Here is a 115,343-nt window from a genome sequence, read left to right as displayed (position 1 = left end):
CATCATCATCGAACCGAACATAGCAACGAATAGGATAATACCGACGAAGCGACCCGTTAGAGATTGTGAAATGTCGAAGTAGTTCGCCATACCTGTGAAGATTTCAACCATGCCGCCAGCGTAGGTCAGTTCATCACGAGCAACGAATACGTTTACTAGAAGAGAGCCCACTGCGTACATTGCGCCGATTGCGATACCTGCACCAATGATAACCTTGATGAAAGACTTGTGACCGCCCTTAACATCGTTTAGGTAAGCGGCTGCGGTTTCTGCACCACCGGCTGCTTGGAAGATCCAACACATGATACCTAGCGTTGCCCAGTTGATGGTCGGTGTCATTGCTTCAAGCGTGATTGGTTCTACTGGCTCATGGTTGCTGCCCAGTGCCATTAGTGCACCGATAACGTAGATTGCAAACAGAGCGAATACACCGTAGGCCACGATCTCGGCAATCTTACCTAGCCAGCTCGCGCCTTTGGTTGAGATGTGAGTTGCTGCAGCAAACAGAGCAATCGAGATAGCCGATGTGACGACTGGCGAGAAGGCGTATTCATAGCCCAACATCGCGTAAGACGCATAGGCGATTACGTTTGGTAGCAGGGATACAAACCAGAAAAGGTTTACGAACCAGTATAGGAAGGAACCTAGGTAGGCTGCTTTTGAGCCTAGTGGTTTTTTTAGCCAGTCATACATGCCTGACTCAGAATTTTTATTTGCTGATACGAATTCAGCAATGATGAACACGAACGGAATGAAGTAAATAAGGGTCGCGAGCAAAAAGATAGGGGCTGAACTCAATCCCAATTCGATGTTGTTGTTTACAATGTTGCGAACGTTAAATACCGCTGCAAATGTCATGGAGAGTAGGGCAAATTTGCCTAACTTACCGCGTACAGATTCAGACATAGTGTCCTCCAAGGAATCACGTAATTATAGTCGTTATTTCTCAATGCTTCCTTGTAGGGAAGAAGCATTGAGGCTTTGTTCAGCATGTTGGAGCCTTGAACGGCAAGGCTCGATACATACTGTGAATAGATAGCGTTATTGTTTATTTATTGAGGAAGTAACCGTCTTCAATGGTCACTTTCAGTACCACTTTTCGAACTCGGTTATCACCGTGGAAACGGTAAGCCTGATTGTTGTCAAAGATCGCCACTTGGCCTTCAGCTAGCTCACGAGTTTCACCGTTCCCCATTAGGTGTTCGCGGTCGGTTTCATCGCTATAAGCTTGGATCTGCTCTAGCTCTGATTTCGCTGCGAATTCAACCGTTTCACGGCCTTCTAGGTAGTAGTGCACGTCGAAGTAACGACGATTACCGGTGAAGTTTTCTGTGTTACGAGCCACACCGTCTTCAATCATGTAAGCCAGTGAATCACCAATTGAATACATCACGCCATCTTTGATGTTTCCGATGTTTTCAATCGCTTCTACACAGCGTTGCCATTTACGACCATCGCGGTAGACGACTTTAAATTGTTCTAAGTTCTCTAAAACGATCATCGCTTATGCCTCGTTCAGTTGTGGTTGAGCTTTTGGTGCATTCACCGTAAAAAACTCATCGCCAAAGTTGTGATTGATTAGGTGCTGCGCATCGCAATCGCCTGCTTGGAATGGAATCAGAGTTAAACCGTAGCGGAACTCGTCCATGTAAACGCGGTAAGAATCGAGCACTTCGCTGCCCCAAGAGTTAGAGCCTAAGCCCATCACTTGGTGATCTAGGTTTAACGTGATGTAACCGCTTTTCTCTAGCTCAATGGTGTGTTGTGCTTGGTGCAGGTTTTGGTTGGTGTAGAACCATGCGCTGAAGTTGATTTCTTGCTGTGGTTTTACTGCAATACCATTACCCGCGCGGCTTGAAAGCGCAGCCCAACGAACGTGTTGGCGGTTGCCGTTGTTCTGTGGGAACGGGTAGTTCTCGAACATGTCTGCAACGGTTGATTGGTACACATCAATCATGTTGGCTTGCTTGCTGTCTTGGTAGTTCTCTTCAGGGCCGCGTCCGTAATATTGGACTTGGTCGAAGTCGCCGTTGATGCCCATATCAAAACCAATCACAGGAATTACATGAGGGTACTCACCGTAACGTTCGCCGCTTAGCTCAACGTTCAATTGGCCTTCAGCATTAACTTGGTAGCGATATTCACAACGCATGCCGAAATCGAATACTGGTGGAGCAATGATGCTGGTGGTGGTGATCTCTACCTTGCCATTTACCTGTTCAACGTTAACGCATTCAAGGTCAATGCTACGGAAGTGCTCCTGCATAATTTGCAAGTGTGCAGGCTCCCAGTAACCATCGTGCTCTTGTTTATGGTTATCGATCATTGGCTTGAAGAAGTTGATTCGTGGTTCTGACTTAATCATCTCTTCGCCATTGACCAACCATGACGTCAGCTTGCCGTTCACTTTCGAGAAGTTCAGTGCGAAGTTGTGGCCTTTGATTAGGTAAGCTAAACGAGACTCTTCCACATTCAGTGCTGTCGCATTGTTGTTAGTGAAGGCTTCTAGCTGTGCTGTGTTCTCTTTCACTTGGAATTGATACACCGCGATGTCGTGGTTCGCTTCGCTGTAAGGCGTACGAGAATCCTTGCGCACGGTAAAGTTCACAAACACTTCGCGCTCATCAAGTTGTGGCAAGTTAAGTGTCAGTTCACGGCTCGAGTTTTCTGCCAGTTCTTCAATCTTGATGTGTTGCACAGCAATGGTTTCACCTTCAGCACGGATTTCCGCAGTGATGGTGTAGTCATCGATGTTTGAGAACCAAAGTTTGTTGTCTACTGTGAAGGTGCCGTCTTCAGCATTGAAGTCACGGATCTTCACTGGTGCGATAACCTGCTTGTACTCTTTTAAGCCTGGCCCCGGTGTTTGGTCTGGGTAGATCAAACCGTCCATGCAGAAGTTGTAGTTGTTCGGGTAGTCACCGTAGTCACCGCCGTACTTATAGAACTCAGTACCCGCTTCATCACGCGCTAGAATGCCGTGGTCACACCATTCCCAAACGTAGTGACCTTGAATTGCATCGTGCTTGTAGAACACGTTTTGGTATTCGGTTAAGCCACCTGGGCCATTACCCATTGCGTGTGCGTATTCACAGATAATGCGTGGTTTTTCGTGTGGGAATTCACCGAAGGCATTCATCAGTTGAGCACGTGAGTACATGGTTGAAATGATGTCGACCACTTCAGCATCGCGGTCTTCTTCATAGTGAACCAAGCGGGTGTCATCAATCGCTTTTGCCGCATCGTACATAGAGCGGATATTGCAGCCGTAGCCTGATTCGTTACCTAAAGACCACATGATGATAGAAGGGTGGTTCTTTTGAGCGTGGATATGACGTTCGATACGTTCAACAAACACCGCTTCCCATGCAGCATCGTTAGTGATGCGGCTTAGGTCACCAACGTTAGCAAAGCCGTGTGTTTCAACATCGGTTTCGCCCATAACGAATAGGCCATAAATATCACACAGTTCGTAGAAGCGTGGGTCGTTCGGGTAGTGCGCCGTGCGTACTGAGTTGATGTTGTGCTGCTTCATCAACACTAAGTCTTTCTCTACGCGATCCATGCCAACCGCACGACCTTTTAGGTGGTCGTTGTCGTGACGGTTTACACCGTGCAGCATCACGTATTTGTTGTTGATGTAGAACAGACCATCGCGAACTTTAATGTCGCGGAAACCAACGCGCTGTGGAATCACTTCCAACACCTTGCCGTCACCATCTTTCAGCGTAAGCAACAGTTGGTAAAGGTATGGGTTTTCAGCATTCCATTGAACAGGGTTCACGACATCGATAGAGAATTGAGTGTTCGCATTGCCGCCAGTCTGTTGGTTAGGAACAGTTAAGTTATCTACTGAGCCTTGGGAGATAACTTGGCTGCCATCGAGCAATGCGTACTCAAGAGTTGCGTTAGTCGCTGCTGCTAGGTTTTCTAGAGCAACGTTGCACGAAAGGGTCGCGCTTTGGTAAGCGTCGTCAAAATCAGTACGAACCATTAGGTCTTGAACGTGAAGTTGTTCTTTACCAACAAGGTAAACATCACGGAAGATGCCGCCCGTCCACCACATGTCTTGGTCTTCAATGTAGGTAGAGTCGGCCCACTGCATCACACGAATAGAAAGTAGGTTGTTGCCTGCTTTTACCTGGCTAGAGATATCGAACTCAGCGGTTAGGCGGCTGCCCTTGCTGAAGCCCACGTACTCGCCGTTTACGTAAACTTCGAAGTAAGTTTCAACGCCATCAAATTTGATGATGGTTTGTTTCTCGTCCCAGCTTTCGCCAAGGAAGAAAGAGCGTTGGTATGCGCCGGTTGGGTTGTCTGATGGTACGAAAGGCACATCAATTGGGAATGGGAAACCTTCATCTGTGTATTGAAGATCGCCGTGGCCTTCCATTTGCCACATGTTTGGAACCGTGATGTTGCCCCAGTCGCTCATTTCCTGAGAATAAAACTCTTCAGGAACCAATAGCGGATTGGTGAAGTAGCTGAAATTCCATTGGCCACTCAATAGTTGGAAGTGGCTGCTCAGTTCACGCTGAAACGTTTTTGCATTTTTTTCTGATGCGTATGAGAAGAAGTATGCACGCGGTGCTATACGGTTCTCATGTAAGTTCAGGAAGTTTTCCCAGTTGTTCACGTTGCCTCTCTCTCGGTCTGAATGCAGTTTGCTGACCGACGTTCTTATGCGTAATTGGGTCGTAGTGAATACGAGTATTTTTGGACTGAGGTAATTATTAGTAAAAGTTTTACTAAATGAAATTGGTGAAAACGTTTTACTTTAACTTCATCACGTTTTTTATGGTCTTTTTACGGTGCTGTGTGATCCACTTAAAAGAATGCTATTGGCTGTTTTATGCAGCAGGTTAAAGAGGGGGATATGTGTCGATTGATGTATGTGATGGGCACAAAAAAGGCCACCTTCAACAAAGGCAGCCTTAATTTATCTATTTGATATATTTAATTATTTTGTTGTGTCACGCAGCTTAAGTTTGCTTGGTACATAGACGCGTAATGGGATGGTTCGGCCGTCGCGTACTTTCTCAATTAGCAGGTTAACGCCTTGAATTCCCATTAGTTCAGAGTGAATACGAACAGTCGATAAAGATGGGAAGGTAAATTTAGCTGTTGGGATGTCGTTTACACTGATCAGCGCAATATCTTCAGGAATGTTTAATCCGTGCTCATGAACTGCTCGTAAAACGCCAATTGCGATGGAATCTGACGCAATAAACATGGCTTTAGGGTAGTCGCCCGTCGCGAGCATCTGTTTTGCAAGCTTGTAACCTGATGAGCTAGAGAAGTCACCACGGTAGATGTCTTGCTCACTGACAACGTTTTTGAGGCCACCATATTCAGCAAAAGCGACTTCACGAATATCAGGGGTATTGACGTCGTCTTGGCCACCAATAAAGCCGATGCGCTCATAGCCTTGGTTGATAAAGAAGTTGGTGATCTCTTTGCTGATCAAAGCCAGGTCGATATCGACAGAGTCATAAGGTTCTGAGTGATCGGTAAAATCGACATAACAGATATTATCGCTCAGCTTTTTAGCTTGCTCGATAACCTCTGGTGTCATTCTACCCACCAACAAAACACCTGTGATTGGTGCTGAATTGATCTGTATTTTACTTTCATAACAGTTGGTTAGCTTAACTTCCATCTTTTCACATTGGGTTTCAATCCCGTGGCGAATCGATAGATAGTAAGGGTCGTTAACTTCCGCTTCTTGCTTGTAGTTATACAGTGCTAGGAAGTGATGGTTTTGTTTTTTACTGCTAACGGTTTTTCGTGAGCTGCTGGTTTTGTATTCCAACTTCTCTGCAATTTCAAAGATACGCCTTTTGGTCTCTTCCTTGACGCTTAATGTTGGATCTTCATTGAGAACCCTTGAAACTGTAGCCAATGATACATTCGCTTCAGTCGCGATATCTTTTAACGTTGCCATACTCACTTCCTGTTATTGGAACATTGCGCTGCTTTGAAATTGGTATTTAGTAAAAAAGCAATGCACCTCTTTATTCTACAGACCTATTGTAATCAAACTGGACGTCATTGCATTAACTTTTAGTAAAATAAATGCTCAACTCATCTGTGATGTCTCAAATCTAACTATCTATAATTATCTTATTAAAATTCAATAAATTAGAGGTTAACAGCTATACGTTCTCTCTATGTCATGATCAGTTCCAATGATGAAAGTTAGTGTAAACGTTTACACTTCGTGGTTTTGATCACAGAATTATAGTCAAAATGGCTGCTACTATTTCTGACATACGGTGCTACTGAGCTGAATGTCAGTTCGAGTTAGCCCACGAATGACGACAAAGAGAGGTTGATTGTGAAAGTACTGGTTACGGGCGGCATGGGTTACATCGGAAGTCATACATGCATTCAAATGATACAGGCAGGTATGGAGCCGATCATTGTTGATAACCTTTGCAACAGCAAAGAGCTAGTGCTGGAACGGATCGAATCGTTAACTGGCAAGCGACCAACGTTTTATCTTGGCGACATTCGTGACCAATCTTTTCTAGATGGCGTGTTTTCAGAAAACGATATCCAAGCGGTGATTCACTTTGCTGGCCTGAAAGCGGTAGGGGAGTCGGTGGCTAAGCCTTTGGAGTACTACGATAACAACGTTAATGGTTCACTAGTGTTAGCTCGAAGCATGAAGAAAGCGGGCGTGAAAAGCATCGTATTTAGTTCTTCGGCTACCGTTTACGGTGATCCAGAAGTAGTGCCGATTACTGAAACTTCACCAACTGGCGCGACAACTAACCCTTATGGTCGCAGCAAATATATGGTGGAAGAGTGCTTGAGCGATCTGTTCAACGCGGAGAACGACTGGAGCGTCACTTTACTGCGTTACTTCAATCCAGTTGGCGCACATCCATCGGGCACTATGGGTGAAGACCCACAAGGTATCCCAAATAATTTAATGCCGTTTATTGCTCAAGTAGCCGTCGGTCGCCGTGAAAAACTGGCTGTTTTTGGAAACGATTACCCAACAGTCGATGGCACAGGCGTTCGTGACTATATTCATGTAATGGATTTAGCCGACGGTCACGTCGCAGCACTAAAAGTGGTTGGCGAGAAAGCGGGCTTACACATTTACAACCTAGGTACGGGCAAAGGCTCAAGTGTACTCGAGATGGTTGAAGCCTTCGCACAAGCATCGGGCAAACCGGTTCCTTATGAACTTTGCCCACGCCGCGCAGGTGACATTGCCGAATGTTGGGCAAGCACTGAAAAAGCAGAGCGCGAGCTTGGCTGGAAGGCGACGCGTAGCGTGATGGAGATGACAGCGGATACGTGGAATTGGCAGTCGAATAACCCGAACGGCTATTCCCCTTCGTAATTGAAGCCGCAGCGTTGTTAGCTGCAACTCCAATTTCTTTGGGGAAGGCAAAGACAAGATATGAGAAAAGCGAGATTCCAGATATCTCGTGCCTCGATTCTGGAATGACGGATGAGCATAAGGCTATGAAGTGGTTGCCTTTGCACAAATAGCACAACGAGATTACACGTCATTCCCTACAGCGAGGTACGAGCGTGATAGGGAATCTCCTTGTAGAAGAATTATTCATCTTGGTGAATTGACCAAGACACAAAATTTGAGAGCAATCTAAACATGTCAAAAGTTGAATTTAACCCAGTAGACCATCCGCACCGTCGTTATAACCCATTAACAGGTCAATGGATCTTGGTATCACCGCACCGCGCAAAACGTCCGTGGAGCGGCCAAGATGAAAAGCCATCGACAGCGCAGCTTCCTGCGTATGAGAAAGAGTGTTTCTTGTGCCCAACCAATACGCGTATTTCGGGCGATGAAAACCCAGATTACGACGGCACTTATGTATTCAGTAATGATTTCGCGGCGTTGATGCCTGACTCACCTGATGCTCCAGAGTCTGATAACCCTCTATTCAAGACTCAAGGTGTACGTGGGTTGAGCCGCGTGATCTGTTTTTCTCCGGACCACAGCAAAACGCTGCCAGAGTTACCAGTAAACAAGATTCGCGGTGTTATCGACACATGGAATGAACAGATTGAAGAGCTAGGTAAAGACTACCTATGGGTTCAAGCGTTTGAAAACAAAGGCGAGACCATGGGCTGTTCTCAGCCTCATCCGCACGGTCAGATATGGGCAAACAGCTTTTTGCCCAACGAGATTGAACGCAAAGAGAAATTGTTAAAAGAGTACTTCGAACAACAAGGTTCTAATCTTTTAGTGGATTACGTTGAAGCTGAAATGAAAGACGGCTCTCGTACTGTGGTTGAAACCGAACATTGGATTGCTGTGGTGCCTTACTGGGCAGCGTGGCCATTTGAAACCATGTTGCTGCCAAAAACACACATCCGCCGTATGAGTGAACTGACTGACGAGCAGCGTGATGATTTAGCGCTTGCGATTAAGAAGCTTACCAGTCGTTACGACAACTTGTTCCAGTGTTCATTCCCTTACTCAATGGGCTGGCACTATGCACCGTTCTTCGAAGAAGGCACCGACATCGATCACTGGCAACTGCATGCGTTGTTCTACCCGCCACTGTTACGCAGTGCTTCGGTTCGTAAGTTCATGGTCGGCTACGAAATGCTGGCTGAGTCTCAGCGTGATTTAACTGCAGAACAAGCCGCGCAACGTCTGCGTGATTTGAGTGACGTTCACTATAAAGAGCAGGAATAGCCTACTTCGTAGATAACGAGCGAGATTCCTGATATCTCGTCCCTCGATTCTGGAATGACGGCAGGTGAAAGGCTGATGTTGTCATTCCCTACCGTGAGAGACGAATGAGATAGGGAATCTAAAAGAATTAAAGTGGTGCCGTGAAGGGGCCATAACCAATTGAACAAAGAGTTTAACCAGAGAGTTTACTTATGTCTGACCTAATCCAAAACGTGAAAGCATCTTTTGAGCAAGTCCTTGGTTACCAAGCGACTCATATTATCCAAGCACCAGGTCGTGTGAACCTGATCGGCGAGCACACTGACTACAACGATGGTTTTGTTCTACCGTGTGCCATTAACTACCAAACGGTAGTCGCCGCGGCTAAGCGTGACGACAACATTGTTCGCGTAGTATCAGTGGACTACGGTAATGCAGTCGATGAGTTCGATTTAACTCAAGAGATCACATTCCAACAAGACAAGATGTGGGCTAACTACATTCGTGGTGTGGTGAAGTGCTTAAAAGGTCGCGGCTTTGAATTTACAGGTGCAGACATCTCTGTAACGGGCAACGTGCCTCAAGGTGCAGGTTTAAGTTCTTCTGCGGCGCTGGAAGTGGTGATTGGTCAAACATTCAAGGTGCTTTATAACCTAGAGATCAGCCAAGCTGAAGTGGCGCTAAATGGTCAGCAGGCCGAAAACGAATTTGTGGGCTGTAACTGCGGCATCATGGACCAAATGATCTCTGCAGAAGGTCGCGCAAACCACGCGATGCTTTTGGATTGTCGTAGCCTAGAGACTCAAGCGGTTTCAATGCCAGAAGATATGGCTGTGGTTATCATTAACTCAAACAAGAAACGCGGCTTAGTCGACAGCGAATACAACACACGTCGTGAACAGTGTGAAGAAGCGGCGCGCATCTTTGGTGTTCCGGCACTTCGTGATGTGACCATTGAGCAATTCAAAGCGAAAGAGTCTGAATTGGATGAAATGGTCGCGAAACGTGCTCGTCACGTGATTACTGAAAATGACCGTACTGTTGAAGCGGCTCAAGCTCTACGCACTCATGATATGAAGCGTATGGGCGAGTTGATGGCTGAATCGCATGCATCAATGCGTGATGATTTTGAAATCACGGTGAAAGAGATTGATGCGCTGGTTGATATGGTCAAAGAAGTGATCGGTGAACAAGGTGGCGTGCGTATGACTGGCGGTGGTTTCGGTGGTTGTATTGTGGCATTGGTTCCACCTGCATTGGTTGATGAAATCAAAACAACCGTTGAACAGAAATATCAAGCGGCGACGGGGCTAAAAGAATCTATTTATGTGTGCCAAGCGAAAGACGGAGCAGGCTTAGTTGAAGTAATCTAACGGCTTCGAGACTTAATATAGAGCTTACCAAGTAAAAAGATCATGGTAGGCCAAATGCTAAAGCCTTTACTTCAGGTAGAGGCTTTTTACTGGCACTAGAAGGAATTTAGAATGACACAAGAGCAAAACCTGCATCAATCCATGGCGCAGACTCCAGCCTATGATGGCCAACCCGCTCAGTTAGTGACGCTATCAAATACGCATGGCATTCAAGTGACATTCATGGATATTGGTGCAACATGGTTGAGCTGTATCCTGCCAGTAAAGGGAAACAAAAGAGAAGTGTTGTTGGGTGTTAACTCAATGGAGAACTTCGATAAACAAGCCAGCTATATGGGCACAACCGTTGGCCGTTATGCTAACCGCATTGCTAATGGTCGTTTCAAAATTGATGGTCAGAATTACAAGCTGGAAACCAACCAAGCGGGCAATACCTTACATGGTGGCCCGAACGGATTTGATAAACGCCGTTGGAATATTGCCGAGCAAACCGAAACGTCAGTGGTGTTCACTCTAGAGTCTGCTGATGGCGACCAAGGATTCCCGGGGAATTTGAATGTGTCGGTACGTTATGACATCACTGAAGACAATCGAGTGTCCATTAATTACTCTGCAACCACAGACAGGCCGACTGTAGTCAACCTAACGAATCATGCGTACTTCAATCTACTTGGCGCTGAAGCTGGACACGATTGTTTGTCACACATTGTCAGTATCAATGCTAATCAGTTCTTACCGACCAATTCGGTGGGTATTCCGTTAGGTAACCTTAAATCAGTGAAATCGACCAGCTTTGACTTCAATCAGCCTATGATGATCTCAGAGCGTTTGTTGGGCGATGAACAGCAGAAAGCAGCAAAGGGTTACGACCACTCTTTCTTATTGGCTGATGGCTGCAAACGCACTCAATGCGCCGCGACCGTAACCTCACCGGATGCGCTCGTCACACTAAAAGTATTTTCAACCAAACCTGCGATGCAGCTATACACCGGAAACTGGCTTGGTGGTACACCAAACCGAAGTGGTGGCAGCTATGAAGACTACGCTGGTTTGGCGCTAGAAACCCAGTTCTTACCTGACTCTCCTAACCACCCAGAGTGGAAGCAGGACAGTTGTATTCTCAAGCCTGAACAAGAATATAACTACCGTACCTGTTACCAGTTTGAATTTTCGGGGGATTCTTCAAACTAGTACGCTCTAGCTCAAAACGGTTATGCCAATTGCTTTTGTTTGTGAATAGAACGATGTGAGTTATCGCGTTGTTCTTGGGGGATGAGCAAAAGTGGCGCTCAACGAGTGTGTGATTTATTAAGCGCGATTGTTGGGTATCAGAGTAAGGTAGGAAAGCCCTAACAGAAGCGATTCTGTTAGGGCTTTTTTTGTTTGTTGTTTGGTGAGTTGACCAGAGCTTAGATTTTCTCTACCGAATTACGGCGCACCAAAGTCGGAGAGAACATCATTGGCTCCGTTGAGGTGTTTTCACCTTTGGCTAAGTGCAACGCGAGTCGTGTCGCTTTCTCTGCCATCATCTGAATCGGGTAGCGAATAGTGGTGAGCTTTGGATGAACATAGCGGGCAATCAAACCATCATCGAAACCGATGATCGACATTTTGTCTGGCGCTTGAATACCGTTTTCATCAAGGACAGACAAAGCACCAGCTGCCATGTAATCGTTGTACGCCACAATGCCAGTGATTGGCAGTGACTTAGTCAGAAGGTTAGTCATGGCGTATTCGCCCCCGTCACTGGTCGGCGCTGAGTATTCAATATAGCTGTCAGAGAGCGCTATTTTGTAATCTGAGAGTGCCGCTAAGTAACCTTGGATACGCTCATCGGCATCTTCAATGCTATGCGATGAGGCGATACAGGCAATGTTCTTATGGCCATGGCGGATCAGATATTCCGTCGCAAGATACGCACCTTTTTTGTTGTCTAAGAAAATACAGTGGTTGGCAATCTCAGCAATATAACGGTTGATCAGTACTAAGCCTTTGACCTCTTTTGCATAGGCAATCAGTTCTTCGTCGGTGAGGCCTTTAGAGTGGATCACCAGGGCGTCACAACGGCTGTTAATCAGCAATTCAATCGCTTGTCTCTCTTCTTCACGATCGTGCGAGCCATTACCGACAAGGATATGTTTTCCGTTCTCACGAGCGACATTGTCGACAGCCTTAACCAGCGTGCCAAAAAAGGGATCGGAGATGTCACCGACCAATACACCAACAGTGTTCGTGCTTTGGCTTACCAGCGCTCGAGCATTGGCATTCGGTCGATAGCCAAGTTTAGACATCGCTTTAGTTACAGACTCTACCGAGCTTGCACTCGCCTTGGGAGACTTGTTGATCACTCGAGATACGGTTGCAACAGAAACACCAGCTTCCTTTGCTACATCTTTAATTGTTGCCATTTTTAACCTCTATACATTGCTTCATCTATTTAACACCGACAATGATAGTAAGGCAACGAAACTCTCATTTTACTTCCAGTAATGAGATCTTTACCGCTTGTAATTATTAGGCTTAATGCTAGTGTAAACATTTACATTTTACTTAATTTTAGTAAATGATTTAATGAGTGAAAATAAACCAATATAGGAAGTGAGAAATGGATACTGTCTCTTATGGTGACTTTGCTAAGTTAGAAATGCGTGTGGGTAAGATCATTGAGGTTGTGCGTCATGAAAACGCCGACAAGCTTTACATAGTGCAAGTGGATGTTGGTGACAAGACACTGCAAACGGTGACCAGCCTAGTCCCTTACTACACAGAAGAAGAGTTGATGGGTAAGCAGGTTGTTGTTTTGTGCAATCTAGCGAAGGCGAAGATGAGAGGCCACACTTCTGAGTGCATGTTGCTTTGTGCAGAAACGGAAGATGAATCTGAAAGTGTATTGCTAACACCTGAACGTGCGATGCCAGCAGGTATTCGTGTTGTTTAAGCTCACTTTAGGTTGGTGAGTCAATGTGTTCACCAACCTAAATCAACTAGCTGCGTACAGTTAGGATCAAGCCATCAATCACACTGTGATGGTGATCGGAAACCCCAGCAAGGTTGCCGTATTTAGGCTGGTGGCGATCATTTTCTAATGGGTGATGCCAACCTTGTGTGTGTTTAACGAAGTGCGCCGCAAAGCTTTCAGACACCTCTAAACATCCTGCTAATACAGTATCGACGTAGGTTTGAACGATAGGGCTGTTTTCGCAAGGTGCTTCAATCTCGTCTTTGATGTAAACCCAGATCGGTTGATCCTGTTTGAATTCATCTTGGCTTTCTATCTGAGAGGCCTTTAATTCGATACGGTGATAACCACGCTCACGGCGATCAAACTCAGTCAGCGCAATATCATCCACCTCAAGTAAAACTCCATTCACTTGTCCCTCACCGAGATTCACGATCAAAGGTGACAACACATAGCTGTCATCGATCTTACTCCAGTGACGAACTAGGCCATGCACTATCGCAGGAATCGCTTGTCCTGTTTGACCTGTGAGTTGACGAGAAGAGGAGTTGATCAAGCTACCATAACCAAAAATATACATCGCGTTCCCTGTCTGTTCTTTTGTATTTGAGACTAGTCTTACTATATGTTTGGCTTCATCAAATGTCAGTAGTTTTTTATTTTGCACACTTATGAGTCTAAATGACTTTTATGGGGTGTGTTTTATTGACACTTTTTTGAAGCCTAAAGACTCCTTGTTACTTGTTTTTATTGGCTTTATACCTTTGGCGCGTTTCATGCATTACGTTAGGCAATGTTGCAGTGATGATTACTGCATCATGAATTTGACTATGAAATAGCAATTCCCAGAAGCCACTCTTGGCTTGTTATCTGAAATGAGGAGCGAGTTTGTTAAATATCACAGATAAAAGTGTAGAAGACGCGATTCCAGCCTACCTGCGTTTAGGCTTTCGACCTTTCTTCTTTTTAGGCAGTCTCTATGCCGTGATCGCGATTGTCGCTTGGGTCATCATGTTCCAAAACGGTCAGCCTGAGATTTTAAAAGTTCCCGCACTGTGGTGGCACGTGCATGAGATGCTGTTTGGTTTCTCAATGGCGATAGTGGTTGGTTTTGTGTTAACGGCGGTACAAACGTGGACGGGTGTCAACGGCACCAAGCACTATCGGCTGGCAGCTCTTGTTGGCTTATGGCTTGCACCTCGTATTCTGTTTTGGACACCCGCTCCGTTATGGCTGATCTCGTCGGTTGAGGCGCTGTTCTTAATCTTCGCCGCCTACGAAATTGGTTTCCGAGTCGTGAAGTCGAAAGGCTGGAAGAATCTGTTTTTTGTGCCGCTGTTTATATTGGCTATCGTGGCGAACTTTGCTAGTTACGCGACCATAAAGGGCATGCCTCCATTCCCATCATCTGCAGTTTGGCAGGCTATGTTGTGGTGGTTTACCTTGCTGTTATCAGTGATGGGTGGGCGAGTGATCCCATTCTTCACAGCACGTCGTTTTGATTTTGAAAAAGCTCAACCCTTGGTTTGGTTGGAGTGGCTAGCCAATCTACCTTTGGTTGGTTTATTTGTGTTGAGCTTCTTCCCATTGACCTTTGCTCAAGTCGGCAATGAGTTGATGGTATTTGCTGGTGTGACTCAGTTGGTGCGCTTTATCCGCTGGAAACCTTGGACTACGTTATCTGAACCCTTGGTGTGGTCGCTGCATGCGGCTTATCTATGTATCCCTCTCAGCTTGCTGCTACGTGGTCTGTTAGACAACCCGTTCGCGAGCCACAACATGCTGCACTTGTTTGCGATTGGTGGTTTGAGTGGGTTAATTCTGGCAATGATTACGCGCGTGACGATGGGGCATACCGGTCGTGCGATCTATAAAGGGCCAAGTATGGCTTTGGCTTTCTCGGCTATTTTTATTGCGGCACTCGTTCGTAGTTTAGGTGTGACATTCTTCCCAGCGTATTTATTTGAGATGGTTAACATCAGCGCCGGTTTATGGACGTTAGCGTTCGGGCTGTTTATCTGGAAATTTGGGATGATGCTGTTAACGCCAAGGGTGGATGGTCACCCGGGCTAAGCCAATTAATTATCGATTGATACAGAAAGGGAAGCTCAGAGCTTTCCTTTTTTAATCTTGATAACTCATTAAGTATTCGCAGCAAGGTATTGGCGTACCTGTGTGATGAGATCTTCTTTGGCGTGAGGTGAGATAAAACTGGCTTCGATGGCATTAATACTAAACTGCGCTAATTCGTTTTTCGTCAGTTGATGAGCATTGGCGACCGCGAGGAAGTTATCATTCATATAGCCGCCGAAGTAAGCCGGATCATCGGAATTGATGGTGACGCACAGCCCTTTTCTCAGCAACTCGACGATGTTGTGTTCTTGCATGGTCTCAAACACCTTGAGTTTGGTATTCGATAGTGGGCAGACCGTCAGTGGTGTACGTTTTGCTATTAGCTGTTCCATCAAATCTTCATCTTCTACACAGCGAACGCCATGATCAATTCGGGTAATGCCTAGCAAGCTCACTGCGTCGATAATATTTTGTGCTGGGCCTTCTTCTCCGGCGTGCGCGACAGTCAGGAAGCCTTGGTTGATCGCTTCTTGGAATACATGTTTAAACTTCTCTGGCGGATTGCCCTGTTCTGATGAATCCAGCCCAACGGCAATGATCTTATCTTTATAAGGAAGGGCTTGTTTGAGTGTTTCAAAAGCGCTGTCTTCATCAAGGTGACGCAGAAAACACATGATCAGTTGGCTGCTGATGCCAAGCTCTTGCTCCGCTTGATTTAAAGCTCGAGTGATCCCGCTTACGATGACTTCAAAGGCAGTGCCGCGTTCAGTGTGAGTTTGAGGGTCGAAGAAGATCTCAGTATGAACCACATTATCTTGCTGGCACTTCAACAGGTAAGCCCAGGTCAGGTCGTAGAAATCTTGTTCATGAATCAGTACGTTTGCACCTTGATAATAGATATCGAGAAAGGATTGAAGATTGTGGAACTGGTACGCGTCTCGAACTTGGTCTGGGGTCTCAAAGGGAATCGACAGGTTATTACGCTTGGCGAGTTGGAACATCAGCTCTGGCTCTAATGTGCCTTCTATATGTAAGTGCAGCTCAACTTTGGGTAAATTTTTGATGAAGCTATCCATAGCAACTCCTTAGCTATTTTAATTATGAGCGGAGTAGGTGAGACAGTAGAGTCTATAAACCTGAGCAAGCAGGTATCTCTTTCATTTATCTCTGTTTGAGCATAGTTCATTTCATTGTTATCGATAAAATAGGATAGAAGTTGATGGTGAACCGAGAGTTATGAACCGATTGAAATTAGGCGCAAACGATTTGCAGCATTGGAGTGTGATCCGCTGCAAATATTTGCAGCAATATTCATTGATTTGTGCTCTAATACCGCGCTTACCAAGGGATGGTGTTAAAAGATGCTCACTTAGATGGAGTTATCAAAGTTGACCGATCCCTTAATGATCTCCCTTAGGAAAAAATAGAACATGTCTAAGAACAAAAAATTTGATATCCGCCTTACAGAAAAACGCAACGGTTGGTGTGCAGAGATTACTCGTCAAGTAACGTCTCGCAGCACTACAGTATCTAAGCGTGAGTCTGGTTTCGAAACTGAAGCTCTAGCACAAGAGTGGGCAGAGAAAGAGCTAGCATCTTTCATCGCTAACCAAGCTGAACGTAACGAGCGTAAATCAGAGCAACGTAAAGAGCGTGACGAACTACGTCACACTAAAGAGCTTAAAGCTGAGCAAGCACGTGAAGCGCGCGCTAAAGCTCGTGCAGAAGAGCAACAAGACGCTGAATAATTCAGTGCATGACTAATTTATAGATCCCTTAATTTAAGATAAGGGATTTGTGAAAAAAAAGCCCCGATACAACTTTTTTCTTTCGAGTTAAAAGTGTTTTGGGGCTTTTTAGTTTGTGGAGTTCTGTTTTATTGTGTTTAAGAGCTCGGTTTGGCTTCTCGCTTTTAACGTCGAGCTCTTAAACTGTTAAGCATTGTCTGATCAGTTATTCAGTGCAGTTAGCCAATCGTCTTCTGCCACTTCTTCAATGTAGCTTTCTACTGATTGTCCTACTTCTTCATCGTCTTGCTTGAAGTAAGCGATGTGGAACACAGCATCACCTTCGTTGACCAAAGGCAGAGTTTGCTGACCAATCACGATACCGCCTTTGGTTGTGATCACTTGGCCTTCTTGGTGACCCAATGGAGAGCTGATGTAAGCAAGGGTTTGTCCTGCTTCAACCTGTTCGCCAAGTCTTACCATGTTACGCAAAATACCGTCTGATTCAGCGCGGATCCAGCTGGTGGATTTACTCAATACTGGCTCTGGTAACTTCTTACGGTTAGGGCGCAGCATGCCGATTTCTTTCATCACTTGATGCACGCCAAGGTAACCCGCACGAATCGCGAGGTGATCAAAACGCAGCGCTTCACCACCTTCGTAAGTTAATACAGGAATACCCAGTTTTTCCGCTTCGCTACGCAGTGAACCGTCGCGCAGTGGAGAATCAATAATCACGGGTGTTGCGAACGCTTTTGCGATGCGCAGTGTCTCAGGGTTCGATAGGTTTGCACGAATCTGTGGCAGATTGGTACGGTGAATCGCGCCCGTGTGTAGATCCAGAATGTAATCACAGTGCTTTGCCACGTTCTCAAAGAAGGTGTAAGCGATACGTGATGTTAACGATCCTTTCTCACTGCCAGGGAAGCAACGGTTTAGGTCACGACGGTCTGGTAGGTAACGAGATTTATGGATAAAGCCAAATACGTTAACGATAGGCACAACAATTAATGTCCCTTTCAGTTTCTTTGGATCAATCGCATTGGTCAGTTGTCGTGCAATCTCAACACCGTTTAGCTCATCGCCGTGGATAGCCGCATTTACCATCAGTGTTGGGCCTGCTTGGCGACCGTGAATAATTTCAATCGGGATCGAAAGTGGAGAATGCGTGTAAAGCTGAGCCGCTTGCAGTTCAATCTCCATTCGCTGTCCTGGCTGAACAGTATAACCAAGTAATTCGAATGGTTGATTAGGTTTTAGTCTTGCCATTTAGGTTGTTCTCAACATGGTGATAATTCGTTAACACGGAATGTAGCAATCGTTGATTTTTAGTACGAATCAATCGCTTTACGGTGACGACAAAAGTTTTTTATGAAGGGGCTTCTGAATTGGTTTCAGTTTTTTATCTGGCTAATTGAAGGGTGTTTAAAATTTTGAATTTTCTGACAATACATTAACTTAGAGCTGATATTTGTCATTCAGTTCGTTGGTATTATCCACCGCCATTTTTTGGCGGCCAAATTCAAATATTGAGATCAAAATGAAAAAAACAATTTCAAAAGTTGTAGCACTAGCGGTGGTATCTGTTGCTTTATCTGGCTGTGTTGGTAGCAACGCAGTAACGGGTTACCTAATGAAGTTCAACATCAAGGCTGTTGATAACCGTTACGCTCGTGGTGGTTTGAACATGCTATTTGCACCTGCATACGGTCTAACAGTTGCTGCCGATTACCTAGTATTCAACTCACTAGAGTTCTGGACTGGTAGCAACCCACTAACAGGTGCTCCGCACATCTTTGATACTAAGACTGATACTTACCTAGACATCAACCACCAACTTGATCCGTCTCTAACGGAAGCGCCAGTGGGTCCTATCACGAGTGCAGATGTGATCGAAAAAGGTCAAATGCAGCAGATTGATGAAAACACGATCCAAATGGACATTACTTACCAGTCTGGTGAGCGTGCGACGTTAATCGGTGTTCGTGATGGCGAGATGGTGACGTACTTCATCGATGGCGAAGTTGTGGCACAAACTTCAATTGATGAGCTAGAAAGCTACGCGGCTTCACGCGCTTAATTGTTTATTTAGTCACAAGTAGTAGCTACAAAGATTAGATACAAAAACAGGTACTCATTGAGTACCTGTTTTATTTTGTCTCAGATAAACGGTGTTTACTGTAAAACACCATTTACTGAACAAACATAGCTTATCGAATTAAGCTTTTTCTGGGATCGCTTCAAGCAATGCAACCATTTGGTTCCAGAATAGCTCAACGGTGTCGATCTTCACTTTCTCATCAGGAGAGTGCGGAAACTTGATGGTTGGGCCGAAAGAAACCATATCCATGTTCGGGTAAGGTTCTTTGAATAGACCACACTCAAGACCAGCATGGATAACCATGATGTTTGGCTTGTGACCGTAGATACCTTCGTACATGTCGCGGAAGATATGCATGATTTCTGAATCTGCGTCTGGTTTCCAACCTGGGTAAGCACCAGAGAACGCGATGTTAGCGCCTGCTAGTTCAGCAACAGAGTGAAGCATGCTTTCTACTTGGCTACGACCTGAATCGATAAGAGAGCGGATCAGGCAAAGTACTGTGATTGAGTTCTCTTCTGTTGTGATAACACCTACGTTTAGAGACGTTTCCACAACACCTTCAATCTCGTCACTCATACGAATCACGCCGTTTGGACATGCGTTAAGTGCAGCGATAAAGCGAGCTTGGTCTGCTGACGCAAGTGCGCCCATTTCTACAGAAGCTTCTTCATTGAAAGTCACGATGCTGTCTTCTACTTTACCTAGCTCTGTTGAAAGCAGCTCAGTGTAGTAGTTGTATAGTGAAGCCAGTTTTTCTTGGTTTGCCGCAGGAACAGCAACCGTTACGAAACCTTCACGAGGGATCGCGTTACGAAGGCTACCACCTTTGAATTCGACGATGCGAAGGTCTAGCTCTTTTGCGTGACCCGCTAGGAAGCGAGCAAGCAGTTTGTTTGCGTTTGCACGACCTGTGTGGATGTCACAACCAGAGTGACCGCCTTTTAGGCCTTTTAGCGTTAGCTTACGTGTTACGAAGTCAGCTGGAATCGCATTACGAGCAATTTCAAATGTCATTGCGCCGTCGATACCGCCAGCACAACCCATGTACACTTCGCCTTCTTGCTCTGAATCGGTGTTAAGAAGGATATCGCCTTCTAACCAACCCGCTTCAAGACCGAAAGCACCAGTCATGCCTGCTTCTTCATCTACTGTTAGTAGAACTTCGATAGGGCCGTGCTGGATTTCGTTTGAAGCAAGAACCGCTAGGCAAGAAGCCATGCCCATGCCGTTATCAGCGCCAAGCGTTGTGCCTTTAGCTGTAACCCACTCACCATCAATGTATGGTTGAATTGGATCTTTAGCAAAGTCATGAACTGTGTCTTCGTTCTTTTGTGGAACCATATCGATGTGAGCTTGTAGCACTACACCTTTTTTGTTTTCCATACCCGCCGTTGCTGGCTTTTTGATGAATACGTTACCCGTTGGGTCACGACGTACATCTAGGCCTTGCTCTGTTGCCCAAGCAATAATGTATTGAGCAAGCTCTTCTTCATGCTTAGAAGGGTGTGGGATTGAGCAAATCTTATCGAAGAACTGCCAGATAGGGGCAGGGGATAATTTACTGATCTCAGAATGGAATTCAGACACGGATGACTCCTTTTTTATTTAATAACCATATATTTAGGTTTTGTATGGGGAAAAACCTAGAACAAAAATCTAAAATATGGGTCTGTTTTGATGGCAACAGCATACCACTTGAGCGTTTTGACGAGTAGCGGTTCTAAACCTCAAATAGCTCAAATTTTGAAAGCGATCTTGTCCATCTGATCACAGCTAAGCGCCTTGATGCTTATAAATGGAGCAGGCAAACGTTTGTTTAATTCTGTTTTGTAGTTTTATTACAAAATAAGTTTGTAAAATAACCGTAAATGGCCAAAAATGTGACGTATAGCAAAAAATACTTGTAATCTTTTTTCTTTAGGGTATATTAATAACCAACTTCTGAGATGAAGAGTAAATGCTCAAAGGATGAGTCCGTTTTATCGCCTCCAAGGAACCGAGAAATCAAATTCGTTTTTTATTGATTTATTAAGGTGATAGTTATGAAAGGTTTACCATCTGCAATGTTCTGGATTAACAGCTCTGTTTACACTAGCAACTTTGCATACCCTACAAGCTTTGGTTACTAATACCGTAAGCATGTAACTCGAACAGTTTTGTTCACCCCTATATATTGGAATTCTTTTACAGCCCTTTTGGTTGACAGATTCTACCGCCACTCAGTTTTGAGTGGCGTTTTTTTTGCCTGCTACTTTTCCAAACCGCTTTCGCTTGTCACTTTCCTTGCTGTTCTGCGTGGTTGTTTTTTAAACGCCGAAATATCAATTTGCGCCTTATTACTGATCCTGTTGAAAAATACATAACTATTGTGAGTTTGAATTCAGAATTTACTGGCTAGATTATCAATGAAAATAACCGATGGTAGAAAAAACAACCAACTAGTTTTAGTGAGTCTATTGTTGTTAATTGTTTGTTTTTAATGGTTATTTATCGATGATATCTTCATTTTTAATCGCTTTGTTTCATACGGCATTCTGATAAATATCGATTAGAGCCTTAATTCTATCTGGAATTTGTTATTTGATAACTTTATAATCCACAGCCAATCGATTACGCAACCGTTTACTTTTTACCCTTATAGGATTCGATAATGTTCGAAAAGCTATTCAAACTCAGTGAAAATGGCACCAATGTGCGCACTGAAATCATCGCAGGTCTAACAACCTTCCTAACAATGGCTTACATCATTTTTGTAAACCCAATGATTCTAGCTGATGCTGGTATGGACCATGGCGCTGTATTTGTAGCAACCTGTTTAGCGGCTGCTATTGGCTGTTTCATCATGGGCTTTGTTGCTAACTACCCAATTGCTCAAGCTCCAGGCATGGGTTTGAACGCATTCTTTACCTACGCTGTTGTAATGGGTATGGGTTATACGTGGCAAGTTGCTCTGGCAGCGGTTTTCGTATCAGGCGTAATCTTCATCTTCTTAAGCATCTTTAAGATCCGTGAATGGATTATCAACTCGATCCCTATGTCTCTGCGTGTTGGTATCTCTGCAGGTATCGGTCTTTTCCTAGCGTTTATTGCACTGAGCAATGCTGGCATCGTGGTTTCTAACCCAGCAACTAAAGTTTCACTGGGCGACATTACCGCGATTGCTCCTATCCTAGGCTCACTTGGTTTCTTCCTAACGATTGCTCTTGTTCACCGTGGCGTGAAAGGGGCAGTAATGATTGCGATTCTAGCTATCACAGCTCTTGGCATTGTTATTGGTGACGTTCAATACGGCGGCATCATGTCTACACCACCAAGCCTTGCTCCTACATTCATGCAGCTTGATTTCTCTGCTGTATTTGAAATCGGTATGATTTCAGTGGTATTCGCGTTCTTGTTCGTCGATTTGTTCGATACAGCGGGTACTCTGGTTGGTGTTGCAACGAAAGCAAACCTAATCAAAGAAGACGGCAAACTACCTCGCTTGAACAAAGCACTGCTTGCTGACTCTACAGCAACATCTATTGGTGCACTGCTAGGTACATCAAATACTACTTCTTATGTTGAGAGTGTTGCGGGTGTTGCTGAAGGCGGCCGTACCGGTCTAACGGCTGTTGTTGTTGGTATCTTATTCCTACTGGCTCTTTTCTTCTCGCCACTTGCAGGTATGATTCCGGCTTACGCAACATCAGGTGCACTTTTCTATGTAGCAATTCTGATGATGTCTGGCCTAGTTGGCATTGATTGGCGTGATCTTACGGAAGCAGCACCAGTCGTGGTAACATGTCTGCTTATGCCGCTGACGTACTCTATCGCTGAGGGTATCTCACTAGGTTTCATCGCTTACGCTGCAATTAAGCTGCTAAGTGGTAAAGGTCGCGACGTTTCACCTGCTGTGTGGGTAATGTCGGCTATCTTTATTCTTAAATACATTTTCGCTTAATCGTCTAGATTTCTGCTTAATCGCTGAAGAGGCTATGTTTGAAATAGCCTCTAATAACATGACAAAATTATTAGGTTTTATACTATGAGCAACAAATTCGTTATCACTTGGGACAACATGCAGACTTACTGCCGTCAACTTGCTGAAAAGCAAATGCCAGCAGAGCAGTGGAAAGGCATCTGGGCAGTAAGCCGTGGTGGTTTGGTTCCTGGTGCAATCTTGGCTCGTGAGCTAGGTATTCGTCACGTAGATACGATTTGTATTTCTAGCTACGACCACGATCACCAACGTGATATGACAGTAGTTAAAGCACCTGAAGGTGACGGCGAAGGCTTCCTAATCGTTGAAGACTTGGTTGATAGTGGTGACACTGCACGTAAGCTTCGCGAAATGTACCCTAAAGCGAAACTGATCGCTGTATGTGCAAAACCATCTGGCGCTGATTTGCTAGACGAGTACATTGTTGATATCGCTCAAGACACATGGATTGAGCAACCTTGGGATACTAGCCTAAGCTACGTAGAGCCAGTAAATCGCAAGTCAAAATAAGCGTAAACTTAGTTTTTTGAGAAATGATCCTTTATAGGGTCATTTTTTTTTATATTATTAGTGACAACCATTTCTTATTAAGTATCCCAATGTCTGAACCAGAAGAAACGAGCTCGAACCTTTCGGAAACTTTGTTTGTAAAGCACAAGCAAGCGAAAGAGACCTCAATGTTGACACAATACATGCCAAGCTCTGAAGCGCTATTGGATGAGAAACGTGAACAGCAAAACTCATCATGGTATCGAAACCTAAGACGTCTTCAGTGGGTATGGCAAGGCGTTAATCCAATAGAGCAGGAAGCGGTATTGGCTCGCATCGCGTCATCAGATAACTCTCGTACAACCGATGAGTGGCTTGATACGGTCATGGGTTACCGAAGTGGTAACTGGGCATACGAATGGACCAAGCTGGGTATGCAGCATCAAAATCGTTCTAATGAGAAGAATGGTGAAGAGATGGCTGAAGAGCTATTTTCCGCATCGTTGTGCTTCAGTATTGCGGGTTACCCACACCTCAAGAACGACAACTTGGCAGCTCAGGCTCAAGTGTTGGCCAACGCAGCGTATTCTGAAGCGATCAAGCACACTAAGTTGATCGTCAAGCAGATTGATATTCCATACCAAAACAAGAAGATCAAAGCGAACTTGCATCTAACCAAAACAGATAAACCTCAGCCTGTTGTGATTGTGAGCGCTGGACTAGACAGTTTGCAAACCGATATGTGGCGCTTGTTTAGAGATTACCTAGCCCCTAAAAACATTGCTATGTTGACGGTCGATATGCCGTCGATAGGGCACAGTGCGCATTGGCCTTTAACTGAAGACTCGTCTTGCCTTCACCAAGCTGTGCTCAATGAACTGCCTAACATCCCATGGGTCGATCACCACAAAGTCGGCTTGTTTGGTTTCCGCTTCGGTGGCAATGCGATGGTGAGATTATCTTTCCTTGAGCAACATAAGATTAAAGCGTGTATCTCTTTAGGCGCGCCAATTCACGACATCTTTGTTCATGCCGACAAACTGAAACAGATGCCTAAGATGCATCTAGATGTGTTGGCTTCGCGTCTTGGTAAAGGGGCGGTCGATATCAATAGCCTTTCTGGGCAGTTGATGGCGTGGTCACTCAAGGTACAAGGCTTGCTGTCAAACAGTAAAACCAGTGTTCCTATCTTGGCATTGGCTCTGGAAGGTGACCCGGTTTCACCGCCAATGGATAATCAACTGGTTGCTATTTACAGTGATTACGGAAAAGCGAAGAAAATCAAAGCTAAGTCAATTACACAAGGTTATGAGCAATCCCTCGAATTGGCGATAAAGTGGCTTGAGGATGAATTATTTAGATGACATTTCTCCTAAATTAGTTAAGCATGAAAAGTGTACAAACTAAGTACCTGATACTCAGAGATAATTTATAAAATCCAAATGCGTAGTTTCTACGTATAACAGTCTGAGTAACGTCATTCTTAACATTGAAAATGGAGATTCAATATGTCAGAAGTGACACAACAACCTACGCATTACCGCTTGTTGAATGTTTTAAAGGCGATCGGGCCTTACTTAAGGGAACCGCAATCAGAAGAAGGCCACTATATCTTTGATTGCTTGTCTGTATGTGTGAACGATAAAAAATCACCAGAAGAACGCGAGTTCTGGGGCTGGTGGCTGGAATTGGATAAGTCGGAAGAGGGATATTCGGCGAAGTACAATATCGGCAAGTACAACATCGATGGTAACTGGGATTCTTTGCCGTTACCTAAAAAGGCGGTCGCTGAGGTCTCTCGAACTCAAGAAGCCTTCCACAAAAAACTGGTTGATGAACTTCAAAGTAAGTTTGAAATCAGTATCCAATTAGACGAAGAGTCTGTCGAATTCGTCTAATTTTAAAGGTTACTCTTCTATATAAAGCAAAAAGGTGCGATTTCGCACCTTTTCTGCTTGTGAATTCCCCTTTTGATTGCTAAAACATCACCTCTTATTTGTTTTATCCATAAAAGACTTCATGACAACAAATCATCAAAGCGGGACAACAACACAGCGTAAAACTGTCGTTGTTAAACTGGGTACCAGTGTCTTAACTGGTGGAACATTGGCATTAGACCGCGCTCATATGGTTGAGCTGGTTCGTCAATGTGCTGAATTAAAAAAACAAGGCCACTCTGTGGTTATGGTTTCGTCTGGCGCAATTGCAGCAGGACGTGAGCACCTTGGTTACCCCGCACTTCCCAACTCAATGGCGAGCAAACAGTTGCTTGCGGCAGTTGGGCAAAGCCAGTTGATTCAAGTTTGGGAGTCTTTGTTTGCTATCTATGGCCTTAAGATTGGCCAGATGCTACTGACTCGTGCTGATCTCGATGATCGCGAGCGTTTTCTTAATGCACGTGACACGATCAACGCACTGGTTGAACACGATATTATTCCGGTAGTAAACGAAAACGACGCAGTAGCAACCAACGAAATTAAAGTGGGCGACAATGATAACTTGTCGGCCTTAGTGGGTATTTTGTGCGGTGCTGATAAGCTTTTGCTACTAACAGACCAAAAAGGCCTGTTTACAGCTGACCCTCGTAAAGACCCAAATGCTGAGCTCATCAAAGAAGTGAAAACCATTGATGACACGCTGCGTAAGATCGCAGGCGGCAGCGGTACGACATTAGGTACCGGCGGTATGGCAACAAAACTGCAGGCGGCTGATATTGCTCGTCGCGCAGGCATCGAAGTGATTATTGCTGCGGGCAGTGCTGAAAATGTGGTGTTTGATTCACTGAGTGATAACCCACAAGGCACACGTTTCTTGCCTTTAGCTGAAGCGCTTGAAAACCGTAAACGCTGGATTTTAGCGGGCCCTGCTTCAGCAGGTGACATCGTGGTTGACGACGGCGCAGTAAACGCAGTCAACACCAAAGGCAGCAGCTTGTTGGCGAAAGGGGTTGTTCGAGTTAAAGGCGAATTCTCTCGTGGTGAAGTTACCCAAGTCACAGACAGTAAAGGCAAAGTAATTGCGCGTGGTATCGCCAGTTATTCAAGCCAAGACCTAGCAAAAATTGCAGGCAAGCACAGTAAAGATATTGGCGACATCCTTGGATACGATTATGGGTCAGAAGTCATTCACCGTGACGACCTAGTTGTGATTCAAGAGTAGCTCGTGATGATAAGGCGAATCGCCTTTTTGCATCCAAAGACAGACAGAATTTAGGGAGAGTTAAACGTGGATTTAACTAACATGGGTATCGCAGCAAAAGACGCTGCTTTCCACCTAGCGACCGCATCAACGGCGCAAAAGAATAAAGCATTGGCGATTATCGCTGATGAGCTAGAAGCAAACGCAGCAACGATTTTAGAAGCGAACGCGAAAGACATCGAATTAGGTCGCGAAGCGGGTTTAACTGACGCACTGCTTGATCGTCTACTTCTTAATGAAGAGCGCTTAACCGGCATTGCGAATGATGTTCGTAACGTGATTAGCCTTAACGACCCTGTAGGCAGCGAAATCGACAGTAAGGTACTAGAAAACGGTATGTCACTGTCTCGCCGCCGTGTGCCACTTGGTGTGGTGGGTGTTATCTACGAAGCGCGTCCGAACGTAACCATCGATATTGCAGCTCTGTGTCTGAAGACAGGTAACGCAAGTATCCTGCGTGGTGGTAAAGAGACGTTCTTCTCGAACATGGAACTGGTTAAAGTTATCCAGTCTGCATTAGAGAAAGCGGAACTTCCTGCGGCTTCTGTTCAGTACATCGAGAAGCCTGATCGTGAACTCGTTTCTCAACTGCTTAAACTGGATGACTACGTGGATATGATCATTCCTCGTGGCGGAGCTGGCTTACACAAGATGTGTAAAGAGAACAGCACCATTCCAGTTATCATCGGCGGCTTTGGTATCAGCCATATCTTCGTTGATGAAAGCGCTGATCTTGATAAATCTGTCGATGTGGTCGAAAACTCTAAAGTTCAGCGCCCATCAGCGTGTAACTCATTAGATACATTGCTAGTGCATGAAGCGGTTGCTGAAGCTTTCCTAATTAAGCTGAAACAGCGTTTAGCCGGCAAGGTAACCTTAGTTGCTGATACCAGTGCAAAATCGCTGCTAGCGGGTTTTGAAGACCAACGTGATGCGGTTGAAGGCGACTTTGACACTGAATGGCTAAGCTACACGCTAGGCGTGAAAGTGGTAGCGGATGTGGCAGAAGCGATTGACCACATGCGTGTACACAACGCGAGTCATTCAGATGCGATCATGACCAATAGCTTAGAGAGCTCAGAGCGTTTCATTAACTCTGTTGGTTCTGCAGCGGTTTATGTGAATGCATCAACACGTTTCACTGATGGAGCACAGTTTGGTTTAGGTGCTGAAGTTGCCGTGTCTACTCAGAAATTGCATGCTCGCGGCCCAATGGGCTTAGAAGAGCTGACAAGCTACAAATGGGTAGGTAAAGCGAACTATTTAGTCCGCGGTTAACGCTGGTCGTTAATTTTACTCCTCAGCTCATTTTTGAAATGGCGGTCGAGTAGCAATAATCAATGAATCACCACACAAAAGGGCCTTAATTGGCCCTTTTTCTTTCCTAACGTTTGGCAATTCCGTTACACTGATATTCAATTATTTGGAGGTGATATGCATTGTCCTTTTTGTTCAGAGAACGACACTAAAGTAATCGATTCAAGACTGGTAGCCGATGGCCATCAGGTTCGTCGTCGCCGTCAATGCCTTGCATGTAGTGAACGTTTTACTACGTTCGAATCGGCAGAACTTGTGATGCCTAAAGTCATAAAGTCGAATGGAAACCGCGAACCATTTAATGAAGATAAAATGGTGGGTGGTGTACAGCGCGCCCTAGAAAAACGCCCAGTGAGTGCTGACGCGATTGAACTTGCGATCAGTACGATTAAGTCACAACTCCGTGCAACTGGTGAGCGTGAAGTACCAAGCGAGATGATTGGTAATCTTGTGATGGGCCAATTGAAAGAATTGGATAAAGTGGCGTACATTCGTTTTGCCTCTGTTTACCGCAGCTTTGAAGACATCCGAGAGTTTGGCGAAGAAATCGCTAAATTAGAGGATTAACTCCTCAATCATGTCAAACTTTACTCCCCTAGATTTTCAAATGATGTCGCGTGCTATTCAGTTAGCAAAACGCGGCATTTACACTACTGCGCCAAACCCTAATGTGGGTTGTGTCATTGTACAAACCGACGGTCAGATCGTTGGTGAAGGTTTTCATGCCAAAGCGGGCGAACCTCATGCTGAAGTACATGCCATGCGAATGGCAGGCGACAAAGCAAAAGGTGCGACGGCTTATGTCACGCTAGAGCCTTGTTCTCATTACGGTCGAACGCCGCCTTGTGCTGAAGGTTTGATTAAGGCTCAAGTAGCCAAAGTGATTTGTGCCATGCAGGACCCAAACCCAAAAGTCGCAGGTCGTGGTATCAAAATGCTACGCGATGCGGGTATTGAGGTTGAAATCGGTTTGCTAGAGCAAGACGCTCTCGACTTGAACCCTGCATTTATCAAGCGTATGCAAACTGGCATGCCATTCGTTCAGTTAAAGATGGCCGCTAGCCTTGATGGGCAAACGGCATTGGAAAATGGCCAAAGCCAGTGGGTCACATCGCCAGAAGCACGTCGTGATGTTCAGAACTACCGAGCAAAATCAGGCGCTGTGTTGTCAACTAGCCAGACGGTGATTGAAGACAACGCGTCGTTGAATGTTCGTTGGGCAGAGTTGCCAAGCAGTATCAAAGGTCATTACGCTGAAGACGAGCTGCGTCAGCCGATTCGCGTGATTCTTGATCGTCAAAACCAACTGCGTCCTGAACTCAAGTTATTCCAGACTCCAACATCGGTGTTGAGAGTTGCCGAAGCATCTGCTGATATTGAAGTCGCAACCACAGATGCAGGTCAGCTCGATTTGCACGATCTGATGCGTCAATTACCTGCCAATCATATCGACCATATTTGGGTCGAAGCGGGCGCAACATTGGCAAAAAGCTTGATTGAAGAGCAGCTGGTGGATGAGCTAATCCTTTATTTAGCACCTAAACTTATGGGCAGTGACGGACGAGGTTTGATGGGTGCATTAGGGCTCACTTCAATGTCTGACGTTATTGACCTAGAAATTAAAGATGTTCGACAGGTTGGTGTGGATATTCGCATCGTTGCGAAACCCGTATTTCGAAACAGATAGTAACGAAACCACAGTGGAAATAGTTACTCCAACTGCATACGTGTCGTTGACAACAAAAAGAGTTTTAAAATGTTTACAGGAATTGTAGAAGCCGTAGGTACATTGAGTGCAATCACTCCCCGCGGAGAAGACATCACCGTAACGGTTAATGTTGGTAAGCTTGATATGGCTGACGTTAAGTTAGGCGACAGTATCGCTACCAATGGTGTGTGTTTGACAGTTGTTGAATATAACGACCACAGCTACAGTGCAGATCTTTCGCTTGAGACCCTGAAAAAAACGGGTTTTGTCGATTACCAAGCGGGCGATAAAGTTAACCTTGAGAAAGCAATGTTACCAACCACGCGTTTCGGTGGACATATAGTGTCTGGTCACGTTGATGGCGTGGGTGAGATTGTTGAACGTAACCAAGTTGGCCGTGCGATTGAATTCTGGGTAGAAATGCCAGCAGAAATCTCAAAATACGTTGCTCAAAAAGGCTCAGTAACAGTTGATGGCATTAGCCTGACTGTGAACGATTTACGTAAGAACGCATTCAAGCTGACTATCGTTCCTCATACTTCTTCAGAAACCACCATCGACCAATTCAATGTCGGTCGTAAAGTGAATCTAGAAGTTGATGTATTAGCACGTTACATGGAGCGTTTACTGCAAGGTCAGCAACAAGAATCTGAGCCTGAATCTCGATTAACGATGGAATTCTTACAGCAGAATGGTTTTGCCTAACCGTTGATACAAAGTGCGTTAAGCGAGACTTTGTAAAGCGAAGCAATATCATCAGGTTTAAATAGTGTCGGTTCTAGGAAGCAGAACCATTTCAAAGGATATAGAACAATGCCAATTAGTACTCCTCAAGAAATTATTGAAGACATTCGCCTAGGAAAAATGGTTATCCTGATGGATGATGAAGATCGCGAAAATGAAGGCGATCTGATCATGGCAGCAGAACATGTGACGCCAGAAGCGATTAACTTCATGGCGATGTACGGTCGTGGTTTAATTTGTCTGACGCTAACCAAAGAGCGTTCAAACCGCATGGGTCTAGCGCCTATGGTTCAAGATAACAACGCACAGTACACCACTAACTTTACTGTTTCGATTGAAGCGGCAGAGGGCGTAACAACGGGTATCTCTGCATCAGACCGTGCAGTGACGGTTCAAGCGGCAGTGGCGAAAGATGCGAAAGCGGCTGATCTTGTTCAACCTGGTCATATTTTCCCACTGACAGCGCAAGATGGCGGTGTTCTGACTCGCGCAGGACACACAGAAGCAGGTTGTGATTTAGCACGTCTTGCAGGCTGCGAGCCAGCATCGGTTATCGTTGAGATCCTTAACGACGACGGTACTATGGCTCGTCGCCCTGACCTTGAAGTGTTTGCTGAAAAACACGACATCAAGCTAGGCACGATTGCTGACTTGATTGAATACCGCAACAACACAGAAACAACGATTGAGCGTGTAGCACAATGCCATTTACCAACAGAGTTTGGTGATTTCGAGCTGGTGACTTACCGCGATACAATTGATAACCAGATCCACTACGCGATGCAAAAAGGCGACCTATCTGAAGGTGCTCCTTTGGTACGTGTTCACCTGCATGACACGTTCACCGATCTGCTTCATTCAGACCGTGGTACTGAACGCAGCTGGTCGCTAGATAAAGCGATGAAGCGTATTGGCGACGAAGGCGGTGTGTTGGTTATTCTTGGCAACGAAGAGTCGTCTGATTCTTTGATTCACAAAGTGAAGACATTCGAAGCGCAAGACAAGAACGAGCAGCCAACTATGGCGAAGAAGCAGGGTACCTCGCGTCGTGTTGGTGTCGGTTCTCAGATTCTTCAAGATCTAGGTGTGCACGATATGCGTCTGCTTTCTTCAAGCACTAAGCGTTACCACGCATTGGGTGGTTTTGGCCTTAACGTTGTTGAGTACGTTTGCGAATAAACCATGCGTTAGCAAGCAGACGTTTCTCCGTTTGTAGCAACATAATTTACCGATGATTTCAGTGGCTCTTTTGGTGATAAATCTTGCCAAAAGAGCAAAGTAGCCAAGTCCGACTCAAAACGTGTTCAACACACAAACTTGGTTACTCGCTGTTCCTATATGCTTGGGATCAGCGCTGCATTATCATCTTTACATTGCCGGTGTCTGTTCTTCTAAATTACCATTAGATATTGCTCACAGTTTTGTGCTAGAATCCGGCGATTCTCACTTGATGAAAATAGTTAAAGGAAGGCTTATGAAAGTGATCGAGGGTGGCTTCCCAGCGCCAAATGCAAAAATTGCTATCGTTATTGCTCGTTTCAACAGTTTTATTAACGAAAGTTTACTTTCTGGTGCAATCGATACTTTAAAGCGTCATGGACAAGTAAGCGAAGACAACATCACTGTTGTTCGTTGCCCTGGTGCAGTAGAACTTCCACTTGTAGCGCAGCGCGTTGCAAAAACAGGTAAGTTCGATGCGATTGTATCTCTTGGTACAGTAATTCGTGGCGGTACACCTCACTTTGACTATGTTTGTAGTGAATGTAATAAAGGTTTGGCACAAGTGTCTCTGGAATATTCTCTTCCAGTAGCGTTTGGTGTTCTTACTGTTGATACGATCGATCAAGCTATTGAACGCGCAGGAACCAAGGCTGGTAATAAGGGTGCAGAAGCAGCACTTAGCGCACTTGAGATGATCAACGTTCTTTCTGAAATCGATTCCTAATGGGGGCCAGTGTGAAACCAGCCGCACGTCGTAACGCACGTCAATTTGCTCTACAAGCAATTTATTCTTGGCAAATTACTAAAGAAAATATTGCTACCGTTGAAGAACAGTTCTTATCTGGTGGTAAGTATGATGAAGAAGAGCATCATGCTGCAGAGCCTGCTCTTGCTATGCCAGAAACAGACGTTGCATACTTCCGCGACCTACTAACTGGTGTTGCTCTTAGCCACATGGAACTTGATAGCAAGCTTCGTCCATTCGTATCTCGCCCTATGCAAGATCTGGATCTGATGGAACTAGCGCTTCTACGTTTAGCTATGTACGAGATGACTCGTCGCGAAGATGTACCATACAAAGTGGTTATCAACGAAGCTATCGAGCTTGCAAAAGTATTTGCAGCAGAAGACAGCCATAAGTTTGTTAACGGTGTGCTTGATAAAGCTGCACCGCACGTTCGTAAGAAATAAGACGTTCGTATATTGAATCTAAAGGTCAGCTTTTATGCTGGCCTTTTTTGTAACTAAATTTCTGTAATATCCATGATTACGGCGATTTTTATGAGACTAAAGATAGGGCATGTGATGTCTGGCGAATTTAACCTGATTGAAAAATATTTTGTAAATCGACAACCACAACGTAAAGACGTTCTTCTAGCTGCTGGCGATGATTGTGCTTTGGTCAAAGCGCCGGGCAATGTTGAGATAGCGATCAGCACGGACACCTTAGTGGCTGGTACCCATTTCTTAGCTGAGGCGAATCCGGCTTGGGTGGCACACAAAGCGTTGGCTTCCAATATCAGTGACCTTGCTGCAATGGGCGCGACGCCTGCTTGGGTGTCTTTTGCTTTAACCATGCCTGAAATCGATGAAGCATGGCTTGCTCCCTTCTGTGACTCCTTTTTTAAACTCGCAGACTACTTTGGTATTCAGTTAATTGGTGGCGACACAACCAAAGGTCCACTAAGCCTGACACTGACGGTACAGGGCTTTGTTCCTGAAGGACGAGCGCTGCGCAGAGATGGCGCGAAAGTGGGTGACTGGATTTACGTAACAGGTAACCTAGGTGACAGTAAAGCTGGCCTAGAGGTGCTACTTAACCCAGAGCAGAACAAAGCGAAGCCCTATGCTGCTGAGCTAGAAGAGAGACATTATGTGAGCACTCCACGAGTGTTAGCGGGTCAGGCGCTAGTGAACCTTGCTTCATCTGCGATTGATATCTCTGATGGTGTTATTGCTGATTTAAAACATATCCTTAAGCGTTCTCAAGTTGGCGCGAGTATTGATGTAAGCACGCTGCCTATCTCTGCAGAATTACGTCAGTTCGCTCCTGATATCATTTCAGCTCGGCAGTATGCGCTAACGAGTGGTGAAGAGTACGAGCTGTGCTTTACTGTACCAGAAGAGAATAAAGGGTCGTTGGAAAGTGCTTTGTCACACACAGGTACAAAAGTCACCTGCATTGGCCAGATAAGACCTGTAGAATATTTTGAATTACACAATAATGGTGAACCACTAAGCTGGAACTTAACTGGTTACGATCACTTTAAGGTTAATTGATGACAAACCCACTTTCTCTTATTTCTCTTAAAAACCCTTGGCATTTCTTAGCAACGGGTTTTGGCAGTGGCTTATCGCCTATTATTCCCGGCACAATGGGCACGCTTGCGTCAATTCCGTTGTACCTATTGTTGGTTCAGTTACCGTTTCCTGCTTACGTTGCCGTGGTGGTGGTAAGCTGCATTATTGGTATTAAGATCTGCCAAGTAACGTCTGACGATATGGGCGTGCATGACCACGGTTCTATCGTTTGGGATGAGTTCGCGGGCTTTTGGATCACCATGAGCTTAGTGCCTATGTTGAATATCCCTGCTGATGACTGGAAGTGGCTGCTGACTGGTTTTGTGCTTTTCCGCTTCTTTGACATGGTGAAACCATGGCCGATTGGTTGGTTAGATGCACGAATTCACGGCGGTTTAGGTATCATGATTGACGATATTGTAGCGGGTATTATGGCGGCTATTTCGTTGTATGCCGTGGCACATTTCGCTGGTTGGTTAGTGTGAGTTAACTGAAGGGCTAAGGTTTAGTTGGCGATACACCAAACTAATTAGCAGATACTAAAAAGGTTGACCCTAGGGCCAACCTTTTTTGTTTGCGGAGCTTACGAGCTTACGTATTAAAGCTACTTGGCAAGATAGTCAGTGATAGACTTCTCAATGCCTTTCGCGTCCAAACCAAGCTCTTCATGCAGTTCGCCTTGCGTACCTTGAGCAATGAACTTGTCTGGTAGGCCAAGGTTCAATACTGGCATCAGCAGTTTCTCTTGCATCAAGAACTCAATCACACCTGCGCCCGCACCACCTGCAATCGCATTCTCTTCGATAGTTACCAGAATATCGTGGTCAGCAGCAAGTTGTTTGATCAGAGCTTCATCGAGCGGTTTCACAAAGCGCATATCTGCAACTGTCGCATCGATGGCGTCAGCGGCTTGAAGTACACTCTCAAGGAAAGTACCGAAGCTTAAGATAGCGACTTTCGAGCCATCTTTTGCTTTTTCGCTTTCGCGAACGATACGACCTTTACCAATCTCAAGCGCGGTAAATTCACTTTGTATCTCAGTGCCCATACCATTACCGCGAGGGTAACGAACGGCACTTGGACCTGTGTGCTGGTGGCCGGTGTAAAGCATTTGGCGACATTCGTTTTCGTCGCTTGGCGCCATGATCACCATGTTTGGAATACAACGCATAAAGCTTAAGTCGAACGCACCTTGGTGTGTTTGACCATCAGCGCCGACAAGACCAGCACGGTCGATAGCGAACATGACAGGTAAGTCCATGATAGCCACATCGTGGATCAGTTGATCGTAGCCACGTTGTAGGAACGTCGAGTAGATAGCGACTATCGGCTTATCACCCGCAATCGCCATACCGGTTGCTAGCGTCACAGCATGCTGCTCAGCAATCGCTACGTCGAAGTATTGTTCTGGGTACTCTTTCGAGAAACGCACCATGCCAGAGCCTTCACGCATTGCAGGCGTGATCGCCATCAGCTTAGGATCTTGCGCGGCCATATCACACAGGAAGTCGCCAAAAATCTTAGAGAAAGTTGGTTTAGAGCTGGTGCTCTTAGGTAGACTTGAGTGTGCTGGATCGAATTTCGGTACGCCGTGGTAACCGATTGGATCTTTCTCAGCTGGCTCGTAGCCTTTGCCTTTCTTAGTCATGATATGCAGGAACTGAGGGCCTTTAAGGTCTCTCATGTTCTTAAGCGTTTTAATCAGCTCATTGACATCGTGACCATCAATTGGGCCAATGTAGTTAAAGCCTAACTCTTCGAACATGGTGCCAGGGACAACCATGCCTTTTAGATGTTCTTCTGTACGACGAACCAGCTCTTTAATCGGCGGAACGCCTGATAGCACTTTCTTGCCGCCCTCACGAATTGACGTGTAAAGACTGCCAGAAAGAACTTGAGCTAGGTGGTTGTTTAGCGCACCTACGTTTTCAGAGATCGACATCTCGTTATCGTTCAGGATAACCAGCATGTCATTGTGAATATCGCCCGCGTGGTTCATGGCTTCAAATGCCATACCCGCAGTAATCGCGCCATCACCAATCACACTCACGACTTTACGGTTCTTGCCTTCTTTCTTCGCACTGATAGCCATACCAAGTGCAGCACTGATCGACGTTGAAGAGTGACCAACAGAAAGGGTGTCGTATTCGCTCTCTTGACGCCATGGGAATGGGTGCAGTCCATCTTTTTGACGGATAGTCGACAAGCGGTCGCGACGACCTGTAAGAATTTTGTGCGGGTATGCTTGGTGGCCAACATCCCAAACCAACTGGTCAAAAGGCGTGTTGTACACATAGTGCAGAGCAACAGTCAGCTCTACTGTACCTAAGCCTGACGCTAAGTGACCACTTGACTGGCTCACTGAGTTAAGAAGGTAGGTACGTAATTCATCACAAAGCTGTGTCAGCGTCTCTTTTGGAAGTAGACGCAAATCCTCTGGCTTATCAGCCAAAGCAAGAGTTGGGTACTTTGATATATCAAGAGTCATAGGTAATGCGCGCTTATTGTCTTAGTTCTTGCGCTCGATGACGTATCGGGCGAACTCTTCGAGTGACTGGGTATTGTATGGGATTGCAGCCAAAGCTTGAAGCGCTTCCTGTAGCAGAGTTTGCGCTTTTTCTTGAGCGCCCTCTAAACCTAACAAAGAAGGGTAGGTGCTTTTGTTCAAATCTTGGTCAGAGCCCTGTGGTTTACCCAAAGTTTCGGTATCGCTAATGATATCTAAAATATCATCCTGAACTTGGAAGGCTAACCCGATTGCATCGGCGTACTTATCTAATTGAGGCATCACTTCAAACGCTTTTTCGCCAGCAGCCAGAGCACCTAAACGAATCGCACTCTTCATTAGAGCGCCAGTCTTGTTACGGTGAACTTCTTCTAACTCTTCTAGCGTGACAGAGCGGTTTTCAGCTTCAATATCAAGAGCTTGTCCAATGCACATACCTTGTGCACCAGACGCTTCAGCTAGGCGTTGAATCATTCGAACGCGATTGCTTTCCCCGTCAGCACTTAATGTGCCTTCCGCAAGTATAGTAAACGCGAGAGTTTGTAGGGCATCGCCAGTTAAAATTGCCGTTGCTTCATCGTATTTGATGTGACAAGTCTGATGGCCACGACGAAGTTCATCGTCATCCATTGCTGGAAGGTCGTCGTGAATCAGAGAATAGGCATGAATACATTCGATTGCAGAAGCTGGAGTGTCGAGTTCTTCAGCGGTACAGCCGAGCATTTCCCCTGTAATGTAGACAAGAAATGGACGTGCGCGTTTGCCGCCTAAAAGTAACCCATAACGCATCGCGTTGATAAGGTTCTGATTTTGGTGTGGCAGGCGATCAAGCCAAAGGTTCAGTTGCTCGTTATTACGTGCTTGATAAGACAATAAAGTCTCGATCATAGGGGATCTCATACAATTCGTTATTCTGGTTGTGGGTTAAAGTCACTAAGTTCTGCATTTTCATCATTTTGCAGTAGGATGCTAACACGCTGTTCAGCATCGTTTAGTTTGCTTTGACCGGCACGAGCGAGGGAGATGCCTCGTTCGAACTTTTTCAGCGCATCATCTAAAGCTAGATCACCATTTTCTAGTTGATCAACCAAGCCATCAAGCTCTTCGATTGCTGCTTCAAAGCTCATATTTTCAGGTTTCTTAGTAGCCATAATAAATCTGCGTTTGGAAAGATGAACGAACGTTACCCTAGGCCGCTGAGATGGTCAAATGTAACCAAGAAATTTTGCTAGAAAGTTCGTTTTTAAGAGGCTTGAACGCACTTTGCTTGAATAACCTTAGCTTTATCGAGTTTATGCGCTACGTATAAGAGCAAAGTAAGCCAATAGTTGGGATTCAAAAACGAAAAGTGTGATACTTAGGCCAAGAATTTACTAAAAGATCTTATAGTCTTGCCGATACAAAGATTATCGTCGACATAGAGCTACAAAAAAGCATGAGGAGTGCTCAGTGGATTTAGCAACCCTAATAGGTTTGATTGGTGGATTTGCCTTTGTAATTATGGCAATGATCCTAGGTGGAAGCCTCGGGATGTTCTATGACACGACATCCATTTTGATCGTAGTTGGGGGCTCAACCTTTGTTGTTCTAATGAAGTTCACCATGGGACAGTTCTTTGGTGCGACTAAAATCGCAGGCAAAGCTTTTATGTTTAAAGCGGATGAGCCTGAAGATCTTATTGCGAAAGTTGTAGAGATGGCTGATGCGGCTCGTAAAGGTGGTTTTTTAGCACTGGAAGAGATGGAAATTAACAACAGTTTCATGCAAAAGGGCATCGATCTTTTGGTGGATGGCCATGATGGAGATGTAGTTCGTGCTGCACTGCAAAAAGACATCGCATTAACCACAGAGCGTCATGAGCAGGGCGCGAAGGTGTTCTCTGCATTTGGTGATGTAGCACCCGCGATGGGTATGATTGGTACCTTGGTTGGCTTGGTTGCCATGCTTTCTAACATGGATGATCCAAAAGCGATCGGCCCTGCGATGGCGGTGGCACTTTTAACCACCCTATATGGTGCGATTCTTTCGAACATGGTGTTCTTCCCAATTGCCGACAAGCTTGCGCTGCGTCGTGACCAAGAGACACTCAACCGTCGTTTGGTTATGGATGGCGTACTCGCGATTCAAGATGGTCAGAACCCACGAGTAATCGATGGTTACCTGAAGAGCTACCTAAACGAAGGTAAGCGTACGATTGATGGTGAACCTGCGTAAGAGGAGTTGAAGATGGATGAAGAAAATCCATGTAAATGTCCTCCTCCGGGATTGCCTCAATGGATGGGGACATTTGCTGACTTGATGTCACTGCTGATGTGTTTCTTCGTACTTCTACTCTCATTCTCTGAGATGGATGTACTGAAGTTTAAGCAGATCGCTGGCTCGATGAAGTTCGCATTTGGTGTGCAGAACCGCCTAGAAGTCAAAGACATCCCGAAAGGGACCAGCATCATTGCACAAGAGTTTCGCCCTGGTCGCCCAGAGCCAACGCCAATTGATGTGATCATGCAGCAAACGATAGATATCACTCAGCAGACGCTGGAATTTCATGAAGGTGAATCTGAGCGCGCTGGCGGTACCATGCGTGACCAAGGCAAGATGACCGGAGGCAAGTCGCCAGAGGTATCGACTCACGACAATCAAAACTCTGAGTCAGACCAACAGCAACAGCAAGCCGAAGCTCAATCTCAAGAGATGGAAACCTTGATGGAAAGCATCAAGAAGGCGTTGGAACGAGAGATAGACCAAGGCGCGATTGAAGTTGAAAACCTTGGCCAGCAGATTGTGATTCGAATTCGTGAGAAGGGTGCATTCCCATCGGGTTCTGCTTTCCTACAGCCTAAGTTCCGACCTTTGGTGAGACAGGTTGCTGAGTTGGTGAAAGATGTTCCGGGTATCGTTCGAATCTCAGGGCACACCGATAATCAACGTCTTGATTCCGAGCTTTATCGATCTAATTGGGACTTGTCATCACAGCGAGCAGTGTCTGTTGCTCAAGAGATGGAAAAGGTGCGTGGTTTCTCTCATCAACGCTTGAGAGTACGCGGCATGGCGGATACCGAGCCAGTCGAGCCGAACGATACTGAATGGCAACGTAGCCTCAACCGCCGCGTTGAAATCAGCATCATGCAGGGCGAGCCGCTTTACAGTGACGAAGTGCCTGTTATTAATGAATAGCCGATACGTGTACACACGGTAACATGCAGATAGCATCGAAAGCCCAACCTTATAATGAGGTTGGGCTTTTTGTTTGCTGGTCTTCAATGGTTCTCTCTGCGGCATTTATGTCGTTTCGAAACCTGCTACTGTTAATAACAAGCGGTTTAATGATGGTGTTACAGCAAGCACTCTTTTCCTTGCTTCACTTTCTCATGTATAATTCGCGCCCTTAGATTTAGATATGATCTATTCTTGCTTCAAGTGCTGTGTAAATTCTCTAATTTATTTGGCGATGAGCGTTTTCAAAATTTTGAACATTAATGTTGTGAAAGTACTATGAAATTTATTGTTAAGCCCCATCCGGAAATTTTTGTAAAAAGTGAATCGGTGCGTAAGCGCTTCACAAGGATTCTAGAGTGCAACATTCGTAACGTTATTCAACGTCGCTGTGAAAGTGTTGCGGTATTCAACCGTCGCGATCATATTGAAGTGACGTCTGAGAGTGACCAGTACTACGCAGAAGTGTTAGAGGCTCTGACTCACACTCCAGGTATTCACCACTCTCTTGAAGTTCAACAGTCTGAATTCAAAGACTTGCACGATATTTACGAGCAAGTACTAGAACGCAGCCGTGCTGACATTGAAGGCAAGACTTTCTCTGTACGTGCTAAGCGTCGTGGTAAGCATGACTTTACCTCTATTGAACTTGAGCGCTACGTAGGCGGCGGTCTAAACCAAGCAGTTGAGTCAGCGAAAGTTCGACTTAAGAACCCTGATGTAACCGTTAAGGTTGAAGTGGCTAACGACAAGCTAAACCAAGTTCTAGCTCGTCACAAAGGCCTCGGTGGCTTCCCTCTTGGTACTCAAGAAGATCTACTGAGCTTGATCTCTGGCGGCTTTGATTCTGGTGTTTCAAGCTACCTGCACATCAAACGCGGCTCTAAGGTTCACTACTGTTTCTTCAACCTTGGTGGCCCAGCGCACGAGATTGGTGTTAAACAAGTGGCTCACTACCTATGGAATAAATACGGCTCATCTGCAAAGGTGAAGTTCATTTCTGTAGACTTTGAACCTGTGGTTGCTGAAATCCTTGAGAACGTAGAAGACGGCCAAATGGGCGTTGTTCTTAAGCGTATGTTCATGCGTGCTGGTGGTATGGTTGCAGACAAGTTCAAGATCGAAGCGTTGGTTACTGGTGAAGCACTAGGTCAGGTATCAAGCCAAACGCTAACTAACCTGCGTCACATCGACAACGTGACAGATACTTTGATTCTTCGTCCGCTTATCAACTGGGATAAAGAAGACATCATCGACCTTTCTCGTATCATCGGTACTGAAGACTTCGCTAAGGTAATGCCTGAGTACTGTGGTGTTATTTCTAAGAAGCCAACAGTGAAAGCGAAGAAAGGCAAACTGGAAGCAGAAGAAGCTAAGTTTAACTTTGAAGTGCTGGATCAAGTGATCGAGAACGCTCGTGTTATGGATATCCGTGACATCGAGAAAGAGAGCCAAGAGCAAGCGCCTGAAGTTGAACAAGTTCAAGCTGTTGCTGAGCACGCTATCGTTCTTGATATCCGTAGCCCAGACGAAGAAGATGAAAGCCCGCTAGAGATCGATGGTGTTGAAATCAAACACATCCCGTTCTTCAAGCTTTCCACTCAGTTTGGTGACCTAGACCAATCGAAAGAGTACTTGTTGTACTGTGACCGTGGTGTCATGAGTCGTCTGCAAGCGCTTTACTTGCAAGAGCAAGGCTTCCACAACGTTAAGGTTTACCGCCCATAGTGGTGTGTTGACCAAGCGTTAATTATTTTGCCAAGCCGCTTACTGAAAAGTAAGCGGCTTTTTTATTTTCTATTGTGAATGATTTACAGTAGTCAGACAGAGGCGTGAGTTTGGGCGTGCTATCGTCATGCTCAGCTTTAAAATTTTTGATTGATAGAAAGAGTAAGCTCTAAACGGGTTTATAAGTACCGAAGAAGTGTGAGTATCTTGAAGTATTCTGTTACTTTTTAGTGCAACTCAATGGTGCTATTTGTATGTGTTCAGTTGATTATTTGAGTGGGTGTCTGATTCTGTGATTGGCGATGAAAAATAATAAAGATTAATTAGCACAGCTATTGATAAACTTGTTGTTACATTTCTTTGCACATAAAAAAACACCGCCCATAAGGCGGTGTAAACAAATTTGACAGACAGGTCAAAATAAATACAGGAAGTACATGCCTCGTTTCAGTATAAACTGCAACAAAACATTTGGTAGAACTCTACCCAACTCGAAAAGAACGAGTTTGCAAACACAACATCGCAGGAGCTAAGCCAATTGATTCTAGAGAGAATCAAGCCGTTCAGGCTAGCTGCTGCGGGATGAAATATAGAATTTCTCTGGCTGCTAGGCAATGGACAAATTATAATGTTTCAGATAAAAAAAACTAATGCTTATTTAGAGAGTAACTATGTCTCGTCGATTACCCCCATTAAACTCGCTAAGAGTGTTTGAAGCTGCAGCTCGACACTTGAGTTTTACGCGTGCTGCAGAAGAGTTGTTTGTTACTCAAGCGGCAGTCAGTCATCAGATCAAAGCGCTTGAAGAATTCTTATCTTTGAAGCTGTTTCGCCGAAGAAACCGCTCTTTGCTGCTAACTGAAGAAGGTCAAAGCTACTTCTTAGATATCAAAGATATTTTCACATCACTAGCAGAAGCGACAGACAAAGTGCTGGAGCGAAGTGAGAAGGGCGCATTGACCATCAGTTTACCGCCGAGTTTTGCTATTCAATGGTTGGTACCAAGGCTCGCTGACTTTAATCAGCAAGAGCCTGATATTGATGTAAGAATCAAAGCCGTTGATATGGATGAAGGCTCGCTAACCGATGATGTAGACGTCGCTATCTATTATGGCCGAGGTAATTGGTCGGGGCTTAGAGCCGATAAGCTTTACCAAGAATACTTGATCCCTCTTTGCTCACCTTCCGTGCTGCTAGGAGCTAAACCTTTAGAATCTCTCAGTGATTTGGCATGTCATACGCTACTGCATGATACATCTCGAAAGGATTGGAAACAGTTTGCTAAGCAAAATGGCATCGATGGGGTAAACGTTAATCACGGCCCTATCTTCAGTCACTCAACCATGGTGCTGCAGGCAGCGGCTCACGGCCAGGGCATTGCTCTGGGTAACAACGTGTTGGCGCAGCCTGAAATCGAAGCGGGTCGTTTGATTGCGCCTTTTGATGAAGTGTTGGTGAGTAAGAACGCCTTCTATGTGGTTTGTCATGAGAAACAAGCCGACATGGGTCGTATTGCTACCTTCCGCGACTGGATGCTAGCGAAAGCGCAAAGTGAACAAGAGGACTTACTCGATGAATAACGTCATCATTGATGGTGAAGACAATCCCATCACCTTTATCTTTGCCCATGGTGCTGGCGCAGGCATGGAGCATGAGTTCATGCAGTCGGTAGCCAAAGGGTTAGCCTTTAAAGGGATACGAGTGATTCGTTTCAACTTCCCTTACATGATTAAACGTGCTGAAGATGGTAAGCGTCGTCCACCTGACAGAGCGCCTAAGCTACTTGAAGCCTATCAAGAGATTATTGAGCAGGTTGATGCCGATAAGCTTGTGATTGGCGGTAAGTCGATGGGAGGACGTATGGCGAGCCATTTGTCTGAAGTTGATAAGGTGGCTGCAATGGCCTGTTTAGGCTTTCCTTTTCATCCGCCAGGCAAACCAGAGAAATACAAAGGTGAGCACTTGGCTGAGTTAGCAAAGCCGTGTCTTATTCTGCAGGGTGAACGTGATACCTTTGGTAAGCGAGAAGAGTTTGCTGATTTCGACCTGTCGGATTCGATTCGTGTTGAGTTTATTCCTGATGGCGATCACAGCTTTAAGCCTCGTAAGAGCTCTGGCTACACCGAACAGCAGAACATAGCGTTAACCGTTGAGAAACTATCGGCGTTTATCAAAGAGGTGCTTAATGAGAAGTAAGTATTTACTCACTTTTGCAGGTATCTCTGGTGCGGTTGCTGTGATGCTTGGCGCCTTTGCAGCTCACGGTTTGAAAGCTATCTTGTCTGAATATCTGCTAGGCGTGTTTGAGACGGGTGTTCAGTACCAATTTATCCATACTCTAGCGATATTGGCGTGTGGCGCTCTGCTGCAGATGAAACTTGGCGCTAAATCACAAAAATATTTTTTCATTGCGGCAATTTGCTTTATCATCGGCATCCTTTGTTTTAGTGGCAGCCTTTATGGCTTGGCACTGACAGGAATAAAATGGTTTGGCCCTATCACTCCGTTTGGTGGTCTACTATTTATCATTGGTTGGGGAGTCTTCTCCTTCGCTGCTTTGAATATAAAAGAGGTAACTCAGTGAAACACGTACTACTTTATTGTCGCTCTGGTTTTGAAAAAGAATGTGCTGGCGAAATTCAAGACAAGGCAACACAACTGGAAGTGTTTGGTTTTCCTCGCCTAAAGAACAATACAGGTTTTGTATTGTTTGAATGTTACCAAGCAGGTGAAGCGGACAAGTTGATCAAAGAGATCGATTTCCAATCACTGATCTTTGCTCGTCAAATGTTGGCAGTGGCTGTTGAAATTAAAGACCTGCCAACCGATGACCGTATTTCTCCAATTCTTGAGGCGCTTTCTGAGAAAGAAGGTTTCCCTCGTTGTGGTGATATCCGTATTGAAACGCCAGATACTAACGAAGCAAAAGAGCTTTTGAAGTTCTGCCGTAAATTTACCGTGCCGATGCGTCAAGCGATGCGTGGTAAAGGCCTGATGACAGCGAAAGATAACGCTAAGAAGCCTGTGCTTCATTTATGCTTCATCGCTCCGGGCCACTGTTTTGTTGGTTACTCTTACCCAACGAACAACTCCCAGTTCTTTATGGGTATCCCTCGTCTGAAGTTCCCATCAGATGCGCCAAGCCGTTCTACATTGAAGCTAGAAGAAGCATTCCACGTATTCATCCCTCGTGATGAGTGGGACGAGCGTTTGGCTCCAGGTATGTGGGGTGTTGATTTAGGTGCATGTCCAGGTGGTTGGACTTACCAATTGGTTAAGCGCTCGATGTTCGTTCACTGTGTTGATAACGGCATGATGGCAGACAGCCTAATGGAAACAGGTCAAATTAAGCACCACATGGTGGATGGCTTTAAGTTTGAACCAGACCGTAAGAACGTAACTTGGATTATCTGTGACATGGTTGAGAAGCCAGCTCGTGTTGCTCACCTTATGGGTGAGTGGATCATCAAAGGCTGGGCGAAAGAAGCACTGTTCAACCTTAAACTGCCTATGAAAGGCCGTTACGATGAAGTACTGCAAGATATCGAGAACCTAAAAGTGTTCCTGATTGAGAACAAAGTGAAGTTCAAGATGCAGGCTAAGCACCTTTACCACGATCGCGAAGAGATCACGGTCCACATTCAGGCGCTTTCAAACATCTCACCGCACTAATATTTACGTTAGTGTGTCAGTGATAAAAAATGCTCCTTTAAGGGGCATTTTTTGTATCAATATTATCGAGTCACAGCGACTTAAGCGTTTGCTTCGTAACGAATATCTTGCAGGTTGAACCCTAAATCAATATCGGTTTTGAGTGCCGATACTTGCTTACATACACGAGCGGATTCGATGTGTTCGTCGAACTTCTTACGATATTTTTTCGGCAGATCTTCTGCTTGATAGGCCGCTTCGATATCTGGGTAAGTGGTCAATATCTCTTTGGCTGCTTTTGGCCCGATACCTGGGATGCCCGGTACTTGGCTTGAGCTTACGCCCGTTAATCCCCAGTAATCTGCCAGTTGTTCAGGTTTAACGCCAAACTCAGCTTCGATAAAGGGTTTATCTAACCAGCGGTGCTGGAAGTAATCTCGGATCTGAAGCGTTGGTGACAACAGTTGGCAGTAGCCCTTATCCGTCGAGACGATGGTGACGGTTTCTCCGTGGTCAGCCACTTTCTTTGCCAGTGTTGCGACGAGATCATCCGCTTCATCGCCATCAGACAGCAGTGAATCAATGCCTAACTCCCACCAAGCTTGTTGAATAGCATCAAGGCCTTTCATCAATGGTTCTGGCATCGGTTTACGATTCTGCTTATAAGCAGGAAGCACATCTGCGCGCCAGCCACGGTCTTGTAAATGGTGATCAAATACCGCGATGATGTGGGTGGGCTTTGATTCATTCAGAATCTTATTGAGAGTGCGAATTGTGGTGGTAATGGTTCTTGCTATATCGGTTGGATCCGGCTGAACAGAGTGCACGCGTCGGATGAGGTTTAAGGCATCGATAATAACAAGATGGATAGACATAAGTTTCCACTAAATAGGCAATAAAAAAGGGGCTGCTAGCCCCTTATAGTAACGTATCACTTGGTGAGTTGAAACGTTGGTAACGTAAACGCCTTAATCACGTGAGGCGATTTTATAGCAAGGCACGTAGTCGGTCCCTCCCGGTAACTTCATTCGATGTTGCTCAACAAAGTCATTCAGCAGTTGGTCCATCTTGGTCATTAGCTCTTTGTCGCCATCAATTAGGAATGGGCCGTGCTTCTCGATCTCCAGAATACCCTCTGCTTTGACGTTACCAGCCACAATGCCTGAGAACGCTTTACGTAAATTAGCGGCTAGGCTTTCTGTTTTTTGGTCCATATGAAGATCAAGCGCCGCCATAGATTCGTGTGTTGGGTCGAATGGCAGTTGGAACTCAGGCTCAATATGCAGTGACCAGTTGTAGCTGTAGGCATCACCGGTCTCTTTACGGTGAGAACGCACATCTGGCATCGCTTGTTTCATGATTTTCGCAGCGCGTGCTGGGTCATCAATCACGATCTCGTAATGTTTCTGAGCATCAGGCCCTAGAGTTTCCCCAATGAACTTATCGATTGAGCGGAAGTAAGCCTCACTCTCTTTCGAGCCCGTTAACACAATCGGCATTGGCTGTTCGGCGTTATTCGGGTGCATCATGATCCCTAAGATGTACAGCAGCTCTTCGGCCGTGCCGGGGCCGCCTGGGAAAATGATGATGCCATGTGCCATACGAACAAACGCCTCAAGACGCTTCTCAATATCTGGCATGATCACCAGTTCGTTGACGATTGGGTTTGGTGGCTCAGCCGCAATGATCGAAGGCTCGGTAAGCCCAAGATAACGATGATCGGTGTAACGCTGCTTCGCGTGACCAATGGCAGCCCCTTTCATTGGGCCTTCCATTGCACCCGGTCCACAACCGGTACAGATATTCAGTTCACGGAGGCCGAGCTCATTACCGACTTCACGAGTGTATTGGTATTCGCTGGCATTAATAGAGTGACCACCCCAACATACAATCAGGTTAGGCTCGATGCCCGGCGTAAGTGCGCCTGCATTCCTCAGAATACCAAATACGAGGTTGGTAATGTGAGTGGCATTAGTCAGGTTGAGCCTTTGGTTATCTGCGAGGTGCATGTTGACGTAAACAATGTCACGCAGCACTGAAAATAGGTGTTCTTGGATACCCTTGATGATCTCACCATCGACAAAGGCATGCTCTGGTGGGTTGCTCAGCTCGAGTTTGATACCACGCTCACGTCGCACTACCTCAACATCAAACGATTGATACTTGTCGAGTAGCTCTTTGGAGTTGTCGGTGTGGCTACCTGAGTTGAGTACCGCTAACGTACAGTTACGATACAGTTGGTATAGATCACTAGACGCGGTTTTCTTAAGACGCTCAACCTCAAGTTGAGAGAGTAAATCCATGCTACCGGCAGGGCTGATATGAGTGATCATAGTGCCTCCTTGTTGAAAAGAGCAGAGGACGTTGAAGTGACCCTCTGGCTCGAGAGTGAGAAGCAAACGTTGAAAGTGTTTGGTTAAAGGTGGGGGAGAGCTAACCAGACGAAACGGATACGACAGCGTTGCTTGCCAAGAATGCTTGTTAAGCGAATGTTAATCATTAGCTTAGCAAACATTGAGGGAAATGGTATGTGATAAGTATTTGAAAAAATGAAATAAATTAAATCTAGGGCTGGCCTAGTGCCAAACAAGTTGGTTATTACCGCGTTGTTTTGCTTTATTTAGTGTTGTATTGAGTCGCTCTAACACTTCTTCAGGTGTATCTGACTCTTTAAACTGAGTACTTGCCGCGCATAAAGTAATCGTGATTTGTTGGTCACGGAACTTAAAGGGTAAGCGGCTTACTTGAGTTTGAATGTTTTGAATCACTTGGTGACAATATTCATCGGTTTGCTCTGGCAATAGTAAGACAAATTCTTCACCTGAAAAACGCGCCACAGTATCGGTCGTGCCTGCTTCTTTGGTGATGGTTCTTGCGATGATCTTAAGCGCTTTATCGCCGGCGGTATAACCAAAGCTATCGTTAATGGCTTTGAAGTTGTCGATGTCCAGAAGTACTACGCGCAGTGAGTGTTGTGCGCGGATCCAGCGGCGATACTCAAGCTCTAAGCGATCAGTAAAGGCAGTGCGATTGTAAACCTTGGTTAGAGGATCAAGCAGCATACGCTGAGCCTGATCTTCCAAGCGCTTACGGTAATCTTGCGTCACTTCATAGAGTGAATCTAACTGAGTCTTTCCGTAACTCATTCTCTCTATCAGAGCTTGTTCTTTTTGCTCTGCGTGGTTCAGCCTTTCCGAAAGAGAGGCGATTTCACTGAGTAGCGGATTAATCGACAGCTTTAAACTATCAATATCTTTCGCTTTATCTACCGAGCTTTGGCTTCTAGTGACTAGTTCATTTAACTCAGAGTTTAGACCTTGTCGGTGCTCAAAGTAGCTCTGGCTCTGGTCGGCATTTTGGTCTGCCGTTTTGATGCTGGACGCTAAAGAAGAATTAAGCTGATCGATGAATTGTTCAGACTTCTTACGTTCTAGGTTGGTGCCTTCAATAACCAGTTTGAGGATCTGAAGTGTTAGCTCAAGTAGGTTTTGTGTGGAAACACCAAGCAGCAGCTTCGCTCGAATATCGGTAAGCAGATCACCCGATTCACCCTCGAAGTCGAGTTCAGTGATCAGATGTTGTAGTTCGTTTGATAGGTCGGAAAGGAGCTCTTGTTCCGGAGAGTGCGCAGCGTCAGCAAAATGGGTGCGTGAGTTATTCGCCATAATCTTTATGGCACGCTCATAAATACCGAGAAGTTTCATGGCGTGGTCGACTTTCTGACTGCCATTGCATTCGGAGAAGCTAAGTAAGTTTCGTAGGTCGCGTTTGAGCTGTGCTGGAAGGCCAGTTATGCGCTGCAGCGTTTCCCCACTGTGCTTAATGCTATCGTCCAGATACCCGTTCTGTTTATCCATAGCCAACGTTTTCTGCTTAAGCATCCTTTCTAATACTGCCAGCTTTGGGATCATTGAGCTAATGTCTTTTTGCTTTTCTAGCTCTTCCCTAAGGGCAATGAGGTTTTCATCTAAATGGCTGTTACTGCCAACACATGCGTCACTTAAAGATGTGACGATACGCTTTAGAACTTTCTGTTCTCTAATAAACTTGAACGAGGTGTCTCTTTGCGTCAAACGAACCTGCTCCAACTGAGATTTCAGCTGGTGGAGTTGCGCCTGAATGTCTTTTTCAAGAATGCCCATAGATGTATTTATTAGCGCCGCGTAGACCGATCTCGATCATTTTGATGAAATTCCGTTACATCGATAATAACAAAACTAAAAATAAGGTCACGACTTGCTGCTCTTAACCGCTCGCAAATCAGTCATCTTTTAGCATTTTTTTGATGTTGTCCTCATTCTGGTACGAGGATTGTATTTTTATTAACCCTTGATTAATCGCATGTTTACACGCTTCTCTTATGTTACCAGTTGCAAGGCTCGCTGCCGGTGCATTATCGATAGCTTTTAGATAGACCCATTGGCTACTGCGCTCTTTGAGACTGATCTCACGAGCTAGATTGGTCGACATCAACAATACGTCGAGCAGCTCTTGATCGTTAATTGCGGTGTAAGCACGTGGCAAGAATGGGTAGTCAGCGATACCCATACGGACCGTTCGGTTGATGTTTCGCTCTGTTTCGAAGTCATTCACCCAAGATTGAATCTTTCTGAACATGGCTTCCGGCGACAAATCACGGTCCGCGTTTGGCTCGATATAAAGCAGGTTCGCATCCGAGAAGTGGTAGACACGAGCTGGGCCTTCAAGCTTAGATTTTAGGAATTCACCGAAAGCGTCTTCCAGTTCTAGACCGGCTTTGTAACCGTTCTGCGTGTACATATTGCGTAAGAACGGTAAATCAATCATCACGAAGCGTAAGCGGTCGTTGAGTGGCTCATGAATCAATTCGCCAAGTTGCCACTGTTCGAAGGTCTGGCTGGTTTGTTCCAGCGAGTTAGAGAGCTTCGCATTGAGCATTCTTAAGTTCGGAAGCTTTGAACGTGAGTGCGTAAATAGGTCGGTGCGCAGTGAGTCCACTTCTTTGGCTAAGGTTTGAATGAGATAGCCACGGCGCAGAACAAAGAAGAACAAGACAATGCTGAACAGGAATAGGGCGAACGATATTTTTTGGAACTTGCGATGCTCTAGTTTGTACTTTTCTAGCTCTTGCGCTTGGCCTGCGTAGTGCAGGGTTTGTTCGGCAAATTCTTTCTGTTGACGGAACGCGTCTTCGCCAACACGGTTGAGTTTTTGCTGCTCTAGAGAGACAAGGCTGTTGTACTGCTTAAGGTTTGCCAACGCTTGCTGTGGGCGACCTGCCTGCTCATAACCTAAAGAGAGTAAGTAGTACGAGCGTTGTGAAAGGCGCATGTTCTCTATCTGACGAGAGATCTCAAGTGCACGTGTCGCATGCTTTATCACGTCTTCGCTTTCTTGTAGGTGATATGCCAACCCTGCCGATAGCAGCGCAGCTCGACCTTCCAGCTTTGGAATGTCGGTATATTCGAGCAGCTCAAGGGCACGGGTCAGGTACTGTTCTGCTAGAGGGTAGTTATACAGACGTAGGTAAGTCGCCGATAGACTTAGTCGGATATCAATGACTTGGTGGATATCTCGGTCAGTGCTTTCGTGATCAAGAACGTTGAAGAAGTGTACCAAGGCAAGGTTATATTTCCCTTGATAGAAGTACACATCCCCCATTTTCTTAAGCACTTGTGCTAAGACAGGCGAGTTTTCAAAGTTGTCATAGAAATCAGCGGCTTGAGATAGGTGTTCTAACGCTTTATCCAACACTTGGCGCTCAAAGAAAAGCTGCGCAAGTAGGCGGTTGACCTTGGCCAAACGTGAACTTAGATTGCCCTCTACTGATTTCCAGTAGCCATACAACAACTCGGATAACGCGTGGTTGTACTCTTTGTGAGTCAGATAAAACTCGCCGACGGAGATATGGTAGTCGATGGTGACTTTTTCAGAGTAACGTTGATCGAGATAGGTTTTGGCTTCTTGATAGAACTTTTCGGCTTCATCGATCTTGTTGTCGTAAGAGGCGATGTCGGCTTTCAACATGATCAAGCGATAGGTAATGCCTTCCGTTAAGCGTAAGGTTTTATTCACCGACTCTAGATTTGTTTCAATGTTAGTGAGCTCTGATTTTGCTTTGGCTGATTTTCTATCACTCAGCCAAAGTAAGCGAACTTTTAGGATCTGAAGATCTATTTTTAGGTAATCAAGCTTATAGGTTTGCGCTAGCTCGGAGGCTTTGTCGATGTGCTGAATCGCAATACGCATATTGCCAAGGTTGTATTCCGCTTTGGCTAAGATCTTATACGCATCGATACTGCTGTTTGGTGTTCGAATCGAGGAGTCTGTCTCTTCGCGAGAAATAGCTGAAGGGCTTTTCTCGCGTTGATCAGAAAGGACACGCAGCGTTAGGTAGCTGTTGGCCATTTGTTTTGCTTGGCTCGGATCGATCTCAACCAAATTATTGGCTTCATTGAGTAGCGCCGACGAATAAACCGACGCATTGACCGATGTGCTTAAGCTTAAAATAAATAGACTAACAACGTATAACCAACGCATTTCAATGTCCCTTTAAAGATTTGGTAGGTTCAAATAAGTGTGGGTGGTTCTCGCCTGATTATTGGCGAGCCATACGCTTATTGTGGCTTGGTCTATCTTGCTCTGTTGAACGGTATGGGTTGATATCCAGACCACCACGACGTGTGTAACGTGCGAACACAGTTAGCTTCGAAGGTGCACAGTATTTCATGATGTCAGTGAAGATACGCTCAACACATTGTTCGTGGAATTCATTGTGCTCACGGAAAGAAACTAAATAGCGTAGCAGAGCTTCACGGTCAATTTGCTTACCAGAATATGCGATCTCAACGCTGCCCCAATCCGGTTGATTGGTGATCAAACAGTTCGACTTCAATAGGTGGCTGTGCAGTGTTTCTTCAACGTCTTGTTCGCCAGCAGCGCCTTCAAGCAGCGACGCTTCAAAGTCGTAGCTAGTGATTTGGATGTCTTGGTTGTCGATACAGTCACCTTCCATCGTCACGATAGGTTGGTTAGTGTAGTCGGTTACTGAGTTTACATTCACAATCACCGTTTCGCCTGCACATGCCGACAAATCTTGGGTCAGGCGCTCGGTTACTTGATCCCAGTTTTCAAATTGAGTCTGGTTGTAGCTGTTCAGGTACAGCTTGAAAGATTTTGATTCAATTAAATTTGGGCTGGTTGCTGGGATGAAAACTTCACCGACAGCCACTTGTGGTAGACCATTGGTGTTTAGCCACGAAAGCTCGTACATCGTCCAAATATCATGACCAACAAAAGGCAGCTCGCCGTTTAGCGCAAGATCATCGCGATTAAGGCTACGAGGCACTGGTTGCAATAAACTTGCATCGTATTGGTTAGAGTACTCAGTTTTTTGGCCAAGGGTTAAACCCGCTAGCTCTTTTGCGTCAGAATATTTGCTCATACTTTCGTTTCAAATTCGATTAGAATGGGGTCGATTTTACTGAATCCCCCTTACCCTGTCATTAAGTCATCGCTTAATCGGCGCGGAAAGGGCTCGGATTCTATTTATTATTTTGTGTTTAGGAGATTTTCATGACTCAACGTGCTCAAGACGCACTACTTTCTTTTAGTCAGCGATACGTTGACGCGTGGAAGCAGAAACACCAAAGCTTACCTCGTAATGAGGAGTTGGTGGACATCGTATCGCCATGCGTAGAAGAAAAGAGTGGCGATGCCGTGTTGTGGAAGCACTATCCACGTGAGCAATTCGCGGATTTCACCAACGTTGAAACCGGTATTGAGTTGACTCTGCATGAAGACATCAAAACTTTCTACGGCGCACAATTCAGCGCAGATATGAACGCAACTTTCGATGGTAACGAATTGACTCTGTTACAGATTTGGAGTGATGAAGACTTCGAATGCCTACAAGAAAACATTTTGGGTCACCTAGTAACTCAGCGTCGCTTGAAGCTAAAACCAACGGTTTTCATTGCCGCGACCGATGCTGAGCTGGATGTTATCTCTATCTGTAACCTAACGGGTAACGTGATTTTGGAGCGCTTAGGTACCAAAAATCGTGATGTGCTCGCCGAGACATTGGCAGAATTTTTAGAAAAGCTACAACCAGCGGTATAAATAGATGTACGTACTAGAACTTCAATTTGAGTGTTTTGATAACACAACGGTAAGCGCTGTCGACAAGGCGGTTAATGGCTTAATGGATGCACTTCGTTATAACGGACAAGTGTTAGGTCGTGAGTTCCCAATCGTGATGGGCGATGGTGAATTCTATGTTCGCGTTGTGTGCCCGGAGCAAGATAGCTTGCACCCGCGTAATCACTCAGACTTTGTGAAAGTGTGTTTTGATCGCTTGTCTAACGCGAGCCTACTAGCGCCTAAAATGCGTTTGCTAGGTCGAGATCTGAACTCAGAAGAAGTGGCAGAAGATGAAACACCAAGCTGGCAGGTGTTATACACGACATTCGTGCACACCTGTTCACCGCTGCGTAGTGGCGATAGCTTGCTACCAATCCCTTTGTATCGCAATCCACCTACCTTCAATGGCGACCATAAAGCCGTGTTGAAATGGCAGACCGAATGGCAAGCCTGTGATGAAGTACAAATGGGTGGTGGTTGTCGCGCGGAACATGCAACGCTAACCGAGATCAGTGACACGAAGAGTGTGCTGTTTAAACGCGGTTGGGGTCTAAGAGGGCGCATTGAGTATCTGACTAAGGTTCCAACCTACTACTACTTATACCGTGTCGGTGGGATCAGCCTGAAAGATGAAAAAGAGCGCAAATGCCCGCAATGTGGTGGTGAATGGCTGCTAGATGCGCCTATCCACGATATTTTCTATTTCAAGTGTGATGACTGCCGATTGGTGTCAAACATCTCTTGGGATCACCTGAAGTAGTCTTCTTGTAGTTATTTAAGCGTCATGCTTTAGATATCGGAGTGCTATTTAGTGCTCCGATATTTTTTTCCTTTTATATTAAATGTTTAGCACGTTGTATCATCCCCGATGCCGTGACTTCGTTACCTGTCTTAGCTTGATCTTTGTTACTCTCTTATCGTTATCCTTTTCCCCTTTAAATACGCACAGAACGTGATATTCAGCTCTTTCTGTAGCGCCAATGTATTCATTGAAATAATCCAACACCCATCAACTTTTAGTTATCTCAATAGTTATCCTGATCACAATAATCAATCAGTTCTCTTTCAATTTATATTCTGCTCAATATAAATGGGATCGATCCCATGGGAATGTTCCCATTTATAAATAATAACCTGATTCTAGATCTGAAAGGAATGGACGATGAAACTGTTACCTATTGCTGCTGCACTCTCTACTGCTTTACTTGCTCCTAATTTATACGCTGATGAAACCACGCCATTGGAGTTCAATGGCTACATGCGCGGCGGCGTTGGCCTGAGTAATGAAGGCGGCTCAAACAGCAAGTGGGAGGTGAGTAAAGTTGGCCGACTCGGCAACGAAAATGACCTGTATGGTGAGTTTGGCTTTAAGAAAGAAGTGTATGCTGAGGACGACGTTTCATTTTTAGTTGATTCCATGTTGTCGTACTGGCAAGGCCAAGATGAGAATGCCGCGGATAAAAGCGTGGATGTGGTGCAATTGAATGTTCAGGCGGTGGGGCTTTTTGAAGATAAGGACATTGGGATTTGGGCGGGTGAGCGCTACTACCAACGTCATGATGTGCACATCGTTGATAACTACTACTGGGATGTAAGTGGTATTGGAGCCGGCGTTGAACACATCAACCTAGGCCCTGGTAAATTATCGGTGGCTTTGATTCAAGACACGGTGACTGGCGATGTGTTTGATGGCAAAGAAACCACAGCCATGATTGCTGATATACGTTATGCGGGCATTCCATTGTGGAGCAATGCTGATCTTGAGGTCGGTATTGATATGAACTTCGCCAATGAAAAACAAGGTCAAACGGTGGATGCGGATGACAGCGTAATGCTAACGGCGAGCTTGAATCAAAACCTATCTGGCGGCTTCAACAAAACCATTCTACAGGTTGCTAACTCTGGTTATGCCGAGCAGATGACGACTTTTGGAACGGGTAAAGGCATCGTTCGTGATGCAAACAACAATGACGCCGATGGCTTCCGTTTGATTAACTGGGGCGTGCTTGCGATTGGTGAGAACATCGAGTTTGGCCACACTGTGCGTTATGCCGCGTCAACCGGTGTGGGTGCTAATAATAGTGATGATGACTCTTTCAGTGCCGTCATTCGTCCGCTTTATAAGTGGGACAAGCGCATGCGTACCATCCTTGAAATTGGTGGTTTTGTAGAAACGATTGATAACCAAGATGGGGCAGGTGGTAAATTCACAATCGCTCAGGCTTGGGTTCCACAAGTGGGTTTCTGGTCTCGTCCTGAATTCCGTATCTTCGCCACTTACTTGAATGATGCTGAAAACGACAATGCCTTCGGTGAAGGTAAAAACAGTGAAATGAGTGTTGGTATGCAAGTGGAAGCTTGGTGGTAAGTCGAACTTCCTGGTAAACCCTAACCAATAAAAAGGGGCTGACGTTATGTCAGCCCCTTCGGGTATCTATACAGTGCTGTTATTTAGTTGATTACCAACCTTTAACGACGCCACCTTGGAAGATGTCAGAAGCTGCGTTGTACACTTCTTCAGTTTGGTAAGCTTTAACGAAGTTTTGTACGTTTTCAGCGTTTAGGTTGTCTTCACGAGAAACGATTAGGTTTACGTAAGGAGAATCTTTGTCTTCAACGAATACGCCATCTTTTTGTGGAGTCAGGTTGATAGAGCTCGCGTAAGTTGTGTTGATGATAGATAGAGCAACATCATCAAGAGAACGTGGCAGTTGAGCTGCGTCTAGTTCAACAATCGTTAGGTTCTTAGGGTTACCCACGATGTCGCGAACTGTAGCTAGAAGACCTGCGCCTTCACGAAGTTCAAGAAGACCTTGTTGCTCAAGAAGAAGTAGAGAGCGACCTAGGTTTGTAGGGTCGTTTGGTACAGCAATACGAGCGCCGTCTTGGATTTCATCTACAGATTTCACTTCTTTAGAGTAACCTGCAATTGGGTAAACAAACGTGTTACCAGCGATTGTTAGCTTGTAACCACGGTCAGCCACTTGCTGATCTAGGTACGGTGCGTGTTGGAATGCATTGATATCGATAGAACCGTCATCTAGCGCTGCGTTTGGTGTTACGTAATCTGTGAACGTCACTAACTCAACATCTAGGCCGTACTGCTCTTTTGCTACTTTAGCTGCTACTTCTGCAACTTGTGCTTCAGCACCTGCCATTACGCCAACTTTGATTTTAGAAGTATCCACTTCTTTCTCGCCACAACCTGCTAGTACTAGCGCTGAAGCTGCCGCTACGATAGTCAGTAAACCTTTAAGGCTAAATTTCATAATAATCTCCTTTTAATAAATCTATTTAATTTGGTTCAGACGACTCTTGTCTTAGATAGTTTGCGTTTTAATGCTGAGTCTTTATCTGTGGTCAACGCGGCGAACCAATGAATCACCGATTGATTGAATAATTTGTACCAGCACAATCAACATTACTACTGTCACAGCCATGATGGTCACATCGTAGCGGTGGAATCCGTAACGAATCGTGACATCACCTAGGCCACCGCCGCCTACAGTTCCGGCCATTGCTGAGTAGCTCACCAGAGTCACTAACGTAATCGTTACTGAGTTGATGATAGTCGGAAGTGCTTCAGGAAGCAGAACCTTATTGATGATTTGTGTTGGTGTTGCGCCCATTGATTGAGCTGCTTCTACTAGACCTGTTGGTACTTCAAGTAGCGCACTTTCGATAAGTCGAGCCACGAATGGGATAGCGCCAATCGTTAGTGGAACAATCGCTGCGGTTGTACCGATGAAGGTACCAATCAACATCTTAGTCAGTGGGATGATTGCAACCATCAGTACTAAGAAGGGCACTGAACGGCCTACGTTGACAACCGCACCAAGAATTTTGTTTAGTTTGGTGTTCTCTAACAGACCACCTTTTTTAGTCGTGTGTAGAATCACGCCTAATGGGATTCCGACAGCGAAACCAACGATGCCTGCAACAGCAACCATGTAAAGAGTTTCACCTGTTGCGCCTAATAGAAGGTTACCGTTAAGGCTGATCCAGTCAGCAATCTCGTTGAAACTAAAGGACATAGCCAAGCACCTCTACTTTTACATTGTTGTCGCGTAGGAATTGGATAGCAGCATTATCATCTGCTTCATTACCGAACAATTCAGCAACCATCATGCCGAACTTCACGCCGCCGGCGTAATCAAGGTCAGAGCTTAAGATGCTAACGTCGATGTTGAATTTGCGTGCGATTTGCGTCATCAACGGAGCATCGACCGTTGCACCTGTAAACTCAAGGCGTACCAGTGGATAGCTGCTGTTTACGCGAGTATCTTGCAAACGTGCTTGGTAATCTTCAGGAATCGTTAGATCGAGCGTTGAACGAATGAACTGATGTGCTAGCTCTGTTTTAGGGTGTGCGAATATTTCACCCACAGTGCCTTTCTCTACTAGCTCACCATCACCAATGATCGCTACTTCGTGACAGATGCTTTTAACCACATCCATTTCATGAGTAATCAGTAGGATAGTGATACTCAACTTACGGTTAATTTCACGTAGCAGCTCAAGAATAGATTGAGTCGTTGCTGGATCCAACGCACTGGTCGCTTCATCACATAGCAGTACTTTTGGGTCTGACGCTAGCGCACGAGCAATCGCGACACGCTGCTTTTGACCACCACTTAAGTTCGCAGGGTAGGTATCACGCTTATCCGATAGACCAACAAGCTCAAGTAGTTCACTCACTTTCGCTTCAATCGCAGCTTTATCTCTACCAGCAAGTTCTAGAGGCAGTGCTACATTGTTAAATACAGTACGAGAAGACAGCAGGTTGAAGTGCTGGAATATCATGCCGATGTTACGGCGCGCTTCGCTAAGTTCTGATTTGCTGAGTTTTGTTAGGTCGATACCGTCAACAATCACTTCACCAGAGGTCGGAGCTTCCAACATATTTACACAACGGATCAGGGTACTTTTGCCTGCACCAGAAGAGCCGATGACTCCAAAGATTTGACCTTGAGGAATGTGGAGGTTGATATCAATTAAGGCATTGATTTCTTTAGTGCCTTGATAAAAAACCTTGTTGACTTGATTCACTTTAATCATAGAGAAACCCGTGCAGGTAGAACAGAATAATATGTCGATAGCTCGCTCGATTTACAGACGATGCTATGGTGTTCTATGATCTAAGTCAATAGATATTTTTACGTCTAGACGGCTAAACGTCGATTGTATGGCTAAGCTAGAAACAAATCGTTAACGAACGCAAAACTAAATAGATAGTGATGAAGCAAATAAAGCGTGTAATAATTAATGATTAATAGAGAGTTGATAGAGAACAAAATTTTGTCTAAACCTGCTGTTTTTTTAGATCGTGATGGAGTGATTAACGTTGATCACGGCTACGTACATGATGAGCATGACTTTGAATACATCGATGGTGTGTTTGAAGCGGCGAAAGCGTTTAAAGATATGGGTTATTTATTGGTGCTAGTGACCAACCAATCTGGTATTGCTCGCGGCATGTTTAGTGAAGACCGTTTTCTTTCTTTAACGCAGTGGATGGATTGGAACTTTGTTGATAATGGTGTCGAGCTCGATGGCATTTATTACTGTCCTCACCACGCTGAGCACGGTATTGGTGACTACAAGCAAGATTGTGAATGTCGTAAGCCAAAGCCAGGCATGTTCATTTCTGCTCGTGACTTTCTGAAGATTGATATGGCTAACTCGGTCATGATCGGCGATAAAGCGGAAGACATGATGGCTGCAGAAGCAGCAGGTGTTGGTACTAAAGTCTTGGTAAGAACGGGTAAACCCATCACTGAAAAAGGTGAAGCGTTGGCTAGCGTGGTACTTGATAGCATTAAAGACGTACCCGCTTTCTTAAAAGGCTAAACGTTTTATTTATCACTAAGGTATGGACCTATCATTAGGCACTTACATTAGGTTTGTTCGAACCTGTGAATAGGCTAAGTGTCGTTGACTATATAAAGATGAGGAACGAAGTATGAAAGCTATGTTGGTAGCATCTCTATGTACAGTAGCATTGGTTGGGTGCTCTAAATCAGCAGCCCCTGAGACTGATAGCGCAACATCGAATGATCAATTCGCGACTTATCAATGTGAGTCTGACGTCTCGTTTGATGTGTCTTACCTTGATAATGAAAAAGCGGTACTACGCTTGCCTGATAATGAATACCGCCTGACTCAAGTTCCAGCGGGCTCAGGAACCAAATACATCTTAGATGATGGCACTTCAGAGATGATTAACAGCATCACTTTGCGCACGAAAGGTGACAATGCGCGTCTAGAACTTGGTCGCGTAGTCTATCGAAATTGCCAAAAGTAAGTCATAGTAAGAACTGCTAGTATTTACAAACAGTTAAGTGATGGAATCTACCCTCACTTTTTCTTCTCTTCCCTTTAACGTTAGACTTTTTATGAGCAAAAAACTCACTATTCTTGATATTGCAAAGCTGTCCGGTGTTGGTAAGTCAACCGTATCACGCGTTCTGACCAATGATCCAAAAGTGAAACCTGAAACCCGTGAAAGGGTGGAAAGAGTAATTCAAGAATCTGGGTACACGCCTTCAAAATCTGCGCAATCGATGCGCGGTGGCAGTCAAAAAGTCATCGGCGTAATCATTTCTCGTCTGGACTCTCCTTCTGAAAACAAAGCGGTAAGTACGATGCTGGCCGAGTTGTATCGAGCGGATTACGATGTCGTGATCATGGAAAGCCAACTTGATAGAGATAAAGCCAATGAGCACCTGCAAGTTCTAAAGCGTCGTAACGTTGATGGCATTATTGTATTTGGTTTTACTGACTGCGATATTCCGGCAATCGAAGCTTGGGAACACAAAGCGGTGGTGATTGCTCTGGATACCGAGAACGTGACGTCGATTAACTATGATAACCAACAGGTGATCAATAGTGCGTTGGTGCATTTATCGGATCAAGGGATCTCTGACGTTGGCTTTATCGGGGTTGATCCTAGTGATAAATCAACCGGTGAACTGCGTCTTAAGGCTTATCTCGATTGGTGTGAAAACACAGGTTCAGTGGCAAACTATCGTACTGGTCAACTTCATCACGAAAGTGCTTATCAGCTGGTGGATGAGGTGTTAACTCCCGCGACTCAAGCGATCGTTTGTGCCAGTGATACGCTGGCTCTTGGTGTAATCAAGCGTCTGCAAGAACTACAACGTGAAGATGTGGTCGTCACTGGCGTTGGTGGTAATGATCTTCTCTCTTTCTTATTCCCACGAGTATTTAGCATTGATCCTGGTTACCAATCTGCAGGTAAGTTGGCTGCTAATCTATTGATCTCTCAGCTTTTAGGCAATTCAGAGATCTCTCATCATACGCAATCTCCTATTCTATAATCCACTCAATTAAGCGAAATTGAACGGCTTAGATTAAAATTAGAGTGTGATCTCTTTCAATTAATGGGATTGTTCCCATTTTAATTTATTATTCATGAGGGCATTATAATACCTGTAATTGGGAATGTTCCCATTAATCTAAATCGAGTGGTTGTAGCTGCATGGTTTAGAAGAGTAATTGAATGAAACCAGGGTGGGGTAGTATGAGTAAGATAGCGAAGCAAGACGTTGCGCGTCTTATCGAGTTAGTCGGTGGTAAAGAAAACATTGCGAGTGTCAGCCACTGTCTGACTCGACTGCGTTTTGTATTGAACGATACAGAGCAGGCCAACAAAGCTGAACTCGAAAAACTGAAGCTAGTAAAAGGCTGTTTTACTAACGCAGGCCAATTCCAAGTTGTGATTGGCACTGAAGTTGATGAAGTGTACGCACTTCTGATTGAACAGACAGGTAAAGAGGCATCATCAAAAGATGAGGCGAAGCTGGCTGCTCGTCAAAATATGAACTTCCTTGAGCGTGGTATCTCCCATTTAGCCGAAATTTTCGTACCACTGCTGCCTGCCATCATTACAGGTGGTTTGATTCTTGGTTTCCGTAATGTGATTGGCGACATTCGCATGTTCGACGGCAAAACCTTAGTTGAAATCAGTCAATTCTGGGCAACCGTTCACTCTTTCTTATGGTTGATCGGCGAAGCTATTTTCTTCTTCCTACCGGTTGGTGTGTGTTGGGCTACGGTTAAGAAGCTTGGCGGAACCCCAATTTTGGGTATCACGCTCGGTGTGACCTTAGTTTCACCACAACTCATGAACGCATACATGATAGGTAAATCGGTACCTGAGGTATGGGATTTTGGACTGTTTGTGATTGAGAAGGTCGGTTATCAGGCTCAGGTGATCCCAGCAATGTTAGCGGGTGTGGCTTTGGCGTTCATTGAAACCAATCTTAAGCGCATCGTCCCTGCTTACTTGTACCTAGTTGTGGTGCCATTTGTATCGATTATTTTGTCTGTGATTCTAGCGCACGCTTTCATTGGCCCATTCGGTCGTATGTTAGGCGATGGTGTGGCATTCGCAGCTAAAGCGGCAATGACAGGTGATTTTGCGATTCTTGGTTCAGTGGTTTTTGGTTTCCTATACGCACCTTTGGTTATCACGGGTATTCACCACACCACCAACGCGGTGGATCTGCAACTGATGCAAGACTTAGGCGGGACACCAATTTGGCCTTTGATTGCACTATCAAACATTGCACAAGCATCGGCAGTAGTCGGCATCATTATCTTGAGTAAGCGTGAAGGTGAACGAGATATCTCGGTTCCTGCGGCAATCTCAGCCTACTTAGGTGTAACAGAGCCTGCGATGTACGGTATTAACCTTAAATACAAATTCCCAATGCTGAGCGCAATGATTGGTAGTGCTGTTGCAGCCGCAATCTGTGGTAGCGCGGGTGTGATGGCGAATGGTATCGGTGTCGGCGGCTTGCCGGGCATCCTATCGATTCAACCTCAATATTGGTCGATTTACCTAGTCGCGATGCTGGTGGCGATAGTACTGCCTATCACGCTAACCCTGTTTTTCTACAAGCGAGCCCAATCCAAGGGTGAGTTAGAAACCGCGAACGCGTAATGCATTGAATAAGCGATGACTCCAAAATGAGTTATCGCTTTTTCTCTTAGTTATAGCTTTTTCTTTTAGTTATAACGGCTATTCGACCATGATTCACATGGTGATTTTTATTTTATATTTTCTGGTAAGTGAGTGTTAGAGATGGCGATGACTGAACATGATGAAAGCTGGTGGAAAACCGCAACCATCTATCAAATCTACCCAAAGAGCTTCTGCGACAGTGGCAGTAAAGGTACTGGCGACATCAAAGGGATCATTTCGAAACTGGATTACCTCAAACATTTGAGTGTCGATGCGATTTGGCTAACCCCGGTTTACGCATCTCCTATGATCGATAATGGTTACGATATCTCAGACTACTACGCGATTAATCCTCAATTCGGCACCATGGAAGACTTCGACTTATTGCTGTCTGAAGCGCACCAACGTGGTATCCGTATCGTGATGGATATCGTGGTAAACCACACCTCGACAGAGCATGCATGGTTTCAATCTGCTTTGGGCGACAAAAACAGCTCTTACCGCGATTACTATATTTGGAAAGATCCCGTAGATGGTCAAGCACCAACTAACTGGCAGTCTAAGTTCGGTGGTAATGCGTGGGAACTAGATGAGGCGACTGGGCAATACTTCCTACACTTATTCGCCAAAGAACAGGCTGACCTCAACTGGGAGAACCCGGTTGTACGTGAAGAAGTGAAAGACGTTATCAGCTTTTGGGCAGAAAAGGGCGTTGATGGTTTCCGCTTGGATGTGATCAACCTGATTTCGAAGCAGCAAGACTTTCCTAATGATGATATCGGTGATGGCCGTCGTTTCTATACCGATGGTCCACGTGTACACGAATACCTGAAAGAGATCAGCGAAGCCGTATTTCAGAAGTACGGCAGCGTGACCGTAGGCGAGATGTCTTCAACCACGTTGGAACACTGCCAGCAATACTCAAACGTTGATAACAGTGAGCTATCGATGGTGTTTAACTTCCACCACCTTAAGGTCGATTACACCAATGGTGAGAAGTGGACCAATGCGCCGTTTGATTTCTTACAGCTCAAATCGATCTTTAACCACTGGCAAACGGGATTGAATGGCAAAGGGTGGGGCGCACTATTCTGGTGTAACCACGACCAACCAAGAGTGGTGAGTCGCTTAGGTAACGATCAGCAATATCGCGTTGAATCAGCCAAGATGCTCGCCGCTTCTGTCCACATGATGCAGGGCACACCTTATATCTATCAAGGTGAAGAGATTGGCATGACTAACCCTAGCTATACTGAAATTAGCCAGTATCGTGATGTTGAGAGTACCAATATGTACGACATCATGGTGAACCGTGATGGTGTGGCTCATGAAGATATGATGGCGATTTTGGCGCAGAAGTCTCGTGATAACTCTCGTACACCAATGCAATGGAACAGTGAGCCTTACGCAGGGTTCTCACAAGCTCAGCCATGGCTTGATGTAGCGAATAATTACCCTGGGATTAACGCTGAGCAAGCACTGGAAGACAAAGACTCTGTTTTCTATTTCTATAAGAGTTTGATTGAGTTACGTAAACAAGTGCCAGTGATTACAGATGGCAGCTATCAAGATCTATTACCTGATCACTCATCCATTTTTGCATATGCACGTGAGAACGAAGGGCAAACCTTGCTGTGTATTAACAACTATTATGGTGAAGAGGCGGAGTGCGTTTTACCGGAACGTTTTGATATGACTAAGGCGAAGAGTCTGTTGTCTAACTATCAACAAGCGAACACTTCAGTTGCATTACATCATCAAGTCTTACGTCCTTACGAGACTCGTATTCTCTTGATTGAAGGTTAACCTTGTTTCATTTTAAGAAGCTTGATTCTTATTCCCCTCAAAGGATTGGGCTTCTACAAAGGCTTTGGAGTGCTCCCCAAAGCCTTTTTTGTTTTAGTGATGGCTGGAATATCGTGCCTCGAGTCTACTTGCGAGAAGTTTGAGCATCGAGTGCCAGCAACGACAGAGCAGGTAATGAACTCTAAGACGCGTAATTCACCGAGTAGCGAGTTGGTTTGTGGTTCATTGCCAATACGATGTTCAATACTGCGGTGCCTAATACAGAAACGGCAATCACCCAAGGTGACACGAAGAAGAACGATGCAAACAGAATACATGCATCAATACCCATTTGTGTTTTACCTACCGAGATACCGTAGCGGTCTTGGATAAACAAGCACAGTACGTTGAAGCCACCCAGACTTGAGCGGTGACGGAATAGGATTAGCATACCTAAGCCCATTAATAAGCCGCCGGCAACAGCACAATAGATCTCGTTATGAACTTCTAGCGAGATAACTAAGTATAAATGATCGGCAAACACAGATACTAAAGCACCAGAAATCGCACTGCTAATAGCAAAGCTACGGCCGAATCGTTTCCATGCTAATAAATAGAATGGACAATTGGCAACAAAGTACAAAATACCAAAGGTTACAGGCAAGAATTGACTCAAAAGCAGAGCCAAGCCAGTAGTGCCCCCGGTAAGCAGGTTCGCTGACTGTAAAAAGAAGACGCCTAACGCCACTAAAAACGTGCCAGTGAGAATCGCTACCCAATCTTCTTTACGTGAGTGTTTTTCCATCGTTTTTATAATTACCTAACCAATAAAGGCGTGCATAGTAGAGAAAAACCTTAGCTTTCGGTAGCTTGAGGGGCAAAATTAAGGTAAACCTATGTAATCTGCGTTTTACAGGGTGTAAAGCGTAAAATTGACAGTAAGCGCCATCTTTGGTTGGATAAGCCAAATAACCATGATGAATCTTATTTGTGATTATGAAAAAACTGCATGATAAAATTGCAATTAGCTCTTTATGACCTAGATCAAATTATGTAGAATGCGTCACATCAAAACGGTGACGGAAACGTTTGCTTTCGGTCGTTGTGTGGTTTTTTTGAAACTTTCAGTACAATCTGAGTCAGGAGATACAGATGCTTAAGCGTGACATGAACATTGCTGATTACGATGCGGATCTATTCGCAGCTATCCAAGAAGAAACTCTTCGTCAGGAAGAGCATATCGAACTTATCGCTTCAGAAAACTACACAAGCCCACGTGTAATGGAAGCTCAAGGTTCTCAGCTAACAAACAAATACGCTGAAGGCTACCCAGGCAAGCGTTACTACGGTGGTTGTGAGTACGTAGACAAAGTTGAAACTCTAGCAATTGAACGTGCATGTGAACTATTTGGTGCAGAGTACGCAAACGTACAGCCTCACTCAGGTTCTCAAGCAAATAACGCTGTATACATGGCACTACTAAATGCAGGCGATACGGTTCTAGGTATGAGCCTAGCACACGGTGGTCACCTAACTCACGGTTCTCCAGTAAACTTCTCTGGTAAGCTTTACAACATCATCCCTTACGGTATCGATGAAGCGGGTCAAATCGATTACGAAGAGATGGAAAAGCTGGCTATCGAGAACAAGCCTAAGATGATCATCGGTGGTTTCTCTGCTTACTCTCAAATCTGTGATTGGAAGCGCATGCGTGAAATCGCTGACAAAGTAGGTGCTTACCTGTTCGTAGATATGGCTCACGTAGCAGGTCTAATCGCTGCAGGCGTTTACCCGAACCCAGTGCCACACGCTCACGTAGTAACTACAACGACGCACAAAACGCTTGCGGGTCCTCGTGGTGGTCTAATCCTTTCTAACGAAGGCGAAGATCTTTACAAGAAGCTGAACTCAGCAGTATTCCCAGGCGGCCAAGGTGGTCCTCTAATGCACGTTATCGCTGGTAAAGCAGTAGCGTTCAAAGAAGCTCTAGAGCCAGAGTTCAAAGAATACCAAGCACGCGTTGTTGCTAACGCAAAAGCAATGGTTGCTGAATTCCTAGCTCGTGGTTACAACATCGTTTCAGGTTCTACAGAGAACCACCTGTTCCTAGTTGACCTAATCAACAAAGACATCACAGGTAAAGAAGCAGATGCAGCACTAGGTGCAGCAAACATCACTGTAAACAAGAACTCAGTACCAAACGACCCACGTAGCCCATTCGTTACTTCAGGTATCCGTATCGGTTCTCCTTCTATCACTCGTCGCGGTTTCTCAGAAGCAGACGCGAAAGAGCTAGCAGGTTGGATCTGTGACATCCTAGATAACATGGGTGATGAGTCTGTTATCGAAGCGACTAAAGCAAAAGTACTAGAGATCTGTAAGCGTCTACCTGTTTACGCTTAATTTTTCTGGCTCAAATAGCTTAATTTCTGTGTCAAAGGTGCTCATTTACATTCGTAAACTCCGCGCCTTTTCCTTGAACTAAAGCTATTTGATTGAAAAATACGATTTGAAAGGCTCCTGTTGGGAGCTTTTTTTGTTTTTTTGGGTATTACGTTGTCGAGCATGCTCACTTACATTCGTAAGCTCCGCGTGCTCTCCTAGAATTTCAAACAACTACTTTGAAAAATATTGATACTAGAGGCTCCTTAATAGGGGCCTTTTTTGTACTTGGAAGTTTTAAAATTGTTGTCGAGCATGCTCACTTACACCCGTAATCTCTGCGTGCTCTCTTAGAATTTCAAACAACTACTTTGAAAAGCAATGATACTAGAGGCTTCTTTAAAGGAGCTATTTTTTGTATCTGGTGGCTGGTGGATTTGGGATTAAGAGTAAAGAAAAGCGGGTATTAAAAAGGGTTAATGCTTTCACATTAACCCTTTGGTATTTGGTAGTGTCGATTCTACTTTTTGATGCTAAGTAGGGTGCCTGACTTACACTTGAAAGAGTAGTAGTGGCGGCTTTCACTGAACTTACCTAGGCCTTCGCCATCACAGTAGTCGATGTTGATGTCACGCATCACTTCTAATGTGTCTTCGCTGTTCAAAGCGAATTTAGAGCCATCAGAACAGACGATACGAACTCGTTCATCATGGCTTACAGAGTAAATATCGACTTCAGTATTACACAGCTCAAAAGAGGCTTCGCGAAAGTTGTCTTGCTGAGTATTTGAAGCGCAACCTGCGGTGAGTGCGGCTGCGATAACGGCTAAAAGTCCGAGTCTTTTCATTGTTAATCCTTCACTATCATCAAGTTGGGTGATGAGTTTTATATGCTAGTTTGGGTAGCCTATACAACAATACGCTTTGGTTCAAGGCGCGTTCGTTGACTCTAAGATATAAAAGTATAGGTGCAGACAGATAATTTATAACGGGTTTGCTGCATGTTTGCTTGTTACGTATCACCAAAAAAAAGACCAACACAGAGGTTGGCCTTTAAATAGGAAGATTTTTTTAACGACTATCGAAACTGTTTAGCTTCTGGAAGATACTCAAAACCAGCAGACGCGAGCTTTGCGATCAATGCTGCTTTGTCGATCTCGTAGAAGTTGACCACTCGATCCAAATCACCACCGAAGTCGTCACGTAGCTTCATGTTGACGATACTCATCAACATTACAGGATCCATTTTTTCAAAATTAGCGAGGTTCATATTAGTCCTCGAAATCTGAGATCAGCAGGTTTGCAGCGGCAAAGGCTGCACGCTCACGCGCTTCTTTAGGAAGAGATTCATCTGCAGCAAGGTCATTCAATGTTTTTACCGCGCAGGTGATCGCTTTAGGGATATAGCCTTGGTCGCCACTGCCAATTTGAGAATACAGTTCACGCACCAAATCACAACAATCGTATACTTTCATTTTTATACCTAACCAAATGATAACTGATCTCAATATACACATAGAGATAAGCAAAAACAAAGTGGATCTGATTAAGTTCAGAGTTAGTTTGTCCTTGCTCAATATCTCACTTGGTTAGCTCGCTGCTTAGGCCGTTCTTTACGGCTTCGTTTGGTACTTGCCGATTAGCCAGAGACTTGTTGTTCAAGTTGATAGGTGACTTCATCAGCAAGATTGAGCTGTTTCGCGAGCTCTTTCAGGTACGCCTTTTCCATGAAATTCTGTTCGTCGGCCACAATCAAAGAGGCTAAGTAGATCTCACTCGCCTGTTGAGGTGACGTTGCCAGTTGAGCGATTTCGCTTGGGTCGAGTGGCTTATGCAGTTCTTCAGAGACCAATTTAGTCAGTTGATAATCAGCGCCCATATTCTCGACGGCTTGCTCTATCTTAGCCATCTCTTCTTCATCAACATGGCCATCAGCTTTAGACGCGGCAATCATCGATCGTAGAATCAGCACGCTGTGGTTTGCATCATTTTCATCAAACTGAGCCTGTTCGGCGTTAGGTGTCTGGCCTTGTTTGGACTGGTAGTCGTTGTAGACTTTATAAGCCAAAGCGCCCAGTGCTGCTGCGCCGCCAATCCCAGCCGCTTTCTTACCCATTTTCTTAGTCTTCTTAGAGCCCATTAACGCACCTAACAGTCCTCCGCCAACTGCGCCTGCACCGAAGGCTCCGAGTGTACTTTTACTGCTACTCTTGCTATTGCTGCCTTGAGAAAGGCCACTTAAACTTGAAGACCCTTGTGAAAGTTGCTGAGTACCTTGTTTTACGAGATCTGATTTAAGTGCTTGGTTCAGTAAGCTTTTGATATCCATCGATACCTCCAATGGTGAGCATGTCCAAAAAGTTGATGACACCAATATACGGATTTAAAGATGAACAGGGGATTAACTTACGTTATTTACTCTACTGATAAATAGAAGGGAGTTTGAAGCGAAATGACAGGCACAAAAAAGGCCACCTAACGGCAGCCTTTCAATGTTTATCTAGTCAGTAATCGGATTACTAAGCTAGTTGAGCCTTAAGGTGCTCGATAACCGTGTCCATTGCGATAGCTTCTTTATCACCAGTACGACGGTTTTTGTATTCGAAGTTACCTTCGTCCATGCTGCGATCGCCGATAACGATAGTGTGAGGGATACCCACAAGCTCGATATCTTTAAACATAACACCAGGGCGCTCTTTACGGTCATCGAATAAAACTTCGATACCCATAGCTGTTAATTCAGCGTATAGCTTCTCAGCTGCTTCTTTAACGCGCTCAGATTTGTGCATGTTCATTGGTACGATAGCAACTTGGAACGGCGCTAGTGCGTCTGGCCAAGTGATACCGAATTTATCGTGGTTTTGCTCGATAGCAGATGCAACAACACGTGAAACACCGATACCGTAACAACCCATTTCTAGGATTACGCTCTTACCATCAGGGCCAAGCACGTTACAGTTCATTGCTTTAGAGTAAGTATTACCTAGTTGGAAGATGTGACCAACTTCAATACCACGCTTAAGCTGGATAGTACCTTGACCACATGGGCTTAGGTCGCCTTCAACTACGTTACGTAGGTCTTCAACTTGAGCCAGCTCAACGTCACGACCCCAGTTGATGCCGAAGTAGTGCTTACCATCTACGTTTGCACCAGCGCCAAAGTCGCTCATTACAGCAACAGAGCGGTCAACGATGAATGGTAGCTCTAGGCCAACAGGTCCAAGTGAACCAGGACCTGCACCAACAAGTGCGCGGATTTCTTCTTCAGAAGCCATCTCTAGCGGAGAAGCAACCTGTGGAAGGTTTTCTGCTTTCACTTCGTTAAGCTCGTGGTCACCACGGATGATTAGAGCAATAATATCTGCTTCTACTTCATCAGATGCTTTAACGAATAGAGTCTTAACTGTCTTCTCGATTGCTAGACCGTGCTGCTCTACAAGTTCTGCGATTGTTTTTGCGTTTGGCGTATCAACCAATTCCATCTCTTGAGTAGGCGCTGCAACTTCTTCAGTAGGAGCTAGTGCTTCTGCTTTCTCGATGTTCGCTGCGTAATCAGATTCAGAAGAGAATGCGATTAGGTCTTCGCCGCTTTCAGCAAGAACGTGGAACTCTTGAGAGCCGCTGCCGCCGATTGCGCCAGAGTCTGCTAATACCGGGCGGTATTCAAGGCCCATGCGGTCGAATGCTTTACAGTAAGCATCGTGCATCGCTTGGTAAGACTTTTCTAAGCCTTCTTTGTCGATATCAAAGCTGTACGCATCCATCATAGAGAATTCACGTGCACGCATTACGCCAAAACGAGGGCGGCGCTCATCACGGAATTTAGTCTGGATTTGGTACAGATTTAGAGGTAGCTGTTTGTAAGAGCTGATCTCGTTACGTACTAGACTCGTTACCACTTCTTCAGCTGTTGGGCTAAGAACAAATGGACGAGAGTGACGGTCTGTGAAACGAAGTAGCTCAGGCCCCATCTTTTCAGAACGGCCAGTCTCTTCCCAAAGCTCAAACGGTTGAACTACGGGCATCAAGATTTCAACGGCACCTGCATTATCGATCTCTTGGCGAACGATATTTTCGACTTTACGCAGTACACGTAGACCAGTAGGTAGCCAAGTATATAAACCTGAAGCTAGCTTACGGATCATACCTGCACGTAGCATCAGCTGGTGGCTGATAACTTCTGCGTCGTTTGGAGTCTCTTTCAGAGTAGAAAGAAGGTAGTTACTGGTACGCATTCTATGGTATCCGTTTCATCATTGATAAAAGAAAACTTGCTGTCGTTCGTAACCACAGCAAATCTGATATAGCCGCATATAATATCAGCCTATTTGGGATCTCAAAAGCGTTCAATGTCAGTTACATTGATGAAAAGCGTTTCAACTACGAATTTCACGTTAAGATCGAACAAATTTACCGCATATTCCTTACTGTCAGGTTTACCTTTCTTATAGGCAGGGCGAGGATCTTGGCCTAATACTTCTTTGATCACCTGAATGATATGGCGCGCCTGTGGATGGCTTGCGAGCTTACTTTGCGCTTGCTGCGAAAAGTTAACGTCGAGCACCTCTGGTTCGTCGGCGGCAAACCCTCCCAATGCATCCGGAATCGAATCTGAGTAGGGGATATAAGGCTTGATGTCGATGATCGGTGTACCGTCTACTAAGTCGACGCTGCCGAGATCCAACCAAGTCTGTCCTTTCTCTTGAGACACACCTTTTAGTTCAACCGCAGACATGCCAATTCCATTTGGTCTGAATGTGGCACGTGACGCGAATACACCAATACGTTCATTCCCGCCAAGGCGAGGTGGCCTCACAGTTGGTTTCCAGCCTGCTTCAAGGTTCTTGTCGAACAGAAATAGTAACCAAACATGGCTAAATTGCTCTATATCACGAACAGACTCAAGGCAGTTTGCTGCATCAACCAATCTGACTCTTGAGGTGGATGTGGGTACCAACCTGGGCTGCCTTGGCACAGCGAACTTCTCTTTATAAGGAGACTCAATAAAGCCAACAGGTTCAATTGTGTACATAGTTGGGTGTTCTCTGATTACGATTAAGACGGAAAAATATCATAAAATCGCTTGTTTTTCTTTTGATAACAATTGTCACTTGTAGTGTTATAACATATCAAGTTGGTTATTTAAGGGGAATACAATGAAACCGAATATCCATCCAGATTACCGTCCCGTGGTTTTTCATGACACCAGTGTCGATGAGTACTTCTTAATCGGCTCAACGCTAAAAACAGACCGTACTATCGAATGGGAAGTCGGCAATACTTGCCCTTACTTCACGATTGAGGTGTCGCCAAAGTCGCATCTTTTCTATACGGGCAAACAACGAGTGCTACATAAAGAGGGACGCGTTGCGAACTTCACTCGTCGTTTTGGTCAATTAGGTAAGGGAGCTAAATAATGAAAGTTGTTAAATCACTTAAAAGTGCGAAAAGCCGTCACCCTGATTGCCAGATAGTTAAGCGTAGAGGGCGTCACTATGTGATCTGTAAATCCAATCCAAGATTTAAAGCGGTTCAAAAATAACCGTCAATATGATGTGACATGTGTGTAAAAACGAGGGGAAAGTCAAACTTCATTCATTTGTCTGTTTTTCTTTTCCTTCGAGAGGAACTTAACCGGATATCGAGTGTGTATTTAACGTACGATGTATTTTATTTTCAAGTGAATCAATGGGTTATATTGTGAGTTATATTTCTAGTGAATGCGTTGTTGTAAATTATAAATCTAGTTTTTGTGTTTAATATAGATTTATTTGCTAATTAATTGTTTAAATAGAGTTAAAAGTCGTCGTTTGTTACACACTTTGTAACATTTTGAATTTCTAATTGATATTTTTGTCGCGTACCCTTCGCTGGCAATTTGAACATCTTTGTCACAATTGCACAGGAATCACTACACAAGGAGGGAACAGATGAGTTCATCTGCTTCAATAAAAAACAACGCACCAAAAAAACCTATTTTCACACGCTTTTTAGACAGCGTTGAATATTTGGGGAACCTTTTACCCCACCCAATCACTCTTTTTGCTATCTTCTGTGTCGCAATCCTAGTTTCTTCAGGTATTGCTGGTTACTTTGAAGTGTCTGTCATGGACCCTCGCCCTGAAGGTGCTAGTGGTCGTGCTGCTGATGGTATGATCCACGTTGTAAGCTTACTTAATGCTGAAGGCTTACAACTCATCGTAACGAATCTAGTTTCGAACTTTGTTGGCTTTGCGCCACTTGGTACTGTACTTGTTGCAATGCTAGGTGTTGCGATTGCTGAGCACTCAGGTCTATTATCTGCGGCAATGCGCGGCATGGTAATGGGCGCATCTCAGCGCATGGTTACTGTAACCGTGGTATTTGCCGGTATTATCTCTAACACGGCTTCAGAGCTGGGTTACGTAGTACTTATCCCTCTTGCAGCAATGCTTTTCCACTCATTGGGTCGTCACCCATTAGCAGGTCTAGCGGCAGCATTTGCTGGTGTATCTGGTGGTTATTCTGCAAATCTACTTATCGGTACGGTTGATCCACTGCTTTCTGGTATCACAGAAACAGCAGCACAAATGCTTGATCCATCTTACTCTGTTGGCCCTGAATCAAACTGGTACTTCATGTTTATTTCGACCTTCTTTATCTCGATTGCCGGCGCATTGGTAACAGAGAAGATTGTTGAACCTAAACTGGGTAAATACAATGTCGAAGACGCGTCTGAAGATCTTTCAAATGACTCAATGGGTAAGCTTACTGCTATTGAGAAGAAAGGCCTTAGATTGGCGGGTGTCGCTGTATTAATCGTGAGTGCGCTTTTAGCTTGGACTGTTGTTCCTGCTGACGGTGTTCTACGTTCAGAGGCGGGCACGATTTCAGGCTCTCCATTCCTGAAAAGTATCGTCGCGTTTATCTTTGTATTCTTTGCTATTCCTGGTTTTGTTTACGGCAAAATTACCGGTTCAATGAAGAATGACCGTGATGTGATTAATGCAATGGCAACGTCGATGTCTTCAATGGGCATGTACATCGTTCTTGTATTCTTTGCTGCACAGTTTGTTGCTTTCTTTAAGTGGACGAACTTTGGTCAAGTGGTTGCTGTAGGCGGCGCAACATTCCTTCAGGATATCGGCCTAACGGGTCCAATGTTGTTCTTCGCATTCATCCTAATGTGTGGTTTCATTAACCTGATGATCGGTTCAGCTTCTGCACAGTGGGCAGTAACAGCGCCAATCTTCGTTCCAATGCTAATGCTAGTAGGCTACGCACCTGAAACGATTCAAGCGGCTTACCGTATCGGTGATTCAACAACCAACATCATTACACCAATGATGAGCTACTTCGGTCTTATCCTTGCCGTAGCAACTCGCTACATGAAGAACCTAGGTATCGGTACACTGATCGCGACAATGTTGCCTTACTCAATGGTATTCATGTTTGGTTGGAGCATCTTGTTCTACCTATGGGTATTCGTATTCGGTCTACCAGTAGGTCCAGGCGCTGCAACGTACTACACGCCTTAGTTGTAGAGTAGGGGAAACCTTCTTCTAATTGATATTAAAAAAACCTGCATTGTTTGCAGGTTTTTTGATTTTTTATGGAGAGATAGAACTAGGTTAAGCTCGGATGAGCCAGCTAGCGTTTGGCTAGAATTCTATCTAAGTGGTTGGCAAACTCACGACGGTCGGTTTGAGAAAGGGCACTTGGTCCACCCGTTTGGATGCCACTTGAGCGCATGGTATCCATAAAGTCACGAATGTTCAGACGCGCTTTAATGGTCTCTTTGGTGTAAAGCTCACCACGAGAGCTGAGTGCTTGCCCACCTTTAGTGATCACTTCGTCAGCCAGAGGGATATCGGATGTAATCACAAGATCGCCGGGTTCAGTGCGCTTTACGATTTCATCATCAGCAATATCAAACCCGCTTGGCACTTGAATTGAGTGAATGTTATTGCGTTTAGGAACGGGAACCAGATGGTTTGCCACAAAGGTACATTCAACCCCTGTGCGCTCAGCTGCGCGTACGATTGTTTCTCGGATAACCTTTGGACAAGCGTCCGCATCAACCCATATCTTCATAGTGTTCTATTTCTCTGTTAGCTTATTTATCGGTCAACTTATTGCTCAGTTGCCTTATTGATCAGTTAGTTTAGCTTCAAGCATGGCAACGCGAGCAGTGAGTTCAAGGATTTGCTTTTCCAGTTGGCTAACACGATCAAGTGCTGGCTCTTCTTGTGTCGCGACTTCAACTTTAGGAACACGATTTGCGCTTTTCCAGCTCTTGATGGTCGTGATTAAAGCGGGCATCGGAACGGATGTGCTCATACGAGCCTTAACTAAAGCAACTGTCGGCTCTTTCCCTTGCGCTTGCAGTCCTTCAAGCACTGATTTCAACTCTTCAGAAACATCTTTTGTCAGCATGTTGATCTCCATTTTTAGTCTTTAGTCATTTTACTCGCTCTGGTGAATGATAGCGAATCATAAAACCGCCCATGGCTTGTGAGAGATCTCTTACAAAGGTTGTGAGATAACACGAATACATCGCTAGAGAGATTGATGCTCACATGGTTAAGGTGTTGAATTTTAATTGTTTTATATAATTAACAACTTTCTTGAATTCAAAATGTGATGCAAATCTATTGTCCGAAATCCTAAATCGCGTAAATTAAACCTTGTCGGAAGGATTCTGACACGGAACAGGAAAGCACCAAGGATTTGGTTATCTTCAGGATGAAGATTTGGTTACTTAGGATTGAGTGATCAAGCATGGAGCGTAAGGACATTGTAGGGATACAGTCAGTTAACAGGAAGTTAGCTGCAACGGAATGACAATGGACACCTTTAGGATTAAAGGGTTGGATTAGCATCAGGACGATGTAAAGGACACCGCTCACGGAACAAGTGATGTGCGCTAACTAGGATTGTTAGCTTTCAGGATGATTGGACACCGCTAGGACGGCGAAGTAAAGGAAAGAGCTGAAGGATTACAGCCACTATTATGGATGATGCATGGAGCATTAATTAGTAGCCGGACTGCTGCGAGTAAGACCCTAGCCCTGACACTTCGGTGTCGGGGCTTTTCTTTTCCTAAGGCTTTTTCTCTATCTAGGGGCTCTCTTTAATTCAGGAGCTTTTATCTAAGCACGCGACATCTGCTTTTCTGCTAATGGTCAACACAAGGAGTGTTTTATGACGATAGCAACCTCAAGAACGCTGTTGGTACCTTATACCGAGCAGTTAGAACATGACTTTATCAAGTTGAATTGCTGCCCCATCAATCGTGCTGAAATGAACGGGCCGCATTCTATTGCCTCTGCAAAACACCTATTTCAAGAAATACTGAACGACAACGTTGGTTTTTGCCGAGCCATTATCCACAACCAAACCCGCGAATACCTCGGGCATTTGTTTGTTTCGTCTGAAGAAGGGAAGCATGAACTGGGATTTATTCTGGACAAGGAGTTTTGGAATCAAGGCCTTGCTAGTGAAGTGCTAAAACCTTTCTTTAGTTTGGTTTGTTTTGAAGAACACCTAACGAATGTTGTCGCGACCGTTAATGTTGGTCATAACCCATCAATTAAGTTACTTGAAAAGTTAGGCTTTGCATTTAAAGAGACCAAACAAGATCAGTTTGGCCCTTATCATGAATATAGTTATACCGCGTATTGCGACGTTACATTCTATGAGGCTGTAGCTCAAACCGCATAGAACGGAAGCCCACCATGGTCAGTTTCCCTTGGTACAGGTCATCACCTAACGCTGAAAACTCAAATTGATACACGGTGTGCCAGCGCCAAATGGTGGTGAGCTCATGGCGCATCTTAAGTTTATGACCACTAAAGGCAACACTTAATAGCTGTAAGTCGAGCTCTTTACATTTTCTCGCAATGGCAGCTTTCGCAAGCTCGGATTGCCTGCGCTGCTGCCAAAATAAAAAGCAAAAGAAGCACAGAAACAAAATAGCCAATAAGTTATCTATCATTTAATCCATACTTCCTTTTTTATCTCTTCATTCCAATTGTGATAGTTGCGCATTTTGATGAACTACAGAGTGAGTCTCTTTGTGAACTTATTTAGCTTTAGCCGCTTGCTGCAGTTCGACCAGTGCGTTTGCAAGTTCTGGTGATGGATTTGAGTTCAGTAGCGGTAAAAATACCATTCTCAGAGTTGGAATCATCACTAAATCTGCAAATAACTGATTGAACAAGTTTTGGTTACCTGTTTGTGCCAGGCGCAGCAAGAATTGCTCAGCAATCGCAGGATCTTGCAGTGCGTGCCAGCTTCGACCAGCCAAACCAATTAACACTTCTTGGTGACTTAAGCGTGGGCTCGCCAGAACTTGGTTAATTACGGCATTCGTTGTGCTTGGTTCTGCACCAGAAAGGGCACGAACCAACGCAGACAGCAAGAACAGATCCGGTTCTTGGCTATTAATCTCATTTTCGGCCATCTCTTGTAAGCGTTGAGCCAGCTTGTCATTGATTTGCGTGTGCTCAAGCGCCCCTAGTGTTGCGTATAGAGGTTCTGATGGTAGTTTGTTCAATGCTTTACGAATCGCGACACCGTTTTGTTGGCTGCCTAGGCGAGCACACATATCGGTGATACCTTGAAGACCAACAGTTTTCCAGTTATCCCAGCCTAGATCACCAGTGAAGTAGTGTTGAGCGTGTTCGTAGTATTGGCTAGTCGCCAGATCTAAACCTGATCTTACTTGGCTATGGAACACGGCCATCTTGTCCTCTGAAGGCTTAAACGTGTATGGGTTGTTAGACAGCTTTTGTTGTTGCTCTTCGCTGATCTCGCCGTTTAGACGTGTGCCCATTGCTTCTATGACAAACTTAAGGAAGTTACCTACATCGCCTTGATGCAACAGGCCCCTTTCGTCCAGCTTGAACTTTAGAAACCAAATCCAAGGCTGCTTGTGTTCGTTCCAGTAACTAATGGCTAAGTGAGCTTGTTTCTGAAGTGGAAATGGGTACGGCTGTTTCCCTTGCTCAACATCAGAGAATAAGGTGTTGTCGATCTTCTGAATGCGACGACCTAGGTCGTAGATATCGTATTGGCAACCGCTATTCTTGAGTAACTGAGTGAGCGTGTGAATCGTTTCCATAGTAATAAAGCTCCTAACTTTCTTTCCTAAATAGATGGTACTCTATGCCCCAATTTCAAGGTCACTAGATAAATAACTTGGTGAAAAATGACAGCTGCCACAAAGTTACCTCCTTTACTTCAACAATTAGAACAACAAATGCGCCAATGTTCGCTGTGGAGTGATGTTCCACCTTCGGACGAAGCTCTGGCCAGTGTTGAACCTTTTGCTATTGATTGTCTACAACCGGAAGAGTGGTTGCAGTGGATCTTTATCGTTAAGATCAACGCAATGATGGATGCGAAAATGCCCCTACCGAAGGGCTTTGCTATCCATCCTTATTTTTGTGAAGTTTGGAAAAATGAGGCAGACAAGGCTGAACTGCTAGTGACGATTCAGAGCATTGATGAGGTATGCGCGTAATGTTAGAGATCATTTATCAAGATGAGTATTTTGTCGCGGTGAATAAGCCCGCTGGCATGCTAGTGCATCGTTCATGGTTGGATAAACACGAAACGCAATTTGTTATGCAGACATTGCGCGATCAAATTGGTCAGCATGTATTTCCATTACACCGCTTAGACAGACCGACATCGGGTGTGTTGGTGTTTGCGTTGTCGAGTGAGGTTGCTTCACAGGTGATGCCAATGTTCGCTAATCATGAGATGCAAAAAACCTATCATGCGATTGTCCGTGGTTGGATAGAAGAGGGCGATACGCTCGATTATGCACTTAAGGTTGAGCTGGATAAGATCGCAGATAAGTTCGCGAAAGAAGACAAAGAAGCGCAAGAGGCAGTGACAGTCTATGAACCGCTAGCAAAAGTAGAAGTGCCATATTCAACAGGACGCTTTCCTACGAGCCGCTACTGCTTGGTTGAGATGATGCCAAAGACAGGTCGCAAACATCAGCTGCGTCGTCACATGGCTCATCTAAGACATCCGATTGTCGGTGATACTTCACATGGTGATGGTAAGCACAATCGACTGTTCCGTGATGATTTAGATTCGCATCGTTTGTTGTTGCACGCTTCTGAGCTTCGCTTTATCCATCCTTTCACAAAAGAAGAGTTGGTGATGAAGGCCAACCTTGATGAAACTTGGCTAAGGTTGTTTGAAACCTTTGAGTGGGATACTAACTTAATCGATGCTCAAACTTGCTTGTCTAAGTAAGTCTCGCGTGTTTAGGCAATCTCCAGTCTAAGTGAATAGAGAAAATAGAATAAAAAACAAAGGGCTGATAGTGATATCAGCCCTTTTTGTATCTGTATAACCTTAACGGCATAACTAATGTTGGTTAGTTAACAGTAATAGTTAGTCGCGGGATCATTTTAGCTTTTCTAGATCAGCTTCGATCTCAGCGATCTTGCTTGATACCACTTTCTCTAGATGGCGTAAGTCGGTAAGGATCTTCTGCTTCACATCCACCTCAGCCGTTGGCGTCGGTTTGGTGATTTTGTTGAGTTCATCAATCACAAGAGTGAGGTTGCGGTTAATCTCTGTCACTTCTTTGTATTGATTATTGCCACCGCTAACAAGCACACTTTTTACTTGTCGTGGGTACTTAAATTTAACGCTTTTCGCGAACAGTTCCCCTTTCTGCTTACGAAAGTAAATCTTCAGGATATCTTTGTGCGCTTCTTGGCGAAGGGAGTAACGTTCAATCTGTTTAGGTTCGTGGATACCTAAGCCAGTGAGGTTTGGATACATAAGCGACCTCTAGGTTATGAATGTAATACTTTTATGTAATTGACTTGATCAATGTAGCAGCCTAACGACGAGCTAGATAGTTGATATCTGTGAATTGATTGTAAGTTGTGGGCAAGATCGCTCTCTATCTTTGCCCACACTTATTTGGTTATTAAACCTGTTTTTAGACTGAATTCGCTTTCTAAGGTGCGAGTTCAGAGACGTGCTCGGTTAATCGTTCTCTTAGTGCCTGTTCTTGTTCTTCAGACAGCCTTCCTCCCGCTTCACTGGTCAGAATAAACAGATCCTCTGCTCGCTCACCTATGGTGGTGATTTTGGCACCGTGCAAGTTGATGTCTAGCTCCGCAAAGGTTGCACCGACTTGAGCCAATAACCCCGGCGTATCAAGAGCTCTTAACTCCATCAAGGTACGTTTCTTGCTCTTGGTTGGTAGGAACTCAACTAAGGTTTTGACCTTAAAGTGTTGCAAGTTACGTGGCGTGCGACGCGTCTTAATCTTAGTCGGGCGGCCATCAGTCAATACATGAGTCAGATGTTTAGCAACGGCTTTGTGTCTTGCTTCATCAATCGCTTCGCCGTGCTGGTCTAGTACGATAAAGGTATCCAAAACATGACCATCTTTGCTAACCATGACCTGCGCGTCATGAACGTTAAAGTTACGTCTGTCGAGTTCGGCAACCACGGTCGCAAACAGTGCTGCTTGGTCTTTACAATAAACGAACACTTCTGTGCCACCGCGCGTCGCTTTCTTACTGATCAGCACTAACGGTTGCCTTGGGTCTTCTAGGCGAAGTAAGTGCTCACAGTGCCAAGCGATTTGTTTATGTGTGTGACGCAAGAAATAGTCAGCTTTGAAACGCTGCCACAACACCTCAATCTCACGAGCCGTGAAGCCTTCTTTACGCAGCAGTGCAGATGCCATTTGCTGGTTATGACGAATACGGTCTCTGACATCGACGGGGTTTTCCAAGCCGCGGCGCAGTGCGCGCTGCGTAGAATGGAACAGTTCTGCGAGTAGGGTACGTTTCCAGCTGTTCCATAGTTCTGGGTTGGTTGCACAGATATCGGCTACCGTTAGGCACACCAGCAGTTCTAACGACTCTTCGTCGCGTACTTTCTTGGCGAACTCTGTGATTACGTCCGGATCGTAGATATCACGACGTTGAGCCGTTACTGACATCAATAGGTGATTTTGTACCAACCACGCGACTTGTTTGGCTTCAGGCTTCGATAGCCCGTGTTCAATACAGAAAGAGTAAGCCTCAACCGCACCTATCTCAGAGTGGTCTCCGCCGCGGCCTTTGCCGATGTCATGGAAGATAGCGGCAAGGATCAGCAACTCTTTCTTCTGTACTCGAGGATAGACTTCACAGCAGATAGGGTGCTTATCGTGGTTTTCGATTTGACCAAAGCGGTTGATGTGCTTGAGCAGGCGGATACTGTGCTCATCCACGGTGTAAACATGGAATAGGTCAAACTGCATCTGACCAACGATCTGGCTCCACTGCGGTAAGTACGCAGAGAGCACGCCCAATTTGTGCATTAAGCTAAAGGCTTTGTGCAGGGCATTAGGGTGGCGAACTAGATCCATGAACTTGTCACGAGCTTCAGGAATGGTATGCAGGAATCGGTTCAATCGACGGCGTGCCGTACGCAGTTGTCGCAATGTTGGTGGACTTACCCCTTCGATAGTCGAGTCATTGGCGATATGGATGAACATATCGAGAATGGTTTCTGGTCTTGCTTGGAATAGGGCAGGCTTGCGCGCTTCGATCAACGAACCTCGACGTTGGAAATCACTATCGAGAATTTCAGCGTCTTGGGTTTGACCGCCATTGATGATCGCTTGATCGAACAGCTTAAGCAGCATCTTATTCAGTTCAGCAACACGACGAAGGGTTCGGTAGAACTCTTTCATCATCATCTCAACACCACGGTTTCCTTCACCCGTATAACCCAGATGTTCAGCGACTTGAGCTTGATGCGCGAACGTTAAACGGTTGTCGTAACGGCGCAGTTCAATATGCAATGCAAAGCGAACACGCCATAAAAAATCTTGGCACTCAACGAGCTCACGATATTCAGCATCGGTCAGAAAGCCGTATTTGCTCATCTCTAACAAAGAGGTCGCGCCGAAGTGGCGACGCGCAACCCAGCTCAGGGTATGGATGTCTCTGAGCCCTCCCGGAGTCGATTTGATGTCCGGTTCTAAATTATAGGTGGTGTCGTGGTAGCGAGCATGACGCTCTCTCTGTTCTTGAATCTTGGCTTTGTAAAACGTCTCACTTGGCCAAAATGAATCGGAATGAATCTTCAGTTTTAGTTCTTGGAAAGTGTCTTCACTACCACATAACAATCGCGACTCTTGTAGGTTGGTCGCGACGGTTAAATCATCGGTGCCGATATCGAGACACTCAGTAATAGTTCGCACAGCATGGCCAACTTCGAGCTTTAAATCCCAAAGTAGAGTAATGAATTGACTGACCTTTTCACCAAGAGCTGGTGGTAGTGTTTTTTGCGAGACAATGAGAATATCAATGTCAGACAAAGGATGCAGTTCGCCACGACCATAACCACCCACTGCGACAAGTGAAATATGAGGCAGTTTGTTGAATCCGAAATTTTCCCACAAACGATTGAGAAGTAAATCCATGTATTCGGAGCGCAGTAGAACCAAATCGGTGACGGGATGGTGGTTCAGAAATTCATTTTTTTGATACTGCGTGAAGATCTCGAGCTGATTTTTTAATTCGCAGATTTCAATTTGTTCGTCATTGAACGTAAGAGGGCATTGATAAGGCATAGTCTGCTATCCGTGCAAGCAAATGAGAATAGTAAACAATTTAACAGAAGCTGATGGAAAATCGAAATTGAGTGGATAAAAAAATATCCTCGACAATGCGAGGATATTTTTAAAAGGCTGATGCGCTCAGTTCGGTGAACTAAGCGTTCTTCATGATACGTGGGATTGTATCATCGCTGCGCAGTGTTAGTACTTCACAACCAGTATCAGTTACAACCAGAGTGTGCTCCCATTGAGCCGAGTTCTTGCTGTCTGCTGTGTATACTGTCCAGCTATCTTCGTCATCAAGACGACAGCCAAACTTACCCGCGTTGATCATTGGCTCGATAGTGAAGCACATGCCTGCTTTTAGCACGGTGCGATCGCTGTTCTTGTAGTGAACTACTTGTGGATCTTCGTGGAATTCAGAACCAATGCCGTGACCACAGTAATCTTTAACAATAGAGAACTTAGCGCGTGGGTTGTTCTTGTTGTTTGTTTTGATGTACTTCTCGATAGCAGTACCGATTTGACCAAGTTGAACACCTGGCTTAACTTGGCGCATGCCTTCGTAAAGTGCTTCTTGAGCAACCATGCACAGACGCTTGTTTGCAGGTGAAACCTCACCCACTAGGAACATCTTAGAGGTGTCACCGTGGTAGCCTTGAGGGCGAGTACTAAGATCGGCATTTGCGTCATCAGGGATGATAACTGTGATATCAACGTTCAGAATGTCGCCATCTTTGAGTACCGCAGGTTTGAATTGACCTGTGCTACCCGTCTCGTCTTGTGACGCGGGAATGCCGTGACACACAATATGATTGATAGACGTACAGATAGACTTAGGGAAACCGTGGTAATCGAGTGGCGCAGAGTATGCACCTCTTTCTAGAGCGTACTCATGACAAAGCGTATTGAGCTCTTCCGTCGTGGTACCCACTTGGATGTGAGGTTCGATCATCTCAATAATGTCAGCGGCCAGCTTGCCGGCGACGCGCATTTTTTCAATTTCTTCAGCAGTTTTAATTTTTACAGCCATTGCATATCTCTTAATTTGGTAGCACCTAAGTGTGCATATTGGGGCTATTCTATCAGTGCAGCAATTTAGCGCAACATTACCATGTCCGTACAATATTGGTGGATACTGCTCAATCTGAGTGGATAATGTTCGGTTTAATGGTGCAGAACCTGTTTGATATAGACACTATTTTATAGAGAAAATTTACCTTTAGAGATCAGTATAGCAGTCGCCATTTTTAGAATTTTTTCTAGCCATAGATAGACAAAATATGGTATAAAGCGCGCCGGACATCAGGACTGTTTTCTCCAATTGGCGAAACAAGCTTTATGTCCACTAACTTATTTCTTTAAATCACACACATTCCGACACATGTTCCGGGGTGCCTCAACAACACAGATAACGGCTGAAAAGTGGTTAGTTGTTAGGGGTCGGATTCATGGGGGATGTGGAGGCCTAACCCCATAGAGGATTTTAAAATGGCAACTGTATCAATGCGCGATATGCTTAAAGCTGGTGTTCACTTCGGTCACCAAACTCGTTACTGGAACCCAAAAATGAAGCCATTCATCTTTGGTGCTCGTAACAAAGTACATATCATCAACCTAGAAAAAACTGTACCAATGTTCAACGAAGCTCTAGCAGAAATCGCTAAAGTTGGTGAGAAGAAAGGTAAAGTTCTTTTCGTTGGTACTAAGCGCGCTGCATCTGAAGCTGTTAAAGAAGCTGCTGTAAACAGCAACCAGTTCTACGTTAACAACCGCTGGTTAGGCGGTATGCTAACGAACTACAAAACTGTTCGTCAGTCTATCAAGCGTCTGAAAGAACTTGAAGCGCAAGCTCAAGACGGTACTTTCGACAAGCTAACTAAGAAAGAAGCTCTAATGCGCACTCGTGAAATGGAGAAGCTAGAGAAGTCTCTTGGTGGTATCAAGAACATGGGCGGCCTACCAGACGCTCTATTCGTAATCGATGCTGATCACGAACACATCGCAGTTAAAGAAGCAAACAACCTAGGTATCCCAGTTTACGCTGTAGTTGATACTAACTCTAACCCAGACGGCGTTGACTTCGTTATCCCAGGTAACGACGATGCAATCCGTGCAGTACAGCTTTACCTAAACGCTGCTGCAGACGCGGTTAAAGAAGGTCGTAACAAAGACGTTGCTGCTGTAGCTGCTGAAAAAGATGGTTTTGTAGAAGCTGAATAATAGCGGCTCTGAATCACGCTTGGCTTAGCTAATATAGATTTTGAAATCTTTATTAAATGTAAGCTAAGTTATAGTTAGATCGGGGGCCTCATTTTGGCCCCTGATTTTTACCTTATTTTCGAATCAACCGAGGAATAGAGAATGGCAACTGTAACTGCTGCTCTAGTTAAAGAACTTCGCGAGCGCACTGGCGCTGGCATGATGGAATGTAAGAAAGCGCTTGTAGAAGCAAACGCTGACATCGAACTAGCAATTGAAAACATGCGTAAATCTGGCGCAGCGAAAGCAGCTAAGAAAGCTGGTAACGTTGCTGCTGAAGGCGCAATCATCATCAAAGAAGAGAACGGTGTAGCTGTTCTTCTTGAAGTTAACTGCCAAACTGACTTCGTAGCAAAAGATGCTAGCTTCACTGCGTTTGCAGAAGAAGTTGCAGCTGCAGCAGTAGCTTCTAAAGCTTCTGTAGAAGAGCTACAAGCACAGTTCGAAGAAACTCGCGTTGCTCTAGTTGCTAAAATCGGCGAAAACATCAACATCCGTCGCGTAGCTTACGTTGAAGGTGCTGCACTAGCTTCTTACCGTCACGGTGAGAAAATCGGTGTTGTTGTAGCTGGTGAAGGCGAAGCTGAAACTCTTAAGCACGTTGCTATGCACGTTGCTGCTTCTCGTCCTGAGTTTGTTAACCCAGAAGACGTACCAGCAGACGTAGTTGCTAAAGAGAAAGAAGTTCAAGTTGAAATCGCTATGAACGAAGGCAAGCCTCAAGAGATCGCTGAGAAAATGGTTATCGGCCGTATGAAGAAATTCACGGGCGAAATCTCTCTAACTGGTCAAGCTTTCATCATGGAACCTAAGAAAACTGTTGGCGAAATCCTTAAAGAAAAAGGCGCTGCAGTATCTAACTTCGTACGTCTAGAAGTTGGTGAAGGTATCGAGAAAGCTGCTGAAATGAGCTTCGCTGACGAAGTTGCAGCGGTACAAAAAGGTTAATCCTTAGCGTATTGTTTGAAAAAAGACCGTGGCAAATGCTGCGGTCTTTTTATGAATAGTGAACTATTTTTGAAGGCAACGTTAGTGGTTATGAATGCAAACTGACTTACTCAGTTTTTATCCATGACTGTTAATCATCAACTCTTTGGAAGGTAAACTCCATGACTACGAACCCTAAACCAGTGTATCAACGTATTCTGTTAAAACTTAGCGGTGAAGCGCTACAAGGCGAAGAAGGTTTTGGTATTGACCCAACGATCCTTGATCGTATGGCTCAAGAAGTAAAAGAATTGGTTGAACTAGGCGTTCAAGTTGGTGTTGTTATCGGTGGCGGTAACTTGTTCCGTGGTGCTGGTCTTGCTGAAGCTGGCATGAACCGCGTTGTTGGTGACCACATGGGTATGCTTGCAACGGTAATGAACGGCCTTGCAATGCGTGACGCTCTTCACCGTGCTTACGTAAACGCACGTGTAATGTCTGCAATCCCTCTTAAAGGTGTGTGTGACGACTACAACTGGGCAGATGCAATCAGCCAACTACGTCAAGGTCGCGTTGTGATCTTCTCTGCTGGTACGGGTAACCCATTCTTCACTACGGATTCTGCTGCATGTCTACGTGGTATCGAAATCGAAGCTGACGTAGTTCTAAAAGCGACAAAAGTAGATGGTGTATTTACTTCTGACCCTGTAGCAAACCCAGACGCAGAGTTGTATGATACGTTGTCTTACAACACGGTTCTTGATAAAGAACTTAAAGTAATGGACTTGGCTGCATTTACGCTAGCACGTGATCACAAAATGCCAATCCGTGTATTTAACATGAATAAACCAGGCGCACTACGTCGCGTGGTTATGGGTGAAACTGAAGGTACATTAATCAGCGACGCTGACTAATTTTTCGGGCTTACTGAGGTGTTGTACCTTGGCAAGCTTATCCTTATCACTCCAAATAAAAAGCTTTCTTGAAGAAAGAACATAATCAAGGTGAAATTGTGATTAACGAAATCAAAAAAGACGCTCAAGAGCGCATGGTAAAAAGTGTTGATGCACTAAAAAACAGCCTGCAAAAGATTCGTACAGGCCGTGCGCACCCGAGCCTACTTTCTGGTCTTACTGTTGAGTACTACGGTGCTCCAACGCCTTTGACTCAAGTAGCTAACGTTATCGCTGAAGATGCACGTACACTAGCTATTACAGTGTTTGATAAAACGCTGACTCCTCTAGTTGAAAAAGCAATCCTGACATCTGACCTAGGCCTAAACCCTATGTCTGCGGGTACAGTTATCCGTGTTCCACTTCCACCGCTAACGGAAGAGCGTCGTAAAGACCTAGTTAAAATCGTTCGTGGCGAAGCTGAAGGTGGCCGTGTTGCTATCCGTAACATCCGTCGTGACGCGAATGGCGATCTAAAAGCACTTCTTAAAGATAAAGAAATCTCTGAAGATGAAGATCGTAAAGCACAAGACGAAATTCAAAAGCTAACTGACGCTGCGGTTAAGAACGTAGACGAAGTTCTAGCTGTTAAAGAAAAAGAGTTGATGGAAGTTTAATTTTCCATATTCTTTTCTTTCCGGAAAAACGCTGTACTCACGGTGCAGCGTTTTTTTATGCTACTCTGTTCGACTATTAGAATTTGATTCACTCTTTTATGCATAATTCTCAAGCGTTCACAGACTCTCTTCCTAAACACATTGCTATCATTATGGATGGTAATGGTCGCTGGGCAAAAGCTCAGGGCAAGCCTCGCGTCTTTGGCCATAAAAACGGTGTTCAAGCCGTTCGTAAAACTATCTCTTCTGCAGCCAGACTTGGCATTAAAGCCGTTACTCTTTTTGCATTTAGTAGCGAAAACTGGCGTCGTCCTGAAGAAGAAGTCGGTATCTTGATGGAACTGTTTATTTCAGTGCTGTCGAGTGAAGTTAAAAAGCTTCATAAAAATAATCTACAACTTCGTGTTATTGGTGATAAAAGTCGTTTCAATGATCGACTACAAAAGAAGATAGAAGAAGCGGAAGCTTTGACTAGCACCAATACGGGTATGGTTATTAATATTGCAGCTAACTACGGCGGTAAGTGGGATATTCAGCAAGCAATGACCTCTATTGCTCAACAGGTAAAGTCTGGTGATATTAATGTAGATGACATTGATGAAGCTATGATTACACAGCACCTGACAATGGCAGATATTCCTGAAGTCGATCTACTTATCCGTACCAGTGGCGAATGCCGCATTAGTAATTTTATGCTTTGGCAGTTGGCTTACGCCGAAATGTATTTCACTGAACAATTCTGGCCAGACTTTAATGAAGACAGCTTAGTAGAAGCTGTGACTTGGTTTGTTAACCGTGAGCGTCGTTTTGGATGCACCGGTGAGCAAATTAAAGCTCTGATGGACAGTTAATAAGGATTTTTTGGTTTGAAACAACGAATTATTACGGCGTTGATTTTAGCTCCCCTAGTTATTCTAGGTATTTTCGAGTTATCACTTCCTACATTTATTCTTTCACTAGCGGTAATCTCGCTATTGGGTTTTTGGGAGTGGACTCAGTTTGTTGAAAACAAATCACGTTATGTAGCGTTGATTCCAACGGTTGTGGTAAGTGCTGCAAGTTTTGCTTTTATCCCTTTTGATGCATTTAGCCTTAATAACTTGTCTACTGCTCACTACGCCATTCTAACGATTGGCTCGATTTGGTGGGTAATCGCGAGTGGCATGGCGGTGACTTATCCTAAGTCTATGCCTGCATGGAAAGACTCTTCTCTTCTTCGTCACGCCTTTGGTGTGCTGACTCTGCTGCCATTCTTCTGGAGTGTGGTTATCCTGCGTGCTAACGGTATCGATGCTGATCCTTACCACGGTGCTAAACTGGTGATGTTTGTTTGCTTGCTTGTTTGGGCTGCAGATAGCGGCGCATACTTTTCAGGAAAGAGTTTTGGTAAGCGTAAAATGGCACCAGCGGTAAGCCCTAATAAGACGATTGAAGGTCTTATCGGTGGCATTATTACTGCGGTGATCGTGGCTTGGATCTTTGCTGACTTGTTTGACATCCAATTCACAAGCCCACTTCACATGATTGTTATTACCCTTGTGACCGTTGTTATTTCTGTTCTAGGTGACCTTGTTGAAAGCATGTTTAAGCGTGTTTCTGGGGTGAAAGACAGCAGTAATCTGATTCCTGGTCATGGTGGTATACTAGATAGAATAGATAGCTTAACGGCTGCATTCCCTGTCTTTGCTCTGCTTTATTTAGCATTCTAATAAAAAAGGGCAGTGATTCTGCCCTTTATTACATTTCTACGGTCATATGTGATGCGAAATCTAACTATCCTTGGCGCTACCGGCTCAATTGGTGCAAGTACACTAAAAGTCGTTGAGCAAAACCCAGATCTCTATTCAGTGGTTGCACTGGCTGCAGGCTCGAATGTTGAAAAGATGCTGGCGTTAGTTGAAAAGTGGCAACCAAGCTATGTTGCTATGGCTTGCTCTGATGCAGCGTCTCAACTGACTGAAGTGTTGTCCGTGAGTTACCCTAACGTAAAAGTACTTTCAGGCACTGAAGGCATGTGTCAGGTTGCTTCTCTAGAGGAAGTGGACACGGTAATGGCCGCGATTGTTGGTGCCGCTGGTTTACTTCCTACTATGTCTGCGGTTAAAGCGGGCAAGCGTATCTTGCTTGCAAACAAAGAAGCTTTGGTGATGTCTGGGCAGTTGTTTATCGACGCCGTGGAAAAATACGGTGCAGAGCTGCTTCCTGTCGATAGCGAGCATAATGCTATTTTCCAATGCCTTCCGCAGAACGTACAAACTAACCTAGGCCGCTGTAACCTTGAAGAAAACGGCATTAACCATATTCTTCTGACTGGTTCTGGTGGTCCTTTCCGTTATACCGATGTGGCTGAACTCAAATCAGTGACTCCTGAACGCGCAATTGCACACCCTAACTGGTCTATGGGGCCTAAGATCTCTGTCGATTCTGCGACTATGATGAATAAAGGGCTAGAGTACATTGAAGCGAAATGGCTATTTAATGCTTCTCAGGAGCAGTTAAAGGTCATCATTCACCCGCAGTCTGTGATTCACTCGATGGTTCAGTACAAGGATGGCTCTGTGCTTGCTCAAATGGGCGAACCAGATATGGCAACGCCAATCGCTTTGACGATGTCTTACCCTAATCGTACCGAGGCGGGTGTTAAGCCTTTAGACTTTACTAAAGTGGGTGAGCTTAACTTCTTAGAACCAGATTTCAGTCGTTACCCGTGTTTGAGGTTAGCGATTGAAGCGTGCTACTTAGGTCAGCATGCGACAACAGCCATTAATGCAGCAAACGAGATCGCGGTCGATGCTTTCTTGAACAATCGAGTGAAATTTACCGATATTGCTGTCATTAACGAACACGTTATGAGCAAAGTATGTGAACAACATAACTCTGAGGGTTTAGATAGCTTGGAAAGCCTTCTCGAGCTCGATAATATGTCTCGTCAAATAGCCATTCAATTTATTAAAGAGCAGCTAGCATGAGTGGAATTCTGTGGAACTTCGCATCTTTTATCGTAGCGCTTGGCATTCTGGTTGCTGTTCATGAGTTTGGACACTTCTGGGTCGCTCGTCGTTGTGGTGTGAAAGTTGAAAAATTCTCGATTGGTTTTGGTAAATCAATCTGGAGTAAAGTGGGCCGTGATGGTACTGAATACAGCTTGTCAGTGATTCCACTGGGCGGCTACGTTAAGATGCTCGATGGTCGTGTTGACGATCTTTCTGAAGATCAACAGCAATACGCTTTCGACAAGAAGCCGCTTTGGAAACGAACGGCGATTGTGGGTGCAGGCCCTGCATTCAACTTTATCTTTGCGGTGTTCGCGTATTGGTTAGTATTTTTGATTGGCGTACCCGCGGTTAAGCCCGTGATTGGTGAAGTCACTCCACAATCTATTGCTGCACAAGCCGGAATTGAAACTGGAATGGAACTTAAATCTATTTCAGGAATCAAAACCGCAGATTGGGAATCAGTCAATATGGGGTTGATATCGCACATTGGTGATCAATCCATGACAGTGACGGTTGCTTCTCAAGACGACATCGGCTTTGAGCAACAAATGACATTGGATATTTCAGACTGGTCGTTCAACCCAGAAACTGAATCTGCAATGACAACGCTGGGCTTTAGACCGTATTCTCCAGAGATATCGACCGTACTGGCTCAAATCATTGATGATGGCGCTGCATACGATGCAGGTCTTGAAGCTGGCGATAAAATTGTTGAGATTAACGGGCAACCTATTGAACAGTGGCAGTCGGTTGTTGAGTTAATTCGTGCTAATCCAATGACATCATTGGACTTGGTCGTATTGCGAAATGGTGCCGAGCAGTCATTGGTTATGACACCAAAAAGTCGAGAGCTTTCTGATGGTTCGACAATCGGCTATGCAGGTATTGCTCCGGAAGTCGCAGAATGGCCAGAAGATTATCGCTTTGAGTTACAATTTGGTGTAATTGAGTCTGTAGGAAAAGCATTTGATAAAACAGGTCAAATCATTGGATTGACACTGACAATGCTTAAGAAGCTCATCGTTGGTGATGTTGGCTTAAACAACTTGAGTGGCCCTATTTCAATCGCTAAAGGTGCAGGTACAACCGCCGATTATGGTCTGGTTTACTTCTTGGGCTTTTTGGCTCTGATTAGTGTTAACTTAGGGATTATTAATTTGGTTCCGCTGCCTATGCTTGATGGCGGACATTTGCTGTTTTTCGCTATTGAGGCCGTTACTCGTAAACCGGTACCTGAGAAAGTTCAGGAAATGGGATACAGAGTGGGAGGGGCAATCCTCTTCTCATTGATGGCTCTGGCAATATTTAACGATTTTACTCGTCTGTGAATGGTTTCTCACAGGCATTGGTAGTAGCAAGGAATAATTAGAATAAGTATGGCGATTAAGCAAATTCTGTTCGCAAGTCTATTGGCCACTAGTGTGGCTGCGAACGGAGCACAAAACTTTGTAGTTCAAGATATCAAGATCGAAGGTTTACAGCGTGTTGCACTTGGTGCAGCTCTACTGAAAATGCCAGTGCGTATTGGCGATGAAGTGGATGAAAGCGATGTGTCTGAGATCATTCGTGCATTGTATGCTTCGGGCAACTTTGAGGACGTTAAAGTACTTCGTGATGAAGGTGTATTGATTGTTCAAGTTCAAGAACGACCGACCATCGCAAGCATCTCATTCTCTGGTAATAAAGCGATTAAAGAAGAACAGCTTCAGCAGAACCTAGATGCGTCTGGTGTTCGTGAAGGTGAAGCCCTTGACCGTACTACGCTGAGTAACATTGAAAAAGGCCTTGAAGATTTTTACTACAGTGTTGGTAAGTACAACGCGACAGTAAAAGCGGTTGTGACACCTCTGCCACGTAACCGTTCTGACCTTAAGTTTGTGTTTACTGAGGGCGTATCCGCTAAGATTCAGCAAATCAACTTTATCGGTAATGAAGTCTTCTCTGACTCTGAACTGCTTAGTCGTTTCAATCTGAATGTTGATGTTGCATGGTGGAATTTCCTTGCGGATGAAAAATACCAAAAGCAAGTATTAGCCGGTGATATCGAAGCGCTGAAATCTTACTACCTTGACCGTGGTTACCTTAAGTTTAAGGTTGACTCTACGCAGGTGGCGATCTCTCCAGACAAAAAAGGTGTTTACATCACGCTTGGCCTCGATGAAGGCGAAGCCTACACCGTTAAAGATGTCTCTTTCCGTGGTGAATTAATCGGTCGTGAGGCTGACTTCGAAGCGTTAGTGCCATTCGAAGACGGCGATACGTACAACGGTTCTTCGGTAACGTCTTTGGAAGAGAACGTAAAACGAATTCTTGGTGAATCTGGCTACGCGTACCCACAAGTTCGCACGATTCCTGAATTTGACGATGAGACCAAAGAAGTGTCGTTGGTTATCAATGTAGAAGCGGGCAGCCGTATCTATGTTCGTGATATTCGATTCACGGGTAACAACTCAACGAAAGACGAAGTACTGCGTCGTGAAATGCGTCAAATGGAAGGCAGCTGGCTTAACTCTAAGTCCATTGATACCGGTAAGAGCCGTCTTAACCGTTTAGGTTTCTTTGAAACGGTTGATGTACAAACAGTGCGTGTTCCTGGCAGTGAAGACCAAGTTGATTTGGTTTACAACGTTAAGGAAGCGAACTCAGGCAGTATCAACTTTGGTGTTGGCTACGGTACTGAATCAGGTGTTAGTTTCCAAGTTGGTTTGCAACAAGATAACTTTGCAGGTTCAGGTAACCGTGTTGGCGTAAGTGCCATGATGAATGATTACCAAAAGAACGTGAGCTTAGACTACCGTGACCCATACTGGAACCTTGATGGTGTGAGCTTAGGCGGTAAGATCTTCTACAACGAATTTGAAGCCTCTGAAGCGGGCATCGTCGACTATACCAACCAAAGTTACGGTACCAGCCTAACATGGGGTTTCCCTATGGATGAGCTGAACCGTATCGAGTTTGGTGTGGGCTATACGCACAACAAGATCGGTAACGTACCGACTTATATCCAAGTTGAACAGTTCGCGAGAAGTATCGACCAATACGGTGACGAGCACATCTTAACCGATGACTTCGATATCAATATTTCATGGACGCGTAACAATTTGAACCGTGGTTTCTTCCCAACTGAGGGTAACCACCAACGTGCTTTCGCTAAAATGACGGTACCAGGCTCTGATGCTCAGTACTTCAAAATGCAGTACGATGTAAAACATTACATCCCGCTGACCAAAAAGCATGAGTTCACACTATTGATGCGTGGCCGATTAGGCTATGGTAATGGTTATGGTCAAACAGATGGTAACGATAACTTGTTCCCATTCTACGAGAACTACTACGCAGGTGGTTTTACAACCCTACGTGGCTTTGGTTCTAACTCAGCTGGCCCGAAAGCCGTTTACGGAAGCAGCACAGGTAACAACCCAACCTATGATACCGCTACTGATGATTCAGTGGGTGGTAACGCGGTTGCCTTAGCAAGCTTAGAGTTAATTGTACCAACGCCGTTTGCTTCTGATGAAGCGCGCAGCCAGATTCGAACCAGTGTTTTCTTCGACATGGCAAGTGTATGGGACACAGAGTTCGTAGACCGCGGCGCACCAAATAGTGGCAGCCAGTACTACTACGATTACTCTGACCCAACAAATTACCGTTCATCTTATGGTGCAGCCCTTCAATGGATGTCACCAATGGGCCCACTGGTTTTCTCTCTAGCGAAACCAATTAAAGTTTACGAAGGTGATGATGAAGAGTTCTTCACATTTACCATTGGTAGAACTTTCTAATATTTAAAGGACAATATTTTGAAAAATATGATTAAAGCAGCAGGTTTAGGCCTTGTAGTTCTTAGCTCTTCTTTCTTTGCAACAGCTGCTGAAGCTGCGCAAAAAGTGGGTTATGTAAACACTGCACAAGTATTCCAGGCTTTACCTCAGCGTGAAGTTGTTCTTCAAAAAATGCAGGAAGAGTTCAAAGATAAAGCGGCTGAGCTACAGAGCATTCAAGCTGAAGCAAAAACCAAGATTGAAAAGCTTAAGCGTGATGGCGAGCTACTAGGTCCTGAAGAAGTTGAGAAGCTTCGTATCGAAGTTGGCCAACTAGACAGCAAGTACAAAATCAAAGCTCAAGCATTAGAAAAAGCAAGTCAACGTCGTGAAGCACAAGAGAAGCAGAAGCTGTTCAAAGTGATTCAAGATGCTGTAACTAAAGTTGCAGAGAAAGAAGGCTACGACATGATCGTTGATATTCAAGCTCTACAATACGGTAAGCCTGAATACAACATCTCTGAGCAAGTAATTAAATCACTGAAATAAGTTTTATGAAGAACCTGACTTTAGCCGAATTGGCAACGATTACTGGGGGAGAGCTACACGGAGACGGTACGATTACCGTCTCAGCAGTCGCTCCTATGGATAAAGCGCAAGAAGGTAACATTACGTTCCTTTCTAACGTGAAGTACAGCAAGCACCTAGGTGACTGTAAAGCGTCCGCTATTATGGTTAAAGAGAGTGAGCGCGAATTGTGTAAGACCAACGTTATTGTGGTTAGTGACCCCTACGTTGCTTTTGCTAAGGTTGCTCAAGCGCTTGATACTACTCCTGCACCCGCAGCGGCTATTGCTGATTCTGCTTCAATCTCTAGCGATGCAACTATTGGACAAAATGTGTCTATTGGTGCGAACGCTGTGATTGAGTCTGGTGTAGTACTTAGTGATGATGTGATCATCGGTGCTGGTTGCTTTATTGGTAAAAATGCAAAAATTGGCGCAGGCACTAAGCTGTGGGCTAACGTAAGTGTTTACCATGAAGTTGTGATTGGTGAAGCATGTCTGATCCAATCAAGTACTGTTATTGGCTCTGATGGCTTTGGTTATGCGAACGAGAAAGGCGAATGGGTTAAGATCCCGCAAGTCGGCTCTGTTCGCATTGGTAACCGCGTAGAAATTGGCGCGTGTACTACCATCGACCGCGGCGCATTAGATGACACAATCATCGAAGACAACGTTATCCTAGATAACCAACTCCAGATTGCTCACAATGTTCACATCGGATATGGTTCAGCTCTTGCTGGTGGTACTATCATTGCAGGCAGCACGACGATAGGTAAGTACTGTATTATTGGTGGTGGTTGTGTGATTAATGGTCACATTGAAATCGTTGACGGCGTTACAATCACCGGTATGGGGATGGTAATGCGCAGTATCACTGAGAAAGGCATGTACTCTTCGGGTATTCCTTTACAGCCAAATAAAGACTGGCGTAAAACAGCGACGCGAGTTCATCGTATTGATGAAATGAACAAGCGTTTGAAAACCGTTGAAAAACTTATTGAGAAGAGCGCGGAATCATAATTCCAGCATTTCTAATAAAAGGCTCGCGTACAGCGAGTCTTTTTCGTTTATAATCCTTCTAATTAAATAAAGAATATACATAGGAATACGACTTTGACTACTGAACAGACAACGATGAACATTACTGAAATTCAGGAACTACTACCTCATCGCTACCCATTCTTAATGGTTGATCGTGTGACTAGCTTTGAAAAAGAAAAAACACTGACCGCAATTAAGAATGTTTCTGTTAACGAACCTCAGTTCACAGGCCACTTCCCTCAGCTTCCTGTATTCCCAGGCGTGTTGATCTTAGAAGCAATGGCACAAGCAACAGGCCTTCTAGCATTCAAATCTTTCGGTGCGCCTTCTGGCAACGAGTTGTACTACTTTGCTAGCGTAGATAAAGCTAAATTCCGTAAGCCAGTAGTACCAGGTGACCAACTGGTTATCGAAGTTGAATTCTTAAAAGAACGTCGTGGCATCGCATCGTTTAATGGTGTTGCTAAGGTTGACGGCGTAGTTGTATGTTCAGCTGAACTTAAATGTGCTCGTAGAGAGTTTTAATATGATTCATGAAACAGCGAAAATTCACCCGGCAGCAGTAATCGAAGGTGATGTAACTATCGGTGCTAACGTGACGGTTGGGCCTTTCACTTACATTGCTGGTAATGTGACAATTGGTGACGACACTGAAGTGATGTCGCACGTTGTGATCAAAGGTCACACAACCATTGGTAAAGAAAATCGTATCTTCCCACACGCTGTTATCGGTGAAGAAAACCAAGATAAGAAATACGGCGGCGAAGACACAACAGTTGTAATCGGTGATCGCAACGTAATTCGTGAAGCGGTTCAAATCCATCGTGGTACGGTTCAAGACAAAGCAACCACAGTGATTGGTGATGACAACTTACTTTGTGTTAATGCTCACGTAGCGCACGATGTTATTGTTGGTAACCACACTCACATTGGTAACAACGCTATTCTTGGCGGTCATGTAACGGTTGGCGACTACGCTGGTGTTATGGCACTTTCTGCGATTCACCCATTCTGCTCAATTGGTGCTTACGCATACATTGGTGGTTGTTCTGCAGTTGTTCAAGATGTACTGCCGTACGTGCTTGCACAGGGTAACCACGCGGCTCCATTCGGTCTTAATCTAGTAGGTTTGAAGCGTAACGGATTTGAAAAACCTGAAATTCGTGCACTACAGAAGGCGTACAAAGAGCTATACCGTTCAGGTAAAACACTTGAAGAAGCGAAAGCGGCTTTAGTTGAAATGGCAAAAGAGTTTACTTCGGTAGCGCCTATGCTTGAAATGCTAGAGAACTCTGAGCGCGGTATTATTCGTTAATACTCGATATGGTTATGTACCAATCAATGTGAGTATGGCAATAACTACTTCATCAGAATGGTATAACAAAAAGATCGCTACTCGTTAGGCGGTCTTTTTTGTTTTAGGCAACAAGGGAATTGAAAAACTATGGCACAGCAAGAAGCAGCAACCAATAGCTCGGACTTCGTTTCGAATGAACCATTGCGCGTAGGCATTGTTGTCGGCGAACTGTCTGGCGATACGCTTGGTGAAGGCTTTATCAAAGCGATCAAATCACAATACCCGAATGCAGAGTTCGTTGGCATTGGCGGGCCGAAAATGAAAGCCCTAGGTTGTGAGTCTCTTTTCGAGATGGAAGAGCTGGCCGTTATGGGCTTAGTTGAAGTGCTTGGCCGTTTACCTCGCTTGTTAAAAGTAAAAGCAGAGCTGGTTAAGTATTTCACTCAAAATCCACCCGATGTCTTTGTCGGTATCGACGCGCCCGATTTCAACCTAAGGCTTGAGTTAGACCTTAAGAACGCTGGTATCAAAACGGTGCATTACGTGAGCCCTTCAGTGTGGGCTTGGCGTCCAAAGCGTATCTTTAAAATCGACAAAGCAACCGACTTAGTCTTGGCTTTCTTGCCGTTCGAAAAAGCGTTCTACGATAAATATAACGTTGCCTGTGAGTTTGTTGGTCACACGTTGGCAGACGCGATTCCTTTAGAGCCTAGTAAACAAGATGCTCGAGAGCTGTTAGGTCTTGATCAAGACAAGCAGTGGTTAGCCGTATTACCGGGTAGTCGTGGTGGTGAGATGGGTTTGATTGCTCAGCCATTTATCGAAACTTGCCAACGTATCAAGCAGAAGTATCCGGATATCAATTTTGTTGTTGCGCTCGTTAACGAGCAGCGTAAAAAGCAGTTTACTGAAATCTGGCAATCGACCGCACCTGAGCTTGAATTCACGTTAGTCGAAGATACTGCAACCAACGTGATTACCGCCGCTGATTCTGTGCTCTTGGCTTCAGGTACCGTGGCTCTTGAATGTATGTTGCTTAAACGCCCTATGGTGGTTGGTTACAAAGTAAATAAGCTGACGGGTTACATTGTTAAGAAGTTGGCGATCACTGAGTTTGTGTCACTGCCGAATATTTTGGCTGGTGAAGAGATCGTGAAAGAGCATATTCTTGAAGAGTGTCACCCAGACTTTTTGTTCCCGTCTGTCGATAAAATGCTATCAGCCGATAACAGTGCCTTGATCGAACGCTTTACCGAGATGCATCACTGGATCCGTAAAGACGCAGACAAACAAGCCGCTAACGCAGTATTGAAATTGATTGACCGACCTTTTGTTGAAGCATAAAGCGCTTACTTACAGAATATTAAGAGATTAGTTATGGCAGTAAAAGAGAAAAAAGAGCTTCCTCCATTTGAATACCCGCAAGGCTACCAGCTGTTTGCTGGCGTGGATGAAGTAGGACGTGGCCCTTTGGTTGGCGACGTGGTGACTGCTGCGGTTATCCTCGATCCAAACAACCCAATCGAAGGCTTAAACGATTCAAAAAAACTGTCTGAGAAAAAGCGCCTTGCTCTGCTTCCTGAAATTAAAGAGAAAGCATTGGCGTGGTCGGTTGGTCGTTGTTCACCACAAGAAATTGATGAGTTGAACATCCTGCAGGCAACCATGGTCGCCATGCAGCGCGCTATCGCTGGGTTGAGCGTTCAGCCTGACATGGCACTGATCGATGGTAACCGTGTTCCTCAACTTCCAATGGACGGTCTGGCTATTGTAAAGGGCGATTTACGAGTAGCAGAGATCAGTGCGGCGTCTATTATCGCTAAAGTGGTTCGCGACCAAGAGATGGAAGAACTCGACAAACTGCATCCAGAGTTTGGTTTTGCTAAGCATAAAGGTTACCCGACCAAAGCGCATTTCGAAGCGATTGAAAAACATGGTGTAACCGAGCATTACCGCAAGAGCTTTAAGCCAGTAAAACGTATTCTTGGTATAGATTAGAGCTTTACGTTAACTAGAGCTTGGCATCTAATAAAGTTGCTAACTTGTATTAGAAAAAAATAGAATACACACAGTTGTAATCCTAGGCCTAAACCTAGAACTCAGGAAAAATAATGTCAGATCCAAAATTTGTTCACCTACGCGTACACAGTGACTTTTCGATGGTGGATGGCCTATCCAAGGTGCCACCATTAGTTAAAAAAGTCGCTGAAATGGGTATGCCTGCTCTAGCATTGACCGACTTTACCAACCTGTGTGGTTTGGTGAAGTTTTACGGTACTGCCCATGGGTGTGGGGTTAAACCTATTATTGGTGCTGACTTCTTGATGCAGTCTCCGGAATTCGGTGACGAGTTGACCAAGCTCACCGTTATCGCAACGGACAATAAAGGTTATAACAACCTAACGTTACTCATCTCAAAAGCCTACCTTCGTGGTCATGTTCAGCATCAGCCTGTTATTGATAAAGAGTGGCTAATTGAGAATGCAGAAGGCCTGATCATTCTATCGGGTGCGAAGGAAGGTGAGATCGGTAAAGCGTTACTGAAAGGTAACCGTGAACTGGTTGCAAGCAATGTCAAGTTTTACAAAACATACTTCCCTGATCGTTTTTACCTTGAGCTGATTCGTACCGGACGTCCGGATGAAGAGTCTTACCTGCACTTTGCGTTGGAACTGGCTGAGCAGGAAGACTTGCCTGTTGTTGCAACCAACGAAGTAGTATTCCTAACTGAAGACCTGTTTGATGCCCATGAAATCCGCGTGGCAATTCATGATGGTTTCACTATGGTCGATCCTCGTCGTCCTAAAAATTACAGCGCGCAACAGTATCTTCGTAGCGAAGAAGAGATGTGCGAGTTGTTCTCCGATATCCCTGAAGCACTTGAGAACAGTGTTGAGATTGCTAAGCGTTGTAATGTAACGGTTCGTCTGGGCGAGTACTTCCTGCCTAACTTCCCAACGGAAGGTTTGGCGATTGAAGACTTCTTGATCAAGAAATCTGAAGAAGGCCTTGAGCGACGTCTAGCGTTCCTATTCCCAGATGAAAAAGTGCGTGCTGAGCGCAGACCGGAATACGATGAGCGACTCAAGATTGAGCTCGAAGTTGTTAACAACATGGGTTTCCCAGGTTACTTCTTGATCGTAATGGAGTTCATCCAGTGGTCAAAAGACAACGATGTGCCAGTAGGTCCTGGCCGTGGTTCTGGTGCCGGCTCTCTAGTCGCTTACGCCTTGGATATCACCGATCTCGATCCACTTGAATACGATCTACTTTTCGAACGTTTCTTGAACCCAGAACGTGTATCCATGCCCGATTTCGATATCGACTTCTGTATGGATAAGCGTGACCAAGTTATTGATCACGTGGCTGAAATGTACGGTCGTGATGCCGTTTCTCAGATCATCACCTTTGGTACCATGGCGGCAAAAGCGGTAATCCGCGATGTAGGCCGTGTACTGGGTCACCCGTTTGGTTTCGTCGATCGAATTTCAAAGCTTGTACCGCCAGATCCGGGTATGACGCTAGAGAAAGCATTCCTTGCTGAACCTGCATTGCCAGAGCTTTACGATGGCGATGAAGAAGTTCGTGAGCTGATCGATAAGTGTCGCATCCTTGAAGGTTGTACGCGAAATGCCGGTAAGCACGCGGGCGGTGTTGTTATCTCACCCACCACGATCACCGATTTTGCGCCAATCTATGCCGATGCAGAAGGTAACTTCCCAGTAACGCAATTCGATAAGAATGACGTTGAAACCGCCGGTTTGGTTAAGTTCGACTTCTTGGGTCTACGTACTCTGACCATCATCGATTGGGCGTTAGGCCTTGTAAACCCTCGCCTGAAGAAAGAAGGCAAAGAGCCGGTTCGTATCGAGTCGATTCCTCTTGATGACCAAGCGTCATTTAACCTATTACAAAATTCTGAAACCACCGCGGTATTCCAGCTGGAATCGCGTGGTATGAAAGACCTTATCAAACGTCTACAGCCCGACTGTTTTGAAGATATTATCGCATTGGTAGCCCTGTTCCGTCCGGGTCCTCTGCAATCAGGCATGGTAGATAACTTTATCGACCGTAAACACGGCCGTGAAGCGGTTTCTTACCCTGATGAAACGTGGCAACACGAATCGCTGAAAGAGACGCTAGAACCTACGTACGGCATCATCCTGTATCAAGAGCAGGTAATGCAAATCGCACAGATCCTTGCTGGCTATACGCTTGGTGGAGCGGATATGTTGCGTCGTGCGATGGGTAAGAAAAAGCCAGAAGAGATGGCAAAGCAGCGTGGTACCTTTAAAGAGGGTGCTGAAGCCAATGGTGTTGATGGCGAGCTGGCCATGAAGATCTTTGACTTGGTAGAGAAATTTGCGGGCTACGGCTTTAACAAATCTCACTCGGCCGCATACGCACTGGTTTCTTATCAAACGCTATGGCTGAAAACGCACTACCCAGCGGAATTTATGGCTGCGGTAATGACGGCAGATATGGATAACACCGAGAAGGTTATTGGCCTTGTTGATGAATGTTTCCGTATGAAGCTCAAGCTTTTACCACCAGATATCAACTCGGGTCTGTACCGCTTTAACGTGGATGAAGATGGCGCGATTGTTTATGGCATCGGTGCGATCAAAGGGGTCGGTGAAGGCCCTATTAAAGCGATTATTGAAGCGCGAAATAAAGGTGGTTACTTTAAAGACTTATTCGACTTCTGTGCACGTCTTGATCTGAAGAAGGTTAATAAACGTGTTATCGAAAAGTTGATTCTATCCGGAGCCTTAGATAGATTAGGTCCTCACCGAGCGGCGATGATGGCATCTTTGAAAGATGCGGTGAAGGCAGCGAGTCAACATCACCATGCCGAGTCTTTTGGTCAATCTGATATGTTTGGCGTGTTGACCGACGCTCCGGAAGAGGTTGAACACAAGTATACCCAAGTGCCTAAATGGCCTGAGAAGATTTGGCTTGAGGGTGAACGTGAAACGCTTGGTTTGTATTTAACGGGTCACCCGGTTAACGCTTACATCAAAGAGTTAGCGAAATACACTAGCTGTCGTTTGAAAGATGCCACGCCAACGCGTCGTGACCAATCACTAACAATTGCAGGCTTGGTGATTGCTGCGAGAGTGATGACGACGAAGCGCGGCACGCGAATTGGTTTGATGACACTTGATGACCGTTCGGGCCGAATGGAAGTGATGTTGTTCTCGGATGCGCTCGATCGCTACGCAGAATTGCTCGAAAAAGACAAAATTGTGGTCGTTTCCGGACAGGTCAGCTTTGATGATTTCAATGGCGGGCTTAAAATGTCCGCGCGCGAGGTCATGGACTTAGGAAGCGCCCGTGAGAAATATGCTCGTGGGGTGTCGATATCTATCGACCAATCCCAAATTAACGGTCAATTTTTTGAACGCTTTAGTCAAATCTTAGAACCTTATAGAGCCGGAACGGTCCCAGTCAATGTATACTACCAGCGTGCCGACGCTAGAGCGCGGTTAACATTGGGCACAGAATGGCGCGTGACGCCAAGTGATACATTACTAGACGAATTAAAACAGCTGCTTGGAAATAGCCAAGTAGAACTCGAATTTAACTAAAATTTAGCTTCGCGAATGCGGAGCTGAATCAACAAGGATTCATAGATGAGCCTGAACTTTCTAGAATTTGAAAAGCCTATCGCTGAACTTGAAGCAAAAATCGAAGCGCTACGTGACGTTTCGCGTCACGGTGGTGACACAGCGGTAGATCTAGACAAAGAAATCGAACAACTAGAGAAAAAAAGCTTAGAGCTTAAACAGAAAATCTTTAGTGACTTAGGTGCATGGCAGGTAGCTCAACTTGCTCGTCACCCTCAACGTCCTTACACCAAAGATTACCTGGAGCATGCATTCACAGAGTTTGAAGAGATGGCGGGCGATCGCGCTTACGCTGACGACAAAGCTATTGTGGGTGGTATGGCTCGTCTAAATGGCCGTCCTGTTATGGTTATTGGTCACCAGAAAGGTCGTGAGACTAAAGAGAAAGTGATCCGTAACTTTGGTATGCCAAAGCCAGAAGGTTACCGTAAGGCGCTACGTCTAATGGAAACTGCTGAGCGTTTCAACATGCCTATTATTACTTTCATAGACACAGCGGGCGCATACCCAGGTGTTGGTGCTGAAGAGCGTGGTCAATCTGAAGCTATCGCTAAAAACCTAAAAGTGATGGCTGGCCTTTCAGTTCCTGTTATCTGTAACGTTGTGGGTGAAGGCGGTTCTGGTGGTGCACTAGCGATTGGTGTTGGTGACTACGTGAACATGCTTCAGTACTCTACGTACTCAGTAATCTCTCCAGAAGGTTGTGCTTCAATCTTATGGCGCGATTCAGATAAAGCACCACAAGCAGCTGAAGCGATGGGCCTGATTGCTCCTCGTCTTAAAGAGCTTGAGCTTATCGACGAAATCATTCCTGAGCCTCTAGGTGGCGCGCACCGCGACCCTGCACAAACCGCTCAAAACATGAAAGACATGTTAGTTAAACAGCTAGAAGAGCTAGAGCAGTTTGATAACGAAACGCTGCTTGAGCGTCGTTACCAGCGTCTAATGAGCTACGGCTACTGCTGATAACTTGCCTTAGCGATAAGGCTAGCTATACGAACAAATGATGAAAGGGTTGGACTCAGTGCCAACCCTTTTTTATTATTAAAACATTATCCCTTAACACACGATCTCTTGGTTTATTAGCCTCATGACACACTTAATTGATACCTTCACATCTGTACTTGATCAAAGCGCGCTTAAGCCTTGTCGGTTGATCGTCGCTTTCAGTGGTGGTGTCGATTCACGAGTGTTGTTGGAGTTGGCTGCCCAATTCGCTAAGTCCCATCACATCGATTGCTGTGCGGTACATGTTCACCACGGCTTAAGCAACAATGCTGATTATTGGGCAGAGCAGTGCAAAACATGGTGTGATGCTGTGTCGGTATCCTTGTTCATTGAACGAGTCTCGCTAGATATTAGCCGTGGAGAAAGCGTTGAAAAGCTGGCTCGAGACGCGCGATACCAAGCCCTTAAAAAGCATATTAGACAAGGTGATGTGTTAGTGACAGGCCAGCACATCGATGACCAAGTCGAGACCTTCTTGTTAGCTCTTAAGCGTGGCAGTGGTCCGAAAGGGCTCTCTTCAATGGCGAAAGTGATGCCATTTTCAGGTGCTCATATCGTTCGCCCACTGCTGTCGGTGACGAGAACGGATATTGAAGGGGCGGCGCGCGATATGGCTTTAACTTGGATAGAAGATGAGAGTAATCAAGACGTTCGCTTTGACCGTAATTTTATTCGTCATCAAGTCACTCCGACACTGACCGAGCGTTGGCCTAGTTTTCGAGAATCGGTCAGTCGTAGTGCTCAGCTATGTGCAGAGCAAGAGTTACTGTTGGATGAGTTGTTAGAATCTCACTTACAACAAGCTTTGACTGAGAAGCACAGCTTAAGTATTGAGGTATTATCTCAGCACTCTGATTTACTGCGTGCACGCTTATTAAGAATGTGGCTGAGCCGCTGTAATCAACCGATGCCGAGCCAAAAGCAGCTCAAACTTATATGGGATGAGGTGGCATGTGCTCAGGCAGACGCCAACCCTAAGCTGGTGTTGAATGAGGTTGAGGTTAGACGTTTTAATCATCAGCTCTATGTCGTCAAAGAGACCAAAGACTTGTCGAACTGGCAAAGTGATATCTCGATGGAAGAGAGCTTAGTTTTGCCTGACGGTTTAGGGGAACTACACTTAACTTCAGCGGCGAGTGATGGTGTATCTAACCACTGTGATGCGCAACATTTTAGTCTCAACACAACGAGAGGAACACTGCGAGTGATATTTAACCCTGAGGGATTGTCAGCACACCCTGTTGGGCGCGGTCATAGCAGGAAGCTTAAGAAGTTGTTTCAAGAGTACCAAGTACCCAGTTGGTTAAGACGCAGAACGCCGATATTAATGGATGGCGATCGAGTGATCGCTGTTTTAGGCTTATTCGTAGATAAAAACTACGAAGGTCAAGATTGTGAAGCGCTTTGGAGCAAGTAGAAAAAGTTTATGTCACAATTCACCGTCACTTTAATAAAAATAATTAATGGAATATGCAATGAAGAAAATTACACTAGGATTAGTTCTTGGATTTGGACTATTGAGTGGTAACGCTCTGGCGGCTGATGTTGCTGCGGGTCAAGCTAAAGCAGCAATCTGTGCGGCATGTCATGGTGCAGACGGTATCGCAGTGATCCCTGGCTATCCAAACCTTAAAGGTCAAAACGAGCAATACATCGCTTCATCAATTAAGGCCTATAAGAATGGCCAGCGCACCGGCGGTTTGGCCGCTGTAATGCAGGCTCAAGCTTCAATGCTGAGTGATGAAGACATCGCGAATCTAGCCGCTTACTACGCAAGCCTTAAGTAAAACCTTCTCAAAGCGCTGATTAAACAAGATGATAAATTTCGAGCCAGAGCTTTAAAGCTCTGGCTTTTTTCATTGAATGTTTACTATAGCTAACCGATAATGAGCCATTCGCACAGTTTAAGGGATGAACATGAAAAAGATTGAAGCCATTATCAAGCCATTCAAACTTGATGATGTACGTGAAGCACTTGCAGAAGTGGGTATTACGGGTATGACAGTATCTGAAGTTAAAGGCTTTGGACGTCAAAAAGGTCATACTGAGCTATACCGCGGCGCAGAGTACATGGTCGACTTTTTACCTAAAGTGAAACTAGAAATCGTTGTGACCGACGAAGTGGCTGACCAATGTGTTGATACCATCATTGAGACGGCTCAAACAGGTAAAATTGGTGACGGTAAGATCTTCATTACTGAAGTTGAACGTGTGGTACGTATTCGTACTGGCGAAGAAGACGAAGACGCCGTATAAAAAAACTATTACCCTAAAAGGAGCGTTTATCGCTCCTTTTTCATCTCTGGTAGGGTGCTGTATGTTTAAGAAAACCATCATTGTTATCACGTTATTGATAACGCTTGCTGTCGTTAGTTTTCATTTTATCTTCGTGATCCCGAATAAACCCAACCTGATCACTTCCTCTCAAAGTACCAGTAACGACATCTACAGTTGCTACCAAAACTCTGCACCGAAAGCGATTGATGTGTCTGATGGCTTAGACATTACGGTGTGGAATATCTACAAGCAAAACCGAAATAATTGGCAGAGTGAGTTAAATAAGCTGTCGGCAGGTAGCGATTTAGTCTTGCTGCAAGAAGCTAGTATGACAGAAGGACTTCGCCAATGGGTAATGAGCGGACAGTGGGGAAGCACACGTGTTAATGCGTTTGAGGCCTTTGAGCAAAGTGCTGGGGTACTCAACCTAGCAACCCATTTACCGATTGAAGCGTGTGCTTATACTCATGAAGAACCTTGGCTTCAACTGCCTAAATCGGCGCTTTGGTCGCGTTACCAACTAAACAATGGCGAAGAGCTGGCTGTGATTAATATCCACGCTGTGAACTTTACCTTTGGTACGGAAGATTACGAGGCTCAGCTCAAGAGCTTAACTGACAATCTGCAAAAGTATCGTGGGCCGGTTATTTTTGCTGGGGACTTTAATAGCTGGAGTGAAGCTCGCGTTGCTGTATTGAAAGATGCGTTGGAGAAGGTTGGTTTGACGGAAGTTGCCTTTGAGCCAGATAACAGAACTCAGTTCATTACAGGACTGGTGCTCGACCATGTGTTCTATCGAGGGCTAGAGGTAGAAAAAGCAAAAGCGCCCATTACGGACGCTTCTGATCATAACCCTATGCGAGTGACCTTTAAGGCTAAATAGTGATTAGCTATTAGTCATTGGAACTTAACCATTCGCACGGTGGTTACCTTGGGAAATCTAACGGAACAATAGGCTAGAGAGTCTTCGTTAGCCTTATCTATTATACTTAAAAGATTAAAATGTAGAGCGCCCAGATTAGGTAGTAGCCAACCCATGGTAAGCCTGAAATCACAAGCGCTTGCCCGCGTTCAAACTCAGTCCACGTTAATACCGCAGCATAACCTAGCACGATGTACCATGGCAGAAGCAGTGGTAATGAGCTAGCAAACTGTGACCAATCATTAGTTAGCGGTAACTTGATCAAGCCATTTAAGCTGTTCAAGTCGGCAGCGTAGTTCATCACATGTCCATGCTTGAGTATCAGGCTTGCGTAGCTTGCTACATCACCTAAAACAGCTGGGAATATAACAACCGATGCCGCTGCAAACCATCGCCAAAAGCTGTGCTGATGTTGGCTTGGCTTGGTTGCTAGGTTAAACCAGAATGCCAATAGAACGATGGTTAATGTTCGGCCAAATACGTCGCTGATGATTTCACTTGCGAGTAAGGTATTGCTGTCAAGTAACGCCAATTGGTCAGGGTTCGTTTGAGCCAGTTGCTGCGAGAGCTCTGCACTTAACCATGCAAAATCTACATTCGAAAAATAAGCACCCCAAAACAAAAATGGGCTGAGCATTAATACGACGTAGGGTTGCCATCCCCAAGCACTTCGTTGATAAAGCGCTAAGAAACAAGCTGTTGGCGAACGGAATATATCCAACAGCATGACGAGTGGGTTACTTGACGGGTTCATACACTTACCTTAGTTACATCAACATACAGCTTCAGTTTTTGTCCTGGCTGTAGGTATTTTTTGTTCTGCAAAGTGTTCCATTTTACAACATCTGTACTTTTTACTTTGAACTTTGATGCAATACCGCTGACTGTGTCACCTGATCTTACGTTATAAAAGATCGTACGGATGATGGCGCCGTCTGAGCCGTTCTTCCAAATGACCAGTTCTTGACCAACTCTAAGCGTGTCGCGTGGTCCCATGCCATTCCACTTAGCCAGTGATTGATGAGAGACCTTATTTGCGCGTGCAATCGTCCATAGGCTGTCACCACTTCTTACAGTATGGCTGAGCTTATATTGACCACGACTCTTCGACTGTGTGCTTGCTAGGCGGTTTGAGGCGCTTAGGGCGTATGTCTTGTCGTCTTTGGTGGATGTTGGGATAAGTAAGTGCTGGCCAATACGAATATTGTTGTTGCTCAAACCGTTTGCAGAGCGGATCACTTTGCTGGTGGTGTTATATTTGCTTGCCAGTACGCTAATGCTGTCACCAGATTGAACCTTGTAACGCACCAACTTCATGCCTTTGCCTTTATTGGCAGCGACTTCTTTGTTGAATTTCTCAACTGAATCTAAAGGAAGTAATAGTTGTTGGTGTTTCTCTGGTGCCGTTGCCCATTGGTTGTAAGCCGGGTTGTAACCTTGAAGTTCTTTGACAGGAATGCCTGCGTAGTTCGCAGCAATGGCTAAATCAAGCTGTTCTTCAGGGTTAACCAGAGTCAGCACTGGCTTATTCGGGATCGCCGGAATATCGATGCCATACTTTTCTTGGTTGGCAATGACATCTGCTAGAGCAAGCAGTTTAGGTACATAGCTGCTGGTCTCTTTTGGTAAGTCCAAAGAGAAAAAGTCGATTGGCTTGCCAAGCTTCTTGTTCTTGCGGATTGCGCTGTTTACTCGACCACCACCACTGTTATAGGCAGCAATCGCATGATTCCAGTCGCCATCGAAACGTCGGTTAAGATCTGAGAGGAAGTCCAATGCGGCGTCGGTAGAGGCGGCAACATCGCGGCGGCCGTCATACCAAAAGTTCTGTTCAAGCCCGTAGTCTTTGCCAGTGCCTGAAATGAATTGCCATAGACCAGCAGCACTGCCATGAGAGTAGGCAAACGCATCGAAAGAGCTTTCTACAACGGGTAGTAGTGCCAATTCTAGTGGTAAGCCTTTTTCTTCAATCTTAGTCGTGATCAGATACAAGAAAGGTTCAGCACGCTTTGATACTGTTTTTAGATGACTCGGGTGCTTGAGATACCAAGTTCGGTAGTAGTCGACCTTCTTTTGGTCTGGCACTTCCATTTCAAGTTGCATCGCAATGCGTTTCCAAACATCTTCTTGTGTTTGTGGAGTAACGACAGGTGCTTCAACTTTTTGATCTTCTTTGGCTGTTGCTTCTGATGAAACGTTCGCTTGAGAAACTTCTTTAGTAGGAGATGTGTTGGTTTGCTCGGAAGCTTGGTCTGGATTCTCTGACTGAGTTAATTGGCAACCAGAAAGTAGTAATACCAAAGCCCAGCTGTACTTAACTCGCATGTTACAGCCTTTTTAATTAACGGCCGATGATAATACTTGCCACCCCCTATGAGTGACAAGTCTGTATTTGTTAAAATTCGTTCTTCCACGCACGTAAAGCGGTGAATACCGATAAAGGATCGGTCTGCTCGGTGCGATTAGACACTGATTTCACTACACTTGGCTCGGTATAGCGCAGGAAGGGGTTCACAAACTTCTCTTGTCTCAAATTTGTGGGGATGGTCGACTTATTTTGAGCGCGAAGTCGGTTCACTTGGTCGCGATATTGCTGCAAATGTTGGTTATCAGGCTCTACGGCTAATGCGAAAGCGATATTGGCTGCAGTGTACTCATGTGCACAATAAACTTCGGTTTCTTGAGGCAGAGCCGTGATCTTATTCAGTGCATCGAACATCTGTTGTGGTGTGCCTTCCATGATTCGGCCACAGCCCGCAGAGAACAACACATCACCACAAAACAGTTTGGCATCGCCCACATAACCAATATGACCCGCAGTATGGCCACTGAGCCCTAGGACGAGGAATACTTCGCCAAACAGTTCTAATTGATCACCATCATCGACCGGATGAGTTAAGGTAGGGATAGGTTCATTCCTTGGACCGACAACATCCACGCCGGGAAATTGTCTAACGAGTTCTGGAACACCACCAATGTGATCGTGGTGGTGGTGTGTAATCAAGATTGCATCTAAAGTTAGCTCATGGTGTGCCAAGTACTCTAATACTGGAGCCGCATCACCAGGGTCGACGACAGCACAACGGCGATCGCTATTTTGAATCAGCCAGATGTAATTGTCGTTAAATGCAGGTATGCTTTTGATATGTAACATTATTGGTTCTCCAGTCACTATTAGTGCGACAGAATAAGTGAGACAGATTATTGATGAAGCCAGCACGTAGCAGAAAGAAGTTTGAACGTCCTTACACTTGGGCGCAATTGCACAATGGGGACTGGTTGAGAGAATCTATTCAAACTCGACTCGATGAGTGGTGCCCAAAGCTATTTGGTTACCATATGCTCAAGCTCGGTGGCCTCAGTAGTGAGATTTCTAGCTGCACATGCAACATTCAACATCAAGTAAACCTAGATATCCAGAACCCATTACATAATGTGATAGCGGATGGCTATAATTTACCCTTTTTGGAGAAAAGCTTTGATGTTGTAGTACTGAGTCATCAGCTAGATTATAGCAATGACCCGCATCGCTTATTGAGAGAAGTCGATCGAGTGATGATGGACGATGGCTATATCATTATCACGGGCTTCAACCCAATCAGTGTCACTGGGCTTGCCAGTTTGATGCCTTGGCGAAAGAACAGCTTGCCTTGGAGTGGGCGTATGTACACGCCAAGTCGAATTAAAGACTGGTTAGGTGTACTTAACTATGAAGTAATTCATTGTGACACCTACGCGCTGTTTCCGATGAGTAAGTATCAAGCGATGTGGACGTGGTTGGAGAACAGCTTAGGTGGTTGTGCATCCTTCGCCGGAAGCCAATACTTTATTGTTGCTCGCAAGCGTACTTACCCGCTAAAACCCATCAAACCACATTGGCACCTTAAGCGACGTTTCTCGCCTGTTGGGGCAAGTTTTAGAACCAATACGCGCCGTACAATGGATTCAGCCAAAGCGTCATATCCGCTAAAAACAGAAAAAGCCGATTAGTTGTCGGCTTTTCATCTATCAATTCGATTGAGAAATTGTCAATTAGTTTAAGAAATTATAAATCGCTTTCTTAAATGTGCGTCTAATTAAAAAGACGATTAGCTTGGTTGATAGCCCGTATCTTCTAGAGTCGGATTCTCCGCTGCATTTCGCGCTAAATCATCACACATTTCGTTTTCTCTGTGTCCGGCGTGTCCTTTTACCCAGCGCCAATCAACACTATGACGAGCAGTTTCTTTATCGAGCCTTTGCCACAGGTCTGCGTTTTTAACCGGTTTCTTGTCGGCGGTTTTCCAGTCACGCTTTTTCCAGTTGTGGATCCACTGTGTGATGCCTTGGCGAACGTATTGGCTATCCGTGGTCAGAATCACAGAGCAAGGTTCTTTGAGGGCTTGGAGAGCAACGACAGCGGCGAGCATTTCCATACGGTTATTGGTTGTTAGCGTGAAACCTTCTGCTAGCGTCTTCTCGACTTTTTTGTAGCGAAGTACGATGCCATAGCCGCCGGGACCAGGGTTGCCTAAACAAGAACCATCAGTGAAAATTTCAACTTGTTTCGTCATGATTTGATACTATTACCTCAAGCACATTATCGGCATAGTCTGACACAGTTATCCTTATGAATACCAGTAGCACTCCAGAACAAAGCACGAACGAAAAAAACAGTTCGAACGAAAATAAGCGCATTGTTGTACTCGATACCGAAACCACCGGTATGAATACAGAAGGTGGCCCTCACTATATGGGTCACCGCATCGTTGAAATTGGTGCAGTAGAGATCATCAACCGTAGGCTGACCGGGCGTCATTTCCACGTCTACATCAAGCCCGATCGTGCGATTCAAGAAGAGGCGATTGGCGTTCACGGTATTACCGATGAATTCTTGATTGATAAGCCTGAATACCAAGACATTCATAAAGAGTTTCTCGACTTTATCAAAGGTGCGGAGCTGGTGGCTCATAACGCGCCCTTCGATACGGGCTTCATGGACTATGAGTTTGAGAAGCTCAACCCAGCGATAGGTAAAACGGATGACTACTGTAAAGTTACCGATACCTTGGCAATGGCGAAGAAGATATTCCCAGGTAAAAGAAACAACCTAGATATCTTATGTGACCGTTACGGTATCGATAACTCGCACCGCACTCTCCACGGCGCATTGCTCGATGCGGAGATCCTAGCCGACGTCTACTTATTGATGACGGGTGGTCAAACTTCGCTGCAATTTAACGCTGGTCAACAGGAAGGCGAAGCCGAAAGCATACGAAGAGTAGAAAGTGGTCGAAAATCCCTAAAGGTTTTACGAGCTACGGCCGATGAAGTAGAAGCGCATCAAAGTCGTTTAGATCTCGTCGAGAAAAGCGGAAGCTGCCTCTGGCGTCAGTAGGGAGAAAGTATGTTAAGGGTATTGGCTACCGGTTGCTTATTGCTGTTAAGTTTTGGCTTACATGCAGCAACAGAATCCGTTATGAGTTTATTGGACAACCGTTTTAGAGTTGATCCCAGTATTGAACAAGTCACCTTTGTGATTTATCGAGCCGATAACTCTAAACCTGTCGTTTTGGTTCGCCCTGATGGCAAGAAATACTACTCTTGGCGCAATGCTGATAATGTCCGTTGGTACGAAGAATCGTCCATGGACATTATCTCTATCGACAATCCGATGCCCGGCCCTTGGCAAGCGATAGGTAAAGTTTCCCCTAAGAACAATATCAAGCTGCTGTCTCATCTTGTTTTGGATGCTAATGAGTTCCCAGATAAGTTGTATCAAACAGAGCGCATCAAATTTACCGCTCGACTGACTTCTGATGGCAAGCCGCTGGTGCTGCGCGATTTTCTCGATCGCGTGAAGCTTAAGGTTACCTTTACTAAGTTTGTTGAAAACGAAGAGTCTTTGGTGAGAGAAGCGCGCCCGGTGCCGGTTGTGATGGGCGAGTTTGCCGATGATGGCGCTGATCTTGATGAAAAGGCCGGAGATGGTGTGTTCACTGTCTCTTTGCCAATTGATATCGAGCCCGGTAAATACCGAGCGCGTATTACCTCTGGTAATGGCGTGTTCCTGCGAGCGCAAGAGCAAGAAGTCTTGGTTTACCCAACACCGATCACTAGCACCTTCATTCAATCACGAAAAGAGGGTTTACCTCATACTATTGTGGTGTCTGGTGAACAGGGGATGATTGCACCGAGCTCGTTAGCGGTTCATGTTGAGCACAAGGCTTCTGATGAATATGTGATGTACAAGCAGGGGCAAGCTGAAGTCGACGCAATGAAAGTCGCTTTAGAGGTGCCTTATAATGGCGATTTAGGAATTTATAATTGGTCAGGGATGGTTTATGCCACTGATGCTTCAAGTCAGCGCCCGCTGATTTTTCCAATTACCGAGCAGTCGTACAGCGTTGTTGAAGATATCGACTTAGCAGAGTCACGACGTCTTCAAGAAGAAGCTCTTGCTGAACAGAAGCGTATCGCAACAGAGTTGATGATCCTTCAAAAACGTGAAGATGACAGACAGCGCAGTATGATCATTATTGCGGTGGGTAATGTGGTCGCTATTCTATTGGGCTTATTGATTTGGTTTGTGGTTCGTAAGGTCAAGGCGAAGAAAAAAGCGTTACCTGAGATGCAGCTCAAGGCGCCCAAGTAACTCGCTTAGATGATTAGATTGTCTAGAGAGAATAAGCCGCTAGATAAAGCATTGGAATTTGTGGCAACGAAATCATGAACAAAAAAACGGGACTCATAGGAGTCCCGTTTTTGTTTCTTTTTCTGGCCTTAAGCGACGTTATCAATCGATTGGTCTGGGTACTGAGACTTTGCTGCAAGCTCCTCTGGTGAGAAGTCATCCACGTTAATCGTGTACAGTCTATGTTCCTCAGCGCTAATCAGAAGATTTGCTTCGTCTTGCGTTAAGATACCTTTCTCAAGTCCCAACTGAGCAACAAGATCAAGTCGTAAGAAGGCACGTTTTTGATGTGTCTCTTTGCAGACTTTGTCGAACAGAGGTTCAGCTTGAAGAATCACTTCTAGCGCTTTTTCAATCTTACCTACTGGGTTGTATTCCGTCGCTTCTAAGTATTGGCCGCGACCGATACGAGAGCGTGTTTCGCTTGGTGTTTGTAGAATGTGCGCAACTTTGCTATCGAGCTTGTCGTTTGGAGCACGACGGATACGACCGAATGGCATTAGCACAACACGAAGCAGACGACCAATCACAGGGTTAGGGAAGTTCGCTAAGAACTCATCAATCGCCACTTCAGTCTGACGTAAGCTATCTTGCATCCCCCAATGTACTAACGGTAGATCTTCAGCGTGGCTGCCTTCGCTTTCAAAGCGTTTCAGCGTTGCTGAGCCGAGGTAAAGTTGACTTAAGATATCACCCAGTCTTGCTGATAAACGTTCTCTACGCTTCAGTGAACCGCCTAGAACTGCCATTGAAATATCAGACAGTAGCGCTAGGTTTGCACTGTAGCGGTTTAGCTGTTGGTAGTAACGCTGTGTCTGTTTATCTGTTTTATTTGAAGGTGTTGGCGCATCAGAACCACGACCATCGGTTAAACCAAACCACAAGCTGCGGACTAGGTTGCTCATCGTAAAGCTAACGTGCCCTGCTAACGCTGAATCAAACTTATCAAGCGCATCGCTGCTTTCAGAATAAGCCGCTTCCATTTCGTTCAGTACGTAAGGGTGACAGCGAATCGCACCTTGACCATAGATGATCATTGAACGAGTCAGGATGTTTGCGCCTTCAACCGTAATCGCGATAGGCGAGCCTTGGTAGCCACGAGCTAGGAAGTTCGATGGGCCTAAACAAATGCCTTTACCACCGACGATATCCATCGCATCAATGATGCTGCGCTGGCCACGGTGAGTACAGTGGTACTTAACGATTGCAGAGATAACCGAAGGCTTTTCACCAAGGTCGATGCCCGCAACGGTTAGGTTACTTGCAGCGTCCATTACATAAGCGTTACCTGCAAGGCGTGCAAGTGGCTCTTCAACTCCTTCCATGCGGCCAATAGGCTGTTTGAACTGACGGCGGATACGAGCGTAAGCGCCAGTTGCAAGCGCGGCAGACTTGATGCCACCAGTTGAATTTGAAGGCAGTGTGATACCACGACCAACCGACAGGCACTCAACCAGCATACGCCAGCCTTGACCGGCCATTTTCTGACCGCCAATGATGAAATCGATAGGCACGAAGATATCGTCGCCTTGCGTCGGGCCATTTTGGAAAGGTACGTTTAGTGGGAAGTGGCGGTTGCCAATTTCTACGCCTTTTAAATCCGTTGGGATAAGCGCACAAGTGATACCAAGATCTTTTTGATCACCAAGCAGGCCATCCGGGTCACGAAGTTTAAAAGCTAAGCCTAATACCGTCGCGACAGGCGCTAGAGTGATGTAACGCTTGTTCCAAGTTAGGCGCATGCCGAGTACTTCTTCGCCTTGCCAGTCGCCTTTACAAACCACACCGTAATCTGGAATAGAGCCAGCATCAGAGCCTGCCTCTGGGCTAGTTAGTGCGAAACAAGGGATCTCTTTACCTTCCGCTAGGCGAGGCAGGTAGTGGTTTCTTTGTTCTTCTGTACCGTAGTGTTGTAAAAGCTCACCAGGGCCTAATGAGTTAGGTACGCCAACCGTCGATGACAATACACTAGAAACGCCTGTTAGCTTCTGTAGAACCAAAGATTGAGCGTAAGCTGAGAACTCTAAGCCGCCGTATTTTTTCTTGATGATCATGGCGAAGAATTTATGGTCTTTCAGGTATTGCCATACTTCTGGTGGCAAATCAGCAAGCTCATGAGTGACTTGGTAATCATTGACCATTTCACACACGATATTTACTGGACCATCTAAAAACGCTTGCTCAGCTTCAGAGAGTTTCGGGTCAGCAATGTTCTGAAGTTTCTTCCATTCAGGTTTGCCTTTGAACAGCTCTGCTTCCCACCATACTGTGCCGGCTTCTAGTGCTTCTTTTTCTGTCTGAGACATCGCCGGTAGAACTTTCTTAAATAAAGAGAGTGCTTTTTGACTGATTAAAGTTTGGCGAATAGTTGGAACTGCAAACATCGCAACGGCTAACAAGTAGCATAGCCAGCCGGTGACAGCCACGCCGCCAAACAGTGTTAATGCTACCATCGCGCCAGTTAATACGATTAACGCGCGTACAAGACTAACTCTATGGTAAAGACAGACGCCTAAGATGGCTGTCATGCCGAGTAGGGAGAGCAATATGTTCATGATCGATTTCCTTTTCAGAGATCACTTATCGTTATGATTTTAGGTA

The 115,343-nt window shown here is 45.1% G+C and carries 107 protein-coding genes (1 of these 107 running past the window's edge); 68 read left to right on the top strand and 39 right to left on the bottom strand.

Going from position 1 to position 115,343, the window contains the following annotated elements; all coding sequences use genetic code 11:
- From AB4351_RS09410 to ebgR, 4 genes are all read right to left on the bottom strand, one after another.
- On the bottom strand, positions 1 to 906 hold the 5' portion of the coding sequence (locus AB4351_RS09410) for an amino acid permease (RefSeq protein WP_102319938.1). 519 nt of this gene lie to the left of the window's left edge; the window shows 906 of its 1,425 coding nt (coding positions 1-906); its start codon is at positions 904 to 906; the stop codon falls past the left edge of the window.
- 142 nt (positions 907 to 1,048) lie between these two features.
- The gene (locus AB4351_RS09405) at positions 1,049 to 1,501 is read right to left on the bottom strand and encodes a beta-galactosidase subunit beta (protein ID WP_017066026.1); all 453 of its coding nucleotides are present in this window, start codon (positions 1,499 to 1,501) and stop codon (positions 1,049 to 1,051) included.
- A 3-nt stretch (positions 1,502 to 1,504) separates the two neighbouring features.
- Positions 1,505 to 4,636 (bottom strand): beta-galactosidase subunit alpha, encoded by a 3,132-nt coding sequence (gene ebgA, locus AB4351_RS09400; protein WP_372125707.1) that lies wholly within the window; start codon positions 4,634 to 4,636, stop codon positions 1,505 to 1,507.
- A gap of 324 nt (positions 4,637 to 4,960) precedes the next feature.
- Complete coding sequence (gene ebgR, locus AB4351_RS09395) at positions 4,961 to 5,944, bottom strand: transcriptional regulator EbgR (protein WP_017069515.1); 984 nt, start codon at positions 5,942 to 5,944, stop codon at positions 4,961 to 4,963.
- 393 nt (positions 5,945 to 6,337) lie between these two features.
- On the opposite strand from ebgR, the gene galE reads away from it, so the two are divergent.
- From galE to galM, 4 genes are all read left to right on the top strand, one after another.
- The gene (gene galE / locus AB4351_RS09390) at positions 6,338 to 7,357 is read left to right on the top strand and encodes a UDP-glucose 4-epimerase GalE (RefSeq protein ID WP_102319940.1); all 1,020 of its coding nucleotides are present in this window, start codon (positions 6,338 to 6,340) and stop codon (positions 7,355 to 7,357) included.
- A gap of 273 nt (positions 7,358 to 7,630) precedes the next feature.
- Entirely contained in the window at positions 7,631 to 8,686 is a 1,056-nt protein-coding gene (locus tag AB4351_RS09385; RefSeq protein ID WP_017060800.1) for a UDP-glucose--hexose-1-phosphate uridylyltransferase, read from the top strand.
- A 191-nt stretch (positions 8,687 to 8,877) separates the two neighbouring features.
- Positions 8,878 to 10,038, top strand: coding sequence for a galactokinase (gene galK / locus AB4351_RS09380; RefSeq protein ID WP_017060799.1), 1,161 nt, complete (start codon positions 8,878 to 8,880; stop codon positions 10,036 to 10,038).
- A gap of 111 nt (positions 10,039 to 10,149) precedes the next feature.
- The gene (gene galM, locus AB4351_RS09375) at positions 10,150 to 11,229 is read left to right on the top strand and encodes a galactose-1-epimerase (RefSeq protein ID WP_102319941.1); all 1,080 of its coding nucleotides are present in this window, start codon (positions 10,150 to 10,152) and stop codon (positions 11,227 to 11,229) included.
- A 218-nt stretch (positions 11,230 to 11,447) separates the two neighbouring features.
- Here the strand turns inward: galM and AB4351_RS09370 are convergent, their stop codons facing one another.
- Positions 11,448 to 12,446: a substrate-binding domain-containing protein gene (locus AB4351_RS09370; protein ID WP_102319942.1), complete on the bottom strand. Its 999-nt coding sequence runs from the start codon at positions 12,444 to 12,446 to the stop codon at positions 11,448 to 11,450.
- 197 nt (positions 12,447 to 12,643) lie between these two features.
- On the opposite strand from AB4351_RS09370, the gene AB4351_RS09365 reads away from it, so the two are divergent.
- Positions 12,644 to 12,976, top strand: a complete 333-nt coding sequence (locus AB4351_RS09365; RefSeq protein WP_017060796.1) for a tRNA-binding protein — start codon at positions 12,644 to 12,646, stop codon at positions 12,974 to 12,976.
- Positions 12,977 to 13,022: 46 nt separating this feature from the next.
- Here the strand turns inward: AB4351_RS09365 and AB4351_RS09360 are convergent, their stop codons facing one another.
- A complete protein-coding gene (locus AB4351_RS09360) occupies positions 13,023 to 13,577 on the bottom strand; it encodes a gamma-glutamylcyclotransferase family protein (protein WP_372125705.1) in 555 nt (184 codons plus the stop codon).
- 308 nt (positions 13,578 to 13,885) lie between these two features.
- On the opposite strand from AB4351_RS09360, the gene AB4351_RS09355 reads away from it, so the two are divergent.
- A complete protein-coding gene (locus AB4351_RS09355; protein ID WP_050619970.1) occupies positions 13,886 to 15,070 on the top strand; it encodes an NnrS family protein in 1,185 nt (394 codons plus the stop codon).
- Between the two features lie 68 nt (positions 15,071 to 15,138).
- On the opposite strand, the gene AB4351_RS09350 is transcribed toward AB4351_RS09355, so the two are convergent.
- Positions 15,139 to 16,146 carry an adenosine deaminase gene (locus AB4351_RS09350; RefSeq protein ID WP_372125702.1) on the bottom strand — a complete coding sequence of 336 codons (1,008 nt, stop codon included), beginning with the start codon at positions 16,144 to 16,146 and terminating at the stop codon, positions 15,139 to 15,141.
- A 354-nt stretch (positions 16,147 to 16,500) separates the two neighbouring features.
- Between AB4351_RS09350 and AB4351_RS09345 the strand changes: the two genes are divergently transcribed.
- Positions 16,501 to 16,818, top strand: a complete 318-nt coding sequence (locus AB4351_RS09345; RefSeq protein WP_017069509.1) for a DUF3622 domain-containing protein — start codon at positions 16,501 to 16,503, stop codon at positions 16,816 to 16,818.
- 201 nt (positions 16,819 to 17,019) lie between these two features.
- Here the strand turns inward: AB4351_RS09345 and AB4351_RS09340 are convergent, their stop codons facing one another.
- The gene (locus tag AB4351_RS09340; protein ID WP_017060792.1) at positions 17,020 to 18,066 is read right to left on the bottom strand and encodes a succinylglutamate desuccinylase/aspartoacylase family protein; all 1,047 of its coding nucleotides are present in this window, start codon (positions 18,064 to 18,066) and stop codon (positions 17,020 to 17,022) included.
- A 271-nt stretch (positions 18,067 to 18,337) separates the two neighbouring features.
- On the opposite strand from AB4351_RS09340, the gene AB4351_RS09335 reads away from it, so the two are divergent.
- Entirely contained in the window at positions 18,338 to 18,877 is a 540-nt protein-coding gene (locus AB4351_RS09335) for a DUF3332 domain-containing protein (protein WP_017070352.1), read from the top strand.
- A 138-nt stretch (positions 18,878 to 19,015) separates the two neighbouring features.
- Here the strand turns inward: AB4351_RS09335 and AB4351_RS09330 are convergent, their stop codons facing one another.
- Positions 19,016 to 20,488, bottom strand: coding sequence for an aminoacyl-histidine dipeptidase (locus tag AB4351_RS09330; protein WP_017060790.1), 1,473 nt, complete (start codon positions 20,486 to 20,488; stop codon positions 19,016 to 19,018).
- A 1,063-nt stretch (positions 20,489 to 21,551) separates the two neighbouring features.
- Here AB4351_RS09330 and AB4351_RS09325 point away from each other — a divergent pair.
- From AB4351_RS09325 to pgpA, 14 genes are all read left to right on the top strand, one after another.
- The gene (locus tag AB4351_RS09325) at positions 21,552 to 22,841 is read left to right on the top strand and encodes an NCS2 family permease (RefSeq protein ID WP_017060789.1); all 1,290 of its coding nucleotides are present in this window, start codon (positions 21,552 to 21,554) and stop codon (positions 22,839 to 22,841) included.
- An 84-nt stretch (positions 22,842 to 22,925) separates the two neighbouring features.
- Positions 22,926 to 23,390 carry an oxytetracycline resistance phosphoribosyltransferase domain-containing protein Tet(34) gene (gene tet(34) / locus AB4351_RS09320; protein ID WP_009847475.1) on the top strand — a complete coding sequence of 155 codons (465 nt, stop codon included), beginning with the start codon at positions 22,926 to 22,928 and terminating at the stop codon, positions 23,388 to 23,390.
- Between the two features lie 89 nt (positions 23,391 to 23,479).
- On the top strand, positions 23,480 to 24,733 hold the full coding sequence (frsA, locus tag AB4351_RS09315; RefSeq protein WP_017060788.1) for an esterase FrsA: 1,254 nt from the start codon (positions 23,480 to 23,482) through the stop codon (positions 24,731 to 24,733).
- Positions 24,734 to 24,877: 144 nt separating this feature from the next.
- Complete coding sequence (gene crl, locus AB4351_RS09310) at positions 24,878 to 25,267, top strand: sigma factor-binding protein Crl (protein WP_017060787.1); 390 nt, start codon at positions 24,878 to 24,880, stop codon at positions 25,265 to 25,267.
- A gap of 76 nt (positions 25,268 to 25,343) precedes the next feature.
- Positions 25,344 to 26,528: a glutamate 5-kinase gene (gene proB, locus AB4351_RS09305; protein WP_012604650.1), complete on the top strand. Its 1,185-nt coding sequence runs from the start codon at positions 25,344 to 25,346 to the stop codon at positions 26,526 to 26,528.
- Positions 26,529 to 26,594: 66 nt separating this feature from the next.
- Positions 26,595 to 27,845: a glutamate-5-semialdehyde dehydrogenase gene (locus AB4351_RS09300; protein WP_372125700.1), complete on the top strand. Its 1,251-nt coding sequence runs from the start codon at positions 26,595 to 26,597 to the stop codon at positions 27,843 to 27,845.
- A gap of 156 nt (positions 27,846 to 28,001) precedes the next feature.
- Positions 28,002 to 28,451, top strand: a complete 450-nt coding sequence (gene nrdR / locus AB4351_RS09295) for a transcriptional regulator NrdR (RefSeq protein WP_004734394.1) — start codon at positions 28,002 to 28,004, stop codon at positions 28,449 to 28,451.
- Between the two features lie 40 nt (positions 28,452 to 28,491).
- The gene (gene ribD, locus AB4351_RS09290; RefSeq protein ID WP_372125698.1) at positions 28,492 to 29,571 is read left to right on the top strand and encodes a bifunctional diaminohydroxyphosphoribosylaminopyrimidine deaminase/5-amino-6-(5-phosphoribosylamino)uracil reductase RibD; all 1,080 of its coding nucleotides are present in this window, start codon (positions 28,492 to 28,494) and stop codon (positions 29,569 to 29,571) included.
- Positions 29,572 to 29,640: 69 nt separating this feature from the next.
- The gene (locus tag AB4351_RS09285) at positions 29,641 to 30,297 is read left to right on the top strand and encodes a riboflavin synthase (RefSeq protein ID WP_010436361.1); all 657 of its coding nucleotides are present in this window, start codon (positions 29,641 to 29,643) and stop codon (positions 30,295 to 30,297) included.
- A 108-nt stretch (positions 30,298 to 30,405) separates the two neighbouring features.
- Positions 30,406 to 31,515 carry a bifunctional 3,4-dihydroxy-2-butanone-4-phosphate synthase/GTP cyclohydrolase II gene (gene ribBA, locus AB4351_RS09280; RefSeq protein ID WP_017060784.1) on the top strand — a complete coding sequence of 370 codons (1,110 nt, stop codon included), beginning with the start codon at positions 30,406 to 30,408 and terminating at the stop codon, positions 31,513 to 31,515.
- Between the two features lie 295 nt (positions 31,516 to 31,810).
- Positions 31,811 to 32,281: a 6,7-dimethyl-8-ribityllumazine synthase gene (gene ribE / locus AB4351_RS09275; protein WP_004741508.1), complete on the top strand. Its 471-nt coding sequence runs from the start codon at positions 31,811 to 31,813 to the stop codon at positions 32,279 to 32,281.
- A complete protein-coding gene (nusB, locus tag AB4351_RS09270; RefSeq protein ID WP_004734399.1) occupies positions 32,281 to 32,748 on the top strand; it encodes a transcription antitermination factor NusB in 468 nt (155 codons plus the stop codon). The genes ribE and nusB overlap by 1 nt, the downstream gene beginning before the upstream one ends.
- A 114-nt stretch (positions 32,749 to 32,862) precedes the next feature.
- Positions 32,863 to 33,837 (top strand): thiamine-phosphate kinase, encoded by a 975-nt coding sequence (gene thiL / locus AB4351_RS09265; protein WP_372125750.1) that lies wholly within the window; start codon positions 32,863 to 32,865, stop codon positions 33,835 to 33,837.
- On the top strand, positions 33,837 to 34,343 hold the full coding sequence (gene pgpA, locus AB4351_RS09260) for a phosphatidylglycerophosphatase A (protein WP_017060782.1): 507 nt from the start codon (positions 33,837 to 33,839) through the stop codon (positions 34,341 to 34,343). The genes thiL and pgpA overlap by 1 nt, the downstream gene beginning before the upstream one ends.
- 119 nt (positions 34,344 to 34,462) lie before the next feature.
- Here the strand turns inward: pgpA and dxs are convergent, their stop codons facing one another.
- Genes dxs through xseB form a run of 3 tightly spaced genes read right to left on the bottom strand, consistent with a single transcriptional unit; the run spans position 34,463 to position 37,515 of the window.
- Positions 34,463 to 36,346: a 1-deoxy-D-xylulose-5-phosphate synthase gene (gene dxs / locus AB4351_RS09255; protein ID WP_372125697.1), complete on the bottom strand. Its 1,884-nt coding sequence runs from the start codon at positions 36,344 to 36,346 to the stop codon at positions 34,463 to 34,465.
- Between the two features lie 21 nt (positions 36,347 to 36,367).
- Positions 36,368 to 37,252: a (2E,6E)-farnesyl diphosphate synthase gene (gene ispA / locus AB4351_RS09250; protein ID WP_004734404.1), complete on the bottom strand. Its 885-nt coding sequence runs from the start codon at positions 37,250 to 37,252 to the stop codon at positions 36,368 to 36,370.
- Positions 37,253 to 37,272: 20 nt separating this feature from the next.
- Positions 37,273 to 37,515: an exodeoxyribonuclease VII small subunit gene (gene xseB, locus AB4351_RS09245; protein ID WP_004734405.1), complete on the bottom strand. Its 243-nt coding sequence runs from the start codon at positions 37,513 to 37,515 to the stop codon at positions 37,273 to 37,275.
- Between the two features lie 298 nt (positions 37,516 to 37,813).
- Between xseB and pomA the strand changes: the two genes are divergently transcribed.
- The 7 genes from pomA (at position 37,814) to rlmM (ending at position 44,977) form a co-directional block, all read left to right on the top strand.
- Entirely contained in the window at positions 37,814 to 38,578 is a 765-nt protein-coding gene (gene pomA / locus AB4351_RS09240) for a flagellar motor protein PomA (protein ID WP_017060778.1), read from the top strand.
- 12 nt (positions 38,579 to 38,590) lie between these two features.
- Positions 38,591 to 39,538, top strand: a complete 948-nt coding sequence (locus AB4351_RS09235; protein ID WP_017060777.1) for a flagellar motor protein MotB — start codon at positions 38,591 to 38,593, stop codon at positions 39,536 to 39,538.
- A gap of 318 nt (positions 39,539 to 39,856) precedes the next feature.
- Positions 39,857 to 41,305 (top strand): tRNA uracil 4-sulfurtransferase ThiI, encoded by a 1,449-nt coding sequence (gene thiI / locus AB4351_RS09230; RefSeq protein ID WP_372125695.1) that lies wholly within the window; start codon positions 39,857 to 39,859, stop codon positions 41,303 to 41,305.
- A 671-nt stretch (positions 41,306 to 41,976) separates the two neighbouring features.
- Positions 41,977 to 42,885, top strand: a complete 909-nt coding sequence (locus AB4351_RS09225; protein WP_017063339.1) for a transcriptional regulator GcvA — start codon at positions 41,977 to 41,979, stop codon at positions 42,883 to 42,885.
- Positions 42,878 to 43,501, top strand: a complete 624-nt coding sequence (locus AB4351_RS09220) for an alpha/beta fold hydrolase (RefSeq protein WP_172379926.1) — start codon at positions 42,878 to 42,880, stop codon at positions 43,499 to 43,501. The genes AB4351_RS09225 and AB4351_RS09220 overlap by 8 nt, the downstream gene beginning before the upstream one ends.
- On the top strand, positions 43,491 to 43,889 hold the full coding sequence (locus tag AB4351_RS09215) for a DUF423 domain-containing protein (RefSeq protein WP_102319950.1): 399 nt from the start codon (positions 43,491 to 43,493) through the stop codon (positions 43,887 to 43,889). Before AB4351_RS09220 ends, AB4351_RS09215 begins: the two co-directional genes overlap by 11 nt.
- Positions 43,886 to 44,977 (top strand): 23S rRNA (cytidine(2498)-2'-O)-methyltransferase RlmM, encoded by a 1,092-nt coding sequence (gene rlmM, locus AB4351_RS09210; RefSeq protein WP_017070491.1) that lies wholly within the window; start codon positions 43,886 to 43,888, stop codon positions 44,975 to 44,977. The genes AB4351_RS09215 and rlmM overlap by 4 nt, the downstream gene beginning before the upstream one ends.
- Positions 44,978 to 45,057: 80 nt before the next feature.
- Here the strand turns inward: rlmM and xni are convergent, their stop codons facing one another.
- The 5 genes from xni to queF all read right to left on the bottom strand — a co-directional run bounded on the left by xni (position 45,058) and on the right by queF (position 52,379).
- The gene (gene xni / locus AB4351_RS09205) at positions 45,058 to 45,831 is read right to left on the bottom strand and encodes a flap endonuclease Xni (RefSeq protein ID WP_017069498.1); all 774 of its coding nucleotides are present in this window, start codon (positions 45,829 to 45,831) and stop codon (positions 45,058 to 45,060) included.
- 93 nt (positions 45,832 to 45,924) lie between these two features.
- On the bottom strand, positions 45,925 to 47,289 hold the full coding sequence (gene ppnN / locus AB4351_RS09200) for a nucleotide 5'-monophosphate nucleosidase PpnN (protein ID WP_017070492.1): 1,365 nt from the start codon (positions 47,287 to 47,289) through the stop codon (positions 45,925 to 45,927).
- Positions 47,290 to 47,532: 243 nt separating this feature from the next.
- Positions 47,533 to 49,098: a GGDEF domain-containing protein gene (locus AB4351_RS09195; protein ID WP_081229491.1), complete on the bottom strand. Its 1,566-nt coding sequence runs from the start codon at positions 49,096 to 49,098 to the stop codon at positions 47,533 to 47,535.
- 118 nt (positions 49,099 to 49,216) lie between these two features.
- Complete coding sequence (locus AB4351_RS09190) at positions 49,217 to 51,475, bottom strand: tetratricopeptide repeat protein (RefSeq protein WP_372125693.1); 2,259 nt, start codon at positions 51,473 to 51,475, stop codon at positions 49,217 to 49,219.
- Positions 51,476 to 51,533: 58 nt separating this feature from the next.
- The gene (queF, locus tag AB4351_RS09185; protein WP_017060768.1) at positions 51,534 to 52,379 is read right to left on the bottom strand and encodes an NADPH-dependent 7-cyano-7-deazaguanine reductase QueF; all 846 of its coding nucleotides are present in this window, start codon (positions 52,377 to 52,379) and stop codon (positions 51,534 to 51,536) included.
- A gap of 131 nt (positions 52,380 to 52,510) precedes the next feature.
- On the opposite strand from queF, the gene syd reads away from it, so the two are divergent.
- From syd to AB4351_RS09170, 3 genes are all read left to right on the top strand, one after another.
- Positions 52,511 to 53,056 carry a SecY-interacting protein gene (syd, locus tag AB4351_RS09180; RefSeq protein ID WP_017063346.1) on the top strand — a complete coding sequence of 182 codons (546 nt, stop codon included), beginning with the start codon at positions 52,511 to 52,513 and terminating at the stop codon, positions 53,054 to 53,056.
- Positions 53,057 to 53,060: 4 nt separating this feature from the next.
- Entirely contained in the window at positions 53,061 to 53,837 is a 777-nt protein-coding gene (locus AB4351_RS09175) for a Zn-ribbon-containing protein (protein ID WP_017060766.1), read from the top strand.
- Positions 53,838 to 54,239: 402 nt separating this feature from the next.
- Positions 54,240 to 55,445, top strand: a complete 1,206-nt coding sequence (locus AB4351_RS09170; RefSeq protein ID WP_050633964.1) for a carbohydrate porin — start codon at positions 54,240 to 54,242, stop codon at positions 55,443 to 55,445.
- 91 nt (positions 55,446 to 55,536) lie between these two features.
- On the opposite strand, the gene AB4351_RS09165 is transcribed toward AB4351_RS09170, so the two are convergent.
- The 3 genes from AB4351_RS09165 to metN form a co-directional block, all read right to left on the bottom strand.
- Positions 55,537 to 56,346, bottom strand: a complete 810-nt coding sequence (locus AB4351_RS09165; RefSeq protein WP_372125690.1) for a MetQ/NlpA family lipoprotein — start codon at positions 56,344 to 56,346, stop codon at positions 55,537 to 55,539.
- Between the two features lie 81 nt (positions 56,347 to 56,427).
- Complete coding sequence (locus AB4351_RS09160) at positions 56,428 to 57,111, bottom strand: methionine ABC transporter permease (RefSeq protein WP_372125688.1); 684 nt, start codon at positions 57,109 to 57,111, stop codon at positions 56,428 to 56,430.
- The gene (gene metN / locus AB4351_RS09155) at positions 57,101 to 58,135 is read right to left on the bottom strand and encodes a methionine ABC transporter ATP-binding protein MetN (protein ID WP_004734373.1); all 1,035 of its coding nucleotides are present in this window, start codon (positions 58,133 to 58,135) and stop codon (positions 57,101 to 57,103) included. The genes AB4351_RS09160 and metN overlap by 11 nt, the downstream gene beginning before the upstream one ends.
- Positions 58,136 to 58,342: 207 nt before the next feature.
- Between metN and gmhB the strand changes: the two genes are divergently transcribed.
- The 5 genes from gmhB (at position 58,343) to treC (ending at position 63,872) form a co-directional block, all read left to right on the top strand.
- Positions 58,343 to 58,927: a D-glycero-beta-D-manno-heptose 1,7-bisphosphate 7-phosphatase gene (gene gmhB, locus AB4351_RS09150; protein WP_017060762.1), complete on the top strand. Its 585-nt coding sequence runs from the start codon at positions 58,343 to 58,345 to the stop codon at positions 58,925 to 58,927.
- A gap of 112 nt (positions 58,928 to 59,039) precedes the next feature.
- Positions 59,040 to 59,381 carry an MliC family protein gene (locus AB4351_RS09145; RefSeq protein WP_017060761.1) on the top strand — a complete coding sequence of 114 codons (342 nt, stop codon included), beginning with the start codon at positions 59,040 to 59,042 and terminating at the stop codon, positions 59,379 to 59,381.
- Positions 59,382 to 59,472: 91 nt separating this feature from the next.
- Entirely contained in the window at positions 59,473 to 60,417 is a 945-nt protein-coding gene (gene treR / locus AB4351_RS09140) for a trehalose operon repressor TreR (RefSeq protein ID WP_017060760.1), read from the top strand.
- A 203-nt stretch (positions 60,418 to 60,620) separates the two neighbouring features.
- Positions 60,621 to 62,045 carry a PTS trehalose transporter subunit IIBC gene (gene treB, locus AB4351_RS09135; RefSeq protein WP_017063347.1) on the top strand — a complete coding sequence of 475 codons (1,425 nt, stop codon included), beginning with the start codon at positions 60,621 to 60,623 and terminating at the stop codon, positions 62,043 to 62,045.
- Positions 62,046 to 62,186: 141 nt separating this feature from the next.
- Positions 62,187 to 63,872, top strand: coding sequence for an alpha,alpha-phosphotrehalase (treC, locus tag AB4351_RS09130; protein ID WP_029235475.1), 1,686 nt, complete (start codon positions 62,187 to 62,189; stop codon positions 63,870 to 63,872).
- 181 nt (positions 63,873 to 64,053) lie between these two features.
- Here the strand turns inward: treC and AB4351_RS09125 are convergent, their stop codons facing one another.
- Positions 64,054 to 64,656, bottom strand: coding sequence for a YitT family protein (locus tag AB4351_RS09125; RefSeq protein ID WP_017060757.1), 603 nt, complete (start codon positions 64,654 to 64,656; stop codon positions 64,054 to 64,056).
- Between the two features lie 347 nt (positions 64,657 to 65,003).
- Between AB4351_RS09125 and glyA the strand changes: the two genes are divergently transcribed.
- Positions 65,004 to 66,254 (top strand): serine hydroxymethyltransferase, encoded by a 1,251-nt coding sequence (glyA, locus tag AB4351_RS09120; protein WP_017066387.1) that lies wholly within the window; start codon positions 65,004 to 65,006, stop codon positions 66,252 to 66,254.
- A gap of 499 nt (positions 66,255 to 66,753) precedes the next feature.
- Here the strand turns inward: glyA and AB4351_RS09115 are convergent, their stop codons facing one another.
- The 6 genes from AB4351_RS09115 to tsaA form a co-directional block, all read right to left on the bottom strand.
- Positions 66,754 to 67,080: a hypothetical protein gene (locus tag AB4351_RS09115; RefSeq protein ID WP_017072003.1), complete on the bottom strand. Its 327-nt coding sequence runs from the start codon at positions 67,078 to 67,080 to the stop codon at positions 66,754 to 66,756.
- A 230-nt stretch (positions 67,081 to 67,310) separates the two neighbouring features.
- A complete protein-coding gene (locus AB4351_RS09110) occupies positions 67,311 to 67,502 on the bottom strand; it encodes a DUF4250 domain-containing protein (RefSeq protein WP_004738555.1) in 192 nt (63 codons plus the stop codon).
- 1 nt (position 67,503) lies between these two features.
- Complete coding sequence (locus AB4351_RS09105) at positions 67,504 to 67,707, bottom strand: YaeP family protein (protein ID WP_008222923.1); 204 nt, start codon at positions 67,705 to 67,707, stop codon at positions 67,504 to 67,506.
- A 164-nt stretch (positions 67,708 to 67,871) separates the two neighbouring features.
- Positions 67,872 to 68,561 (bottom strand): tellurite resistance TerB family protein, encoded by a 690-nt coding sequence (locus AB4351_RS09100; RefSeq protein WP_017063352.1) that lies wholly within the window; start codon positions 68,559 to 68,561, stop codon positions 67,872 to 67,874.
- 190 nt (positions 68,562 to 68,751) lie between these two features.
- Positions 68,752 to 70,467 carry a proline--tRNA ligase gene (locus tag AB4351_RS09095; protein WP_010436451.1) on the bottom strand — a complete coding sequence of 572 codons (1,716 nt, stop codon included), beginning with the start codon at positions 70,465 to 70,467 and terminating at the stop codon, positions 68,752 to 68,754.
- A 101-nt stretch (positions 70,468 to 70,568) separates the two neighbouring features.
- Entirely contained in the window at positions 70,569 to 71,264 is a 696-nt protein-coding gene (gene tsaA, locus AB4351_RS09090; RefSeq protein ID WP_050711737.1) for a tRNA (N6-threonylcarbamoyladenosine(37)-N6)-methyltransferase TrmO, read from the bottom strand.
- Between the two features lie 124 nt (positions 71,265 to 71,388).
- Between tsaA and AB4351_RS09085 the strand changes: the two genes are divergently transcribed.
- From AB4351_RS09085 to AB4351_RS09075, 3 genes are all read left to right on the top strand, one after another.
- Entirely contained in the window at positions 71,389 to 71,649 is a 261-nt protein-coding gene (locus AB4351_RS09085; RefSeq protein WP_372125685.1) for a type B 50S ribosomal protein L31, read from the top strand.
- The gene (ykgO, locus tag AB4351_RS09080) at positions 71,649 to 71,774 is read left to right on the top strand and encodes a type B 50S ribosomal protein L36 (protein ID WP_010436457.1); all 126 of its coding nucleotides are present in this window, start codon (positions 71,649 to 71,651) and stop codon (positions 71,772 to 71,774) included. The genes AB4351_RS09085 and ykgO overlap by 1 nt, the downstream gene beginning before the upstream one ends.
- Before the next feature lie 388 nt (positions 71,775 to 72,162).
- Complete coding sequence (locus tag AB4351_RS09075) at positions 72,163 to 73,749, top strand: AbgT family transporter (protein ID WP_010436458.1); 1,587 nt, start codon at positions 72,163 to 72,165, stop codon at positions 73,747 to 73,749.
- Between the two features lie 112 nt (positions 73,750 to 73,861).
- On the opposite strand, the gene AB4351_RS09070 is transcribed toward AB4351_RS09075, so the two are convergent.
- Positions 73,862 to 74,305, bottom strand: a complete 444-nt coding sequence (locus AB4351_RS09070; RefSeq protein ID WP_017063355.1) for a YaiI/YqxD family protein — start codon at positions 74,303 to 74,305, stop codon at positions 73,862 to 73,864.
- A gap of 54 nt (positions 74,306 to 74,359) precedes the next feature.
- Positions 74,360 to 74,647 carry a hypothetical protein gene (locus tag AB4351_RS09065; protein WP_017069390.1) on the bottom strand — a complete coding sequence of 96 codons (288 nt, stop codon included), beginning with the start codon at positions 74,645 to 74,647 and terminating at the stop codon, positions 74,360 to 74,362.
- 768 nt (positions 74,648 to 75,415) lie between these two features.
- On the opposite strand from AB4351_RS09065, the gene AB4351_RS09060 reads away from it, so the two are divergent.
- Positions 75,416 to 75,934 carry a GNAT family N-acetyltransferase gene (locus AB4351_RS09060; protein ID WP_017060749.1) on the top strand — a complete coding sequence of 173 codons (519 nt, stop codon included), beginning with the start codon at positions 75,416 to 75,418 and terminating at the stop codon, positions 75,932 to 75,934.
- Here AB4351_RS09060 and AB4351_RS09055 read toward each other — a convergent pair.
- Together AB4351_RS09055 and AB4351_RS09050 are read right to left on the bottom strand one after the other, a co-directional pair.
- Complete coding sequence (locus AB4351_RS09055; protein ID WP_019821602.1) at positions 75,900 to 76,208, bottom strand: DUF3301 domain-containing protein; 309 nt, start codon at positions 76,206 to 76,208, stop codon at positions 75,900 to 75,902. The two genes, AB4351_RS09060 and AB4351_RS09055, sit on opposite strands and share 35 nt — an antisense overlap.
- 87 nt (positions 76,209 to 76,295) lie before the next feature.
- A complete protein-coding gene (locus AB4351_RS09050; RefSeq protein WP_048664577.1) occupies positions 76,296 to 77,336 on the bottom strand; it encodes a DUF3549 family protein in 1,041 nt (346 codons plus the stop codon).
- An 87-nt stretch (positions 77,337 to 77,423) separates the two neighbouring features.
- On the opposite strand from AB4351_RS09050, the gene AB4351_RS09045 reads away from it, so the two are divergent.
- Both AB4351_RS09045 and truC read left to right on the top strand, forming a co-directional pair.
- The gene (locus AB4351_RS09045) at positions 77,424 to 77,738 is read left to right on the top strand and encodes a YqcC family protein (protein ID WP_048664578.1); all 315 of its coding nucleotides are present in this window, start codon (positions 77,424 to 77,426) and stop codon (positions 77,736 to 77,738) included.
- On the top strand, positions 77,738 to 78,487 hold the full coding sequence (truC, locus tag AB4351_RS09040) for a tRNA pseudouridine(65) synthase TruC (RefSeq protein WP_017060745.1): 750 nt from the start codon (positions 77,738 to 77,740) through the stop codon (positions 78,485 to 78,487). The genes AB4351_RS09045 and truC overlap by 1 nt, the downstream gene beginning before the upstream one ends.
- 153 nt (positions 78,488 to 78,640) lie before the next feature.
- Here the strand turns inward: truC and AB4351_RS09035 are convergent, their stop codons facing one another.
- The 3 genes from AB4351_RS09035 to map all read right to left on the bottom strand — a co-directional run bounded on the left by AB4351_RS09035 (position 78,641) and on the right by map (position 82,845).
- On the bottom strand, positions 78,641 to 79,024 hold the full coding sequence (locus AB4351_RS09035; RefSeq protein WP_004734354.1) for a DUF3461 family protein: 384 nt from the start codon (positions 79,022 to 79,024) through the stop codon (positions 78,641 to 78,643).
- A 181-nt stretch (positions 79,025 to 79,205) separates the two neighbouring features.
- Positions 79,206 to 81,827 carry a bifunctional uridylyltransferase/uridylyl-removing protein GlnD gene (glnD, locus tag AB4351_RS09030; protein ID WP_065583998.1) on the bottom strand — a complete coding sequence of 874 codons (2,622 nt, stop codon included), beginning with the start codon at positions 81,825 to 81,827 and terminating at the stop codon, positions 79,206 to 79,208.
- Between the two features lie 139 nt (positions 81,828 to 81,966).
- Positions 81,967 to 82,845 (bottom strand): type I methionyl aminopeptidase, encoded by an 879-nt coding sequence (gene map / locus AB4351_RS09025; RefSeq protein WP_017060743.1) that lies wholly within the window; start codon positions 82,843 to 82,845, stop codon positions 81,967 to 81,969.
- 458 nt (positions 82,846 to 83,303) lie between these two features.
- On the opposite strand from map, the gene rpsB reads away from it, so the two are divergent.
- The 21 genes from rpsB to AB4351_RS08920 all read left to right on the top strand — a co-directional run bounded on the left by rpsB (position 83,304) and on the right by AB4351_RS08920 (position 106,030).
- The gene (rpsB, locus tag AB4351_RS09020) at positions 83,304 to 84,035 is read left to right on the top strand and encodes a 30S ribosomal protein S2 (protein ID WP_032546326.1); all 732 of its coding nucleotides are present in this window, start codon (positions 83,304 to 83,306) and stop codon (positions 84,033 to 84,035) included.
- A 141-nt stretch (positions 84,036 to 84,176) separates the two neighbouring features.
- Positions 84,177 to 85,022: a translation elongation factor Ts gene (tsf, locus tag AB4351_RS09015; RefSeq protein WP_017063361.1), complete on the top strand. Its 846-nt coding sequence runs from the start codon at positions 84,177 to 84,179 to the stop codon at positions 85,020 to 85,022.
- A gap of 161 nt (positions 85,023 to 85,183) precedes the next feature.
- Positions 85,184 to 85,915 (top strand): UMP kinase, encoded by a 732-nt coding sequence (pyrH, locus tag AB4351_RS09010; RefSeq protein ID WP_017060742.1) that lies wholly within the window; start codon positions 85,184 to 85,186, stop codon positions 85,913 to 85,915.
- Positions 85,916 to 86,013: 98 nt separating this feature from the next.
- On the top strand, positions 86,014 to 86,571 hold the full coding sequence (gene frr / locus AB4351_RS09005) for a ribosome recycling factor (protein WP_017060741.1): 558 nt from the start codon (positions 86,014 to 86,016) through the stop codon (positions 86,569 to 86,571).
- 98 nt (positions 86,572 to 86,669) lie between these two features.
- Positions 86,670 to 87,422: an isoprenyl transferase gene (locus AB4351_RS09000; protein ID WP_017063364.1), complete on the top strand. Its 753-nt coding sequence runs from the start codon at positions 86,670 to 86,672 to the stop codon at positions 87,420 to 87,422.
- Between the two features lie 15 nt (positions 87,423 to 87,437).
- The gene (locus tag AB4351_RS08995; protein WP_372125681.1) at positions 87,438 to 88,280 is read left to right on the top strand and encodes a phosphatidate cytidylyltransferase; all 843 of its coding nucleotides are present in this window, start codon (positions 87,438 to 87,440) and stop codon (positions 88,278 to 88,280) included.
- A gap of 51 nt (positions 88,281 to 88,331) precedes the next feature.
- The gene (gene ispC / locus AB4351_RS08990) at positions 88,332 to 89,540 is read left to right on the top strand and encodes a 1-deoxy-D-xylulose-5-phosphate reductoisomerase (RefSeq protein ID WP_372125679.1); all 1,209 of its coding nucleotides are present in this window, start codon (positions 88,332 to 88,334) and stop codon (positions 89,538 to 89,540) included.
- The gene (rseP, locus tag AB4351_RS08985; protein ID WP_017060736.1) at positions 89,537 to 90,895 is read left to right on the top strand and encodes a sigma E protease regulator RseP; all 1,359 of its coding nucleotides are present in this window, start codon (positions 89,537 to 89,539) and stop codon (positions 90,893 to 90,895) included. The genes ispC and rseP overlap by 4 nt, the downstream gene beginning before the upstream one ends.
- Before the next feature lie 48 nt (positions 90,896 to 90,943).
- The gene (bamA, locus tag AB4351_RS08980; RefSeq protein ID WP_017060735.1) at positions 90,944 to 93,349 is read left to right on the top strand and encodes an outer membrane protein assembly factor BamA; all 2,406 of its coding nucleotides are present in this window, start codon (positions 90,944 to 90,946) and stop codon (positions 93,347 to 93,349) included.
- A gap of 27 nt (positions 93,350 to 93,376) precedes the next feature.
- Positions 93,377 to 93,877 carry an OmpH family outer membrane protein gene (locus tag AB4351_RS08975; RefSeq protein ID WP_017063367.1) on the top strand — a complete coding sequence of 167 codons (501 nt, stop codon included), beginning with the start codon at positions 93,377 to 93,379 and terminating at the stop codon, positions 93,875 to 93,877.
- 5 nt (positions 93,878 to 93,882) lie between these two features.
- The gene (gene lpxD, locus AB4351_RS08970; RefSeq protein ID WP_017066404.1) at positions 93,883 to 94,914 is read left to right on the top strand and encodes a UDP-3-O-(3-hydroxymyristoyl)glucosamine N-acyltransferase; all 1,032 of its coding nucleotides are present in this window, start codon (positions 93,883 to 93,885) and stop codon (positions 94,912 to 94,914) included.
- A 93-nt stretch (positions 94,915 to 95,007) separates the two neighbouring features.
- Positions 95,008 to 95,460 (top strand): 3-hydroxyacyl-ACP dehydratase FabZ, encoded by a 453-nt coding sequence (fabZ, locus tag AB4351_RS08965; protein WP_009847408.1) that lies wholly within the window; start codon positions 95,008 to 95,010, stop codon positions 95,458 to 95,460.
- Position 95,461: 1 nt separating this feature from the next.
- Entirely contained in the window at positions 95,462 to 96,250 is a 789-nt protein-coding gene (gene lpxA, locus AB4351_RS08960) for an acyl-ACP--UDP-N-acetylglucosamine O-acyltransferase (protein ID WP_050644950.1), read from the top strand.
- 129 nt (positions 96,251 to 96,379) lie between these two features.
- Positions 96,380 to 97,576 carry a lipid-A-disaccharide synthase gene (lpxB, locus tag AB4351_RS08955; RefSeq protein WP_050619939.1) on the top strand — a complete coding sequence of 399 codons (1,197 nt, stop codon included), beginning with the start codon at positions 96,380 to 96,382 and terminating at the stop codon, positions 97,574 to 97,576.
- 33 nt (positions 97,577 to 97,609) lie between these two features.
- On the top strand, positions 97,610 to 98,230 hold the full coding sequence (rnhB, locus tag AB4351_RS08950; protein WP_017069379.1) for a ribonuclease HII: 621 nt from the start codon (positions 97,610 to 97,612) through the stop codon (positions 98,228 to 98,230).
- A gap of 113 nt (positions 98,231 to 98,343) precedes the next feature.
- Positions 98,344 to 101,823, top strand: a complete 3,480-nt coding sequence (gene dnaE / locus AB4351_RS08945) for a DNA polymerase III subunit alpha (protein WP_372125677.1) — start codon at positions 98,344 to 98,346, stop codon at positions 101,821 to 101,823.
- Between the two features lie 45 nt (positions 101,824 to 101,868).
- Positions 101,869 to 102,828, top strand: a complete 960-nt coding sequence (gene accA, locus AB4351_RS08940; RefSeq protein ID WP_017060731.1) for an acetyl-CoA carboxylase carboxyl transferase subunit alpha — start codon at positions 101,869 to 101,871, stop codon at positions 102,826 to 102,828.
- A gap of 124 nt (positions 102,829 to 102,952) precedes the next feature.
- Positions 102,953 to 104,287, top strand: coding sequence for a tRNA lysidine(34) synthetase TilS (gene tilS / locus AB4351_RS08935; protein ID WP_372098325.1), 1,335 nt, complete (start codon positions 102,953 to 102,955; stop codon positions 104,285 to 104,287).
- Positions 104,288 to 104,333: 46 nt separating this feature from the next.
- Positions 104,334 to 104,657: a cytochrome c gene (locus AB4351_RS08930; protein ID WP_170791809.1), complete on the top strand. Its 324-nt coding sequence runs from the start codon at positions 104,334 to 104,336 to the stop codon at positions 104,655 to 104,657.
- 130 nt (positions 104,658 to 104,787) lie between these two features.
- The gene (glnB, locus tag AB4351_RS08925; protein ID WP_017063373.1) at positions 104,788 to 105,126 is read left to right on the top strand and encodes a nitrogen regulatory protein P-II; all 339 of its coding nucleotides are present in this window, start codon (positions 104,788 to 104,790) and stop codon (positions 105,124 to 105,126) included.
- A 61-nt stretch (positions 105,127 to 105,187) separates the two neighbouring features.
- Complete coding sequence (locus AB4351_RS08920; protein ID WP_137001219.1) at positions 105,188 to 106,030, top strand: endonuclease/exonuclease/phosphatase family protein; 843 nt, start codon at positions 105,188 to 105,190, stop codon at positions 106,028 to 106,030.
- A 106-nt stretch (positions 106,031 to 106,136) separates the two neighbouring features.
- Here AB4351_RS08920 and AB4351_RS08915 read toward each other — a convergent pair whose 3' ends face one another.
- The 3 genes from AB4351_RS08915 to gloB all read right to left on the bottom strand — a co-directional run bounded on the left by AB4351_RS08915 (position 106,137) and on the right by gloB (position 109,223).
- Complete coding sequence (locus AB4351_RS08915; protein WP_017060727.1) at positions 106,137 to 106,823, bottom strand: YIP1 family protein; 687 nt, start codon at positions 106,821 to 106,823, stop codon at positions 106,137 to 106,139.
- On the bottom strand, positions 106,820 to 108,394 hold the full coding sequence (locus AB4351_RS08910) for a LysM peptidoglycan-binding domain-containing protein (RefSeq protein WP_017063374.1): 1,575 nt from the start codon (positions 108,392 to 108,394) through the stop codon (positions 106,820 to 106,822). Before AB4351_RS08910 ends, AB4351_RS08915 begins: the two co-directional genes overlap by 4 nt.
- A 70-nt stretch (positions 108,395 to 108,464) precedes the next feature.
- Positions 108,465 to 109,223, bottom strand: coding sequence for a hydroxyacylglutathione hydrolase (gene gloB / locus AB4351_RS08905; RefSeq protein WP_017060725.1), 759 nt, complete (start codon positions 109,221 to 109,223; stop codon positions 108,465 to 108,467).
- Between the two features lie 53 nt (positions 109,224 to 109,276).
- Here gloB and AB4351_RS08900 point away from each other — a divergent pair, with 53 nt between their 5' ends.
- Entirely contained in the window at positions 109,277 to 110,059 is a 783-nt protein-coding gene (locus tag AB4351_RS08900) for a class I SAM-dependent methyltransferase (protein WP_017060724.1), read from the top strand.
- Between the two features lie 98 nt (positions 110,060 to 110,157).
- Here AB4351_RS08900 and rnhA read toward each other — a convergent pair whose 3' ends face one another.
- Entirely contained in the window at positions 110,158 to 110,622 is a 465-nt protein-coding gene (rnhA, locus tag AB4351_RS08895) for a ribonuclease HI (RefSeq protein ID WP_017060723.1), read from the bottom strand.
- A 56-nt stretch (positions 110,623 to 110,678) separates the two neighbouring features.
- Between rnhA and dnaQ the strand changes: the two genes are divergently transcribed.
- Both dnaQ and AB4351_RS08885 read left to right on the top strand, forming a co-directional pair.
- Positions 110,679 to 111,446 (top strand): DNA polymerase III subunit epsilon, encoded by a 768-nt coding sequence (dnaQ, locus tag AB4351_RS08890; protein ID WP_017060722.1) that lies wholly within the window; start codon positions 110,679 to 110,681, stop codon positions 111,444 to 111,446.
- Between the two features lie 9 nt (positions 111,447 to 111,455).
- Positions 111,456 to 112,703: a TIGR03503 family protein gene (locus AB4351_RS08885; RefSeq protein ID WP_065583988.1), complete on the top strand. Its 1,248-nt coding sequence runs from the start codon at positions 111,456 to 111,458 to the stop codon at positions 112,701 to 112,703.
- Between the two features lie 128 nt (positions 112,704 to 112,831).
- Here the strand turns inward: AB4351_RS08885 and fadE are convergent, their stop codons facing one another.
- Positions 112,832 to 115,297: an acyl-CoA dehydrogenase FadE gene (gene fadE, locus AB4351_RS08880; RefSeq protein ID WP_372125674.1), complete on the bottom strand. Its 2,466-nt coding sequence runs from the start codon at positions 115,295 to 115,297 to the stop codon at positions 112,832 to 112,834.
- Positions 115,298 to 115,343 lie beyond the last annotated feature (46 nt).

Origin of the sequence: Vibrio sp. 10N.261.51.F11, from assembly GCF_041471665.1 — a bacterium.
Classification (GTDB): Bacteria; Pseudomonadota; Gammaproteobacteria; order Enterobacterales; family Vibrionaceae; genus Vibrio; species Vibrio crassostreae_C.
The sequence above is the reverse complement of the archived record's forward strand: the minus strand, read 5'-3'. Positions and strand labels throughout refer to the sequence as shown.

Excerpts from the sequence above, each read along its gene's own strand:
- fadE (WP_372125674.1), bottom strand. The coding sequence starts at position 115,297 with ATGAACATATTGCTCTCCCTACTCGGCATGACAGCCATCTTAGGCGTC.
- AB4351_RS09035 (WP_004734354.1), bottom strand. The coding sequence starts at position 79,024 with ATGTATCCAAACCTCACTGGCTTAGGTATCCACGAACCTAAACAGATT.
- AB4351_RS09160 (WP_372125688.1), bottom strand. The coding sequence starts at position 57,111 with ATGTCCTTTAGTTTCAACGAGATTGCTGACTGGATCAGCCTTAACGGT.
- AB4351_RS09050 (WP_048664577.1), bottom strand. The coding sequence starts at position 77,336 with ATGGAAACGATTCACACGCTCACTCAGTTACTCAAGAATAGCGGTTGC.
- AB4351_RS08910 (WP_017063374.1), bottom strand. The coding sequence starts at position 108,394 with ATGCGAGTTAAGTACAGCTGGGCTTTGGTATTACTACTTTCTGGTTGC.
- pyrH (WP_017060742.1), top strand. The coding sequence starts at position 85,184 with ATGACTACGAACCCTAAACCAGTGTATCAACGTATTCTGTTAAAACTT.
- AB4351_RS09110 (WP_004738555.1), bottom strand. The coding sequence starts at position 67,502 with ATGAACCTCGCTAATTTTGAAAAAATGGATCCTGTAATGTTGATGAGT.
- xseB (WP_004734405.1), bottom strand. The coding sequence starts at position 37,515 with ATGGCTACTAAGAAACCTGAAAATATGAGCTTTGAAGCAGCAATCGAA.
- AB4351_RS08900 (WP_017060724.1), top strand. The coding sequence starts at position 109,277 with ATGAAGCCAGCACGTAGCAGAAAGAAGTTTGAACGTCCTTACACTTGG.
- ppnN (WP_017070492.1), bottom strand. The coding sequence starts at position 47,289 with ATGATCACTCATATCAGCCCTGCCGGTAGCATGGATTTACTCTCTCAA.
- AB4351_RS09285 (WP_010436361.1), top strand. The coding sequence starts at position 29,641 with ATGTTTACAGGAATTGTAGAAGCCGTAGGTACATTGAGTGCAATCACT.
- AB4351_RS09070 (WP_017063355.1), bottom strand. The coding sequence starts at position 74,305 with ATGAAGATATGGGTTGATGCGGACGCTTGTCCAAAGGTTATCCGAGAA.
- AB4351_RS09095 (WP_010436451.1), bottom strand. The coding sequence starts at position 70,467 with ATGCGTACCAGTAACTACCTTCTTTCTACTCTGAAAGAGACTCCAAAC.
- map (WP_017060743.1), bottom strand. The coding sequence starts at position 82,845 with ATGGCTGTAAAAATTAAAACTGCTGAAGAAATTGAAAAAATGCGCGTC.
- dnaQ (WP_017060722.1), top strand. The coding sequence starts at position 110,679 with ATGAATACCAGTAGCACTCCAGAACAAAGCACGAACGAAAAAAACAGT.
- AB4351_RS09405 (WP_017066026.1), bottom strand. The coding sequence starts at position 1,501 with ATGATCGTTTTAGAGAACTTAGAACAATTTAAAGTCGTCTACCGCGAT.
- AB4351_RS09060 (WP_017060749.1), top strand. The coding sequence starts at position 75,416 with ATGACGATAGCAACCTCAAGAACGCTGTTGGTACCTTATACCGAGCAG.
- AB4351_RS09340 (WP_017060792.1), bottom strand. The coding sequence starts at position 18,066 with ATGGCAAGACTAAAACCTAATCAACCATTCGAATTACTTGGTTATACT.
- ykgO (WP_010436457.1), top strand. The coding sequence starts at position 71,649 with ATGAAAGTTGTTAAATCACTTAAAAGTGCGAAAAGCCGTCACCCTGAT.
- AB4351_RS09370 (WP_102319942.1), bottom strand. The coding sequence starts at position 12,446 with ATGGCAACAATTAAAGATGTAGCAAAGGAAGCTGGTGTTTCTGTTGCA.
- nrdR (WP_004734394.1), top strand. The coding sequence starts at position 28,002 with ATGCATTGTCCTTTTTGTTCAGAGAACGACACTAAAGTAATCGATTCA.
- ribE (WP_004741508.1), top strand. The coding sequence starts at position 31,811 with ATGAAAGTGATCGAGGGTGGCTTCCCAGCGCCAAATGCAAAAATTGCT.
- lpxA (WP_050644950.1), top strand. The coding sequence starts at position 95,462 with ATGATTCATGAAACAGCGAAAATTCACCCGGCAGCAGTAATCGAAGGT.
- AB4351_RS08920 (WP_137001219.1), top strand. The coding sequence starts at position 105,188 with ATGTTTAAGAAAACCATCATTGTTATCACGTTATTGATAACGCTTGCT.
- AB4351_RS09175 (WP_017060766.1), top strand. The coding sequence starts at position 53,061 with ATGTACGTACTAGAACTTCAATTTGAGTGTTTTGATAACACAACGGTA.
- glyA (WP_017066387.1), top strand. The coding sequence starts at position 65,004 with ATGCTTAAGCGTGACATGAACATTGCTGATTACGATGCGGATCTATTC.
- thiI (WP_372125695.1), top strand. The coding sequence starts at position 39,857 with ATGAAATTTATTGTTAAGCCCCATCCGGAAATTTTTGTAAAAAGTGAA.
- AB4351_RS09125 (WP_017060757.1), bottom strand. The coding sequence starts at position 64,656 with ATGGAAAAACACTCACGTAAAGAAGATTGGGTAGCGATTCTCACTGGC.
- dnaE (WP_372125677.1), top strand. The coding sequence starts at position 98,344 with ATGTCAGATCCAAAATTTGTTCACCTACGCGTACACAGTGACTTTTCG.
- treB (WP_017063347.1), top strand. The coding sequence starts at position 60,621 with ATGAGTAAGATAGCGAAGCAAGACGTTGCGCGTCTTATCGAGTTAGTC.
- tilS (WP_372098325.1), top strand. The coding sequence starts at position 102,953 with ATGACACACTTAATTGATACCTTCACATCTGTACTTGATCAAAGCGCG.
- ebgR (WP_017069515.1), bottom strand. The coding sequence starts at position 5,944 with ATGGCAACGTTAAAAGATATCGCGACTGAAGCGAATGTATCATTGGCT.
- AB4351_RS09170 (WP_050633964.1), top strand. The coding sequence starts at position 54,240 with ATGAAACTGTTACCTATTGCTGCTGCACTCTCTACTGCTTTACTTGCT.
- AB4351_RS09350 (WP_372125702.1), bottom strand. The coding sequence starts at position 16,146 with ATGGATAGCTTCATCAAAAATTTACCCAAAGTTGAGCTGCACTTACAT.
- ispA (WP_004734404.1), bottom strand. The coding sequence starts at position 37,252 with ATGATCGAGACTTTATTGTCTTATCAAGCACGTAATAACGAGCAACTG.
- ribBA (WP_017060784.1), top strand. The coding sequence starts at position 30,406 with ATGCCAATTAGTACTCCTCAAGAAATTATTGAAGACATTCGCCTAGGA.
- AB4351_RS09365 (WP_017060796.1), top strand. The coding sequence starts at position 12,644 with ATGGATACTGTCTCTTATGGTGACTTTGCTAAGTTAGAAATGCGTGTG.
- galM (WP_102319941.1), top strand. The coding sequence starts at position 10,150 with ATGACACAAGAGCAAAACCTGCATCAATCCATGGCGCAGACTCCAGCC.
- AB4351_RS09220 (WP_172379926.1), top strand. The coding sequence starts at position 42,878 with ATGAATAACGTCATCATTGATGGTGAAGACAATCCCATCACCTTTATC.
- AB4351_RS09085 (WP_372125685.1), top strand. The coding sequence starts at position 71,389 with ATGAAACCGAATATCCATCCAGATTACCGTCCCGTGGTTTTTCATGAC.
- metN (WP_004734373.1), bottom strand. The coding sequence starts at position 58,135 with ATGATTAAAGTGAATCAAGTCAACAAGGTTTTTTATCAAGGCACTAAA.
- ribD (WP_372125698.1), top strand. The coding sequence starts at position 28,492 with ATGATGTCGCGTGCTATTCAGTTAGCAAAACGCGGCATTTACACTACT.
- AB4351_RS09345 (WP_017069509.1), top strand. The coding sequence starts at position 16,501 with ATGTCTAAGAACAAAAAATTTGATATCCGCCTTACAGAAAAACGCAAC.
- AB4351_RS09325 (WP_017060789.1), top strand. The coding sequence starts at position 21,552 with ATGTTCGAAAAGCTATTCAAACTCAGTGAAAATGGCACCAATGTGCGC.
- AB4351_RS09000 (WP_017063364.1), top strand. The coding sequence starts at position 86,670 with ATGCATAATTCTCAAGCGTTCACAGACTCTCTTCCTAAACACATTGCT.
- AB4351_RS09105 (WP_008222923.1), bottom strand. The coding sequence starts at position 67,707 with ATGAAAGTATACGATTGTTGTGATTTGGTGCGTGAACTGTATTCTCAA.
- AB4351_RS09165 (WP_372125690.1), bottom strand. The coding sequence starts at position 56,346 with ATGAAATTTAGCCTTAAAGGTTTACTGACTATCGTAGCGGCAGCTTCA.
- treR (WP_017060760.1), top strand. The coding sequence starts at position 59,473 with ATGAGCAAAAAACTCACTATTCTTGATATTGCAAAGCTGTCCGGTGTT.
- xni (WP_017069498.1), bottom strand. The coding sequence starts at position 45,831 with ATGTCTATCCATCTTGTTATTATCGATGCCTTAAACCTCATCCGACGC.
- gmhB (WP_017060762.1), top strand. The coding sequence starts at position 58,343 with ATGATTAATAGAGAGTTGATAGAGAACAAAATTTTGTCTAAACCTGCT.
- crl (WP_017060787.1), top strand. The coding sequence starts at position 24,878 with ATGTCAGAAGTGACACAACAACCTACGCATTACCGCTTGTTGAATGTT.
- syd (WP_017063346.1), top strand. The coding sequence starts at position 52,511 with ATGACTCAACGTGCTCAAGACGCACTACTTTCTTTTAGTCAGCGATAC.
- gloB (WP_017060725.1), bottom strand. The coding sequence starts at position 109,223 with ATGTTACATATCAAAAGCATACCTGCATTTAACGACAATTACATCTGG.
- AB4351_RS09385 (WP_017060800.1), top strand. The coding sequence starts at position 7,631 with ATGTCAAAAGTTGAATTTAACCCAGTAGACCATCCGCACCGTCGTTAT.
- AB4351_RS09215 (WP_102319950.1), top strand. The coding sequence starts at position 43,491 with ATGAGAAGTAAGTATTTACTCACTTTTGCAGGTATCTCTGGTGCGGTT.
- frsA (WP_017060788.1), top strand. The coding sequence starts at position 23,480 with ATGTCTGAACCAGAAGAAACGAGCTCGAACCTTTCGGAAACTTTGTTT.
- AB4351_RS09235 (WP_017060777.1), top strand. The coding sequence starts at position 38,591 with ATGGATGAAGAAAATCCATGTAAATGTCCTCCTCCGGGATTGCCTCAA.
- AB4351_RS09045 (WP_048664578.1), top strand. The coding sequence starts at position 77,424 with ATGACAGCTGCCACAAAGTTACCTCCTTTACTTCAACAATTAGAACAA.
- lpxB (WP_050619939.1), top strand. The coding sequence starts at position 96,380 with ATGGCACAGCAAGAAGCAGCAACCAATAGCTCGGACTTCGTTTCGAAT.
- AB4351_RS09360 (WP_372125705.1), bottom strand. The coding sequence starts at position 13,577 with ATGTATATTTTTGGTTATGGTAGCTTGATCAACTCCTCTTCTCGTCAA.
- AB4351_RS09195 (WP_081229491.1), bottom strand. The coding sequence starts at position 49,098 with ATGGGCATTCTTGAAAAAGACATTCAGGCGCAACTCCACCAGCTGAAA.
- treC (WP_029235475.1), top strand. The coding sequence starts at position 62,187 with ATGGCGATGACTGAACATGATGAAAGCTGGTGGAAAACCGCAACCATC.
- rnhB (WP_017069379.1), top strand. The coding sequence starts at position 97,610 with ATGGCAGTAAAAGAGAAAAAAGAGCTTCCTCCATTTGAATACCCGCAA.
- AB4351_RS08915 (WP_017060727.1), bottom strand. The coding sequence starts at position 106,823 with ATGAACCCGTCAAGTAACCCACTCGTCATGCTGTTGGATATATTCCGT.
- tsf (WP_017063361.1), top strand. The coding sequence starts at position 84,177 with ATGGCAACTGTAACTGCTGCTCTAGTTAAAGAACTTCGCGAGCGCACT.
- AB4351_RS09335 (WP_017070352.1), top strand. The coding sequence starts at position 18,338 with ATGAAAAAAACAATTTCAAAAGTTGTAGCACTAGCGGTGGTATCTGTT.
- thiL (WP_372125750.1), top strand. The coding sequence starts at position 32,863 with ATGTCTGGCGAATTTAACCTGATTGAAAAATATTTTGTAAATCGACAA.
- AB4351_RS08975 (WP_017063367.1), top strand. The coding sequence starts at position 93,377 with ATGATTAAAGCAGCAGGTTTAGGCCTTGTAGTTCTTAGCTCTTCTTTC.
- AB4351_RS09225 (WP_017063339.1), top strand. The coding sequence starts at position 41,977 with ATGTCTCGTCGATTACCCCCATTAAACTCGCTAAGAGTGTTTGAAGCT.
- dxs (WP_372125697.1), bottom strand. The coding sequence starts at position 36,346 with ATGACTCTTGATATATCAAAGTACCCAACTCTTGCTTTGGCTGATAAG.
- AB4351_RS09145 (WP_017060761.1), top strand. The coding sequence starts at position 59,040 with ATGAAAGCTATGTTGGTAGCATCTCTATGTACAGTAGCATTGGTTGGG.
- truC (WP_017060745.1), top strand. The coding sequence starts at position 77,738 with ATGTTAGAGATCATTTATCAAGATGAGTATTTTGTCGCGGTGAATAAG.
- AB4351_RS09055 (WP_019821602.1), bottom strand. The coding sequence starts at position 76,208 with ATGATAGATAACTTATTGGCTATTTTGTTTCTGTGCTTCTTTTGCTTT.
- galK (WP_017060799.1), top strand. The coding sequence starts at position 8,878 with ATGTCTGACCTAATCCAAAACGTGAAAGCATCTTTTGAGCAAGTCCTT.
- AB4351_RS09190 (WP_372125693.1), bottom strand. The coding sequence starts at position 51,475 with ATGCGTTGGTTATACGTTGTTAGTCTATTTATTTTAAGCTTAAGCACA.
- glnD (WP_065583998.1), bottom strand. The coding sequence starts at position 81,827 with ATGCCTTATCAATGCCCTCTTACGTTCAATGACGAACAAATTGAAATC.
- ispC (WP_372125679.1), top strand. The coding sequence starts at position 88,332 with ATGCGAAATCTAACTATCCTTGGCGCTACCGGCTCAATTGGTGCAAGT.
- rnhA (WP_017060723.1), bottom strand. The coding sequence starts at position 110,622 with ATGACGAAACAAGTTGAAATTTTCACTGATGGTTCTTGTTTAGGCAAC.
- nusB (WP_004734399.1), top strand. The coding sequence starts at position 32,281 with ATGGGGGCCAGTGTGAAACCAGCCGCACGTCGTAACGCACGTCAATTT.
- AB4351_RS09075 (WP_010436458.1), top strand. The coding sequence starts at position 72,163 with ATGAGTTCATCTGCTTCAATAAAAAACAACGCACCAAAAAAACCTATT.
- AB4351_RS08930 (WP_170791809.1), top strand. The coding sequence starts at position 104,334 with ATGGAATATGCAATGAAGAAAATTACACTAGGATTAGTTCTTGGATTT.
- AB4351_RS08885 (WP_065583988.1), top strand. The coding sequence starts at position 111,456 with ATGTTAAGGGTATTGGCTACCGGTTGCTTATTGCTGTTAAGTTTTGGC.
- accA (WP_017060731.1), top strand. The coding sequence starts at position 101,869 with ATGAGCCTGAACTTTCTAGAATTTGAAAAGCCTATCGCTGAACTTGAA.
- tsaA (WP_050711737.1), bottom strand. The coding sequence starts at position 71,264 with ATGTACACAATTGAACCTGTTGGCTTTATTGAGTCTCCTTATAAAGAG.
- glnB (WP_017063373.1), top strand. The coding sequence starts at position 104,788 with ATGAAAAAGATTGAAGCCATTATCAAGCCATTCAAACTTGATGATGTA.
- AB4351_RS09065 (WP_017069390.1), bottom strand. The coding sequence starts at position 74,647 with ATGCTGACAAAAGATGTTTCTGAAGAGTTGAAATCAGTGCTTGAAGGA.
- lpxD (WP_017066404.1), top strand. The coding sequence starts at position 93,883 with ATGAAGAACCTGACTTTAGCCGAATTGGCAACGATTACTGGGGGAGAG.
- queF (WP_017060768.1), bottom strand. The coding sequence starts at position 52,379 with ATGAGCAAATATTCTGACGCAAAAGAGCTAGCGGGTTTAACCCTTGGC.
- rpsB (WP_032546326.1), top strand. The coding sequence starts at position 83,304 with ATGGCAACTGTATCAATGCGCGATATGCTTAAAGCTGGTGTTCACTTC.
- pgpA (WP_017060782.1), top strand. The coding sequence starts at position 33,837 with ATGACAAACCCACTTTCTCTTATTTCTCTTAAAAACCCTTGGCATTTC.
- AB4351_RS09100 (WP_017063352.1), bottom strand. The coding sequence starts at position 68,561 with ATGGATATCAAAAGCTTACTGAACCAAGCACTTAAATCAGATCTCGTA.
- AB4351_RS09115 (WP_017072003.1), bottom strand. The coding sequence starts at position 67,080 with ATGAAAAGACTCGGACTTTTAGCCGTTATCGCAGCCGCACTCACCGCA.
- rseP (WP_017060736.1), top strand. The coding sequence starts at position 89,537 with ATGAGTGGAATTCTGTGGAACTTCGCATCTTTTATCGTAGCGCTTGGC.
- bamA (WP_017060735.1), top strand. The coding sequence starts at position 90,944 with ATGGCGATTAAGCAAATTCTGTTCGCAAGTCTATTGGCCACTAGTGTG.